The sequence below is a fragment of the Streptomyces sp. NPDC018610 genome (genome assembly GCF_044391765.1).
Taxonomy (GTDB): domain Bacteria; phylum Actinomycetota; class Actinomycetes; order Streptomycetales; family Streptomycetaceae; genus Streptomyces.
The window spans coordinates 284,582-396,669 of the sequence record NZ_JBISAL010000010.1 but is presented as its reverse complement, the minus strand read 5'-3'; the positions used below and the strand labels follow the sequence as shown (position 1 = coordinate 396,669).

At 71.6% G+C, this 112,088-nt stretch carries 106 protein-coding genes and 6 pseudogenes (2 of these 112 running past the window's edge); 52 read left to right on the top strand and 60 right to left on the bottom strand.

What is annotated here, in order from left to right:
* A protein-coding gene (locus ACH5A8_RS26440; protein WP_399005917.1) for a helix-turn-helix transcriptional regulator crosses the window boundary here: on the top strand, positions 1-307 show its end. The gene continues 722 nt to the left of window position 1, outside the view; the window shows 307 of its 1,029 coding nt (coding positions 723-1,029); its start codon lies beyond the left edge, outside the window; the stop codon is at positions 305-307.
* 199 nt (positions 308-506) lie between these two features.
* Here ACH5A8_RS26440 and ACH5A8_RS26435 read toward each other — a convergent pair whose 3' ends face one another.
* The 3 genes from ACH5A8_RS26435 to ACH5A8_RS26425 form a co-directional block, all read right to left on the bottom strand.
* Positions 507-1,289, bottom strand: coding sequence for a 3-oxoacyl-ACP reductase (locus ACH5A8_RS26435; RefSeq protein ID WP_399005915.1), 783 nt, complete (start codon positions 1,287-1,289; stop codon positions 507-509).
* Positions 1,290-1,358: 69 nt separating this feature from the next.
* Positions 1,359-2,723, bottom strand: coding sequence for an aldehyde dehydrogenase family protein (locus ACH5A8_RS26430; protein WP_399005913.1), 1,365 nt, complete (start codon positions 2,721-2,723; stop codon positions 1,359-1,361).
* A gap of 114 nt (positions 2,724-2,837) precedes the next feature.
* Positions 2,838-4,205: a glutamine synthetase family protein gene (locus tag ACH5A8_RS26425; protein WP_399005912.1), complete on the bottom strand. Its 1,368-nt coding sequence runs from the start codon at positions 4,203-4,205 to the stop codon at positions 2,838-2,840.
* 604 nt (positions 4,206-4,809) lie between these two features.
* Between ACH5A8_RS26425 and ACH5A8_RS26420 the strand changes: the two genes are divergently transcribed.
* The gene (locus ACH5A8_RS26420) at positions 4,810-5,538 is read left to right on the top strand and encodes a hypothetical protein (RefSeq protein ID WP_399005910.1); all 729 of its coding nucleotides are present in this window, start codon (positions 4,810-4,812) and stop codon (positions 5,536-5,538) included.
* Positions 5,539-5,605: 67 nt separating this feature from the next.
* Here ACH5A8_RS26420 and ACH5A8_RS26415 read toward each other — a convergent pair whose 3' ends face one another.
* Both ACH5A8_RS26415 and ACH5A8_RS26410 read right to left on the bottom strand, forming a co-directional pair.
* Positions 5,606-6,595, bottom strand: a complete 990-nt coding sequence (locus ACH5A8_RS26415; protein WP_399005908.1) for an aldo/keto reductase — start codon at positions 6,593-6,595, stop codon at positions 5,606-5,608.
* Positions 6,596-7,338: 743 nt separating this feature from the next.
* Complete coding sequence (locus ACH5A8_RS26410; RefSeq protein ID WP_399005907.1) at positions 7,339-7,962, bottom strand: TetR/AcrR family transcriptional regulator; 624 nt, start codon at positions 7,960-7,962, stop codon at positions 7,339-7,341.
* A gap of 138 nt (positions 7,963-8,100) precedes the next feature.
* On the opposite strand from ACH5A8_RS26410, the gene ACH5A8_RS26405 reads away from it, so the two are divergent.
* On the top strand, positions 8,101-8,682 hold the full coding sequence (locus tag ACH5A8_RS26405) for a hypothetical protein (RefSeq protein ID WP_399005905.1): 582 nt from the start codon (positions 8,101-8,103) through the stop codon (positions 8,680-8,682).
* A gap of 97 nt (positions 8,683-8,779) precedes the next feature.
* Positions 8,780-9,310: a hypothetical protein gene (locus ACH5A8_RS26400; protein WP_399005904.1), complete on the top strand. Its 531-nt coding sequence runs from the start codon at positions 8,780-8,782 to the stop codon at positions 9,308-9,310.
* Between the two features lie 9 nt (positions 9,311-9,319).
* Here ACH5A8_RS26400 and ACH5A8_RS26395 read toward each other — a convergent pair whose 3' ends face one another.
* Entirely contained in the window at positions 9,320-9,961 is a 642-nt protein-coding gene (locus ACH5A8_RS26395; RefSeq protein ID WP_399005902.1) for a TetR/AcrR family transcriptional regulator, read from the bottom strand.
* A gap of 62 nt (positions 9,962-10,023) precedes the next feature.
* Here ACH5A8_RS26395 and ACH5A8_RS26390 point away from each other — a divergent pair, with 62 nt between their 5' ends.
* Positions 10,024-10,869: an oxidoreductase gene (locus ACH5A8_RS26390; RefSeq protein ID WP_399005900.1), complete on the top strand. Its 846-nt coding sequence runs from the start codon at positions 10,024-10,026 to the stop codon at positions 10,867-10,869.
* Here ACH5A8_RS26390 and ACH5A8_RS26385 read toward each other — a convergent pair.
* From ACH5A8_RS26385 to ACH5A8_RS26360, 6 genes are all read right to left on the bottom strand, one after another.
* Complete coding sequence (locus tag ACH5A8_RS26385; RefSeq protein ID WP_399005898.1) at positions 10,844-11,257, bottom strand: STAS domain-containing protein; 414 nt, start codon at positions 11,255-11,257, stop codon at positions 10,844-10,846. The two genes, ACH5A8_RS26390 and ACH5A8_RS26385, sit on opposite strands and share 26 nt — an antisense overlap.
* The gene (locus tag ACH5A8_RS26380; RefSeq protein WP_399005896.1) at positions 11,254-12,324 is read right to left on the bottom strand and encodes a B12-binding domain-containing protein; all 1,071 of its coding nucleotides are present in this window, start codon (positions 12,322-12,324) and stop codon (positions 11,254-11,256) included. The genes ACH5A8_RS26385 and ACH5A8_RS26380 overlap by 4 nt, the downstream gene beginning before the upstream one ends.
* Positions 12,324-13,994, bottom strand: coding sequence for a PP2C family protein-serine/threonine phosphatase (locus ACH5A8_RS26375; RefSeq protein WP_399005952.1), 1,671 nt, complete (start codon positions 13,992-13,994; stop codon positions 12,324-12,326). Before ACH5A8_RS26375 ends, ACH5A8_RS26380 begins: the two co-directional genes overlap by 1 nt.
* Before the next feature lie 209 nt (positions 13,995-14,203).
* On the bottom strand, positions 14,204-14,671 hold the full coding sequence (locus tag ACH5A8_RS26370) for a hypothetical protein (RefSeq protein ID WP_399005894.1): 468 nt from the start codon (positions 14,669-14,671) through the stop codon (positions 14,204-14,206).
* A 129-nt stretch (positions 14,672-14,800) separates the two neighbouring features.
* Positions 14,801-18,841 (bottom strand): SGNH/GDSL hydrolase family protein, encoded by a 4,041-nt coding sequence (locus ACH5A8_RS26365; protein ID WP_399005892.1) that lies wholly within the window; start codon positions 18,839-18,841, stop codon positions 14,801-14,803.
* A gap of 1,094 nt (positions 18,842-19,935) precedes the next feature.
* Positions 19,936-20,217, bottom strand: a complete 282-nt coding sequence (locus tag ACH5A8_RS26360; protein ID WP_399005890.1) for a hypothetical protein — start codon at positions 20,215-20,217, stop codon at positions 19,936-19,938.
* A gap of 242 nt (positions 20,218-20,459) precedes the next feature.
* Here ACH5A8_RS26360 and ACH5A8_RS26355 point away from each other — a divergent pair, with 242 nt between their 5' ends.
* Entirely contained in the window at positions 20,460-21,788 is a 1,329-nt protein-coding gene (locus ACH5A8_RS26355; RefSeq protein WP_399005888.1) for a hypothetical protein, read from the top strand.
* A 3-nt stretch (positions 21,789-21,791) separates the two neighbouring features.
* A complete protein-coding gene (locus tag ACH5A8_RS26350; protein ID WP_399005886.1) occupies positions 21,792-22,277 on the top strand; it encodes a GNAT family N-acetyltransferase in 486 nt (161 codons plus the stop codon).
* Between the two features lie 177 nt (positions 22,278-22,454).
* Here the strand turns inward: ACH5A8_RS26350 and ACH5A8_RS26345 are convergent, their stop codons facing one another.
* Positions 22,455-22,988, bottom strand: a complete 534-nt coding sequence (locus ACH5A8_RS26345; RefSeq protein WP_399005884.1) for a hypothetical protein — start codon at positions 22,986-22,988, stop codon at positions 22,455-22,457.
* Positions 22,988-23,326 (bottom strand): helix-turn-helix domain-containing protein, encoded by a 339-nt coding sequence (locus ACH5A8_RS26340; protein WP_399005882.1) that lies wholly within the window; start codon positions 23,324-23,326, stop codon positions 22,988-22,990. Before ACH5A8_RS26340 ends, ACH5A8_RS26345 begins: the two co-directional genes overlap by 1 nt.
* A gap of 177 nt (positions 23,327-23,503) precedes the next feature.
* On the opposite strand from ACH5A8_RS26340, the gene ACH5A8_RS26335 reads away from it, so the two are divergent.
* Complete coding sequence (locus tag ACH5A8_RS26335; RefSeq protein ID WP_399005880.1) at positions 23,504-24,280, top strand: SDR family oxidoreductase; 777 nt, start codon at positions 23,504-23,506, stop codon at positions 24,278-24,280.
* 153 nt (positions 24,281-24,433) lie between these two features.
* Here the strand turns inward: ACH5A8_RS26335 and ACH5A8_RS26330 are convergent, their stop codons facing one another.
* The 3 genes from ACH5A8_RS26330 to ACH5A8_RS26320 all read right to left on the bottom strand — a co-directional run bounded on the left by ACH5A8_RS26330 (position 24,434) and on the right by ACH5A8_RS26320 (position 26,543).
* Positions 24,434-24,997 (bottom strand): GNAT family N-acetyltransferase, encoded by a 564-nt coding sequence (locus ACH5A8_RS26330; RefSeq protein ID WP_399005878.1) that lies wholly within the window; start codon positions 24,995-24,997, stop codon positions 24,434-24,436.
* Positions 24,998-25,310: 313 nt separating this feature from the next.
* The gene (locus tag ACH5A8_RS26325; protein ID WP_399005876.1) at positions 25,311-26,078 is read right to left on the bottom strand and encodes a GNAT family N-acetyltransferase; all 768 of its coding nucleotides are present in this window, start codon (positions 26,076-26,078) and stop codon (positions 25,311-25,313) included.
* 135 nt (positions 26,079-26,213) lie between these two features.
* On the bottom strand, positions 26,214-26,543 hold the full coding sequence (locus ACH5A8_RS26320; protein WP_399005874.1) for a helix-turn-helix transcriptional regulator: 330 nt from the start codon (positions 26,541-26,543) through the stop codon (positions 26,214-26,216).
* Positions 26,544-26,647: 104 nt separating this feature from the next.
* Here ACH5A8_RS26320 and ACH5A8_RS26315 point away from each other — a divergent pair, with 104 nt between their 5' ends.
* From ACH5A8_RS26315 to ACH5A8_RS26290, 6 genes are all read left to right on the top strand, one after another.
* Positions 26,648-27,052: an STAS domain-containing protein gene (locus tag ACH5A8_RS26315; RefSeq protein WP_399005873.1), complete on the top strand. Its 405-nt coding sequence runs from the start codon at positions 26,648-26,650 to the stop codon at positions 27,050-27,052.
* Positions 27,053-27,329: 277 nt separating this feature from the next.
* Positions 27,330-27,893 (top strand): Dps family protein, encoded by a 564-nt coding sequence (locus tag ACH5A8_RS26310; RefSeq protein WP_399005871.1) that lies wholly within the window; start codon positions 27,330-27,332, stop codon positions 27,891-27,893.
* 386 nt (positions 27,894-28,279) lie between these two features.
* Positions 28,280-28,825 carry an ATP-binding protein gene (locus ACH5A8_RS26305; protein ID WP_399005869.1) on the top strand — a complete coding sequence of 182 codons (546 nt, stop codon included), beginning with the start codon at positions 28,280-28,282 and terminating at the stop codon, positions 28,823-28,825.
* A gap of 92 nt (positions 28,826-28,917) precedes the next feature.
* Positions 28,918-29,751, top strand: coding sequence for an alpha/beta fold hydrolase (locus tag ACH5A8_RS26300; RefSeq protein WP_399005867.1), 834 nt, complete (start codon positions 28,918-28,920; stop codon positions 29,749-29,751).
* Between the two features lie 333 nt (positions 29,752-30,084).
* On the top strand, positions 30,085-30,564 hold the full coding sequence (gene coaD / locus ACH5A8_RS26295) for a pantetheine-phosphate adenylyltransferase (protein ID WP_399005865.1): 480 nt from the start codon (positions 30,085-30,087) through the stop codon (positions 30,562-30,564).
* Positions 30,565-31,040: 476 nt separating this feature from the next.
* Positions 31,041-31,559: a transglycosylase SLT domain-containing protein gene (locus ACH5A8_RS26290; protein ID WP_399005863.1), complete on the top strand. Its 519-nt coding sequence runs from the start codon at positions 31,041-31,043 to the stop codon at positions 31,557-31,559.
* A gap of 163 nt (positions 31,560-31,722) precedes the next feature.
* Here ACH5A8_RS26290 and ACH5A8_RS26285 read toward each other — a convergent pair.
* Both ACH5A8_RS26285 and ACH5A8_RS26280 read right to left on the bottom strand, forming a co-directional pair.
* Positions 31,723-32,808 (bottom strand): annotated as a pseudogene (locus ACH5A8_RS26285) (DUF4246 family protein); the annotation flags it as partial.
* A 105-nt stretch (positions 32,809-32,913) separates the two neighbouring features.
* On the bottom strand, positions 32,914-33,741 hold the full coding sequence (locus ACH5A8_RS26280) for an AraC family transcriptional regulator (protein ID WP_399005861.1): 828 nt from the start codon (positions 33,739-33,741) through the stop codon (positions 32,914-32,916).
* 113 nt (positions 33,742-33,854) lie between these two features.
* Here ACH5A8_RS26280 and ACH5A8_RS26275 point away from each other — a divergent pair, with 113 nt between their 5' ends.
* Positions 33,855-34,631, top strand: a complete 777-nt coding sequence (locus ACH5A8_RS26275) for an alpha/beta fold hydrolase (protein WP_399005859.1) — start codon at positions 33,855-33,857, stop codon at positions 34,629-34,631.
* Positions 34,632-34,679: 48 nt separating this feature from the next.
* On the opposite strand, the gene ACH5A8_RS26270 is transcribed toward ACH5A8_RS26275, so the two are convergent.
* The 11 genes from ACH5A8_RS26270 to ACH5A8_RS26220 form a co-directional block, all read right to left on the bottom strand.
* The gene (locus ACH5A8_RS26270; protein WP_399005857.1) at positions 34,680-35,687 is read right to left on the bottom strand and encodes a Rieske 2Fe-2S domain-containing protein; all 1,008 of its coding nucleotides are present in this window, start codon (positions 35,685-35,687) and stop codon (positions 34,680-34,682) included.
* Positions 35,684-35,914 (bottom strand): recombinase-like helix-turn-helix domain-containing protein, encoded by a 231-nt coding sequence (locus ACH5A8_RS26265; RefSeq protein WP_399005855.1) that lies wholly within the window; start codon positions 35,912-35,914, stop codon positions 35,684-35,686. Before ACH5A8_RS26265 ends, ACH5A8_RS26270 begins: the two co-directional genes overlap by 4 nt.
* A 19-nt stretch (positions 35,915-35,933) precedes the next feature.
* Positions 35,934-36,878, bottom strand: a complete 945-nt coding sequence (locus ACH5A8_RS26260; protein WP_399005853.1) for a PDR/VanB family oxidoreductase — start codon at positions 36,876-36,878, stop codon at positions 35,934-35,936.
* 11 nt (positions 36,879-36,889) lie between these two features.
* Positions 36,890-38,515: a thiamine pyrophosphate-binding protein gene (locus tag ACH5A8_RS26255; RefSeq protein ID WP_399005851.1), complete on the bottom strand. Its 1,626-nt coding sequence runs from the start codon at positions 38,513-38,515 to the stop codon at positions 36,890-36,892.
* Positions 38,516-38,524: 9 nt separating this feature from the next.
* Complete coding sequence (locus tag ACH5A8_RS26250) at positions 38,525-39,301, bottom strand: SDR family oxidoreductase (RefSeq protein ID WP_399005849.1); 777 nt, start codon at positions 39,299-39,301, stop codon at positions 38,525-38,527.
* Between the two features lie 26 nt (positions 39,302-39,327).
* Complete coding sequence (locus ACH5A8_RS26245) at positions 39,328-40,071, bottom strand: SDR family oxidoreductase (protein WP_399005847.1); 744 nt, start codon at positions 40,069-40,071, stop codon at positions 39,328-39,330.
* Positions 40,064-40,585 carry a cupin domain-containing protein gene (locus tag ACH5A8_RS26240; RefSeq protein ID WP_399005845.1) on the bottom strand — a complete coding sequence of 174 codons (522 nt, stop codon included), beginning with the start codon at positions 40,583-40,585 and terminating at the stop codon, positions 40,064-40,066. The genes ACH5A8_RS26245 and ACH5A8_RS26240 overlap by 8 nt, the downstream gene beginning before the upstream one ends.
* A gap of 92 nt (positions 40,586-40,677) precedes the next feature.
* Positions 40,678-41,448, bottom strand: coding sequence for an alpha/beta fold hydrolase (locus ACH5A8_RS26235; RefSeq protein ID WP_399005843.1), 771 nt, complete (start codon positions 41,446-41,448; stop codon positions 40,678-40,680).
* Positions 41,445-42,242 carry an aspartate dehydrogenase domain-containing protein gene (locus tag ACH5A8_RS26230; protein WP_399005842.1) on the bottom strand — a complete coding sequence of 266 codons (798 nt, stop codon included), beginning with the start codon at positions 42,240-42,242 and terminating at the stop codon, positions 41,445-41,447. The genes ACH5A8_RS26235 and ACH5A8_RS26230 overlap by 4 nt, the downstream gene beginning before the upstream one ends.
* The gene (locus ACH5A8_RS26225) at positions 42,239-43,144 is read right to left on the bottom strand and encodes a VOC family protein (protein WP_399005840.1); all 906 of its coding nucleotides are present in this window, start codon (positions 43,142-43,144) and stop codon (positions 42,239-42,241) included. Before ACH5A8_RS26225 ends, ACH5A8_RS26230 begins: the two co-directional genes overlap by 4 nt.
* Before the next feature lie 23 nt (positions 43,145-43,167).
* Positions 43,168-44,652 carry an aldehyde dehydrogenase gene (locus ACH5A8_RS26220; RefSeq protein ID WP_399005839.1) on the bottom strand — a complete coding sequence of 495 codons (1,485 nt, stop codon included), beginning with the start codon at positions 44,650-44,652 and terminating at the stop codon, positions 43,168-43,170.
* Between the two features lie 251 nt (positions 44,653-44,903).
* Here ACH5A8_RS26220 and ACH5A8_RS26215 point away from each other — a divergent pair, with 251 nt between their 5' ends.
* Complete coding sequence (locus tag ACH5A8_RS26215; RefSeq protein WP_399005837.1) at positions 44,904-46,268, top strand: MFS transporter; 1,365 nt, start codon at positions 44,904-44,906, stop codon at positions 46,266-46,268.
* A 262-nt stretch (positions 46,269-46,530) separates the two neighbouring features.
* Here the strand turns inward: ACH5A8_RS26215 and ACH5A8_RS26210 are convergent, their stop codons facing one another.
* Entirely contained in the window at positions 46,531-47,358 is an 828-nt protein-coding gene (locus tag ACH5A8_RS26210) for a MarR family winged helix-turn-helix transcriptional regulator (protein ID WP_399005835.1), read from the bottom strand.
* Here ACH5A8_RS26210 and ACH5A8_RS26205 point away from each other — a divergent pair.
* The 3 genes from ACH5A8_RS26205 (at position 47,342) to ACH5A8_RS26195 (ending at position 49,035) form a co-directional block, all read left to right on the top strand.
* Positions 47,342-47,494, top strand: coding sequence for a hypothetical protein (locus ACH5A8_RS26205; RefSeq protein ID WP_399005833.1), 153 nt, complete (start codon positions 47,342-47,344; stop codon positions 47,492-47,494). The two genes, ACH5A8_RS26210 and ACH5A8_RS26205, sit on opposite strands and share 17 nt — an antisense overlap.
* A 101-nt stretch (positions 47,495-47,595) precedes the next feature.
* Positions 47,596-48,114 carry a MarR family winged helix-turn-helix transcriptional regulator gene (locus tag ACH5A8_RS26200; protein WP_399005831.1) on the top strand — a complete coding sequence of 173 codons (519 nt, stop codon included), beginning with the start codon at positions 47,596-47,598 and terminating at the stop codon, positions 48,112-48,114.
* Positions 48,115-48,468: 354 nt separating this feature from the next.
* Positions 48,469-49,035: a hypothetical protein gene (locus ACH5A8_RS26195; protein ID WP_399005829.1), complete on the top strand. Its 567-nt coding sequence runs from the start codon at positions 48,469-48,471 to the stop codon at positions 49,033-49,035.
* 202 nt (positions 49,036-49,237) lie between these two features.
* On the opposite strand, the gene ACH5A8_RS26190 is transcribed toward ACH5A8_RS26195, so the two are convergent.
* Both ACH5A8_RS26190 and ACH5A8_RS26185 read right to left on the bottom strand, forming a co-directional pair.
* Positions 49,238-49,762, bottom strand: coding sequence for a hypothetical protein (locus ACH5A8_RS26190; RefSeq protein ID WP_399005827.1), 525 nt, complete (start codon positions 49,760-49,762; stop codon positions 49,238-49,240).
* Positions 49,763-50,077: 315 nt separating this feature from the next.
* A complete protein-coding gene (locus ACH5A8_RS26185) occupies positions 50,078-50,557 on the bottom strand; it encodes a hypothetical protein (protein ID WP_399005825.1) in 480 nt (159 codons plus the stop codon).
* A gap of 347 nt (positions 50,558-50,904) precedes the next feature.
* Here ACH5A8_RS26185 and ACH5A8_RS26180 point away from each other — a divergent pair, with 347 nt between their 5' ends.
* The 5 genes from ACH5A8_RS26180 to ACH5A8_RS26160 all read left to right on the top strand — a co-directional run bounded on the left by ACH5A8_RS26180 (position 50,905) and on the right by ACH5A8_RS26160 (position 58,268).
* Entirely contained in the window at positions 50,905-52,149 is a 1,245-nt protein-coding gene (locus ACH5A8_RS26180; protein ID WP_399005823.1) for a CHAT domain-containing protein, read from the top strand.
* A gap of 128 nt (positions 52,150-52,277) precedes the next feature.
* A complete protein-coding gene (locus tag ACH5A8_RS26175) occupies positions 52,278-52,601 on the top strand; it encodes a hypothetical protein (RefSeq protein WP_399005822.1) in 324 nt (107 codons plus the stop codon).
* Entirely contained in the window at positions 52,598-53,215 is a 618-nt protein-coding gene (locus tag ACH5A8_RS26170; protein WP_399005820.1) for a hypothetical protein, read from the top strand. Before ACH5A8_RS26175 ends, ACH5A8_RS26170 begins: the two co-directional genes overlap by 4 nt.
* Positions 53,206-57,612: a hypothetical protein gene (locus tag ACH5A8_RS26165; protein WP_399005818.1), complete on the top strand. Its 4,407-nt coding sequence runs from the start codon at positions 53,206-53,208 to the stop codon at positions 57,610-57,612. The genes ACH5A8_RS26170 and ACH5A8_RS26165 overlap by 10 nt, the downstream gene beginning before the upstream one ends.
* 263 nt (positions 57,613-57,875) lie before the next feature.
* Entirely contained in the window at positions 57,876-58,268 is a 393-nt protein-coding gene (locus ACH5A8_RS26160; RefSeq protein WP_399005817.1) for a VOC family protein, read from the top strand.
* Between the two features lie 168 nt (positions 58,269-58,436).
* Here ACH5A8_RS26160 and ACH5A8_RS26155 read toward each other — a convergent pair whose 3' ends face one another.
* Both ACH5A8_RS26155 and ACH5A8_RS26150 read right to left on the bottom strand, forming a co-directional pair.
* Positions 58,437-59,564, bottom strand: a complete 1,128-nt coding sequence (locus tag ACH5A8_RS26155) for a PP2C family protein-serine/threonine phosphatase (protein ID WP_399005950.1) — start codon at positions 59,562-59,564, stop codon at positions 58,437-58,439.
* Positions 59,565-59,846: 282 nt separating this feature from the next.
* On the bottom strand, positions 59,847-60,368 hold the full coding sequence (locus ACH5A8_RS26150; RefSeq protein ID WP_399005948.1) for a DinB family protein: 522 nt from the start codon (positions 60,366-60,368) through the stop codon (positions 59,847-59,849).
* Between the two features lie 439 nt (positions 60,369-60,807).
* Here ACH5A8_RS26150 and ACH5A8_RS26145 point away from each other — a divergent pair, with 439 nt between their 5' ends.
* Positions 60,808-61,887 carry an SGNH/GDSL hydrolase family protein gene (locus ACH5A8_RS26145; protein ID WP_399005815.1) on the top strand — a complete coding sequence of 360 codons (1,080 nt, stop codon included), beginning with the start codon at positions 60,808-60,810 and terminating at the stop codon, positions 61,885-61,887.
* A 149-nt stretch (positions 61,888-62,036) separates the two neighbouring features.
* Here ACH5A8_RS26145 and ACH5A8_RS26140 read toward each other — a convergent pair whose 3' ends face one another.
* Positions 62,037-63,002 (bottom strand): NADP-dependent oxidoreductase, encoded by a 966-nt coding sequence (locus ACH5A8_RS26140; protein ID WP_399005946.1) that lies wholly within the window; start codon positions 63,000-63,002, stop codon positions 62,037-62,039.
* 128 nt (positions 63,003-63,130) lie between these two features.
* Here ACH5A8_RS26140 and ACH5A8_RS26135 point away from each other — a divergent pair, with 128 nt between their 5' ends.
* Positions 63,131-64,123, top strand: coding sequence for a GlxA family transcriptional regulator (locus ACH5A8_RS26135; RefSeq protein WP_399005813.1), 993 nt, complete (start codon positions 63,131-63,133; stop codon positions 64,121-64,123).
* A gap of 281 nt (positions 64,124-64,404) precedes the next feature.
* On the opposite strand, the gene ACH5A8_RS26130 is transcribed toward ACH5A8_RS26135, so the two are convergent.
* The 3 genes from ACH5A8_RS26130 to ACH5A8_RS26120 form a co-directional block, all read right to left on the bottom strand.
* Positions 64,405-64,905 (bottom strand): peptidylprolyl isomerase, encoded by a 501-nt coding sequence (locus ACH5A8_RS26130; protein ID WP_399005811.1) that lies wholly within the window; start codon positions 64,903-64,905, stop codon positions 64,405-64,407.
* 414 nt (positions 64,906-65,319) lie between these two features.
* On the bottom strand, positions 65,320-65,949 hold the full coding sequence (locus ACH5A8_RS26125; RefSeq protein ID WP_399005809.1) for a GNAT family N-acetyltransferase: 630 nt from the start codon (positions 65,947-65,949) through the stop codon (positions 65,320-65,322).
* Between the two features lie 524 nt (positions 65,950-66,473).
* Positions 66,474-67,403, bottom strand: coding sequence for an alpha/beta hydrolase (locus ACH5A8_RS26120; RefSeq protein ID WP_399005807.1), 930 nt, complete (start codon positions 67,401-67,403; stop codon positions 66,474-66,476).
* Between the two features lie 108 nt (positions 67,404-67,511).
* Between ACH5A8_RS26120 and ACH5A8_RS26115 the strand changes: the two genes are divergently transcribed.
* The 4 genes from ACH5A8_RS26115 (at position 67,512) to ACH5A8_RS26100 (ending at position 70,385) form a co-directional block, all read left to right on the top strand.
* Positions 67,512-67,958, top strand: a complete 447-nt coding sequence (locus tag ACH5A8_RS26115) for a MarR family winged helix-turn-helix transcriptional regulator (protein ID WP_399005806.1) — start codon at positions 67,512-67,514, stop codon at positions 67,956-67,958.
* A 177-nt stretch (positions 67,959-68,135) separates the two neighbouring features.
* The gene (locus ACH5A8_RS26110) at positions 68,136-68,573 is read left to right on the top strand and encodes a hypothetical protein (RefSeq protein ID WP_399005804.1); all 438 of its coding nucleotides are present in this window, start codon (positions 68,136-68,138) and stop codon (positions 68,571-68,573) included.
* Positions 68,574-68,611: 38 nt separating this feature from the next.
* Positions 68,612-69,718 (top strand): sensor histidine kinase, encoded by a 1,107-nt coding sequence (locus tag ACH5A8_RS26105; protein WP_399005802.1) that lies wholly within the window; start codon positions 68,612-68,614, stop codon positions 69,716-69,718.
* Between the two features lie 46 nt (positions 69,719-69,764).
* Positions 69,765-70,385 carry a response regulator transcription factor gene (locus ACH5A8_RS26100; protein ID WP_399005800.1) on the top strand — a complete coding sequence of 207 codons (621 nt, stop codon included), beginning with the start codon at positions 69,765-69,767 and terminating at the stop codon, positions 70,383-70,385.
* Positions 70,386-70,553: 168 nt separating this feature from the next.
* On the opposite strand, the gene ACH5A8_RS26095 is transcribed toward ACH5A8_RS26100, so the two are convergent.
* From ACH5A8_RS26095 to ACH5A8_RS26085, 3 genes are all read right to left on the bottom strand, one after another.
* A complete protein-coding gene (locus ACH5A8_RS26095; RefSeq protein WP_399005799.1) occupies positions 70,554-70,997 on the bottom strand; it encodes a hypothetical protein in 444 nt (147 codons plus the stop codon).
* Between the two features lie 491 nt (positions 70,998-71,488).
* Positions 71,489-72,130, bottom strand: a complete 642-nt coding sequence (locus ACH5A8_RS26090; RefSeq protein WP_399005797.1) for a sensor histidine kinase — start codon at positions 72,128-72,130, stop codon at positions 71,489-71,491.
* A gap of 331 nt (positions 72,131-72,461) precedes the next feature.
* The gene (locus tag ACH5A8_RS26085; protein ID WP_399005795.1) at positions 72,462-73,025 is read right to left on the bottom strand and encodes a TetR/AcrR family transcriptional regulator; all 564 of its coding nucleotides are present in this window, start codon (positions 73,023-73,025) and stop codon (positions 72,462-72,464) included.
* 71 nt (positions 73,026-73,096) lie between these two features.
* Here ACH5A8_RS26085 and ACH5A8_RS26080 point away from each other — a divergent pair, with 71 nt between their 5' ends.
* Entirely contained in the window at positions 73,097-73,993 is an 897-nt protein-coding gene (locus ACH5A8_RS26080; RefSeq protein ID WP_399005793.1) for an NAD(P)H-binding protein, read from the top strand.
* 25 nt (positions 73,994-74,018) lie between these two features.
* Here the strand turns inward: ACH5A8_RS26080 and ACH5A8_RS26075 are convergent.
* Positions 74,019-74,456, bottom strand: a pseudogene (locus tag ACH5A8_RS26075) (alpha/beta fold hydrolase); the annotation flags it as partial.
* Positions 74,457-74,873: 417 nt separating this feature from the next.
* Here ACH5A8_RS26075 and ACH5A8_RS26070 point away from each other — a divergent pair.
* From ACH5A8_RS26070 to ACH5A8_RS26040, 7 genes are all read left to right on the top strand, one after another.
* Positions 74,874-75,524 carry a GntR family transcriptional regulator gene (locus tag ACH5A8_RS26070; protein WP_399005791.1) on the top strand — a complete coding sequence of 217 codons (651 nt, stop codon included), beginning with the start codon at positions 74,874-74,876 and terminating at the stop codon, positions 75,522-75,524.
* Positions 75,525-75,618: 94 nt separating this feature from the next.
* Positions 75,619-76,410, top strand: a complete 792-nt coding sequence (locus ACH5A8_RS26065; RefSeq protein WP_399005789.1) for a PIG-L deacetylase family protein — start codon at positions 75,619-75,621, stop codon at positions 76,408-76,410.
* Positions 76,407-77,120 (top strand): 4-carboxy-4-hydroxy-2-oxoadipate aldolase/oxaloacetate decarboxylase, encoded by a 714-nt coding sequence (locus tag ACH5A8_RS26060; protein WP_399005787.1) that lies wholly within the window; start codon positions 76,407-76,409, stop codon positions 77,118-77,120. The genes ACH5A8_RS26065 and ACH5A8_RS26060 overlap by 4 nt, the downstream gene beginning before the upstream one ends.
* Positions 77,117-78,238, top strand: coding sequence for a 4-oxalomesaconate tautomerase (locus tag ACH5A8_RS26055; protein WP_399005786.1), 1,122 nt, complete (start codon positions 77,117-77,119; stop codon positions 78,236-78,238). Before ACH5A8_RS26060 ends, ACH5A8_RS26055 begins: the two co-directional genes overlap by 4 nt.
* Entirely contained in the window at positions 78,219-79,169 is a 951-nt protein-coding gene (locus tag ACH5A8_RS26050; protein WP_399005784.1) for a catechol 2,3-dioxygenase, read from the top strand. The genes ACH5A8_RS26055 and ACH5A8_RS26050 overlap by 20 nt, the downstream gene beginning before the upstream one ends.
* A 291-nt stretch (positions 79,170-79,460) precedes the next feature.
* Positions 79,461-80,789 (top strand): MFS transporter, encoded by a 1,329-nt coding sequence (locus ACH5A8_RS26045; RefSeq protein WP_399005783.1) that lies wholly within the window; start codon positions 79,461-79,463, stop codon positions 80,787-80,789.
* Between the two features lie 392 nt (positions 80,790-81,181).
* On the top strand, positions 81,182-82,339 hold the full coding sequence (locus ACH5A8_RS26040; protein WP_399005781.1) for a PP2C family protein-serine/threonine phosphatase: 1,158 nt from the start codon (positions 81,182-81,184) through the stop codon (positions 82,337-82,339).
* A 749-nt stretch (positions 82,340-83,088) separates the two neighbouring features.
* Here ACH5A8_RS26040 and ACH5A8_RS26035 read toward each other — a convergent pair.
* Entirely contained in the window at positions 83,089-84,714 is a 1,626-nt protein-coding gene (locus tag ACH5A8_RS26035; protein WP_399005779.1) for a N,N-dimethylformamidase beta subunit family domain-containing protein, read from the bottom strand.
* A gap of 445 nt (positions 84,715-85,159) precedes the next feature.
* Between ACH5A8_RS26035 and ACH5A8_RS26030 the strand changes: the two genes are divergently transcribed.
* On the top strand, positions 85,160-85,624 hold the full coding sequence (locus ACH5A8_RS26030; protein WP_399005777.1) for a hypothetical protein: 465 nt from the start codon (positions 85,160-85,162) through the stop codon (positions 85,622-85,624).
* A gap of 184 nt (positions 85,625-85,808) precedes the next feature.
* On the opposite strand, the gene ACH5A8_RS26025 is transcribed toward ACH5A8_RS26030, so the two are convergent.
* Entirely contained in the window at positions 85,809-86,708 is a 900-nt protein-coding gene (locus ACH5A8_RS26025) for a helix-turn-helix domain-containing protein (protein WP_399005775.1), read from the bottom strand.
* A gap of 182 nt (positions 86,709-86,890) precedes the next feature.
* Here ACH5A8_RS26025 and ACH5A8_RS26020 point away from each other — a divergent pair, with 182 nt between their 5' ends.
* Positions 86,891-87,931 (top strand): NAD(P)-dependent alcohol dehydrogenase, encoded by a 1,041-nt coding sequence (locus tag ACH5A8_RS26020; protein ID WP_399005773.1) that lies wholly within the window; start codon positions 86,891-86,893, stop codon positions 87,929-87,931.
* 517 nt (positions 87,932-88,448) lie between these two features.
* Positions 88,449-89,663, top strand: coding sequence for an MFS transporter (locus ACH5A8_RS26015; protein ID WP_399005771.1), 1,215 nt, complete (start codon positions 88,449-88,451; stop codon positions 89,661-89,663).
* Positions 89,664-89,995: 332 nt separating this feature from the next.
* Here ACH5A8_RS26015 and ACH5A8_RS26010 read toward each other — a convergent pair.
* The 5 genes and pseudogenes from ACH5A8_RS26010 to uppS all read right to left on the bottom strand — a co-directional run.
* Positions 89,996-90,310: pseudogene (locus ACH5A8_RS26010) on the bottom strand (helix-turn-helix domain-containing protein); the annotation flags it as partial.
* A gap of 212 nt (positions 90,311-90,522) precedes the next feature.
* Complete coding sequence (locus tag ACH5A8_RS26005; RefSeq protein WP_399005769.1) at positions 90,523-91,089, bottom strand: dihydrofolate reductase family protein; 567 nt, start codon at positions 91,087-91,089, stop codon at positions 90,523-90,525.
* Positions 91,090-91,437: 348 nt separating this feature from the next.
* Complete coding sequence (locus ACH5A8_RS26000) at positions 91,438-91,827, bottom strand: hypothetical protein (protein WP_399005767.1); 390 nt, start codon at positions 91,825-91,827, stop codon at positions 91,438-91,440.
* Between the two features lie 377 nt (positions 91,828-92,204).
* Entirely contained in the window at positions 92,205-93,674 is a 1,470-nt protein-coding gene (locus ACH5A8_RS25995) for an oxygenase MpaB family protein (protein ID WP_399005765.1), read from the bottom strand.
* Positions 93,671-94,390, bottom strand: a complete 720-nt coding sequence (gene uppS / locus ACH5A8_RS25990; RefSeq protein WP_399005944.1) for a polyprenyl diphosphate synthase — start codon at positions 94,388-94,390, stop codon at positions 93,671-93,673. Before uppS ends, ACH5A8_RS25995 begins: the two co-directional genes overlap by 4 nt.
* Before the next feature lie 519 nt (positions 94,391-94,909).
* Between uppS and ACH5A8_RS25985 the strand changes: the two are divergent.
* Positions 94,910-95,017: pseudogene (locus ACH5A8_RS25985) on the top strand (ketoreductase); the annotation flags it as partial.
* Between the two features lie 114 nt (positions 95,018-95,131).
* Here ACH5A8_RS25985 and ACH5A8_RS25980 read toward each other — a convergent pair.
* Complete coding sequence (locus ACH5A8_RS25980) at positions 95,132-95,731, bottom strand: TetR/AcrR family transcriptional regulator (protein ID WP_399005763.1); 600 nt, start codon at positions 95,729-95,731, stop codon at positions 95,132-95,134.
* Positions 95,732-95,917: 186 nt separating this feature from the next.
* On the opposite strand from ACH5A8_RS25980, the gene ACH5A8_RS25975 reads away from it, so the two are divergent.
* Positions 95,918-96,520: an ATP-binding protein gene (locus ACH5A8_RS25975; protein ID WP_399005761.1), complete on the top strand. Its 603-nt coding sequence runs from the start codon at positions 95,918-95,920 to the stop codon at positions 96,518-96,520.
* A gap of 246 nt (positions 96,521-96,766) precedes the next feature.
* Here the strand turns inward: ACH5A8_RS25975 and ACH5A8_RS25970 are convergent, their stop codons facing one another.
* Complete coding sequence (locus ACH5A8_RS25970; protein WP_399005759.1) at positions 96,767-97,195, bottom strand: hypothetical protein; 429 nt, start codon at positions 97,193-97,195, stop codon at positions 96,767-96,769.
* A gap of 894 nt (positions 97,196-98,089) precedes the next feature.
* Between ACH5A8_RS25970 and ACH5A8_RS25965 the strand changes: the two genes are divergently transcribed.
* The 4 genes from ACH5A8_RS25965 to ACH5A8_RS25950 all read left to right on the top strand — a co-directional run bounded on the left by ACH5A8_RS25965 (position 98,090) and on the right by ACH5A8_RS25950 (position 101,256).
* The gene (locus ACH5A8_RS25965) at positions 98,090-98,503 is read left to right on the top strand and encodes a hypothetical protein (protein WP_399005757.1); all 414 of its coding nucleotides are present in this window, start codon (positions 98,090-98,092) and stop codon (positions 98,501-98,503) included.
* A gap of 352 nt (positions 98,504-98,855) precedes the next feature.
* The gene (locus ACH5A8_RS25960) at positions 98,856-99,851 is read left to right on the top strand and encodes a hypothetical protein (protein ID WP_399005755.1); all 996 of its coding nucleotides are present in this window, start codon (positions 98,856-98,858) and stop codon (positions 99,849-99,851) included.
* A gap of 73 nt (positions 99,852-99,924) precedes the next feature.
* The gene (locus ACH5A8_RS25955; RefSeq protein ID WP_399005754.1) at positions 99,925-100,527 is read left to right on the top strand and encodes a DUF6000 family protein; all 603 of its coding nucleotides are present in this window, start codon (positions 99,925-99,927) and stop codon (positions 100,525-100,527) included.
* 333 nt (positions 100,528-100,860) lie between these two features.
* Positions 100,861-101,256, top strand: coding sequence for a VOC family protein (locus ACH5A8_RS25950; protein WP_399005752.1), 396 nt, complete (start codon positions 100,861-100,863; stop codon positions 101,254-101,256).
* A 59-nt stretch (positions 101,257-101,315) separates the two neighbouring features.
* Here ACH5A8_RS25950 and ACH5A8_RS25945 read toward each other — a convergent pair whose 3' ends face one another.
* Positions 101,316-101,690, bottom strand: a complete 375-nt coding sequence (locus tag ACH5A8_RS25945) for a MerR family transcriptional regulator (RefSeq protein ID WP_399005751.1) — start codon at positions 101,688-101,690, stop codon at positions 101,316-101,318.
* Positions 101,691-101,756: 66 nt separating this feature from the next.
* Here ACH5A8_RS25945 and ACH5A8_RS25940 point away from each other — a divergent pair, with 66 nt between their 5' ends.
* Positions 101,757-102,092, top strand: coding sequence for an EthD domain-containing protein (locus ACH5A8_RS25940; RefSeq protein WP_399005749.1), 336 nt, complete (start codon positions 101,757-101,759; stop codon positions 102,090-102,092).
* A 185-nt stretch (positions 102,093-102,277) separates the two neighbouring features.
* Here ACH5A8_RS25940 and ACH5A8_RS25935 read toward each other — a convergent pair whose 3' ends face one another.
* The 4 genes from ACH5A8_RS25935 to ACH5A8_RS25920 all read right to left on the bottom strand — a co-directional run bounded on the left by ACH5A8_RS25935 (position 102,278) and on the right by ACH5A8_RS25920 (position 105,801).
* Positions 102,278-102,571: a DUF1330 domain-containing protein gene (locus ACH5A8_RS25935; protein WP_399005747.1), complete on the bottom strand. Its 294-nt coding sequence runs from the start codon at positions 102,569-102,571 to the stop codon at positions 102,278-102,280.
* Positions 102,572-102,605: 34 nt separating this feature from the next.
* Positions 102,606-104,039, bottom strand: a complete 1,434-nt coding sequence (locus tag ACH5A8_RS25930) for an MFS transporter (protein WP_399005745.1) — start codon at positions 104,037-104,039, stop codon at positions 102,606-102,608.
* The gene (locus ACH5A8_RS25925; RefSeq protein WP_399005744.1) at positions 104,036-104,494 is read right to left on the bottom strand and encodes a MarR family winged helix-turn-helix transcriptional regulator; all 459 of its coding nucleotides are present in this window, start codon (positions 104,492-104,494) and stop codon (positions 104,036-104,038) included. The genes ACH5A8_RS25930 and ACH5A8_RS25925 overlap by 4 nt, the downstream gene beginning before the upstream one ends.
* A 422-nt stretch (positions 104,495-104,916) precedes the next feature.
* Complete coding sequence (locus ACH5A8_RS25920; RefSeq protein ID WP_399005742.1) at positions 104,917-105,801, bottom strand: aminoglycoside phosphotransferase family protein; 885 nt, start codon at positions 105,799-105,801, stop codon at positions 104,917-104,919.
* A gap of 310 nt (positions 105,802-106,111) precedes the next feature.
* Between ACH5A8_RS25920 and ACH5A8_RS25915 the strand changes: the two genes are divergently transcribed.
* Positions 106,112-107,794, top strand: a complete 1,683-nt coding sequence (locus tag ACH5A8_RS25915) for an IS1182 family transposase (protein ID WP_399005740.1) — start codon at positions 106,112-106,114, stop codon at positions 107,792-107,794.
* An 83-nt stretch (positions 107,795-107,877) separates the two neighbouring features.
* On the opposite strand, the gene ACH5A8_RS25910 is transcribed toward ACH5A8_RS25915, so the two are convergent.
* On the bottom strand, positions 107,878-108,399 hold the full coding sequence (locus ACH5A8_RS25910; RefSeq protein WP_399005738.1) for a hypothetical protein: 522 nt from the start codon (positions 108,397-108,399) through the stop codon (positions 107,878-107,880).
* 551 nt (positions 108,400-108,950) lie between these two features.
* Positions 108,951-109,868: an SDR family oxidoreductase gene (locus tag ACH5A8_RS25905; protein ID WP_399005736.1), complete on the bottom strand. Its 918-nt coding sequence runs from the start codon at positions 109,866-109,868 to the stop codon at positions 108,951-108,953.
* A 98-nt stretch (positions 109,869-109,966) separates the two neighbouring features.
* Between ACH5A8_RS25905 and ACH5A8_RS25900 the strand changes: the two genes are divergently transcribed.
* Positions 109,967-110,656 carry a TetR/AcrR family transcriptional regulator gene (locus ACH5A8_RS25900; protein WP_399005734.1) on the top strand — a complete coding sequence of 230 codons (690 nt, stop codon included), beginning with the start codon at positions 109,967-109,969 and terminating at the stop codon, positions 110,654-110,656.
* Positions 110,657-110,803: 147 nt separating this feature from the next.
* On the opposite strand, the gene ACH5A8_RS25895 is transcribed toward ACH5A8_RS25900, so the two are convergent.
* A complete protein-coding gene (locus ACH5A8_RS25895) occupies positions 110,804-111,082 on the bottom strand; it encodes a hypothetical protein (protein WP_399005732.1) in 279 nt (92 codons plus the stop codon).
* Positions 111,083-111,165: 83 nt separating this feature from the next.
* Here ACH5A8_RS25895 and ACH5A8_RS25890 point away from each other — a divergent pair.
* A pseudogene (locus ACH5A8_RS25890) lies at positions 111,166-111,568 on the top strand (transposase); the annotation flags it as partial.
* A gap of 288 nt (positions 111,569-111,856) precedes the next feature.
* Positions 111,857-112,088, top strand: a pseudogene (locus ACH5A8_RS25885) (LysR family transcriptional regulator); its annotated part runs 371 nt beyond the window's last position; the annotation flags it as partial.

The window sequence follows — 112,088 nt, the reverse complement described above, 5'->3', positions numbered from 1 at the left end:
CCGTTTCCGCGGCGGCGACGGCACCGTCGCCGAATGGCCCTGCCAGGGCCAAGTCGTCCTCCACCTCCCCGCCGCCGACATCGCGCCCTTCGCCCGGGACGGAATCGTCGAGGAACTCGGCCCCCACCGCTGCCGACTCACCCTCGGCTCCTGGTCGTGGACCGGCCTCGCCGCCGCCATCGGCCGCTTCGGCACCGACATCGACGTCATCGGTCCGCCCCCACTGGCCTCGGCCTTCGCGGACCTCGCCGCCCGCTTCGCCCGTGCCGCACGCACCACGGGGCCGGAGATGGATCCGACGCCGTGAGGGCCCGCACCCCGCGCTCCGCGCTGCACACGGCGTGAGCCGCCGGGGCGGGCGGCTGGTTGACGCCGTTCGCCACGGTCGGCGTGCGCCGGGCGGCCGCGCACCCGCAAGATGGGGGCACTGGTCTCCGCTCCGAGTCCCCCGAGCCGGAGCGGAGGCCGGCACGCGTACCAGGGTGACATGAGACCCCGTGGGAGGCCTACAGCGGGGTGACGTAGGCGCCGGCGATGCCGCCGTCGACGAGGAACTCGGCGGCGTTCACGAAGGAGGAGTCGTCGCTGGCGAGGAAGGCGACCGCGGCGGCGATCTCCTCCGGCTCGGCGAACCGGCCCACGGGGACGTGGACGAGGCGGCGGGCGGCACGCTCGGGGTCCTTGGCGAAGAGTTCCTTCAGCAGCGGGGTGTTGACCGGTCCCGGGCACAGGGCGTTCACCCGGATGCCCTCGCGGGCGAACTGCACGCCAAGCTCCCGCGACATCGCCAGCACGCCGCCCTTGGAAGCGGTGTAGCTGATCTGCGAGGTGGCGGCGCCCATGACGGCCACGAAGGACGCCGTGTTGACGATGGAGCCCCTGCCCTGGCGCCGCATGTAGGGGATGGCTGCCTTGCAGCACAGGTAGACGGAGGTCAGATTGACCTCCTGCACCCGCTTCCAGGCGTCGAGGCCCGTGGTGAGGATGGAGTCGTCCTCGGGCGGGGAGATGCCGGCGTTGTTGAAGGCCACGTCGACGGAGCCGTAGGTGTCGTAGGCGGTCCGGAACAGGGCCTCGACCTGCTCCGGATCGGTGACGTCGACGCGTACGAACAGCCCGTCCACCTCGGTGGCCGCGGCCTTGCCCGTCTGCTCGTCGACGTCGGCGCAGACGACGCGGGCGCCCTCGGAGGCGAGCCGGCGGACGGTGGCGCGGCCGATGCCGCTGCCGGCTCCGGTGACGACGGCGGTACGGCCGACCAGACGGCGGCAGACTGGGGTCTCGGTCACGGCGGAGGCCTCTCTCTGAGGGATCCGGTCCCGCGGCGGCAGCCGGACGGGGCCCGGGGCTTCGGGTGATCAGTCCTCGGTGCTGAGGAACACGTTCTTGGTCTCGGTGAAGGCGGCGAGGGCGTCGGGGCCCAGCTCCCGCCCGAGACCGGACTGCTTGTAGCCGCCGAAGGGGGTCCAGTACCGCACACTGCTGTGCGAATTGACCGACAGGTTCCCCGCCGCGACGGCGCCAGAGACGCGCAGCGCCCGGCCGACGTCGCGGGTCCAGATGGAGCCGGACAGTCCGTAGGAGGTGGCGTTGGCCAGGCGTACGGCGTCGGCCTCGTCGTCGAAGGGCAGGACGACGGCGACGGGGCCGAAGATCTCCTCGACGGCCGCCGGGGCGTCGGGGGAGGCAGGGGTGAGCACCGTCGCCGGGTACCAGAAGCCCTTCCCGTTCGGAGCGTCCCCGCGAATGGCGACCGGTGCGTCGTCGGGGACGTAGGACCGCACCCGTTCGCGCTGGGCCGCGGAGATCAGTGGGCCCATCCGGGTGTCGGGGTCGGCCGGGTCGCCGACGCGCCAGGACTTCACGGCCGGCTCCAGCAGCTCCATGAAACGGTCGTACACGCCGCGCTGGACGAGGATGCGGCTGCGGGCGCAGCAGTCCTGGCCGGTGTTGTCGAGGAAGGAGGCGGGGGCGCCGGCGGCCGCCTTGTCGAGGTCGGCGTCGGCGAAGACGATGTTGGGGCTCTTGCCGCCGAGTTCGAGCGTCACCCGCTTCACGCGCTCCGCGCACCTGGCCATGATCTGTCTGCCGACGGACGTGGAGCCGGTGAAGACGACCTTGGCCACGCCGGGGTGCTCGACCAGGGCGCCGCCCGCCACCGGTCCGTCGCCGGGCACGACCTGGAACAGGCCTTCGGGCAGACCCGCGTCCCGGCACAGTTCGGCGAGGCGGAGAGCGGTCAGCGGCGTCGTCTCGGCGGGCTTGAGGAGGACGGCGTTGCCCGCGGCGAGCGCGGGGGCCGCGCCCCAGCAGGCGATGGGCAGCGGGAAGTTCCACGGCGCGATGACCGCGACGACGCCGAGCGGCTCGCGCGTCGTGATGTTCACCCCGCCCGCGACCGGGATCTGCAGGCCGGTCAGCCGCTCGACGCCGCCGGCCGCGTACGCGAAGAGGTCGCGGGCGTTGCCCGCCTCCCAGCGGGCGTTCGCGATGGGATGGCCCGCTTCGGCGACCTCCAGCCGCGCGAGCTCCTCAAGGTGGTCGTCGATGACGGCGGCGCACCGGTGCAGCAGCCGGGCCCGGTCGCCCGGGGCGACGCCCGCCCAGTTCTCCTGGGCCCTGACCGCACGCCTGACCGCCACGTCGACGTCGGACTCGCTCGACGCGGCGACGGTGGCGAGGATCTCCTCGGTCGCGGGATTGAGGACGTGATGCTCGCGCAAGGTTCGAGTCTCCAGATGCCGGAAGGGGCCTGCGGGTGCCGGGTGCCGGGTGCCGGGTGCCAGGTGCCGGGTACGGGGTGCGGGGCGCCCGGTGTGTTCGCGCGGGGGCGTCCGCTACATCCGCTCGAAGGACCGGAACCGTTCCCAGTCCGTCACGGCGGTGTCGAACGCGTCCAGCTCGACGCGCGCCATGTTGGCGTAGTGCTCGACGACCTCCTCGCCGAAGGCGGCCCGGGCGAGGGGGCTCCTCGCCCACGACTGCGCGCTCTCCCGCAGGTTCGCCGGGACGCGGTGGGCGCCGCTCTCGTAGGCGTTGCCGGTGCACGCCTCGGGCAGCTCCAGTTCGTGCTCGACGCCGTGGAGCCCGGCGGCGACCATGCCGGCGACCGCGAGGTAGGGGTTCACGTCACCGCCCGGCAGGCGGTTCTCGAATCGGTGGGAGAGGCCGTGGCCGACGACGCGCAGGGCGCAGGTGCGGTTGTCGGGGCCCCACGCGAGTGCGGTCGGCGCGAAGGAACCGGGGCGGAACCGCTTGTAGGAGTTGACGTTCGGCGCGTACAGCAGGGTGAAGTCGCGCATCGCGGCGATCTGGCCGGCGAGGAAGTGCCGCATGAGCCGGGACATCCCGTACTCGTCCGCGTCGTCGGCGAACACGGGGTCGCCGAGCTCGTCACGCAGCGAGAGGTGGATGTGGCAGGAATTGCCCTCGCGCTCGTCCCACTTCGCCATGAAGGTGAGCGAGACGCCCTCCTGGGCCGCGATCTGCTTGGCTCCGGTCTTGTAGACGGAGTGCTGGTCGCAGGTGGTGAGCGCCTCGTCGTAGCGGAAGGCGATCTCGTGCTGGCCGAGGTTGCACTCGCCCTTGGCGGACTCCACGGTCATGCCGGCCGCGTCCATCTCGTTGCGGATCCGGCGCAGCAGGGGCTCCACCCGGCCGGTGCCGAGGAGGGAGTAGTCGACGTTGTACTGGTTGGCGGGGTTCATGTCGCGGTATCCGCGCGCCCAGGCGTCTTCGTAGGTGTCCTTGAAGACCATGAACTCCAGCTCCGTGCCGGCGTACGCGGTCCAGCCGTGCTCGGCGAGCCGGTCGAGCTGGCGGCGCAGGATCTGGCGCGGGGAGGCGGCGACCGGCGTTCCGTCGTGCCAGGCGAGGTCGGCGAGGACGAGGGCGGTCCCGGGGTCCCAGGGGGTGCGGCGCAGGGTGGTGGTGTCGCCGTGCAGGGCGAAGTCGCCGTAGCCGCGCTCCCAGGAGGACATGGCGTAGCCGCCGACGGTGTTCATGTCGGCGTCGACGGCGAGGAGGTAGTTGCAGCCCTCGGTGCCGTGTTCGAGGACGTCGGCGAGGAAGAAACGGGCGGCGAACCGCTTGCCCTGGAGTCTGCCCTGCATGTCGGTGAAGGCGAGGACGACGGTGTCGATCTCCCCGGTGTCGACGAACTTGCTCAGCTCGTCCACGGAGAGCGGGGGCGTACGGTCAGCCACAGGAGTGCCTCCTGGCGTCGGTCGTCGATCCGGAAGACCGGCAGGGGCGGACCCCGGTGTGCCGTACCGGATGAGCCATAAGGTATGCAGACGGACCTTTCCTGAGTAGAGGGCCGGACGGGTGAACTCTGGGAATTGCCCGCAGCGGCGGACCGGTTGGTGCGGGTGCTCCGGCCGGTGCGGGCGGGCACGGGCTTCGACGAGCCATGGAGCAGATGCTCCGGATCATCCGCCCGGGCGTGGAGCCGCGGGGGAGCGGTCGCCGACGGAGCGGGACCTGGCGGACCGGCTCGAGGTGAGCCGTGTGACGCCGCGACGCCCGATGCCGGCTCGAGACAGCCGCCGAGCGTCCCGTCGTGCGGACCGTGACGCGAAGCTGACGCGGCGTCAGCTTCTGGTGTCGGTCAGGATGGCCGGGTCCGCCCCTGCCCGGCACTCCCCACTTCAGCGCGGTTCAGCAAATCGGAACAACAGACCCTGGAACGCACGATCGTGTGATGTGATGCCTTCCGCCCCTCGGGGGCGGACGCGCGGACACGGCGCGAAGCGATCGGGGACGCGACAGCGGGACGGGGACGCCATGTCGGAGGAGCGGGGCACTCCCGTGACGGCTACAGGAGCCCAGCCGTTGCCGACGCGCGCCCTGGCCCGGGAGTCAGGGCGGGCCCGGCAGTCGCTGACCGCCGGACAATGGCGCCCCACCGAAGCCGACGCCGAAGCGGTGGCCCGGGTCCTGGCCCGCCTCACCGCCCCGCTCCCCGTCCGTCGGGCCGACAGCGCACGGATGCGGGCCACGGACCGGGACCGACGGCTCCAGCGGATCTGGCGCACCTCGGTCCACCACCTCGACGCGGGCGCCGTCAGCGCGCCGGCCGCAGCCCTCCTGGCCGCCGTCGCCCGCGCCTTCCTGCCCTGGTACGCCGCCCCGACGCCGGCGCCCGCCGCCGCGGCCCCGCGCTACCCGGTCGCCCTGGACACGACGGCCGACGGCGTGCCCGTACTTCCGACCGAGGCGGGCGAAGCCCTGCTCCCCGGCCTGGCCGCCCTGTTCGCCGACCTGGCCGTCCCGCATCCGCGCGGAACCGCTGCGCTCACGCCCCCGGCCGTCCCCTGGGAGATCCGCCACGCGGGCCGGTTCCGGCGTTACGGCAGACCCGCCCCCGGCGTGTGGACGGCCGACACCTTCCGCTGCCCCGGGTGCGCACGCGCGGACGGGCCTTGGACCGTGTCCTGCGACTGGCGCCTGATCACACTGGGGTGCCCGTGCGGGGTGGTGACCGACGAGCACGGCCTCGCCTTCTCCGAAGTCTGGCTCCGCCTGCCGGACTCGTGACGCGATCACCACCCTGACGGCGTCCCCGGCGGTCGACCGGCAGCGGATCGCCTTCGGGACGACGGCCTCAGCGGTTGACCGACCGCATCCCCGCCTCGTCGTACCGCTCGCCCGCCGCCCGCGGCAGCTCCGCGTCGATGCGGGCCAGGTCCTCCTCGGTCAGCTCGATGCCGACCGCGGCGGCGTTCTGCTCCAGGTAGGTGCGGCGCTTGGTGCCCGGGATCGGCACCAGGTCCTCGCCCTGCGCCAGCACCCAGGCGATCGCGAGCTGGGCCGGGGTGACGTCCTTCTCGGCGGCGATCTCCTTGACCTTCGTCGCCAGCCGCAGGTTCGCCTCCAGGTTGGCGTCAGCGAAGCGGGGGTTGTCGCGGCGGAAGTCGTTCGCGTCCAGCTCGTCGGGGGAGCTGAAGCGGCCCGCCAGGAAGCCGCGGCCCAGCGGCGAGTACGGCACGAAGCCGATGCCCAGCTCCCGGCAGGCCGGCAGCACCTCGGCCTCCACGTCCCGCGTCCACAGCGAGTACTCGCTCTGCACGGCGGTGACGGGGTGCACGGCGTGCGCCCGCCGGATCGTCTCCGCGCTCGCCTCGCTCAGCCCGATGTGCCGCACCTTGCCCTCGGCGACCAGCTCGCCGAGCGCCCCGACCGTCTCCTCGATGGGCACGTCCGGGTCGACCCGGTGCTGGTAGTACAGGTCGATGTGGTCGGTGCCCAGCCGCTCCAGCGAGCCGTGGACGGAGCTGCGCACGTGCTCGGCCGAGCCGTCCTGGCGGCCGATGCTGCTCATGTCGCCCGGTACGGCGTCGTCCATCCGGTAGTTGAACTTGGTGGCGATGACGTACTCGTCGCGATGCCCCCGGATCGCCTCGCCGACCAGCGACTCGTTGGTGAGCGGCCCGTACAGCTGGGCGGTGTCGAGGAAGGTGATGCCGAGTTCGAGGGCCCGCCGGATGGTCGCGACGCCCTCGTCCTGGTCGGTGGTGCCGTAGAAGGCGGACATCCCCATGCATCCGAGCCCGATGGCCGATACCTGGAGGTCCCGCAGACTGCGCTCCTGCATGAGGGTCCTTTCCCGCGTTCTCGATCGTCGTCCGTCCGGCGCGAGGCCTTCTTCCATCTAGCGACGGTTTCCGCCTCCCGGCATCCCGTGTCATGCGGCCCGTGCGCCGCCCCGTCCACCGGACGTCTGCGACGCTACGAGCTGGAGCGCACTCTAAGTCAAGCCACCCCGCCCACGGGCGGGCAGGGCGTTCGCGCGGGAGCGGGATATCGCGTGGCGCCTGCCGCATGCCGGGCGTACGGACTCGTCAGCGGCGCAAGTGACGCCACCCTCCCGCACGTTGCCCAGACCGCTCGAGTTCACCCCGCCCTGCTCCGCCTTCGAGCAGTGGGAGGTCGAGGCCCAGGACGTGCTGGGCCGATACGGGGCCGACGCGGCCACGTCCTTCAGGGTCGGGTGACGCACGGCCCCGGCAGATCGACCTTCCCGCGGTCCTGGCCGCCCTGCCGACCGACGAAGCGGATGCGGCCGCCCTCATCGGCGACGGAGCGGACAGGATCGTCGGCGGTCTGAGGACGTACCTGCTGGGGCACTTCAACGCCTTGCGCGACTTCTGCCGCGATGCCGCGCGGCGGCGCCTTCTCCTCGTGCTGTGGTGGGACTGACCCGGCGCCCGTCGGTCGGCTCGAAGCAACACCCCGACCACCACCCGATCCTCTCCAGGGGAGCCGCGTGAGCGGGGGAGGAACCTGACGCGGGGCCGACGAAGCGTCACGTGGGCCGGCTGGTCGCCGGCCGGCGGGTCATGTGGGCAGGGTGACCGGGGTGTCCGGTTCGGGCGACGCTGAGGCGCCCGTGCGCAAGATGCCTTCGACGCCGTGCAGGAACGTCTCGCAGACCGGCGCCGGGTCGGACAGGCAGCCGGCTGCCATCGCGCCGTCCCGGAGCATGACGAAGTGCCGGCCCGCCGCGTCGGCGGGGGCGCAGCCGGCGTCTTCCAGCAGCTGGATGGCGGTTTCCAGGAACCATTGCCGATGGGCCAGCACGGCTCGGTGCACGGGGTGCGCCGGGTCGGGGTACTCGGCCGCCGCGTTCAGGAAGGCGCACCCGCGGAAGCCGGCGGACCGGATGCCCTCGGCGATGGACCGGCTCACGGCCCGTACCGCGTCGGCCGCCGGCAGGCCCTGCGCCCGGACGGCGGCCACCTGGCCCCGGATGCCGCGATCGGCCTGGTGGAGGTAGGAGAGGATCAACTCCTCCTTCCCCCTGAAATGCCGGTACAAGGTGGCGCGAGTGACCTGGGCCTCCGCGATGATCCGGTCCACGCCGACGGAGTGGATCCCCTCGGCGTAGAAGATCCGGGTCGCCGTGTCGAGCAGCCGCGCCCGTGCCTCGGACGTGCTCCCGCCCTCTGTGCCCGCACTCATGGCGGCCACTGTAGCAGCGAGTGGGGGAGAACGTTCGGTCTTGACAGGTGGAGAGGGACGCCATTGGATGATGAGGTAGACCGAACGTTCTCCCTCATGGCCCTCTCCTACCTTCCGCCGTCGCCGAAAGGACCCCTCGTGAACTCCTCCATCGCCGCCCCCACTCCTGTCGTGAGCGACACCGCGGCGCTGCGCCGCCTGTACTTCCTGCGCTTCGCGTTCGCCGCGGTGTGGGCCGCCCTCCTGTTCGCCTCGGCTCACGTCCTGAACCCCCTCAGTGCGACGCTGCTGGCGATCTACCCCTCGTTCGACGTGGCGTGCGCGGTGGTCGACGTCAGGTCCGCCAGGGCGAACCGCGGCCCCGTACGCGCTCTCTACGTGAACATCGCGCTCAGCGCCCTCACGGCTGCGGGTCTGGTCGCCGCCGCGACCTCGGGCATCCCGGCCGTCCTGCGGGTCTGGGGCGCCTGGGCCGTCACCGCCGGACTCGTGCAGCTGATCGTCGGCGTCCTGCGACGCGGGATGGCGGGACAGTGGCCGATGATCGCCAGCGGCGCCGTCTCCACGCTCGCCGGAGCCTCCTTCGTCGCCCAGGCCGGCAAGGACGACGCCTCCTTGAGCGCCCTGGCCGGCTACGCCTTCCTCGGCGGGGTCTTCTTCCTCGTCTCCGCACTCCGCCTGGGGCAGGCCGACGAGGCGGCCGACCGGCCCGCCTCTTGAGGCCGTCGTCGGCGCCGGTTCACCGCCGGCGCCCGTCGCCCGCGGTTGCCGGGCCCCGGGATACACTGCCCCGCTCCACCCCGACCGGAGGTCAACAGTGTTTCCCGCGCGCATACTTGCCGGCCCGCCGTTGGCCCTGGTGCTTGTCGCCCTGTCCGGCTGCTCTTCCTCCTGGGGCTGCACCGACACGACGACGGAGCGCGGTGAGGCCGGTGTCCGGGTGCGGGTCGAGGACATCTCCGGGCGGCTTCTCGATGTCACCGCCGAAATCGTCGACTGGCGCCTCGAGCCCCACCCGCAGGTGCCCTCCGAGGGCGACAAGGTCCATTTCCACTACCGCTTCGACGGCGCCTCCGACAGGTCCGGCCCCGCGGTGGACGCCTGCGCCGTCGACAAGGAGCGCCGGGCGCTGGGGTGCCAGACGGTCTATTCGTCCAGGGCGTGGCCCGAACCGGACGGCGCCCTCACGGGCGACGAGTACCTCACCGTCGAGCACCCCGAACAGGTCTCCGGGGTGCTGTTGATCCCCAATGACCAGTCCTACGACCGGCGAACCTGCGGGCAGGACGTCAAGGACGGCGGCGGGCCGCATCCTCCGGAGCCGGCCCGCGTGGGGGACCGGCTCTAGGCCGTCGTTTCAGTCGGCGAGCCGGCGGGGTCCCTCGCCCGGACGGCTCCGGCCGACGTCGCCCGGCCCCTGCGTGTGGACCAGCAGGGAGACCGCGTCGTCGATGAGGGAGTCACCGTCCTGCGGGGAGACACGGCGGCTGCCGACGAGGGATGCGATGCCTTGCATGATCGCGGCGAAGAGCATCGGCAGCCGGTGCGCGTCGTGGTGTCCGAGTTCTCCGGCCTCGATGCCGCGGTCGATCAGGTCGCCGACGGCTGCGAAGAGTCGTTGTGAGGCCGCGCGCAGTCCTTCGGGGGCGTCGCCGTTCTTCGCGGTGAACATGAGGTCCAGGAGCGCGGCGTCCGTGACGGCGAAGCGCACGTACGAGGTGGCGATGGCGCGGAGACGTTCCTTGTAGTCCGCGACGTCTGCGACGATCGCCGCTTCCACTTCATCGGCGAGGCGGTCGAAGCCCCGCTCGGCGAGCGCGTCGAGGAGCGCTTGCCGGTCGACGAAGTGGCTCCGCGGTGCGCCGTGACTGACACCGGCCTTCCGTGCCAGCTCGCGCAGCGACAGCGCGTCGACGCCGCCCTCGCGCAAGGTCCGCTCGGCCTGGTCCAGCAGGACGGCTCGTAGGTTGCCGTGATGGAAGGGCCTGTGGGTCGTCACTCCCTCAGTCTACCGTGAACTAGGCATTGCCTAGAAACTAGGCAGCGTCTAGTCTCGTTGTCATGACTCCCGACCTCTCAGGCAAGACAGTCATCGTGACCGGCGCGAACAGCGGAATCGGGCTCGCCACCGCCAAGGCCCTCGCCGGGTACGGCGCGCATGTCGTCTTCGCGGTGCGTGACACGGCGAAGGGTGCGAGCGCCGCCATGTCGGCGTCCGGCAGCACGGAGGTACGGCACCTGGACCTGGCCGACCTGGCGTCGGTCCGCCGTTTCGCCGCCGACTGGCGGCAGCCGATCCATCTGCTGGTCAACAACGCGGGCACCGCGGCTCCCGCCCTGGCCAGAACCGCCGACGGATTCGAGCTGCAATTCGGGACCAATCATCTCGGTCCGTTCGCCCTGACCAACCTGCTCCTGCCGCACGTCACCGGGCGAGTGGTCTCCGTGTCGTCACAGGCGGAGCGGCTGGGGCGGATCGACTTCGACGATCTCCACTGGGAACGCGCCCGTTACAAGGAGTCCAGCGCCTATGCGACATCGAAGCTCGCGAACGTGCTGTTCTCGTCCGAGCTGCAACGTCGGCTGCACGCCGCCGGATCGAAGGTGCTGGCCGTCACGGCCCACCCCGGCCTCGTCGCGACGAACATCTACGACCGGGCGACCGGGCTCGGGACGCGGCTGATGGTCCGACTGTTCGCGCAGAGCCCTGAGGAGGGCGCCCTGCCTGTGCTGCACGCCGCCACCGGCGACGTCCCCGGTGACAGCTTCATCGGACCGGAGCGCTGGATGCACATGCGCGGCGGTGCCGAACCGATCGGCCGGTCGAGGACCGCGCGGGACACGGGGGTCGCCCGACGGCTCTGGGACGCCTCGGAGAAGCTCACAGGCGTGTCGTTCGGCCTCTGACGGCCGGACTCGCATCGCCCTGGCCGTCGTTCTCCCCCGCGGTGATCGGCGTCGGCGGGACGGTCAGGTGCTCCAGGACGCCGGTGACGCGCAGCATGCGTTCCAGGAAGTCGGGCCGTCGGTCGAGGTGGAGAGCGGCGCCGGCGGCACCGGTGTGCCGGTGGATCATCAGCAGGGCCGACAGCCCGGAGGAGTCGATCCAGGTCAACTCGCCGAAGTCGAGACGTACATGGGACAGCTCGGCGCTGTCGCGGGTGAGATGGCCGACCACGGTGCTCACGAAGTCGTCGCAGGTGTCGTAGTCGAGTTCGCCTGCCACCCGCAGGGTCAGCGTGGGGGGCTCGGTCCGCGCGGTGACGGCGAATTCGGTCGAGGGCGGCTCGGTCATGCGGGTGAGGCGGGGCCGAGGACGGGTCCGCGGGCACGCTCGGCCAGGGCCGCGGCGCCCAGTTGGATCAGGGCGAGGGCGCGGGGGAAGTCGTGCAACTGCCCGGCCAGGATGTCCAGACCGGTGACGAGGGAGTGGGCGGGCACGTGCCGGGCGGTGAGGATGTCGGCGGTCCAGGTCAGGAACGTGCGGAAGAGTTCGGCGTCGTCGACGTAGAGGGCGGTGGCGAGGTAGTCGACGATGTACGCCAGGTCCTCGGCCGTGCGCTCGCGCTGGGCATCGGTGTAGGAGCGCATGGCGGGGAAGCGCTTCTCCAGGTCGACCAGGGTCTGTTTGACGAGTTGGCCCCGCGTCCGCGTGACCATCGTGTACTCCTGGTCGGCCAGGTGGGGGAGGTCGTCGACGACCTGGCGGATCGCGGCCGGACGCGGCCGGAGGACGCCTGCCTCCAGCACGTCGGCCGCGCCCCGGGCGTCCGCCGCCCAGGTGTCGGCGCCCAGGCAGCGGGCGTAGCGCCCGTCGGCGCCGAAGGCTCGGCCACCGGCCATGACGTGCACGCCCACGGCCTGGCAGGCGGTGATGGCCGCGTGGGCGGTCGGCAGATGGGTGGGGATCGACCCGGACAGCAGGACCGCGTCGGGAGCGGTGTGGTGCAGGTGGGCGATCAGGTGCTCGGTGGGGGTCTGGGCGCCCAGGTAGTCGACCTGCCAGCCGCGCAACCGCAGTGTCTCGGCGACGAGGCGGGCGGGGAAGGCGTGCCATTCGCCGTCCACGCAGCTCACGGTCACCCGGCCGCGGTGCGCGTCGACGGGCCGACGGTCCCGGCGGTGGGCGATGGCGGCCATGGCGCGTTCGTTGATCGCGGTGGCGGCGTGCTCCTGGGCCACCGTGAGCCGGCCGGCGGCCCACTCGACGCCGACCTTCTCCTGCACGGGGGCGATGATGTCCAGGAGCAGCGCCTCCTCGTCCGATCCGTCAGACAGCGCGTCAGCCAGGACGTCGACGGCGGTGTACTCCTCGCCGCGGACCACGGCCTGCCACAACAGGTCCCGGACCATCGCCGGCATCACCCGTTCCTCCCGCTCTTCTCGCCGTCGGCACGTTCCTCGACCACGGTCAGGGGCCCCGCCGCGGGCGCGCTGATCGCGACCACGGCCATGTCGTCGTGCCGGCCGGATCCCAGCCACTGGGCGGCGAGCATCTGCACCCGTTCCACCACCGCTTCCGCGGGCATTCCCGCGCACCCGGCCAGCGCCCTCTTCAAGCGGTGTTCCTCGAACAGCTCGTCGCCCAGCGGGCCACCGCGCGCCTCGGTGATGCCGTCCGTGTACAGCAGACACGTCTCACCGGGGTTCAGCACCGTCCGAACGGTGCGGGCGGACGCCACGGGCAACGCGCCGACCAACGTACCGCGGGTGGGCACCTCCTCCACGGTGCCGTCGGCGCGGATGATGAGCGGCGGCAGGTGGCCGGCGCTGGTCAGCCGCAGCTGGACCTGCTCCGCGCGGCGGCGCACGGAGGCCAGGACGAGGGTGGCGAAGCGTGTGTGGTGAGAGGCGAGCAGAGCGCCGTTGAGCAGGTCGAGTACCCGTTGGTGGTCGTCGGCCAAGGGCAGCAGGGCGTGCAGGGTGTTACGGATCTTTCCCGTGAGCACCGCGGCGTTCAGGCCCTTTCCCGCGACGTCCCCCAGCGCGACGAACGTCTCCTCCAAGGGGCCGGATCCGGGATGGACGTCGTAGAAGTCGCCTCCGACGCGTTCGTGGTCCCTGGCCGCGCGGTAGCTGCCGGCGTAGTCCACACCGTGTACGCGCGTCAGGGCGGGCGGCAGGAGTTCCCGCATCAGGGCGGCGGTGATCGTGGCCTGCTCGGTGTAGAGGCGGGCGGCGGAGAGGGCGGCGCCGGCCCGAGCGGCGAAGAGCCGGGCGAAGACCTCCTCGTCCTCGGTGAACACCTGCTCGGTGCTCGAGCGCAGCAGGATGAGGGTGCCCGCGGGCACCCCGTGCCCGGGCAGCGGGGTGACGATCACCGATCCCACCGGACCGGAGAAGCCGTCGGGGATCACCCAGTCGGGGATGTCGGCCGGATTCAGCCATCGCGCGGGAACCGGGGGGAAGCCCTGCAGGGCCTCGGTCAGACCGGGGACGCTGCGCGTATCGACCTGCCGCATGACCTGCGAGACCGGTTCGCCGCGCCGGGCGTAGGTCAGCGGGTGGCGCCGTCCCTGTGCCGGAGCGACGAGGACGGCGGCCTCCGCGAGGTGTTCCGCGGCCATCGCGGCGGTCACCTCCATGCAGCGCGGCACGTTCAGCGTCGACAGGAGCGTGGAGGAGGCCTCGGACAGTACGGCGGCCCGTTCCCGCGTCACCCTCAGGGCCGTCTCGGCCGAGCGGCGGTCGGTGTCGTCGACCAGCCACCACACCACGTCGCCGTCGTCGCAGACAGTGGGATGCGCTTGGAAGACCCGGTCGCCGACGCGTCCGACCAGAGGGCCGCCATCGCCGTCGTGCGACGCGGCGACGACGCGCCGGTGGGCGTCGCACAGCCAGGAGGGCGCCGCTTCACGCAGCCAGTCATGGCCGGGCGCCTGCGGCAGGAGCGCTCGGGCAGCCCCGTTGAGACGCACGAGACCGCCGTGCCGGTCGATCACCAGCACGGGACAGGGGGCGTCGTCCCACGTGGCGCCCACCGAGATGTCGGCACTGCGCGGACGGGCGGGTGAACCGCTGGAAGCAGACACAAACAGAGGCACGCAACCTGCGCACCTCACCACCTTTCTGTTCTGGGAAGGGCAAGACGTGCAGCAACCGTCCCGCAACCACCTCGGCGATGCAAGCCGCCCCCGGAACCCACATACGGCCATCACATCTGCCGCACGGCCCCGGCGACGCGGGAACGGGGGGAAAACTCCGGGGAAGGAGAACGGCTCGACACCCGCGGCGCGGCGCCTCAGTAGTCGATGCCCGCCAGGGACGCGGCGGTGAGATGGGGGGCGCTCTCCACCGACGGGCGACTCGCCATCGTGCACGAGACCTTCGCGTCGCGCACCCGCACCTCGCCGTCGGCTCGATCCAGGGTGAACAGGTGGCACTCGTCGACCGAGTCGGTGGAGGGCATGAAGACCGTGTTCCGGTACTCGACGCCGAGCCGGGCGAAGACGACGGCGTGCCCGCTGTTCTGGCTGACCACGCTCGGTGTGCTCAACTGCTGCGGGTCCGTGGGCAACCTGCCGCCGTCACGGAAGGTGTCCGCCAGCCGCTTCTTCATCGCGACCACGTCGGCTTCCAACTTCCTTCGGGCAGGCGCTTCCTCCCGGTGCTGCTGCACCTTGATGGCGATGACGACACCGATCACCACGACGACCGCGATGATCAGTACGGCGATGATCGCGCCGGTGAGCTTGCGGGCGGCTTTCATCGTTCCCTTCTCCGGTAGGCACATTCAGTGCATTCAGTGCATTCAGTGCATTCAATGCATTCGGCGCATGTGGCGATGCGGCGCCGCGGGCGGAGGGGCACCCGTGTGTCCCCTCCGCCCGCGCGCCCCCTAGTAGTAGCCGATGTTGGTCAGGACCTGCTCAAGGGCGGTCGCGTACAGCTGTGCCCCCTCCGCGTTGGGGTGGAACGACTCCATGCTGGCCGGTGATGTCACGGCCCACCAGGGATCCGACGCGATGTCGCTGGAGGGCGTCTTGGTGAAGCCGTGCAGCGCCTCGTCGTCGTCGCACAGCAGATGTCCGTCGAACTGGGGTGCGGGGTCGTAGAAGACGGCCTTGCCGCCCGTCGCGTCCGCACTCGTGGCCACAGCGTCCTGTTCGTCGGCGTTCAGGGCCGCGCCCCAGTCGTGCAGGGACGTCCTCTGGTCCGCCGAGAAGAGCGACGTGCACGCGTAGTCCGTGTTGTACAGCATCGGGTAGCCCAGCAGGACGATCTGCGCGTTGGGCGCCTCCGTGTGGACCTCCGCCAGGAACGCCTTGTCGTTGGCGGCGGCGGTGCTGAGGTAGCCCTGCACCGTGTCGTCGGACGGGCATCCGGTCACCGTGCAGTCCGTGAGGATCTTGCTGAAGTGCGCGTCGTCACCGCCGATGGTCATGGCGACCAGGGTGGTGTCGTCGTCGACGAACCCGGAGTACAGCTGGGGTATCTCCCCGTACTGACCGGACCGCGCCGCGTCCTCGGTCGTCGCTCCGCTGCAGGCCACCGAGTGGAAGTCCATGGAGGTGTCGGAAGCGTCCTCGCGAGCGCCGATGGAGCTCGATGTCCCGGGCAGGACGGTCTGGCGGATCCAGGACCTCTTAGAGCGCAGGCACGCGTCGAAGGTGGCCGGCTTGGTGGCGTCGTGGTCCAGGTGCGGGCCGGTGTCGGAGTTGGTGTAGTAGTCGCCGACGCCGGTACCGGAGGCGTAGGAGTCGCCGAGCTGGACGACCGTCTGCTTCGGCTTGCCGGGCAGCGCGGTGAAGGCCACGGAGTCCCAGGCGATGGTGTTGTCGGCGGTGGCGCCGAAGGCGAAGTTGGTCAGGGTCACACCCTGCCAGTCGCTTCCGGAGAAGTGCACCGCGCCGAGCGAGACCCAGGTGTTGGCCCGCAGATGGGCGTTGATGGTGCGGTTCGTGGTGCCGGACCCGGTGTGGATGGTGTAGATCGCCTGGTGGGCGGTCATCCCGGTGTCGGGGACGTGGACCCACACCCGTTGCCAGCCGTCCAGGTGCTGGCCGACCTTCCAGTCACCGGTGACCGCCATGAGGCCGCCGGTCTCCACGGGCGTGGAGAGGAACTGCTTGGCCGCGTTGCCGTCGGCGACGAACTCGCCGGTGGCGCTGTCGTACCAGGTGGCGCTCTGGTCGATGTCCCTCACGCCGGTGTCGATGGAGCGGGTGTGGGCGTACCAGAAGTGACCGCCGTAGCCCCCGCCGATCTGGTGGAGGTCTCCGCGGGCCTCGAAGTGGTTGTCGGAGTCCGCGAGGAAGGTGAACTGGAACGATCCGCTGTCCCCCTTGACCGAGCCGCAGTCGCTCCACGTGGGGGTGCCGTTCGGTACCGAGCTGACCACCACGGACCCGGACGGCAGACCGTCGGTGGTGCACACGGAGTTGCCGTAGTCCAGGTTGTAGCCGCGCCCCGGCTCACTGCGCAGCGTGTCGTACTTGAGGCTCTCGTGCCCGCAGGTGGTCGCGCAGTCGGGCTTCCAGGTGGCGTTCTGCGCGTTCCACCAGTGCAACTCGTCGCAGCCGTCGATGTGCTGGGTCTCGCACGGCGGGGGGTCGGTGACGTCGCAGGCGTTGTCGGTGTTGCAGAAGGTGTCGAGGGTCGGCTTGACCGCGCTGCGGTAGATGGCGTCCGTCCACCAGGCCGGACGGAAGCCGGCGGTGCTGTAACCGGCGTCCCCCTCGCGGTCCTGCTTGCCGTCGGTGTCGTAGGAGTAGCCGGTGTCGATGGACCAGGCGGCCCAGCCGAGCACCTTCTCCTGGTAGGGCCAGTCCTGCGGATGCGCCGCGTCGTGGTTGGCGTTCGCGTCCCGGTCGGTGTCCATGAACGGCAGGCGGTTGGGCGAGTAGATCGGGTTCGCCGGGTTGTTGTACCAGCCGAGACCCCAGTGGCCGTCGTGCTGGGACGCGTCGGCGAGGGTGTTGAGGCCGCTGTTGTAGTCCCACAGCGCGGCGAACCAGTTCTCGGGCGCCGAGGCCGAGTCGTTGTTGACGGTGATGGTCTGGCCGCCGCTGTGGATCTCGTTCCACTTGAGGGCGAGGATCCGCGCGGAGGCGGCCACGTTGACCGTGTAGTCCAGTGCGACGGCGCGCTGCACGTTCGGGTCCAGCAGGGTCTCACCGTCCTTCGCGTGTCCGGCGATGCGCATGCCGTCGGTGACCTGACCGACGCCGTAGCCGCAGTCGGACTTGTCCCAGTGGATCTCCCAGTACGCCATCGGGTTGTCCGGGTCCGCCACGTGACCGTAGAACCCGTTCGTCGACGCCAGCGGGTTGCCCATCTGGCCGGGAACGGCGCCGTTCTCGGCCTGCCACAGGTTCGACTCCTGGGCCATCACGCCCAGCAGGACCTGTGCCGGGATGCGGCCGCCGCCGGTGAGCTGCGGAAGCGGGAACAGGCTCTGCGGGTCGATCGTGCCGAGCCCGGTCTGGGACCGCCACCCTCCCTGCGTGATCCACCCGGAGCTCAGGTCGTCGCGCACGGCCATGTCGACGGCCCACTCCACCTGGTTCGGGGTGGGCTGCAGCGCCTGGGTGGCCGTGTCGTTGCGGGGAACCGAGCAGTAGCGGTCGGTGTCGACCGTGTCGTGGGAGATGCCGCTGGTGTCGGCCGCGGTCACGTCCATGGAGTGCGCGCCGGCCGACTTGCCGGCCTCGGTCCCGGCCGCCGTGCCGAGGGCCGGGGACGCGGCCTTGCCGGAGCCGTTCGAGGCGCCGGTGCCCTGAACGGACTGGGTGACCTTCTCGCCGGTGGCGGTCGCCGTCGCGGTCACCGTGGTGTCCTGCGATGCGGCGTCCTGTCCGGGCACCGTCGCGGTGGTGGGCCCGTTCGTGTTCTTGGTGAAGTGACGGCCCGCGTCGGCGATCCGCTGCAGACCGGCGCGCACGCCCGGCGTCAGGACGGTGGAGACGGCCAGGCGCCCGGCGCTGGAGACGGTGGTGTCGGCGGGTGCGTCGAGCCGGGTGAGACCGGCCGGCAGGTGTGTCTCGCCGGTGGGCTCGCCGGTGAGGAAGACCTTCGGGCCGGTGCCCTGACCGAGGCCGATGCCGCCGAGCTTCCCGGTGGCCACGGTGTTCACGTGTCCGGAGTCGAGGACCCTGGCCCGGCTGGTGGACTTCTCGTGGTCGAGGAAGGCGATCCGGCCCTTGTCGGCGACGTGGATCTCGTAGGGCACCCCGTCGGTCGAGGCGAGGTTCTTCACCGCACCCTTCCGGCCGATGTGCACGAGGTGGTCCCCGCGGGCGGCCACGGAGCCGTCCCGCACGGGGACGGCCGAGGTGACCTGCCCGGCCACCACCGCGGCGTCGACCTGCTTGCCCGCCGTGTCGACGGTGACCAGACGGGTCTTGTCATCCCTGAGCACGGTGAACGAGGCCTTGTGCAGGGCCGGGTTGCACGCGGGGGAGAAGTAGGCCAGCGACGCGGTGAAGGGCAGTTTGGTGACGTGTCCGGAGTCGAGGTCGACGATGGCGGTGAACGCGCCGCGCTCCATCAGGTCCTGACGGTTCGTGAACGTGCGCGGTGCGTAGGCGACGGCGGCGTGCGCGTGGTCCATCACGCACTCGTTGCCGATCCAGGTGTCGGCCTGCATGCCGGGCTCCGAGAGCACCGCCGCGGTCTTCCAGGTGTAGGTGCTGCGGCTGTCCGCCACGAGCAGGTGAACGCCGTCGGTGTCGGCGGCGAGGGTGACAGCCCGGTCACCCGAGGTCTTCCAGCCACGGCCCAGTGTCTTGTCCGGGTCGGCGATGCGCGGGGGCGCCGCTTCACCGCCTGTCTGACGGTGCCCGGACGAGGCGGTGGCTGGTGCGGCACTGGCGGGTGCGGCGTGTATGAGGCCGCAGGCCAGCGCCGCGCATGCCGCTGCCGTAGAGAGCGCTTGCACACGTCTGAAACGTTTCACTCCTGCACTCCTGATAGATCGGACAATGGCGCGGTGAGCCGGACTGTTCGGACACGGGCGGTCCTGCCGCTTCGGTGATGCGGACACGGATGTCCCGGACCGGTGCGCCGTCACGGCTCCCGACGTCGGTCTTCGTGCTCACCGTGGCATTACGGCGGCGGCATTCCGGAACTGGAGACAGGGGAACTCCGAGGGCGATTCCGGCATCGCTCGCCCCCGGTGACGATCACCGTGATCCCGAAGTCGTACGGTTTGCCGTCGTCGTCATGACGGTCAGGTGAACGGCACGGTCAGCACGTGATACGGACGCTGCTGCGGCGCGTACGCGGTCACATTCCCGCCCGTGGCGTATGCGACAGCGTGCCCGGAGCGGGACTGCGAGGGGCTGAGCGTATCGCCTTCACGCGCACAGGTATGCGCCTCATCAGATGGATTCCTCTCCCCCTTCCGGCCGTCGGACTCGACGACCGGATGTGTACTGCCCATCTCCCCGCGGCACCCCGCTGCGGCCTGATGTGCGATGACCGCGGGGGCGTTTGAATTGCGGGCGGCGACGAACCTAACAGGTAGATGCAGAGCGCATCCTTGATAGGCCGGGGAGGCTTTCAAGATAAACCCCGGGAGATCCCAAGGGCACCCCAAAGTACGTCACTTGAGGCTTCGGCCGGAGCGATCTGATATCGCCCTTCCGGAACATTTGCCCTGTGCGGAGCCGCGGTGGTCAAGGTCGGCCGGTCTTCTCGGTCACCGCGATATTTTCCCAAGCCATGAAAGAAGAAGTGGATCGATGATGCGGAACCGCACAACAAGGAATGATGTGTGACTACTCAGGTTGAACCCGCCTCGTCGTGGGCGCCGACGGGCCGGTCAACTCGGCCCGGCCGGAGGCACGCTGGAGCGGCCGCCGCCCAACGCCTCCGGCCGACGGGGCTATTACGGCGTAATAACGCGCGTCTCTCACCTGCCCCCGGCCGTGTCCGGGCCGCCGTGCCTCCGGAAGACGTCGGAGCACCACGTCCTGTCCGACCGGATCGGGGCCGGCCGGATCGGGGCCGGCCGGATCAGGGTCGGCCGGTTCAGGCGGTGGGCACCACCGGCAGGTCCGCCGGGGCGGGGGCCAGGTCGAGCGCGTGCAGCCGGTCCCAGTGCCGGCGCAGCACGTCCCGGGGCGCACCGTTGGACGCGGCGGTGGGTTCGGAGAGGACCAACTGGAGCTCGCCCACCACGTCCTGGCCCGCGGCGAGGGAGCGGGGGGCCGAGAGGGGGTGGTGACGCGCCCACCAGCGTGCGGCGACAACGGCTCCCACGGTGGCTGCGGCCGTGATGATGAGGGCGTCGCGTGGCGTGGCCGACTGCATGACAGATCCTTTCGACAGCGGTGGGCGAGCCCCTGCGCACACCGACAAGTCTCCCCGCCCGGCGGATTCATGCCTCCGGGGGCGGGGAAGGGGGGCGGATAGGGGAGACGGGTTCATCTCGGCGCTTTCGACGGCCAGTTGGTGAGGTGGCCGGAATCCGGGTGCTTTGGCAGGATCGCCCTGTCCCAGGGCGGTCCGTCGTGGCGGTCGCCGGTCCCCGGCAAGACTGATGAGGAGCGTTGATGCCCGAGCAGCACCAAGAGGCCGATCCGCGGATTCCTTGGCGTTTCGGCGCCCAGCTCCTCCCGCCCCTGACGGGAGGAGCGCTCAAGAGCGTGGTGTGCGCTCTGGTGGAGGGGCGGCCCATGGCGCTCACCCTTGGCGAGGACTCCTCGGCCCGACTCTGGGACATGCGCGATCACCGGCAGGTGGGCCCTCCCCTCGCGCCCGCGACCACGCGCCCCGTGTGGGGCGTTGCCTACGGGACGCTTGGACAACGGTCCGTCGCGGTCCTGGTCGGCGGCGGGGTGTGGGTGTGGGACCTGACCGAGCGGCGGCAGATCGGCGAAGCCGAGGTGCGCCCCTACCCGTCGGACAGACGGGCCGGCAGCGGACAGCGGGCTGTCGCCTGCACCCGGTCGGACGGGCGGCTCGTGGCGGTGACCGGCGGATATGACACCACCGTCCGCATATGGGACGTCGCCACGGCAGAGCAGCTGGGCGACCCGCTGTGCGGCCACACCGATGTGATCAGATCCGTGGCCTGCGGGGTGCTGCACGGCCGTCCGGTCGCCCTGACCGCGGCCGAGGACGGAACCGTGCGGATCTGGGACCTTCGGCGGCGTCGGCAGATCGGCCCACCGCTGACCGGTCACACCGGCCCCGTCTCGGCGGTGGCCTACGGGCTGCTCGACGGGAGGCCGATCGCGGTCTCCGGCGGTAGAGACCGCACGCTGCGCCTGTGGGACCTCACGGCTCCCCGCCCGGTGGGGACGCCGCTCCACGGCCATGCCGACGCGGTGAACGCCGTGGCACTGACCACGGTGGCCGGCCGGACGGTCGCCGTCAGCGGCGGCGAGGACGTGCGGGTGTGGGACCTGCACGGTCGCCACCAGGCCGGACCGCCCCTGTTCGACGGCCGCGACGGCAGGATCGTCACCTCGCTGGCCTGCGGCACGGTGCACGGTCGCCCCCTGGCGTTGGCGGTGTACAGCTGCCGGCGGGCGCGGGTGTGGGATCTGCGGGAGCACCGCCGGATCGGTGCCGACGTGCCCGTCCGACACGCCGCCCGGCTGCCGACGAGCTGGACCGACCCGGCCACCGGAGACGCCTACGACCTCACCCGCCCGCTTGTGGACCGGGACGGCGACCCGTGGGACGTCATCGACTACGACGGCATCGAGCCGATCGTCTCCCAGCGTCCCGTGGGACTCGACGTGACGTTCGGCATCGCCGACGCACACGCCCGATACGGCTTCGACGAGGTGGTCACCCCCGCCCCGGGGCACGAGGCACGGCGCCCCGGGCATCCCGTGCGGACGCCCTTCCCGTCGAGTCGAGGGGGAGAGTGACCGATGGCCGACGCAGTGGTCCTCGACGGAGTGCTGACCCGCCTCGTCCCGACGACCGAGGACGATCTGGACCTGCTGGCCGCATGGTTCGCTTCCCCCGGCTTCGTCGAGCACTGGGACGGCGTACCGAAAACGCGTGACGAGGTCGCCGAGAAGTACATCGGGCGGCGCCGGCCACGGGTGGAGTCCTTCCTCGTCCTGGCACGGGGCACACCGGTGGGCTACGCGCAGTACTGGCACGCCGGAGCGGCGGAGGGCGGCATCGACATGGTGCTGGTGCCGGAGGCGCGGGGCCGGGGCCTGGGACCGGACGCCGCTCGCGCTCTCCTCGCACACCTGGGCGGGAACCTTGGATGGCGGCGGGTGACGGTCGATCCCGAGAGAGGCAACGTGCGGGCGGTGCGCGCCTGGGAGAAGGCCGGCTTCCGCGAGGTGTCCGGCGAAGGTGAGAACCTCCTCATGGAACTCAGCTTCTCCGGGAGCCGGTAGGGCTGACCCCCGAGCGTGGAGAGGAACACCTGGGCGCCCGAGCCCGGCCCGCTGACCGCGCCGTGACACGTGGCCGGTACCCCTCACCCGTGCCGGGGCGCCGCTGGGCCTCCCTCCACCGGCCTGGGCGGGCGGGAGCCCGGTCCCCGGGTGCGCCGGGCAGGGGGAGGCGGTGCGTCAGCCGAGCAGCGAGGCGTCGGGAACCGGGATGTCGGGTGCGGTCCAGCCGGCCAGGACCCGCAGGGCCTGGGCGGTCTCGGATCCCGGTTCGACGTTGTAGACGCACAGGGTCTGGTCCGCGTCGCCGGGGGCCTGGAACGACTCGTAGGAGAACTGCAGGTCTCCGACGAGAGGGTGGTGGTAGCGCTTGGTCCCGTGGGTGCGGCGCAGCACGCGATGGTCGTTCCACCAGGCGGTGAACTCGTGGCAGCGCAGGGTGAGTTCGCCGACGAGGTCGGCGAGCCGTCGGTCGTCGGGGTAGCGGCCCGCCTCCAGCCGGAGCATGGCCACCGTCTCCGAGGCGATCCTCTCCCAGTCGCCGACGCGGTCGCGGGCCTGGGGGTCCAGGAGGTAGTAGCGGGCCAGATTCCGGTGCGGGGCGGGCAGGGCCTCGAAGTCGGTGAGGACGGCCCGGGCCAGCCGGTTGGAGGCCAGCACGTCGGTGCGCCGGCCCAGGACGAAGGCCGGCACGTGGTGGAGGGTCTCCAGCATCAGGCGCAGGCCCGGCCGGACCCGCTGGGCCCTGGCCGGCGCACGGCGTGCGGTCCGGGCGGAGGACCGCAGGAGGTCCGTGAGGTGTCGCGTTCGGTCTCGTCCAGTCGCAGTGCGCGGGCGATCGCCTCCACGACCTCCGGGGAAGGGTTGGCCGCCCGTCCCTGCTCCAGGCGCGTGTAGTACTCGGTGCTGACACCTGCCAGACGGGCCGCCTCGTCCCTGCGCAGGCCGGGTACGCGGCGGACACGCCCGTCGGAGGGCAGTCCGGTCGCTTCCGGGGTGATGCGCGCGCGCCGCGAGCGCAGGAAGCCGGAGATCTCCTTCATGCGGTCCATGGTTCCAGTGTGGGCGCGTCAGTGGCGTCGTGACTGCGCCGAGGTGGTCCTGCGGGTACCTGTTTCGGCAGGGCCAGTCATGGCGTCCCGAGGGACTCGCGCGGGTGGTGTGCTGGATCCGCGGCCGACAGCACCGGCCGCGATCCCACCCCCTTCGTCCCTTGGAAGGTACGCATCATGTCCCTGAACCCCACGTCCCAGCCGCTGTCCGGCCGCGTCGCGGTCGTCACCGGCGCCTCCAGCGGCATCGGTGAGGCGTCCGCCGAGCGACTGGCGCTGCTGGGCGCCCGCGTCGTCGTCCTGGCCCGGCGTGCCGACCGGCTGGCGGACCTCGTCGCCCGCATCGAGAAGAACGGCGGCAGCGCGCTGGCGGTCGCCGCCGACGTGACCGACGCCGCCGCTCTGCGGGGCGCCGCTGACCGGGTGCGGGCCGAGTTCGGCGGTGCCGATCTGCTCCTGAACAACGCCGGCGTGATGTTGCCGGCTCCGATCGAGGAGCTTGCGACGGACCAGTGGAAGCACCAGATCGACCTGAACATCACCGGACTGATGAACGCGATCGGCGCGTTCACCCGGCAGTTGGTCGAGTCCGCCGCCGAACGCGGTGTGGCCGACCTGATCAACACCTCGTCGATCGCGGCGCGGAACATCTTCCCGAACTTCGCGGTCTACTCCGGCACGAAGGCGTACGTCACCCACCTCTCCCGTCACCTCCGGGCCGAGCTGGGCGCGAAGAACGTGCGTGTGTCGGCGATCGAGCCGGGCATCGTCGGCACCGAGCTGCAGAGCCACGTCACCGACCGGGGCGCTCAGGACTGGCTGGCCGGCTCGAAGGAGAGCATGGAGTGGCTCACGGCGCGGGACATCGCGGAGACCGTGGGCTTCATCGCCGCACTGCCGCCGCGAGTGAACCTCCAGCAGGTCACCATCATGCCCACCGGCCAGGCCGCCTGACCGACGGCCCGGCCGCGCGGGCTCGCCGCCGAGCTGCTCGGCCCGTGCGGCCCGCTGCCGGGCACCGTGTGCGGAACCATCTGGTCGCCGACCGGGGAGCGTGTGCCGCTTCCGCGGACGGCCCTCGGAGCCGGGTTTGGGCACGTGCCGTGACTACCGCTGTTTCCACTGCTCCTCGGTGATCTCGTACCGCACGCCTCCGTGCTCGGAGCCCTCGACCGCCATCATGTCGGAAGGGACGGGGATGGCCTCGGCGAGCGTCATCCCGAGCTTCTCCATGACGTTGCGGGAACCGCGGTTCACGGACATCGTCTCGGCCCAGACCACGCGGACGCCGAGTTCCGTGAACGCTTTGCCCAGCAAGGCCCGCGAGCCCTCGGTGGCATAGCCCTTGCCCCAGGCCGACTGCCGCAGCCGGTAGCCGAGTTCGACCTCGTCCAGCGGGCCCTCCGCCTCGGGACGCAGGATGAACCAGCCGATGAACGCGCCGCCGTCCTTCTCGTGCGCGGCGAACAGTCCGAGGTCGCCGTTCCACTTCTCGTAGCCGGCGAGGATGTTGGGGAGGTGGCGCTCGCGGATGACCTCTGGCGGCGTCGGATCACCGCCGGACAGGTAGCGCATCACCGCCGGGTCGCTGTCCAGCTCTGTCAGCAGGTCCGCGTCGTCGGCGGTGAACCGGCGCAGGACCAGGCGTTCGGTCTCCAGGTAGGTGTCCACCGGCCGATCATGCCCGAAGCGAGTCGGGCCGCCCAAGCGGTTTTCCTCCCCGACCCGGAGCGAACAACCGCCGCCCCCACCCTGGCCGGGCCACCCAAGACGCGGCCTGGCCGACGACGACTTCGCCGCGCTGACGGCCCGCCGGCCGCGGCCCGCCCTCCCCATGGCCGAAGCCTGGTCCGCCCCACGCGGGTGGTGGGTGTGGACGGCGACGCAACGGCTCTGGTCGTCAGGCGGCGATGGCGTCTTCTCGACAGGGTACGGACGGTGCTGAGTCGGTCCGTCGGCTTCTTCCCGTCCGTGCCGCCTTCCATCAGCCGCGTTCGAAGCAGTGTGAGCGGCCGATGACGCGGAAGCCGCGGCGCTCGTACCACTGGCGCGGCCAGTCCGACGCATCGGCGGTGAGGAACCGCGTGCCACAGCCCTCATCGGCGGCCAGGCGCAGGGCGGTGGTCAGGACGGCGTCCGCGTAACCGCGCCTGAGATGGGCCTCGGCGGTGATCAGGTCCTCGATCTGGGCCGTGCCCGTTGCCGGGTCCGCGTAGAGGTCGGCCCATGAGGCGACCTCGCCTTCGTCGGTGGGAGCACCGACGAAGCGGACGATGTCGGCCCCGCGCCGACGAGCCTCGCGTCGGTCGACGAGGTGGCGTACGACCTCGTCCTCGACGTCAGGAAGGAGGCCAAGCCAACGGCGGGTGAGCGGAGCACGTATGGCGTCGAGGTCCACCTCGACCGCGGAACGGCCTGTCGGCACCGGGCCCGTGTGCAGCATCACCAGGTGGACGGAGTGGTCGTATCCAGCCCGTGCCAGCGGCTCCGCGCACGCCCTTCCGACCGCGTCGTCGAGTACGGAGATCAGCCGGTGCGGGAGATGGCCCAGTGCTTCCTCGGCGATGCCGGGCAGCGTCTTCGGGGCTACGGCCGTATCGATGACGACCTGGTTGTTCGCGCGGGAATGGTGAAACTCGTCGTCATACACGGCGAATCCGCCGGGGAGGTCGAGGACGCGGGCGGCCTGGCGGCGGGCGAAGGCGGTCAAGAAGGCGTTGACACCCTGGAGTTCTGAGCTCGAGCTCGGCATGAAGGGAGCCTATGCAGCGACGACCTCGGCCGCCTTCGAATTGTCCCGCGTGCGGAACGCCGCGTACCGGACACGCCCCGGACCCCGTCGGCCGTCCGGCCACCCGGCTGCCGGCCCGCACGTTCCGGTGGCGCGCTACTGGGTGATCGACTTCCTGTTGCGCTCGCTCTCGTCCTGTACGAGCAGGGACAGCAGCGCGCCCACGGAGAGGCCGGCCTCCGCCGGATGGCGAAGCACCTTGCCGGGATGGATGCGATAGGTGTTCGTGCGCCCGTCGCGCGTGTGGGAGAGGTAACCGTCGCTCTCGAGGTCGGAGATGATCCGCTGGACGGCGCGCTCCGTGAGACGGCAGCGGGCGGCGATCTCGCGGATGCGGACGTTCGGGTTGTCGGCGATGGCGGCGAGTACGCGCGCGTGGTTGGTGATGAACGTCCATCCGGTGTGGGGTTCGGGCACTCCGAGCATGCTCGCATTTTAGGGGACGTCATTGCCGGAACCCAGATACATGACATACTTTTCCTGTAATTGTTGGCGTGACCCCGTAGGGGCGAGCAGAGAAGGGAACGAGGGTGTCCTGGGACGAGGCCGTCACGCCCATGCCCGAGAACGACCGTGCCGAGGAGGTGGCGGCGGCGCGCACAGATGAGCGTCCGCCTGCCGGACCCGCGGCGATCCAGTACGAGTGGCGTGGTGCCTGGGTCGTCGTCGCCCAGGGTGCCTATGACATGCAGACGATCGCGCCGCTGGCAGACGCGCTGGTCACCGCGGTCGGACGGCGCGCGAAGGTGGTCCTGGACACCTCCGGCGTCACCTTCGCGGACTCGTCGTTCCTGAATCTGCTCATCCGGACCCACCAGTCCACCACCCTGCGTGTGGTGGCGCCGCCGCCACAGCTCCAGCGGCTCTGCGAGGTCACCGGAGTCGACGCCCTCCTGGAGACCCGGGCGACGCTGGAGGCCGCCGTCCTCTCCTGAGGCGCCGCCGGACGCCGCGAGGGCCCGCGCGGCGTCCGGCGGGGTTCGGCACGGACGCGGCCGTCCTTCATCCTCCCGGCCGCCCGACGCATGGGCCGCGCCGTCATCTTCCGGGCCGGCCGCAGGCAGGCGCGCCGTCATCGTCCGGGCCGCCCGGCATGTGCGCCGCGCCCTCCGGATCGACCGGACCGGACGCTTCGCTCCACCATTCCACGTGCCTGAGATCCGCGGACCGGGGCAAAAGGCTGTCGAGATCAACGCGCAGTGAAGGAGAACCATGGCTAAGAACTCCGCCCCGAAGTACACCGTGCCGGGCATCGAGCTGAAGGACGCCGCACGCCTCGTCGACGTGCTCCGCCTGCGCCTGCACGCACTCAACGACCTCCACCTCACGCTCAAGCACGTGCACTGGAACGTCGTGGGTCCCCACTTCATCGCGGTGCACCAGATGGTCGACCCGCAGGTCGACCGGGTGCGCGACATGGCCGACGACGTCGCCGAGCGCATCGCGGCCCTCGGCGGAGTCGCCCAGGGCACGCCGGGCGCCCTGGTCAGCCAGCGCACCTGGGACGACTACTCCATCGGCCGAGCCGACGCCATCGCGCACCTCGGGGCGCTCGACCTCGTCTACGGCGGTGTGATCCGGGACGTGCGCGCTGCCGTCAAGGAGGTGTCGCAGATCGACCCCGCCACGGAGGACCTGCTCATCGAGCAGCTCCGCGACCTCGAACAGTTCCAGTGGTTCGTGCGGGCTCACCTGGAGAACGCCGGCGGCTCCCTGTCCACCGGCGGCACGCACACGGAGGAAGAGGCGGCCGCACGCGCCTCGGACCTCGACTGACCGCCCCGCGCCGGGCGTGCCACCGAGCCGGGCCGTGAGGGAGTTGTAGGTCGCACATCGCCGTGGACGGGCGTACGCGGTGACAGGCCCGCGGCCCGGACCGATGCGCGGAGGGCGACGTCAGTGGGTGGATCTTTCCGGCCGGTGTCAGGACGTCGGCCCCGCCGGCGGGGCCGACGGTGTCCGGCAGGCCGGCCGGCTGCGATGCCTGGCTGACGGGTTCCGCGTCCGTCATATGCCCCTAGGTCATGTGAGTGATACTGGCACGGCGAGACCTCGGTCCACGGCTCTGCGCCGCAGGGCGCGGGCAACCGGTGGGGCGCGAGCGTGCACCGCGCGAGCGGGGGTACGCGCGAGGTGGTGAACGGGGTATTAAGGCGGCAGCAGTGGAATCAGCGTCGGTGGACGAGGACGGCATCGCACCGGACGAGCGGTCCGTCCGGACCACGGTCGCGTTGGACGGGGACGGCGCCGACATCGCCCGGGCCCGCCACCTGGCCGTCGGGTTCCTCACACGTGTGCAGGTCGAGCACGGTCTGTCCGTCTCCCGGCGGGCGATGGATCTGACGCAGTTGGTGGTCAGTGAGCTGGTCACCAACGCCCGTAAGTACGCTCCCGGACCGGCCCGGATGCATCTGAGCGTGACCGGGGACGTCGTGGAGGTCTCGGTGTGGGACTCCGATCCGGTGCTGCCGGTCGCCCGGGCCGCGGACGCCGGCCGCGTCGGACAGCACGGCCTGGAGATCGTGATGGCCGTCGCCCAGGGTTTCGAGGTCCGGCGGGAGCCGGTCGGCAAGCGCGTCACCGCCCGCATCTCCCTGGCCGACGACCCCGGCGGCTCCCTCGCCGGGCGCCCGAACGCGACCGCTCCCGAGGACGCCGGTCTCGGCAGTGGGGGAGCCGGGCGCGGCGGCCGTCCTGCTCCGGCATGACCCCTTGGGTAATCGACCCGCGTCCCGCGCCCCGGAATCATGGACGACGTACCCGCTCGAAACACCACGTCACCGGACTCCGGGAGAATCCCATGCCGTACTTCACCAGCCCCGTCGACGGCACCCGCCTGCACTACGCCGACTACGGACCGGCCGAGGGCCCCGTGGTGGTCTTCGTGCACGGCGCCTACTTCGGCACCGAGATGTGGGAGTTCCAGATGCTGCCGCTGGCGGAGAGCGGATACCGCTGCGTGGGCCTGGACCGGCGGGGGCACGGCCGTTCCGAGGACGTCTGGGGCGGTTTCGACCTGGACACGCAGGCCGACGACCTGAACGGGCTGCTGGAACACCTGGACCTGGAGGAGGTCACCCTCGTCGGCCACTCGCTGGGCAGCGCGGAGATCGTGCGTTGTCTCACCCGGCACGGCGCCGACCGGGTCAGCCGGGCGGCTCTCGTGGCCGGGATAGCCCCGGGCGTGGTCCGCTCGGCCGACAACCCGGACGGTGTGGACCTCGAGTTCCTGCGGGCGGCCCACGAGGTGTTCCGCAGGGACCGGGCGGCGTTCTACGCGAACGGGGCCCATGACTACTTCGCCCTGGACGAGCCCGGCAACGAGGTCTCGCCCGCCTACGTCCGTTACGCCGTCGACTGCTGCATGGCCTCCACCGCCCGTGCCGCGAACGCCGTCAACACCGTGGTCCGTGGCATGAACGTGGCCCCCGAGCTGCCGGCGCTCGGCCTCCCCGTACTCGTGGTGCACGGCACCCACGACACCTCGGCCCCCTTCGAGGTGACCGGCCGCCGCAGCGCCGACCTCCTGCCCAACAGCACCCTGAAGATCTACGACAACGGCGGCCACGGGCTGTACGTCACCCACGCCGACCGACTCAACACGGACCTGCGCGAGTTCATGACCACGGCCTGAACGGGTACGACCGAGGGCTCGCCGGGCGCATGGTTCAGGGGAGCCGGAGACATCGCCCCGCAGGACCCAGTCCTGCTGTGGGCGGGCGCGGGGATCGGCTCGGAGGCGCTCATGCGGGTCTCCCGCACACATGAACCGTGCTCACCCCGACCAACGGCTCGCTCCGCGGGCCTTGTCGGGCGGAGCGTGTCCCATGTGGCCGTTCCACGCGAACTGTTGCGGTCGTCCCCGTCCGCTGGACGTTCTTCCCGCCGCGCTTGATCGTGGTTGGCGGTCCGGCGGCACCGGCACTTCACTGCTGGAGGAGGCGGCCACTTGTTACTCTCTCCGATCATGCGAGCCCTCTTCCCAGGATCCTTCGACCCGGTCACCCAAGGGCACCTGGACGTACTCCGACGCGCTGCCCGCCTGTTCGACGAGGTCGTCGTGTGCGTGATGTTCAACGCGAACAAGACCGGCCGTCTCCCCGTACCGGAACGCCTGGACCGGCTCCGCGCGGCGGCGACCGACTTGAGCAACGTCACCGTCGACTCCCACACCGGCGGCCTGCTGGTCGACTACTGCCGCCGAGCCGGCATCGACGTCGTCGTCCGCGGCGTCCGCGGCGTCCGCGACCTGGACTACGAAATGCCGATGGCCCGCATGAACCACGAGCTGGCCGGAGTCGAAACGTTCTTCATCGCCGCGGACCCCGCCCTGGCCCACATCTCCTCCACCCTCGTCACCGCGATGGGCCGACAGGAACGCCCCACGTCACACGCGGGGACCTCTCAGGGGCAACCTCCGGCCGCGCCAGGGGCGGCTGCTGTGTGAAACGCAGAGGGTTCGAGCCGCTGCGGAGGCGACAGATCATCGAGCGGGCCTCTGACCTGCTGAGACGGCACGTCCGGCTCACTGACACGGCACCTTTGGCCGACACGTGGTCGGCAACCCCTTCTGTCGACCGGGCCAGGCGATGACGTCCCTGCCGGGGCCCTTTTTGTGACGCCACCCATAGGAGCCGGATCACGTCCTACCGGGGTTCGTAGGTCCGGATCGGCATCAGCGACGGGCACATCCGAAACCGGTACATCTGGGACTCCGTAGCGGGGTAGTACGTCACACCTTTGCACCCCGCCCGGTCCGCCGCTAACCATGGCTGTCGTTGCTCCGAGCCACGACGAACGGGACCAGCGGATCACGCCGCGGCCCACCGGTTCGGAACACAGCGGGGCACCGCCGCCCCGACGCCGGCCCCGGACCCCGACGGCCGGCGCCACGACGACGATCCCCCTGGAGAGTTTCCCTTCATGATCGCCACCCGCACCCCCCGTACCGCCCGCCTGCGCACCCTCGCCCTCACCGGCATCGCCACCACCGGCGCCGCGGCCGCCGCCATCACCCTGATGCCCACCACCGCGCAGGCCGCCGAGCCCGTCCAGGCCAAGGCCGCCACCGTGGCCTCGGCCTCGCACGACACCCACGCCGCCACCGGCAAGAGCGGCCACGCGAACAACCTCGACGGCTGGATCAAGCAGTCCCTGGCCATCATGAAGGACAAGGGCATCCCCGGCAGCTACGAGGGCCTGCACCGCAACATCATGCGCGAGTCCTCCGGCAACCCGAACGCCCAGAACAACTGGGACGTCAACGCGCAGAAGGGCATCCCGTCCAAGGGCCTGCTCCAGGTGATCCAGCCCACCTTCAACGCCTACCACGTCTCCGGCACCTCCCAGAACATCACCGACCCGGTCGCCAACATCACCGCCGCGGCCAACTACGCCGCCCACCGCTACGGCTCCATCGACAACGTCAACTCCGCCTACTGACCGACCGGTGCCATGAGTCCGCACAGGGGTCGGCGACGGGATTGCGCGGGTGCTGCGGTATGAAGGCCTCGACGCCGACTCGGTCGTTGAGGTGACGGACGGGCACGCTCGGGTGTCGGACGGTCAGGGCGTGGAAAGGCGCTCCGCCCAGCCGGCCGAGGTCTCAGTGTTCGCAGAGGGAGAATTCTCGCTCGTAGAGCTGCTCGTTGTGTTCGGCGACGAAGAACTTGCGTTCCCGCATGAGTTCTTCGCGATAGCTCTCGGCCTGCTCAAGCGTCATGGTCGAGGTGTCGGACCACGGTTGCTGTGGTGGTACGTCGGATGTCGAGACGATTGTCTCGGACGGGTCGACGAGGAAGAACGCGAGAATCTTGCGGTATCCCGGCCGGGTGGGATCCGTGAGGCCGAACGAGCCGACGCGGTGTTGCAGGATGTTCGGGAACGCCAGGCAGCGGCCCGCTGGGGTCGACGCCGAACCCAGCACCTGGTTCAGCGGGTCTTCGTTCTCCAGGCCGTAGACCTCACGCATACCGTTGTCGTCGCTCTGCTCGTAGGACGGGTCGTCGAGCGCCGCGCGGAAACTCAGCCGACTTTCGGTGATGTTCTCGCTGTCCCAGTAGTAGATGCCGGTCGAGACGATCCGCTCGTTCAGCATTCCTTCGACGTGCCAGGAACCGCCGGGGTACTCGGGCTTGTCCGGGGTGAGATGAATGGTGGCGAGCTTGACGATGACTTGCAGTCGGCGGCCGCGCAGGTCGACCCGGGCGGTGTCGTCGGGCAACTCGGGCGGGGTGAACGCCGGGGCATCCGGGACGGCCGGGCGGCGGTTCTCCCACCAGTCGTCCTGGGCCTCTTCCCACGCACGGACCGCTTCCGCGTGGGCTTCGTCGTCGGTGTAGGAGGACTTGTCCGGATACTCCGGCTCCGAGTCGTACCACCCGTAAGGATCGGCCTCGATCCGCAGGGGCCGTGGATGGCGCAGATCGGTGAGCACGTTCTCCAGCAGTGGGAGCAGGGCCGCGAACAATTCCGGCAGGACCGAAGCCAGTTCGCGATGAGTCTCGGGGTGGACGTTGTTGACGTACGAGCGGAAGGAGACCTGGCCGTCGTCACTGACGTCGACGTCCGTGGGCAGCCACTGGAACCTCTCCGAGAACTCATGCTTCGAGTAGTGATTCGTCGGGTTCCGCCAGGCCCGCTCGGGTGCACCGCTCGCCTCTCTCACCAGGCAGAACAGCGAGGGATGCACTTCAGCGGACTGACATCGCAGCCGTGGTTCCCGGCCGGCGCCGGTTCGGCGGTCAGAGCTCCGACGTGGTCGCGCGGTGTGCCGTCCCGTGCTGAGGGCACCTCCTCACTCGGCGGTCATCGTCGCCTGCCACGCGCCCGGGCGTTCGCCTGTGGCCCTGTGGAAGAACACCGAGAAGTTGGATGCGTCGGGGAAGCCGAGTGCGTGGGCGCAGCGGGCGGCGGTGAGGCGGTCGTGTGCGAGGAGCCGTTTGGCTTCCAGGACGATCCGTTCGACGATGTACGCCTTCGCGGTGCGGCCGGTGGCCTGCTGCACCGCTCGTGAGAGGGTGCGGGGCGCGTAGCCCAGCGTACGGGCGTAGTAGCCGGCGTCGTGGTGTCGCCGGAAGTGCGCTTCGACGCTGGAGCGGAACGACCGGAAGACCGGATGGGTGAGCGGTGCTTCGGTGTGCGGTGGGCGCAGCCGGGTGATGAGCGCGGTGAGCAGGATTTCGGGCAGCTCCGACGAGAAGTCCCCGGGCGGGGCGGACGCTTCGAGGAGGAGGTGGTCGCGCGCCGCGTCGACGAAGGGCCGGTCGGCGTCGGGGATGCTCCAGTGCGCCGCCAGGTCCGGGGAGGCGACCAGCTCACGGGTGACATGGGTGACCGGCGCGGTCGGCACGAACAGCACGAGGTGCCCTGCCACGTCGGCGATGTCGTCCCACCGGTGCACCGCGCCGGGCGGGATCCACACGGCGGACCGCTCTTCGAGCGGGTGGTGGAGGAAGTCGACCGTGACGGAGCCGGGTCCGGCGTCGACGACGGCGAGGACGTGGAAGTCGGCGCGCTGCGTGCCGCCGTCGTTCAGCTCGCGGAGGCGGCCGAACGTCATCGTCTCGACCGCGGCGGCGCGGTGCCCCGCGGGCCGGTAGGTCATCTGCCGGATCACGCTCACGTGTCCAGTTTTCACCATCGGGCGACCAGTCACGCCGATGCCCTGCCCGGGGGCGGACGCTTCAATGGGCCCATGGGGCGATCGCCCCGAGAGAACCGACCGGGAGAAGAATCGTGAACACGACGCCGCAGACGCTTCTGCCCGCTTACGACCATCGGCCGGGGGCCGGGCCGACCCTGGTGTTCCTGCACTACTGGGGTGGTTCCGCCCGCACCTGGGACCTCGTCGTCGACCGCCTGGCGGGCCGTGACGTGCTCACGGTCGACTTCCGCGGGTGGAGCCGGTCGAGTGCTCTGCCCGGCCCCTACACGCTCGGCCGGCTCGCCGACGACACGCTCGCCGTGCTCGCGGACGCGGGGGTCGCCGACTACGTCCTGGTGGGGCATTCGATGGGGGGCAAGGTCGCGCAGCTGGTCGCGGCGACGCGGCCCGCGGGCCTGCGCGGCATCGTCCTCGTCGGCTCCGGGCCGGCGAAGCCCGCCGCGCGGATCACCCCCGCGTACCAGGAGGCTCTGTCGCACGCCTACGACTCCGCCGAGTCCGTGGCCGGGGCACGGGACCACGTCCTCACCGCGACCGAACTGCCCGCCGGGGTCAAGGCGCGGATCGTGACCGATTCGCGGGCCGTCGCCGACGCCGCCCGCACCGAGTGGCCGCTGCACGGCATCGCGCAGGACATCACCGAGCACACGCGCAGGATCAGCGTGCCCGCTCTCGTCGTCGCCGGGGAGCACGACCAGGTGGAGCCCGTCGGCGTGCTCCGCGACGATCTGGTGCCCTACCTCTCCCGAGCCGGCCTCGTCGTGGTCCCGCACACCGGTCACCTGATCCCGCTGGAGGCCCCGGCCGACCTCGTCGACGCCATCACGGCCTTCGCGCCGGCGGCCTGACCGTCCCCGCGGCCGAGGCCCGGGACGGCCGCCCCGCGGGCCCGCGGCTCAGGCCGGGGCCTGCTCCTCGGCCGCCGCGCGGTACATGCGGCGCAGCCGCACCACGCCCAAGTCGTGCTGGTACAGGTTCTCCCGCTGGTCGGCGTCGGCCGGCATGGCCTCCAGCATCACCCGGTCCTGCTCCAGGACCTGCCAGTGACGCTCCTCGATGAGCGTCCGGTAGAGGAAGCGCCAGGTGTCGCGCCGCCAGCCCTGGACCTTGCGATAGCGCCAGAAGAACACCCCGCAGCGCTCCTCGTCGACGGGACACACCATGCCGACGATGCCGAACGGGCCGCCGGGCCCGGCCGACGGCGGGTACGGGATGGACAGGTCCACCCAGTCGACGCCGGTGCGGCACAGCTCGACCCAGTCGAAGTTCACACCGCGCTGGTCCGTCTTCTCGAAGAAGTAGCCGCGGTCGGTCTCGCGGATGCGGAACTTGGCGGTGGTGTCGCCGTCGTACATGGTGTGCGACTCGCGGTGCAGGAACGCCCCGTGCATCGGGTCGAGCAGGTTCTCGACGGCGTAGCGCCACGGCACGTTCCACTCGGCGTAGCACAGGAACGCGTCGATGTCGGGGTCGGTGAGCGGCTCGGGCAGCGTCAGCTCGGCCGGCTGCGGGCGCCGTTCCGTGCCGAAGTAGGCGAGGACCGCGCCGGCCACCTCCCGAACGGGCAGCGACCTGACGAGTTTCCGGCCCTCCAGGCTGCAGCCGGGCAGGCCGGGCACGGAAGAGACCGTGCCGTCCGTCTCGACCTCCACGCCGTGGTACCAGCACGCCACCCGGTCACCCAGGTGTTTGCCCAGGGAAAGGGGGGCGCCGCGGTGCGGGCAGCGGTCCGCGAGCATGCTCAGGGCGCCGTCGGAGCGGCGGAACAGCAGCCACTGCTCTCCCAGGGCGGTCACCTCGCGCATCGCGCCCGGCGCGACAAACGAGGACGGGACGACCGGGTGCCACTGGTCGCGCAGGCCGGTCGCGACAATGTGTTCGGCGGTCAGGGTCACGGCGGTCACGCTCCCAGTCGGTGCATCTCGGCGGTGAAGGACTCCTCGGTCCACGGCGCGCCGTCCGGCGCGTGGACCTGACGGGCGTTCAGCCCGGCGACGACGTCGGGCAGTTCGTGGCCGTCCTTGGTGAAGACCTCTTCGAGGGTCGCGGCCAGCTTGTACTCGTACGGTGTCGGCTCGTGCGTCCGGGACTGGTGGACGTCCAGGTACGGCCAGTGGTGCTCGGTGCTCATGAGAGTCTCCGGTCGAAGGTCACAGGTCGAGGACGAGGCGGCCCGACGCACAGCGCGAGACGCAGATCATCATCGAGGCGTTCGCGGCGTGCTCGGCGTCCGAGAGCAGGAAGTCGCGGTGGTCGGGGGCGCCGTCCAGCACCCGGGTCTCGCAGGATCCGCAGATGCCGTCACGGCAGGAACTGGAGACGCTCAGGCCGGCCTGCTCGGCGGCCTCCAGGATCGAGGTGCCGGAAGGCACCGACAGCGTCAGGCCGGAGGCGCGGCACTCGACCTCGAACGCCTCGTCGTCGCCGGCCCGTCGGGTGGCCGGCGCGGCGAAGCGCTCCAGGCGCAGCCGGTCCGCGGGGCAGCGCTCCTCCACCGCGGCCAGCAGCGGCTCGGGCCCGCAGCAGTACACGAGGGCGCCCTCCGGCGCACCGGCCAGGGCCGCCGCCAGATCGATGTGCCCCAGCTCGTCCTGCGGCACGAGCGTCACGTCACCGCCGAGCGCGGCCAGCTCCTCGGTGAACGCCATCGAGGCCCGGCTACGCCCGCCGTACGTCATCCGCCAGGGCACGCCCCGCCGGGCGGCTTCCCGGGCCATCGCGAGGATCGGCGTGACACCGATGCCGCCCGCCACGAAGACGTACGCGGACGCCTCCTCCAGCGCGAAGTGGTTGCGCGGCTCGGACACGGTGACCGGCTGGCCGGGCCGCAGCTTGGTGTGGACGTGGCGCGAGCCGCCGCGCGAGGACGGCTCGTCGAGTACCCCGATCCGGTAGCCGCCGGTGTCGGCGGGGTCGCCGCACAGGCTGTACTGGCGGATCCGGCCGCCCACGTGCACGTCGATGTGCGCACCGGGCGCCCAGGCGGGCAGCGGCTTGCCGTCGGGGTGGGTCAGCTCGACGGACAGGACGCCGTGGGCCTCCCAGGTCATCCGCCGCACCAGCAGGGACAGGTGACCTTCTTCGCGGGTCGTCATGGTGGGCCTCCCTACGGGGTGGGGATCTTCACGGGCGGGGTGAACGGGTTCTTCATGGGTCCGAGCGCGGCCAGGTCGACCTCGACGAGCACCGGTCCGTCCGAGGCGACGGCTTCCTCGAGCACCGGCCGGGCGTGCCCGGCGTCGGCGATCCGCAGGTAGGGCAGCCCGCAGGCGCGGGCGAGGAGGTCGAAGTCGGGTGTGGCGAGGTCGACCCCGCTGCGCCGGTCGCCGTAGCGGTCCTGCATGTTGCGCAGCACGCCGTAGCCGCCGTCGTTGAAGACGAGGACGGTCAGCCGGGGCCGCTCCTGGGCGACCGTGAGGAGTTCGCCGAGGTGGACGGCGAGGCCGCCGTCGCCGGCGATGACGACCGTGGGCCGTTCGGGCGCGGCCAGCGCGGCACCGATGCCCATGCCGAGACCCTGGCCGATGCCGCCGCCGCGCGGGAAGACGTTCGCCTCCGGGCAGTACATCTCCAGGAGCCGGTTGCCCCAGCTGCTGGACGGGATGGTGACGTCCCGGGCGACGACCGCGTCCCTGGGCAGCACGTCCCGCAGCGCGTCGCAGATCGCCGCCTGCGGCCCGATGTCGTCGTGCAGGGCGACCCGCACGTCGGCGCGCACCCGCGTCACGCGGCGCGTCCAGTCCGGCTCCGCGGCCCGGGCATAAGGCAGCAGGGCGGCCAGGGCGTCGGCGGCGTCGGCGTGCAACGCGTGGGTCACCGGGTAGACCCGGCCGAGTGCGGCCTCGTCCACGTCGATCTGGACGTGCGCGGCCGGCAGCGCGAGCCCGTAGTCGGCGGTCTCGTTCGACCGGAAGTGGGTGCCGACCGTGAGGAGCACGTCGGCGTCGGCGAGCAGCGCCCGGCCGGCGGGCGTCGTGGCGAAGTTGCCGACGACCTGCGGGTGGTCCTCGGGTACGGCGCCGCGGCCCGAGTTGGAGGTCAGCAGTCCCGCACCGGTCGCCTCCACGAGCGCGGCCAGCTCGGCACGGGCCGCGTCGGCGCCACCGCCGGCCCACACCAGGGGGCGGCGGGCGGAGGCCAGCACGGCGCCCGCGGCGGCCAGGTGCTCCGGGTCGAGCGCAGGGGTCTCCGGTTCCGGCAGCCGGTGTCCGGCGTCGGTCTGGGCCGCGTACTGCAGGTCGATGGGCCACTCGACGCTCGCCGGACCACGGGGCGCGGTCAGCGCGGCACACGCCGCCTCCCGCAGGAGCCGCCCGGCCTCGTCGGCCGAGCCGACCGTGACGGCGTGCTTCGACACCGCGGTCAGCATGCCGAGCTGGTCCTTGGTCTCGTGTATGAACCCGCGCCCGCTGCCCAGGTACGCGCTCTCCACCTGCCCGGTGACGTGCAGGACGGATGTGCCCGACGCGAGCGCCTCGATGAGCGAGCCGGCCGCGTTGCCCGCGCCGGTGCCGGTCGAGGTGAGCGCGCAGCCGAGGCCGCCGCGGGCCCGTCCGTAGGCGTCGGCCGCGTTCACGGCGCTCGCCTCGTGGCGCACCGGCACGAACCGCAGGGCCCGGTCGACGGCCTCGACCAGCGGGAGGTTGTGCACGGACACGATGCCGAAGACCGTGTCGATGCCGAGTTCCTCAAGGACGGCGACGAGGAGCGCGCCTCCATTGTCGTAACGCATGCGTACTCCTCAGAGGATGCCGCGGCCGACTCCGCCGCAGACGTCGATACTGGTTCCGGTGATGTACGAGGCACGCGGCGCGAGCAGCGCGAGGATCGCGTAGGCGACCTCCTCGGCCCGGCCGAGCCGGCCGAGGGCGATGCCCCGGTCGGCGGCGAGCTCGGCCTGCCAGTCCTCGTAGGCCAGGCCGGAGTCGGCGGCGGCGTGCCGGCGGGTCCACTGCCCGGTGTCGATGAGTCCGAGGCACACGGAGTTGACGCGGATGCCGTCCGCGGCCAGCTCCGTCGCCAGGGACTTGGAGAGGTTGAGGATGCCGGCGCGGGCGGCGCTGGTGGTGATGAGGCGGGGCTCGGGCTGCTTGGCGAGGACGGCGTTGACGTTGACGACCGACGCCGCGTCCGAGGCACGCAGCAGGGGGCGGGCCGCCCGCAGCGGGTTGAGGACGCCCGCGAACTTCAGCTCCAGCTCGTCGCGCCAGTCGTCCTCGGTCGTCTCGTCGAGCCGCTTCATGCGGGACTGCCCGGCGTTGTTGACGAGCCCGTCGAGCCGTCCGCCGAACGCCTCGGCGGAGACCCGCACGAAGTCCCGTACCGCGTCGGCGTCCCGCACGTCGCACGCGGCGGTGAACAGGTTGTCGTGGCCGCCGATGCGCCGCAGACGGCCGGCGTCGCGGCCGCAGGCGGCGACGTGCGCGCCCTCGTCGAGCAGGGCGCGGACCGTGGCCAGGCCGACGCCCGAGCTGCCTCCGGTGACCACGTAGGTCCGGTCGGCGAGGCCCAGATCCATGACTGCGAACTCCTTGCTGTGCGGGGTCAGTTCATGGTGAATCCGCCGTTGACGGCGATCACCTGTCCGGTCAGGTAGCGGGACTCCTCGGAGAGGAGGAAGGAGGCGAGGCCGACCAGGTCGTCGGGCTGCTGCGGGCGCTGGATGGCCCGGTTCGCCCGGTACAGGTCGTGCCGCTCGGCCGGGACGGTCTCGGTGGCCTCGCACTCGGTCAGACCCGGCGCGAGCGCGTTCACCGTGATGCCCCGCTCGCCCAGCTCCCGCGCCATGGCCCGGGTGAGGGCGACGACGGCGCCCTTCGACGCGATGTAGTGCGCCAGCCGCGGGGAGCCGTACAGGGCCGCGTCCGAGGCGATGTTCACAATGCGTCCCGAGGGGCCGAACAGGGGGTGCAGCGCCTTCGCGACGAGCCAGGGGCCGCGCGCGTTCACCGCCATCAGGCGGTCCCAGACCTCGACGTCGATGTCCTGGAACTCCCTGCCGCCCACACCGTTGGCGAGCGCGGCGTTGTTCACGAGCCCGTACAGGCCGCCGCCCAGCTCCCGCACGAAGGCGGCGAGCCCGTCGACCGAGGCCGGGTCCGCGACGTCGCAGGGCGCGAAGTGCGCGTCGAGCCCCTCGGCCCGCAGCCCGGCCACCGCGCTTTCGCCCCGCTCACGGTCCCGCTCGGCGACGACGACCCGGAAGCCGTCCGCGCCGGCCCGGTGGGCCATGGCCAGTCCCAGGCCACGGCCCGCCCCGGTCACGACGACCGTGCCCAGGTCAGTCACGGGTGACGCCGTGCATCGGCGAGTACTCGGGGTAGGAGGGGACCTGCGGCTTCCGCGTGCCGATGACGACGCAGAACAGCGCGTCGGTGTCGCCCTCGTTCTTCAGCGAGCGGGTCACGCCGGCCGGCACCACGATCATGTCGCGGTAGCCCAGGGTGCGGTACTCGACCTCGTCCGCGCCGCGGTGGATGCCCACCCGGACCTGGCCCTCCAGGACGAAGAACGCCTCCTCCACGTCGTGGTGGGTGTGGGCGGGGCCCTCGGCGCCCGGGGGCAGCAGCATGTTGGAGAAGGTGAAGCCGCCGGAGGGGAGGATGCGGCTGTCGTCCTCGTGGTCGCCGGTGGCGCCGGAGCCGACGTAGCGGATCTGGCCGCGGCGGTACTGCGGTCCGGCCTTCTCCTGGAAGGAGAGGGTGTCGAAGTCGGCGACGCGCGAGGCCTTCGTGGCGATCAGCGAGTCGGTGTACTTGCCGAGGTCGCCGCCGTTGTCGTACTCGGTGGTGGTCAGAGGCATGGTGTGGTCCCTTCGGTGAACGGTTCTCCGGTGCCGTGGCCGGAGAGGTCTGCCGGGCGTGGTGAGCCGGTGGACCTCTCCGGTCGCAGCCCTTAGCGGGTGACGATGTGCAGGTGGGACAGGACCCAGGCGTTGAACCGCTCGGGCTGTTCCTGGTTGGCCAGGTGACCGGCGTCCTTGACGATCACGTAGGCGGTCTTGTGCAGGCCCCCGGCGAGGACCTGGGAGGCCTCGACGCCGGTGACCGTGTCGCGGTCGCCGCACACGACCAGCGCCGGGGCGGTGACGGCGGAGAGTTCGGCGCGCAGGTCGGCGCCGGCCATGGACTCGGCGGCGTACCCGTACCCGGGCAGCCGCACCGCGTCGGCCATGGTGTCGACGACCCGGGCGACGAGCGAGGCGTCCGCCAGATCGGAGACGAGCCGGGGGCCGCGCCGTTCGGCGAAGGCCCGCGCCCCCGAGTCCGCGAGTTCCGCGGCGCGGGCCCGCATGGCCGCCGCCTTCGCCTCGTCGGCGCCGGAACCGGCGCTGGAATCGGCGACGATCAAGGAGTCGACGAGGTCCGGGTGGCGCGTGGCGAGCCGCAGGGCGATGACCCCGCCCCACGAGACGCCCAGCACATGCGCCGACGGACCGTACGACCGGATCACCCCGGCGGCCGCGTCGGCGAAGCCGTCCAGGTCCAACGGCCCTTCCGGATCGGGTGACTTGCCGTAGCCGGGCGCGTCCCAGGCCAGGACCCGGGCGTGCTCCGCGAGCCCGGCCAGCTGCGGGGCGAACGCGGCCGAGGAGGACCCGATCCCGTGCAGGCACAGCAGCAGGGGACCGCGGGCGCCGGCCTCCTCCACGTGCGGGGCGCTCACAGGATCTGCCCCGAGCGCCCGGCGATCGCGGCCAGCGAGCGCAGCACCGCGTACGGCACGACCTGGCTGGTGGCCGGGTTGCCCGGGTCGGGCCGGTGCGCGACCTCGAAGCGGTAGGCACCGTGCGGACCGGTGGCCTCGACGACGTGCCGGGTGAGCTGCGCCGCCGGGTCGGCGACGACCCGGACCCGCACAGCGTCCAGGTCGCCGACGGCGAGGGCCACCGAGGCGGCGACGTTCGTCGACTTGGGGAATCTGGCCGGCACGTCGCGCGCGGTTCCGGACATGACTTCGACAGGACCGGTCGCCGACCGCATCCGGCCGAGCAACTCCTCGTCCATCCACGGCTGTTCCAGGGTGGACGGCAGTTTCGTCGTCGTCAGGCGGACCTCGTCCAGCGGGGCGAAGGAGCGTACGGCCTGCAGGAGGTCGAGGCCGCCGACGGCACCGCCGGTGAAGTAGACCCGGCCGGGCCCGGCGGCCAGCAGCCGCTTGGCCAGCTCGTCGTCGGTGAGGGCCCCGGTCGAGGCGATCAGCAGGTCGGCGCCGCCGGTCAGGACGCGCTCGCCCCACTCCCGTACGACGCCCTGGCCGGCCGCCTCCACGATCAGGTCGCACCGCTCGATCGCGTCCTCGAAGGCGACCTGCTCGGCGGGCGCGGCGTCGCCGAGCGGGCGGTTGTCGACCACGCAGGCCAGTTCGGCGTCCGCGACCTCCTGCCGGGCGAGAGCGGTGCCGACGACGCGCCCGATGGCGCCCCAGCCGACCAGTCCGACCTTGAGGGGCTGGCTCACTTGTGCTCTCCTTCCGGTGCGCCGGCCATGTGGCAGCGGATCTCCTTCGACGGCGGGCCCGCCGTCCCCCACAGGTCGGACAGCTCGGGGACCCGGCGCCAGACCTTGGCGATCCACCGGTCCTCGACGACCTGCGCGACCTCGGACGTGTACTCGCACACGAGACCGGTCGGGTCGGTGAAGTACGAGAAGGTGTTGTTGCCGGGGCCGTGCCGCCCCGGGCCCCACTTCGGCGCGATGCCGTGGTGGCGGAGCCGGCCCAGGCCGCGCATGAAGTGGTCGACCGAACTCATCTCGTAGGCCACGTGGTTGAGGGAGACCCACTCGGCCTGGTTGAACGCGACGCAGTGGTGGTCGGCGTTGCATCGCAGGAACGCCATCTGGTGCTCGGACCAGTCCGAGACGCGCAGGCCGAGCACGTCGCAGTAGAAGGCGACGGCCGCGTCGATGTCCGGAGTGTTGAGGACGACGTGCGTGACGCCGACCGGCACCGCGCCGTCGCGGCCGCGCGGGGCCACCGCCCAGGTGTCGGCGGACAGCTCGACGAGGCGGCCCTCGTGATCGTGGAAGCGCAGCCCGTAGCCGCCACCGACCTGGTCGAGCGGGCCGGGACCGGCGACCGGGACGATGCCGCGCGCCTCCAGGCGGCGCGCCGCCTCGTCGATCTCGGCGGGTGTGGCGACCGCGAACACCAGCCGGCCGAGGCCGGTGCGCTCGGAACGGGTCAGCCGCAGGGCGTGGTGCTCGTCGCCGGTGCCGCGCAGCCAGCTCGCGCTGTGCTCGGACTCGACGACCTCCAGGCCCCACGCGTCCTCGTAGAAGTCGGTGGCCTCCGCGAAGGAGGGGGTGAGCAGCTCGACCGAGCGCAGGGCGCGCAGCCGGGCTATCGGGGGATGGGACATGCGGTACTCCGATGAAGGGATGGTCAGTCGGCCCAGGGCAGCGGCGCTTCGGAGGTGCCCCAGTACAGGGACTTCTGGCGCTGGTAGGCGCGGAGGGCGTCGCGGCCCTTCTCCGTGCCGAGCCCGCTGTCCTTCATCCCGCTGAACGGGGTGGAGGCGCTGAACTGCTTGTACGTGTTGATCCACACGGTGCCGGCGTCGATCCGGCGTGCGAGGCGCCAGGCGGCACGGTGGTCGCGGGTCCAGATGCCGCAGGCGAGCCCGTACACCGAGTCGTTGGCCTGGCGGACCAGGTCGTCCTCGTCGTCGTAGGGGAGCACCACCAGGACGGGTCCGAAGATCTCCTCCTGGCAGGTGCGCGCGGAGTTGTCGAGGCCGGTCAGGACGGTGGGCAGGTAGTACGCCCCGTCGCGGTACCGGGGGCCGTCGGGTGCGGCGCCGCCGCACAGCACCTCGGCACCCTCCGATCGGGCCAGGTCCACGTAGCCGGCGACCGCGTCGCGGTGCGCGTGGTGCACCAGCGGGCCTACCTGCGTGGCGGGGTCGGTGCCGGGCCCGACACGCAGCTTGCGCACGCGGGCGACGAGTTCCGCCACGAAGGCGTCGTGGATCTCGCGGGCCACGAACAGTCGCGATCCGGCGATGCAGGACTGGCCGCTGGACGAGAAGATCCCGAACATCACACCGGCCAGGGCCTGTTCGAGGTCGGCGTCGGCGCGCACGATCGTCGGCGACTTGCCGCCCAGCTCCAGCGAGGCGGGGATCAGCCTCTCGGCGGCGATCCGGGCGATCGAGCGGCCGGTTTCGGTGCCGCCGGTGAAGCCGATCCGGCCGACCAGCGGATGCCGTACGACCGCGTCGCCGACGATCCGGCCACTGCCCGGCAGCACCGACAACAAGGCGGGGGGCAGGCCGAGTTCGTCGAGGGCCCGGGTGATGAGGCGGCCGAGGCTCAGGGAGACCAGCGGGGTCCAGGCAGCGGGTTTGAGGAGTACCGCGTTGCCCGCGGCGAGCGCGGGGGCGATCTTCTGCGCGTCGCTCGCCACCGGCGAGTTCCATGGGTTGATCGCGCCGACGACACCGATCGGCTCGTGGACGCTCATGGTGACGTACGCGCCGCGTGCCGGGGTGATGGCCTCCTCGGTGGTCTCCAGGACGGCCGCCATGTACCGGAAGGTGCCGGCAGCGCTGAGCGCGAGCGCCTTCGTCTCGGCGAGCGTCTTACCGGTGTCGGCGGTCTGGGTGGTGGCCAGTTCGCCGGCCGCCTCCTCCGTCAACTCGGCCGTCCGGTGCAGGAGTCGGGCCCGCTGGTGGGGGAGCAGGTCGCGCCAGGCCGGGTCGGCGGCGGCCTCGGCGGCCGCGCGGGCCGCCTCGTCGACGTCTTCGGCGGAGGCCGAGCGGACGGTCGCGAGGACCTCGCCGGTGGCCGGGTCGACGGTGTCGACGGGGGCGCCGCCACCGCGACGCCACCGGCCCGCGACGAGGATGTCGGTGGAGTGGACGGACACGGCCGGACCTCCGGGGGCAGGAGCGGAATCGCTGAAGTGCCAGAAATCTAAGCCCTTAACTATCTCTCCGCAAGACCCTCCGGCATGCTCATCCGATCCGTGTGATCTGCCGATGATCAGTGGGGAGTTGTGTGAGGGTGGCGAAGGTGTCACCTTCGACATCACTAAGCCCCTAACCATTGACCCCTTAGGTAACCACTTCTACTGTCTGCGGAACTCCTCTGTTCGCGTGCTCGCGGAAGGACCCCTCCATGACGACTGTGGCCGGCAACCAGGGCCTCGGCTCGATCGCGGCCAGGCTCGAACGGCTGCCGCACTCCCGCTGGCACGTCAAGGTCCGATTCCTGATCGGCACCGTGACGTTCTTCGAGGCCTTCGACCAGCTCCTCGCCGCCTCCGCCCTGCCCGTCCTCATCAAGGACTGGCACCTGAGCACCGGGCAGGCGACCTTCGCCGTCACCGCCGCCTCCGTCGGCATGCTGCTCGGCGCCCTGGCGGCCGGCTGGCTCGGGGACCGGATCGGCCGGGTGCGCACCGTCGCGCTGGGCGTCGCCGTCACCGGCGTCGCCAGCCTCGCCGTCGCCTTCTCGCACGGCATCGAGCTCTTCTCGCTCTTCCGCTTCGCGCAGGGCCTCGGCATCGGCGGCGTCGTGCCCGTCGCGGCCACCTACATCAACGAGATCGCCCGCTCCGACAAGCGCGGCCGCTTCGTCCTCCTCTACGAGATGATCTTCCCGGCGGGTCTCGCCGCCGCCGGTCTCGTCGCCGTCTGGGTCGTGCCGAACCTCGGCTGGCGCGCCATGTTCCTCCTCGGCGCGCTCCCCGTCGTCATCGCCGCGCTGCTGCCGCGGCACGTCGCCGAGTCACCGCGCTGGCTCCTCTCCCAGGGACGCGTCGAGGAGGCCGAGCAGGCCATCGCGCGCATCGAGGCGGAGGTCGAGCGCGCCGTGGGCGAGCCGCTGCCCCGGCCCGCCGGCGAACCGGCCGAGGAGGCCGCGCCCGGGCGCCTGCGCGACCTGTTCACCGGGCGCTATCTGCGCCGCACCGCCGTCCTGTCCGGCCTGTGGTTCGTGGCGTACTACGTCAACCACGGCATCTCGACCTGGCTGCCGTCGCTCTACACCAAGAACTTCGGGCTCGACCTGACGACCGCGCTCGTCTACACGCTGCTGAGCAACATCACCGGTCTGCTCGGCACCTTCGCCGTCGCCCTGGTCATCGACCGGATCGGACGCCGTCCCGCACTGGTCGCCGCGCTCAGCGGCACCGCGCTCGCCCTCGGCGTGCTCGCCCTGACCGGGGTCACCTCGGGGATCCAGGTCGCCGTCTTCGCGTCCTGCACCACCTTCTTCGTCTACGCGATCAACGCCGGCCTGTACCTGTACTCGCCCGAGCTCTACCCGACGTCCAACCGCGCCCGCGGCGCCGCCTTCGGCGGACTGTGGAACCGGCTCGGCGTCATCCTCGGTCCCGTCACCGTCGGCGCGATCCTCGGTTCGGGCGGCAGCCTCGGCCTGGTCTTCGCACAGCTGGCGTGTGTCGCCGGCGTGGGTGCGGTGATCGCCCTGTTCGCCGTCGAGACCAAGGGGAGGACCCTGGAGGAGCTCAACGCGTAGGGCGCGCGGCATGCGCGACGCGCCGGATCCCTGTGCGGAGGGGTCCGGCGCCGTCGTGTCCCCCGATGGCGCGTCGTGCGTCCGGGCGCCCGGCGGTGCGTTCAGGCACATCGCGCCGTGCGCCCAGGTCTCGTCCCGCGCTCGGGCTTCACCCCGCGGTCAGGCTCCATGCGGTGGGATGCGGCCCGCGGTCTTCACCCTGCGGTCAGGCTTCATGCGGTGGTGCTCGGCCTGCGGTGGGGCTACACCCTGCGGTCAGGCTTCATGCGGTGGTGCTCGGCCTGCGGTGGTGCTCGGCCTGCGGTGGTGCTCGGCCTGCGGTGGTGCTCGGCCTGCGGTGGTGCTCGGCCTGTGCTCGGGCTTCGTCCTGCGGTGGGGCGGCGTCGTGGGGCCGGGCGTCGTCGGCCAGGGCGTGGCCCAGGGTGTCCAGCAGGGCGGTGAGCCGACGGCGTCCGTCCGGGCGCAGGCTGTCCAGCAGCTGCCGCTCGCCCGCCCGCCGCTCGTCGCCGACCCGGTCCACCAGGCCCAGACCCGCCGGGGTGAGCCGCAGCCGCACCAGGCGCCGGTCCCGCTCGTCGCGTTCCCGTTCGATGAGCCCGGCGCGTTCCAGCCGGTCGGCGTGGTGCGTGACACCACCGGCGCGAACCGCGCCCGCCGTGGCCAGCTCACTCATGGTGCGCCGGTAGGGCACCTCGGCCCGGCGCAGCTCGGCCAGCGCCTCGAAGGCGGCGAGACTGATGCCGTGCCGCTTCACGACCCGGCCGATCAGGGTGCGGTAGCGGGCGGCGCACTCGGTGCGGAGGGCGAAGACCCGGGTGTCGGCGTCGGCGGCCGGACCGGGTTGAGAGGGCGGGGAGAGCGGGGGAGCGGACCGCGGGGCGGCCGGTGCCGGCGCTCGCGGGGCCCCGAAGGCCATCGCGAGCACCTCGGTCAGCAGCGGCTCCAGCTCGGCCGTCGGCACCGAGCGGGCCGGCTCGTGCGCGAAGAGGCAGCGCTCCATGATGACGCCGAAGAGGATGCTGCGGATCAGCCCGATCCGAGCCGCGGACTCGGCCGACGTGCCGAGGACGCCGGTGAGCGGCCCGGTCACCAGACGTTCCAGACCCGAGGCCGTCGACCTGGGCGCCGCGGCCCTGCCCGTCCTGCTCAGGAAGGCCGCGGTTCCGGCCGCCGCCGTACTGGCCGCCGTCGTCCTCGTCCGGCTCCTGGGCCGCCGCGGCCGCTGAACAGGAGCCCACCGCTCGGCCGACCGCGGATCGCTTCAGGGATAGAATTTTCAGGGGCGTACGACCTCACGCCCACCCGGAAGTCGTGCGAGGGGACGGGGATGGCCGAGCGGAAGCCGACACGGCAGGACGCCGTGACACAGATCGTGGCGGACTGGGCGCGCGAGCGGCCCGAACTGGACACGAGCCCCCTGGAGGTGCTGGCCCGCCTGCACCGCTCGTTCCTGCGCTACAACACCCGGCTCAACGCGTCGATCGAGCAGCACGGCCTGTCTGTCGCCGGCTTCGACGTGCTGACCGCGCTACGCCGGGCCGGCGAACCCTACCGGCTGACCGCGGGCCAACTCGCCGACTCCGGACTCGTCTCCTCCGCCGGAGTCACCCTGCGCATGGACCGCCTGGAGAAGGACGGCCTCATCGTGCGCGAACGCGACGCCGACGACCGGCGCGTCGTCTACTCCCGGCTCACCGACGCGGGCCTCGCCAAGGTCGACACCGTCTTCGCCGACCACCTCGACAACGAGCGGCGGATGCTCGCCGGACTCTCCCCCTCCGAGTGCCGCCAACTCGCGCGCCTGCTCGGCAAGCTGGAGCGCTCGATCGTCGATTCGGCGGACTGAACGACAACACGGCCCGGGCTCGTCACCCCTCCCCGCCCGGACCGCGCAAGGTCCGGCTCGGTGACGACGGCGGAGGCGGACAGAAACGTCGCGGCCGGCGAGGCCGCCCAGCCGAGCCGTGCGAGGCGAGAGTGCTGGTGAACGCTGGACCGAGATGGGTGTCGATGTGGCGCTGATGCTCTGAGGACGCGCTGGATCCGGTCCCGTCACGGCCGGTCGGAGGGCATGCGGTGCACGTGAGTTCTCAGGCCTTCCCGGCGAGGAAGGGCACGCGCGGAGCAGAACCACCAGGGTGTGGCCGAAAACCGACTCGCGGCAGTAACCTGCCGCTTCACCACATCCCTGGGGGGACACATGACTGACGACCTGCCCGAGCAGCCCGACGCCCAGCCCGCCACCGAGGCCGCGGTGCCGTCGGCCCCAGCCGCTCCGCCCACCATCCCCGCGCCGCCACTGCCAACCGTGCCGCCCATGCAGCCCGTGCCGCCGAAGAGTCGGATCAGCCCGCTTGCCGCCGGCATCCTCGGCCTCGCGGTCGGCGCCGGGATCGTCGGGAGCATCTGGGCCATCACCGCCAACAGCGGCCCGGGCACGCCGGAGACGTTCACCTTGAAGGGAACCTTCACCCTCACCGAGGACGCCTCGGACAACGGCCTGGGAGGCTGCGAAGGGACCGGCGGCTACGAAGACATCCAGGAAGGTGCCTCCGTCACCGTGTACGGGGCAGGTGGGGACGTCATCGCCACCGGCAGTCTCGGCGACAGCGACTCGCCCGGCTACGGCACCTGCGCCTACGACATCGCCATCCCCGATGTGCCCAAGGGCGAGAAGTTCTACAAGGTCGAGGTCAGCCATCGCGGCACGGTGCAGATGACCGCGGAGGAAGCGGAGAACGGCGAACTCGCCGCCACCCTCGGCTAGCGAGCCGGTGCAGGGTGGGCGGTGAGGCGGCACGGGCGGGCCGCGACGAGACCGGTTGGTCACCCTGTTCGTGCTGGAGCTCGGGCGGCTGGAGTGGCCGGCCACCCCGGCCGTCATAGCCGGGGTGGCCGGTCACCGCGGCGTCCGGCGCACCGTCACCCTCCGGTCGCCCGACGGTGCGTCGGTTCGTCCGCCCGTCGGGTCAGGCGTACTGGATGCCCCACAGGTTGTTGTTCCGCTTGGCCGGGGCGACGTTGTTGGACTTCTTCCAGACCTTCACCTTCTTGCAGCCGCCGCCGAACCTCGGCTCGAGGCGGTACTTGGTGACGCTGAAACCCTTGGCCTCGTGGTACATCATCAGGCGGCCCCGGCTCTTGCCCTTCTTCTTCTCCACCTTGGCCGCGTACGTCCAGGTGTCGGACTTCGACCAGGTCTTGCCCACGGAGACGCTGAATGACGTCGACGCCTTGGCGAAGATGACGCCCGCCTCGGCGCCGACCGTGGCGGTACCGGTGGCCGTCCAGGAGCCGGTCTTGTTTTTCGCGTAGCTGATGGTCACACCCGGCTTCGCCCAGTCGCTGTGCACGTTGGTCGCGCGCCAGACGGTCTTCTTGTCGCCGATCGAGTAGATCGGCGACGAGTCGCACGCGGCGCCGGCCGCGGCGGGTGTGGCGGAGACCGCCACGGCTCCGGCGCTCAGCAGAGCAGTGGAGAGCGCGGCGCTCATGACACGCTTCACGTAAATCCCCCGGTACCTAAAGGTTGGTCAGAACTCCTGCATTCTGTTGGCCGGATTGCTCGCATGGTAAGAGATTTGAGTGACTGTTGAGGTTTGACGTGCGGGCGCGAGCCACGTCGTTCTCTCTTGCGGCTGGTGGGTCCACGGGCCGTCCGGCCCCGGCAACCCCGACCGCCTCCGCCGACGGCGTCCCACCCACAGCCGTTGGCCATGCGCGGCCACCAGCAGGGACGCACTGAGGCCGCGTCGGCAGACGTGGCGGTCACGTCCCGCGAAGTGGCGTAGCCGGGGGCCCGAGGAGGATCACTCGATCCCGAGGGGGCCATAACCCAGGTCCTCACGCATGAGACGACGCATTCGCGCCATGGCCGCGCGCCGAGTTTCTACCAGGGTCGCTTCCTGGGCGGAGCCGACCGCCATTCCCCGGGCGTAGGCGTCGCGTATCGCACGCAGGCCATGAAAGGCCTCGTTGCCCGCCGCCACGACCTGCGGCGGCCCGACGAGCCAGAGGCGTTCGCTGGCTGTGTAGAGGCCGGTGCCGCGGACGGCCTCCCGCACGGCCGCGTCACGCGCCGACTCGGACATGTGATCACCCAGGGCGACGGCCCGCATCTCCTCTCCCGCCGCCTTGAGGGCGGTCACGAACTCCGTGTACACCTCGCGCCGTACTTCCAGCACATGCCTGGCCTCCTCCCGGTGCCACCGGTTGCGGTCGGCGATCAAAGTGGCTGTGATGCCGATGACGGCACCGGTCAGTGTGGAGAGAAGCGGCATCCAGTCCATGGGCCGCAGCTTGTCTCAGTCGGTGCGCCGGTACCAGTGGCTGCCTTCTGGATGTGCCGGAAGTGACGTCTCTCCCGGAAGGACCCGCGCTACGACCCGATTCCGGGAGGACCCGCGTGACGACCCGATTACGGAAGGACCCGTGTGACGACCCGAAACCGGGAGAGCCCGCGCTACGACCCGATCCTGGCGAACATGCAGCCGAGGAGGGGGGACGGGGCGGGCCGTGGTCGGCGGGATCACGAGCGGTGAATATTCCCGTATTCCGGACGTGTTCCGGTCGGGCGGCTACATTGGCGGCCATGGCCGAGCCCCGTTCAGCGCGGAGAGAGCTGATCGACCGACGCGTGGCTCTCGCGCGTGAATGGGACGAACTCGTCGCCCGTGCCCGGTCGTTGGGACCTGAATTCGCCGACTTCCTCGCCCCGCCGCGGTTGAGCGATCTGACACCGCGCGGCGGCTCGGGCACCGCGGTCCTGCTCAACGTCACGCCGGAACGCTGCGACGCGCTCCTGGTCTCGGCCGGCGGCGTCCAGCCTGTCCCGCTGCCCGACCTGTCCCTGCGCGAGGCCGCTGCCCGGACGACCGCACACCTTGAGCGGCTCGCGCGCCTCGAAGCCGCCACCGCCGGAGTGCTGCACACGGCGCACCGGGCCCGGGTCCGCCTCGCCGCCGCCGACTTCACGGCGCACCACCGGGCCAAGACGGAGCTCCGCCAGGCGCAGGACGACGTCGACGGACACCTGTCGGAGGATCTCGTGTGGCTGTGGGACACGGTGACCGGGCCGGTGCTCGAGCAGGTGTGTCCCGACAGTGCCACCGGGCGTCGTGACACCCGGGTCTGGTGGTGCCCGACCGGCCCGCTGAGCTTCCTGCCGCTGCACGCCTCGGGGCACCACGACGGCAGCGGCGTCAGCGTGCTCGACCGGGTGACCTCCTCCTACACGCCGACGCTTCGCGCGCTCGCGCTCGCCGCGCGGCCGCCGCGAGGGGAACGGCCCCCGCGGATGCTGGCGGTCGTCGTCGAAGACCTGGCGGGTCAGCCGCCGCTGCCCCAGGCCGCGGCCGAACTGGACCTGCTCCGTCAGCTGTTCCCCGGTGATCTGCTGACCGTCCTCGACGGCCGGGCGGCGACCCGGGCCGCCGTGCTGGACGCCCTGCCACGCCACCGGTGGGTGCACTTCAGCTGCCACGGCCGCCAACACCTGTCCGACCCCTCGAGAGGGGGGCTCCTGCTCGCCGACGGGCCGCTGACGGTGACCGAGTTGGGCCGGGGCCGGTTCGACGGCGAATTCGGCTTCCTGTCCGCCTGCATGACCGCGACCGGCGGCGTCCACCTCACCGAAGAGGTCGTCACGCTGGGAGCAGGACTTCACTACGCGGGGTTCCGGCACGTCCTGGCGACCCTGTGGTCGATCGACGCGGATGTCGCGGCGGACCTGGCACACAAGATCGTCAGGCCGCTGGTGGCGGCCGGCCGACTCGACCCGACCGCATCCGCCGCCGTCGTCAACGAGGCGGTCCTGTCGCTCCGTACGGACTTCCCGACCAGGCCCAGCAGATGGGCGCCCCTCACGCACACCGGCCCCTGACGACCCGCACCGGCCTGACGTCCTACACCGGTCCCTATGACCCGCACCGGTCTGACGTCCTCTACCGGCCGCTGACGACCCGCACCGGCCTGACCACCCACACATGCCCCTGACGCCCTGGAGCGAGCGTGAGCCACCTGGACTACCTCCCCGTCACGGACGACAGCTTCGCGACGACCGCGGCGGGGACGTTCACCGCGAAAGTCGTCTCTCCGGGTACGACGGAACTGACCGGCCCGTGCCCCCGATGCGGAGCGATCATCCGGATACCCGTGGTCTCCGGCGTCTACAAGAGCTTCCGCCTGCCGCGACGGCGCCACGCCCCGCCCGCGTCGCAGGCGCTGCTCGAACCCGTGATCTGCACATGCGACGACGACCACCCGGGACGACCGGAGGGCGATGTGGGGTGCGGCGCCTTCTGGATCTTCCGCCTCGAACCGGCCGCGCAGTGAACGTGCGCCTGACGGCCGGGGGGCCCGCCGACGACGCCGTCGGCGTCAGTGCCCGGCAGCGCCACAGCGCGCTGCGCACCGAGTTGCCCAGGGTGCGCGCGGCGGCGCTCGCGTGGCGCAACGGCGTAGCCGGTCTGCTGGCCGCCCTGGTCGGCTTCGGCGTGATCCGCGGCCGCTCGGAGATCGACAAGGTGGCGGCCCCCTGGGACGTGGTGGCGGGCGGACTGCTGCTCGGCGCGCTCACCGTCGGCGCGGCGGGAGCGCTCTGGGCACTGCGCGCTTGCCACGGGCCGATCGGACTGACCCCGGTGGACTCCACGACCTCCGCCGTCACGCAGGATCACGTGATCGCCGAGGCCGCGCTGCTCGACCTCAGGCGCGGCATCGCCGGGACCCTCCTGTGCGGGGCCCTCCTCGTCGGGGCGATCGCGGTCACCTGGTACGCCCCTGCCCGATCCGACCCCCGGCTTCGCCTCCAGCTCCCCGGAGCGGTGGTGTGCGGGACGACCGCAGGGACGGACCACGGCACACTCACGCTCAAGACGGACACGGGGCCCGTCCGAGTGGATCTCGCCCAGGCACTCACGATCCAGGCGGTGGCGACATGCCCGTGAACCGGGAGGACGAGGTGCGCGACCTCATGATCGAGCGCCTGCGCAGCCGGATGGACGGCATCGCGGACCTCGAACTCCGCGCCGCCGCTCTCGCCTCCCTGGCAAAACTCCTCGAAACGCGTGCCAGGGAGCCGGGAGATCTCGTCGAGGCCGCCGACGCGTCGCGCGAGAGCGTACGCCTCACCGGTGACGCGGAGACCCGGGGCAGGTACCTCTACAACCTGGGAGCGCTGCTGGAGACCACGGCCGACAGGACGCGGAATTCATCGGCGTTGAGTGAGGCCGTCGACGCCTACCGGATGGCGCTGCCCCTCGCCGACGCGGAGATACGGCGCGACTGCCGGCACAACCTGATGTTCGCCCGACTCCGGCTGGGCAGGCTCGCCGACCGCCCCGACATGGTCCGGGAGGCGTTCGACACGGCTCGGACCTGGCTGGCCGAAGGGCGCCTGGAGCGCCGCGTCGAGTCCGGGGTGTGGGACGTGGTCATCTGGGGGCTCGAAGAGCCGTGGGTGACCCTCGACATGTGCCTCGACGTCCTGGACAGGGCCCGTGAGAACACGGCCCGTCCCGGACCGGACGCCGTGCGAAGCGAACGGTTCCACCGGTTGTGCTTCCTCCTGCTCCGCGCCGGCACGCTGACGGGCGACGCCCGGTACGCCGCCGAGGCGGTCCAGGCCGGCCGGAGCGCTGTCGCCCTTCTCCCTCCGGGCTCGACGGACCCTGGAGACGCCGAGGGGACGCTCGCCCACGCACTCCGCGTGGAGGGCGCCCACCGGCGTGATCCCGTGATGCTCCAAGAGGCGGTCCGGGTCTCGCGTGCGTGCCTCGCCCGGTGTGCCAGCGGGACTCCCGACCACGCCAGGGCGAGCGGCCGGCTGGCCGAAGCCCTGCTCGCCCTGGACCAGGCGGCGGGCGAGGACGCACGTGCGTGGGAGGCCGTCGGGCACGCGACGACGGCCGTCGAAGCAGCGACGGTTGCGCGGCAGCTGACCGGCGCACTGCCGACCCTCGCCGAAGCCACCCATCGCACGGCGCTCACGTCCGGTGATCCCGCGCTCCTGGACGCCGCCGTCGATCACTACAGGCGGGCACTCACCCGGCCTCGCGCCCGAACGGAGAGAGTGGCCGTGCTGCTGAATCTCGCCGCGCTGCTCTCTCATCGCGCCGAGCACCGGGCGGCGACCCGGCTCACCGACCTCGACGCCGCGATCGCCGCGCTCTCCGAGGGCCTCGCGCTGATGGCCCCCGGGCATCCGAGCCGACGGCAGGCCGCGACCATGCTCATGGGCTCGTACGTTCGACTCCTGGCCGGCGAAGCGTCGGACCAGGTCCTCGACGGGAGCATCGCCGCCGGGGAGAGCCTCGCCACCTGGGCGTGCGAGGACCCGTCGGACGGGCTCGCCGTGCTGTGCGTGCTCGGCCTGGCCACCGGTTATCGCATGCGGTACGACCGGCACCGCGACAGGGCCGATCTCGACCGGGCCGTCGCATGGGCGGAACGCGCCCACGACACGATGTTCGACGACATCCCGGACCTTCCGGCGTTCCTGAGCACTCTGGGCGTCGCGTTGCGCATGCGGTACGACGTGACCGGTTCGGCGGAGGACCTGTCCACGAGCGTCGACCACGGCGCGCGGGGGCTGGACCTCGCCACGCCCGGCGATCCCGCACTGCCCGAGCAGATGGCGCATCAATCGGCGAACCTCCGCGAACGGTTCCACGCCTTCGGCGATCGGGAGGACCTGGAGCGCGCCGTGGACCTCGCACGGCAGGCGCGTGAGCAGGAGCCCAGCTCCCTCGTCCTCACCCATCTCGGGGCGGCGCTCAGCGAGCGATACCAGGCGTACGGGGACGACGCCGACCTCGATGAGAGCATCGAGGTCTACCGCGACGGCCATCGGGCGATCCCACCGCATGAGCGATCGGACGACAACGCCCTCGTGGTCCTGCACAACCTGGCCGTCGCCCAGGCCGAGCGCTACGCGCGGCACGGGATCCCGAGCGACCTGGACGACGCGGTCGAGGGCACGGAAGAGGTGGTCGCGAGGACACCGCTCACGCATCACCAGTACCTCGTCCGGTTGAGCAGCCTCATCCAGGTCCTGCGGCATCGTGCGGCCCTGCCCGGCCACCCGGACGATCTCGACCGGGCCATCGCCTACGCGAGGCGGGCCGCGGAGATGTCCCCACCGGGATCGGCCGTGCACCGGACGGCGGTCGCCGCGCTGCTCGGGCTGTCCGCGACTGCCGGGCACACCGCCCGGAACGCGGGCTCCTTCGACGACACGGTGACGCTCGGACTGCGCATCGTCGAGGACGGCGACAGCACGCACCCCGGCTGGGCGGCCGTGGCGCACAACACCGGCCTCGCCCTCCTGCGTCGTTGGCGGGACCGCGGCGACGCCGACGATCTGGGCAAGGCGATCGACATCTTCCGCATGGGCGCCTCGAACGGATCCGCCGGCGCCGAACAGTCCGCTCTGGGGCTGGGCGAGGCGCTGATCCACCGGGCCATGGCCGACGACGACGCCGCAGGGCGGGCGGACGCGGCCGGCGTGCTGTGGGAGGTCGCCTCCCGGGGCACCGCGCCCGCCCGGATCAGGTTCCGCGCCGCACGCTCGTGGCTGACGGTGGCGGACCGCGCCTCGCCGGATCTGCCCGGGCGCCTCGACCGGGTCATGGGCTTGTTCTCGCTCTCCGCGTGGCGCGGCTCGTCCCGGGCGGCGCAGGAGTCCTGGCTGGTCGCCCATCGCGGATTCCCCGCGCAGGCGGCCCGGGTCGCACTGGAGGCGGGCCGGCCCGACACCGCCGTGGAGCTGATGGAACAGGGGCGCGGGGTCCTCTGGTCGCAACTGCTGGACCTGCGCACCGATCTGGCCCGGATCGCCGACGTCGATCCCCGGCTGGCGGCCCGCATGGCCGAGGTGCGCGACAGCCTGGACGAGCTCGCCTTCCTGGACGACGGTCCCCCCGGGACGCCGGCCGAGGCGGAGCCGCAGGCCCCGGACCGTGCGGAAACCCTGTCCGAGGCACTCGAACGGCTCGCGCGGGGTGACACGGCGGGGGCCATCGGGCTTCTCGAGCCGCTGGCCGACGCCGACGACCCGGTGGCCGTGGCGATGGTCGAGACCCTCACCGGCATCATGCTGTTGAAGTCCGAGGAGCTCGGCCAGGCGAAAGCGGCCTTCCTCCGGTCGATGACCTTCGGCGCCGGGCACTACGCGGCCCAGGCGGCGAGGGCACTCGGTGACATGCTCGGCGACGAAGGGGACTTCGACGGATGTGCCACCGCCTACGAGCGTGCGCTCGCCCTGGACGACAGCGGGGCGTCAGCGGCTTCGGCGCGGGACGCCCTGCGGTGGCTCGCGGCCCGCAGGTCCAGAACGGTGCAGGCTCCGCCGGCCATCGACCGCATGATCCTCCTGGGCGAACCGCCCACGCGAGCCCGCGCCGCCGACGAGCTGTTCAAGCACGGCGAGGACGCCGAACCACTCCTGGTGCTGGAGTGGGCCGTGCGGGAGATGCCCGCCCTCGCCCATGACACACTGCTCGGCGCGTTCCGGGCACGCGTCGGCGACTACGCCGGAGCACGCAGGGCTCTGGAGTCCGCCCTGACCGCACCGGATCCCCGGGCCGCGGCACGCGCAGCCCTGCACCTGGGCGACCTGTGCGTCTCGGAGTTCACCGTTGCGGAGGCCCGGGACGCCTATCGGCTCGCCCGCGACGGCGCGGACCCGGAGACGGCGCGACTCGCACGGAACCGGCTCGCGACCGTGGCACCGGCCGGAGCGGCAGCGGTGTCCGGAGACCTGTTCGACTTCGGCCGGTACGTGGCTCACCGCCGACCGGCGGCACGGGCGCTGGAGGCGCTGACGACCCGGATCGCCGCCGGGGACTCCCGCGCCAGGACCCACTACTACCTGGCCGAGGTCCAGGCGCGGCTCGGCGGCTTCGACGTCTCCGCGACGCTGCGCCGGGCCATGGCCCTGGCGGGAGCCGAGGAGACCGCGCTGATCGCGCTCTGCCGGGGCTGGCTGCGAGCCGAACGAGGAGACGACGCAGAGAGCCGGAAGGCGTACGAGAACGCCTACCGCATCGCCGGCACCAGCGGTGATGCGGAAGTCGCCGCGCTCTCGGCCACCGCACTGGCCTCGTGCCTCGCCGCGGCGGGAGACATCGACGGGGCCGTGGCCGCCTTCGAGCGGGCGGTGGAGACGGGGCACGGGCAGCACGCCCCCGCGGCGGCCTTCGACCTCGCACTCCTGCTCGCCAAGCACGACCGGATACCCGAGGCCAGGCAGGTCTACCGGCAGGTCATCGAGACCGGGCATCCCGTACAGAGCCGAGTGGCGGCGGTCAACCTGCGCCGGCTCGGCGCGGGCGAGGCCACGTGATGCCGTTCGAGGGTCACCGCCGGCCGTAGGCGGTCTCGCCACACCGGCGGCGGACGGTCCGCGACACACGACCTGCCTCGCGATTCGGCATCTCGTGTGAGACGGTCTCCCAGCACCTCGCGCCGCTGGAGGCCGCCGGGCTCGTCGCGACCGGACGGGAGGGCGGCCGCTGCGCGTCGCACGACCCGCGCACGGCCCCGCTGCGGCGGGCAGCCGAGCGACGGCCCGATGCCCGACCCCTCCGGACCGGAGAAGAGCGCTCCATGAAGATCCATCTGACCAGCGTCTTCGTCGACGACCAAGCGAAGGCCGAGCACTTCTACACCGAGATCCTCGGCTTCGTGAAGAAGCACGACGTCCCCTTGGGAGAGGGCGTCCGGTGGCTGACCGTCGTCGCGCCCGACGAGCCCGACGGCACCGAACTCCTCCTGGAGCCCGCCGGCCACCCGGCCGTCAAGCCCTACCGCGACGCGCTCGTCGGTGACGGCATCCCGTTGGCTCAGTTCGCCGTCGCCGACGTGGAGGCGGAGTACGAGCGCCTCAGCGCCCTCGGCGTTCGCTTCACCCAGGAGCCCGTGGTGACGGGTCCTGTCACCACGGCCGTCTTCGACGACACCTGCGGCAACCTGATCCAGATCGCGACACAGCCGCGGTGAGCGGTCGGCCCCGCGGGAGGGTCCGGGCGCCACGGCCACCGGGCCCTCGCCCGGGGTCGGTCCGTCCGACGAGGGCATCCCGGATCGTGCCCGCCACCGCGGTGATCACGCCCAGGCCCAGGCCCAGGACGAGCGACGTCGCGGGTTCGGAGCGCATGCACAGGTGTGTCAGAAGCCGCTCGAGTGGACGATGCGGCCGTGACGGCGGTGCTCCTGGCCGTCCGGGTGGCGGTGCAGAGCGACGAGAGCGGCGTCGTCGTTGAGATGTCCGCGGGTGTGGGCGAGCAGATCGCGGTGGATGTGGTGGAGCAGCGATTCGGGACCGGTTCTGTGCCACTGGGTGATCCGTGTCTCCAGGGGGTAGAAGCGGCCGTTGTCGTCGCGGGCTTCGATGACGCCGTCCGTGTAGAGCAGGAGGGTGTCGCCCGGCTCGAAGGACATCGAGTCGATCGTGTAGGCGTCCGGTCCCGTCGCCATGGTTCCCAGTGGTGGCGCGGGGTGGAGGCTGGGGACCGTGACGACCTTGGCCGGGCTGAGCAGCAGCGGAGGGGGATGCCCGCAACTGATCATCCGGATGATGTGGTCGTCGTCGGGAAGTTCCAGCAGCAGAGCGGTCGCGAAACGCTCGCCGGCCTCCGTGGCCGGCTCGAAGTCGGCCAGGTAGCGGGTGACGCTGTGGTCCAGGGTGGCCGCGAGGTCGGGGAGGGTGGCGTGCCGGTGGGCGGCCTCGCGGAAGGCCCCCAGGAGGAGAGCGGCCTCGCCGATGGCGGACAGCCCCTTGCCTCGGACGTCCCCGATCATGATGCGCACGCCGCCCGCGATGCGCGTGGCCGCGTACAGGTCACCGCCGATCTGCGCCTCGTCCTCGGCGGCCAGGTACAGGCAGGCGATCTGCACGGCCGCCATGCGTTGCGGCAGGGGCCACAGCAGGCCGTGCTGCGCGGCCTCCGCGACCGACCGCACCTGGGCCAACTGGCGCTCGCGGCGCTCGCGCACCCTGCAGAAGAACACGCACAGGCACGAGAGCAGGGCCAGGGCGAGGATCTGGACCAGCACGTTGCGCGTGGTCAGCACACCGAAGTGCCAGCCGATGTACGCCTGCGCCGCCACGGCCAGCGAGCCGATCAGCCCGGTGAGCCAGGCGCCGGTGAACGAGGCGGTGACAGCGGGCGCGATGACGAGGAGCGGCCCCAGATGGATGTCCTCGGGGACCAGCTGGTCGACGACCGTGATCACGGCGATGAGCACGACGGGAATCAGCAGCAACAGCCGGCCCGACCGCCGAGGCTGCCACATACCGGCCGGGGTCTCCTCGATACGCACATATCCCACACTGCCACCGTCGGCAACGCCCCACGAGCAGACACCACGACGCCCTTCGCACGGAGACCAGGCAGTAGCAGCCCGTCAGGACCGCCGTCGCGGGTGCCGCCCGGCCACTGCCGGCGTGAGGCGCCGACCGCGACCGACCCCACCCGGCAGCGGACGTCCGGGCCGCCGGCCCGCCCGGACGTCGCCACGGCCGGACCCGCATCCGGCCCTGACCGGTGACCCTCGGCTCAGCCGGTCCGGCGGTCCTCAGGTCAGGACCAGCCAGCGGCGGCCGTCGATCAGTTCTCGGGCGGCGTCGAGGTGGCCGGCATGGCACGCGGTCTCGGTGATGACGTGCAGCAAGACGTCGCGCAGCGTGTGCAGGTGCGGTTCACCGAACAGGTCGTGGGGCCACCAGGCCAATCCGGCGTCGGCGGCGGTGGCGGTGATGACGGTGTCGGCGAGTTCCGCCTCCCGCCGATACCGGTCGAGCACTTCGACGGCCGGCACCTCCGCGTCCACCTTCCACGCCTCGTCGCCGCTCGTCAGACCGTGGATGACCTCCTCGTCCCCCGCGACGACCGCGCGGAACCAGAACCGCTCCACATCGAGCGCCAGGTGCTGGACCAGCCCGAGACAGTGCCAGCCGGAAGGCAACACGGGCCGTCGAAGGTCCTTCGCGTCGAGCCCGTCCAGGATGCCGAGAACGTGGCGCCGCTGCCCGTCCAGGACCCGAAGGAGCGCCCGCACCTCACTGCCCGGAATCGCATCGCTCGAATTTTCGATCATAGTCACCCATGATCGCCGAACTTCCATGGCGGCGCAGGGAGTTGTTCCCATATTCCGGACTGCCGCCCCCGGCGGGCCTCGCGGCCCGGGACGGCGCGGAACGGGAGGCCTCCGCTGTCTGCTTCGCGGCGTCGGCGCCCTCGGTGGCTGCGCGGATCCGGGTGTCCGCGTCGAAGCGCGCCGCCCCGCCGCCCCGCCTCGGGCGCTGGTCGTCCCACGACGGCCTTGTCGGGCCTCTCGGCGGCTCGTCGACCACCCCGGTGTTTCCGGCTCTGCCGTGCCGCGAGGCCGGACCGGTTGCCGTGATGCGGCTGTCCAGGCCCGTCCGGCTTCCTTCGTTCGGGTGACGTCGCGATGTGCCGGTCGTACGGCTGGGGATGTGTCTGGTAAGTGCCCGCGGTGGACGCGCGGGCTGTGCGGGAGAGGCGGTGGCAAGCCGATGCGCTACGCGACGGCGGCGGTGACAGTGGGTCTGGTGACCGCGGCGCTCATCGGCGCGGCCGGGACGAGCAGCGGCGCACGGGCCGGCGCGGACGACGCCGACACGGGCGCCACAGGGTTGCGCGTGGTCAGTCTCGGTGACTCCTATTCGGCGGGCTACACCCGTCTGGCGGGCGAGCCGGTGGAGCCCGATGTGCCCGGTAAGTCCGGCTGCGAGCAGACGCTGGGCTCCTACCCGTACGTGCTGAGGAGGGAGCTGGCCGGCCGGCTCGCGGCCGTGGTGGACGTCACCTGCGGGGGAGCCACGACCGCCAACGCGCGCAGCACGCCGCAGAAGCCGACAGGCCACGCCGTCCTCGACCGGCTCGGCATACCCCACAGCGATCCGCTGGCGCCGTTCCCGGCGCGCCCGCCGCAGATCGAGGCGGTGGGCCCGGGCACCGACATCGTCACCGTCAGCATCGGCGGCAACGACTACTTCAGCCCCCTGGCCACCCTGTGCCTCGAAGCAGACGCCGTCGGCGACGATCCGGACCAGTGCCAGGACAACCTCAAAGACGGCCAGTACGCCGCTCTCGGCCTGCCGGCCGACGATCCCGCCCTGGACAGGCCCCAGCGGGCGCTGGTCGCCGACTTCCGGGAACTGCTCGGCGCACTGCACGCCAGAGCACCGCACGCACGCATCTACACGATCGGCTACCCCACGGTCATCCCCGAAGACACCGGCACCTGCGCCCGCACCTCCCAGGAACTGTTCACCCTCAACCGCGGTGACCTCGACTGGCTGCGCCGGACCCTCGACGGTGTCAACGCGGCCATCGCCGCCTCGACGGCCGACGCCGTCAAGCAGGGAGTGCCCGCCCGGTTCGTCGACACCCACCACGCCACCGTCGGCAAGGACGCCTGCGCTCCGCGCGCGGTCAAGTGGGTGGAGGGCTGGACGGAGAAGGCCGGCACGGTCGGCGAAGGGGGGTGGGGAGACGCGGCGCTGATCCACCCCAACCACCGCTACCACCAGTACGTCGCCGGACAGCTCGCCCAGCGCATCACACACGACGCCGCGCCGGTCACCCGCTGATCCCCCGGACGAGTGCGGCCACCGCACTGCGCACACCCCGGGCACGACCCCGGTGTCACAGTGCCGTGACCGCGTCGTCGGACAGCGCCGCGTCCAGAGGCGCCGCGCGTCTCCGGCAAGGAAACCGAGCTCGGGACGCCGGACGAGCGTCAGCCGGCGACGGTGAGGACGAGCTTGCCGCGGGTCCGGCCGGCCTCGCCGCGGGCGTGGGCCGTGCCGGCCTGCTCGAGCGGGAAGGTCTCCTCCACCTCGACGGCGACCTCACCGGCGTCGATCAGGTCCGCGATCGCGGCCAGCGCCGCGCCGTCCGGCTCGACCAGGTAGGGAGTCACCCGCACGCCGGCCGCCTCGGCGGCGGCGGCCAGATCCGGGGAGACGCCGGCCGGGACGGCCACCAACAGACCGCCCGGGCGCAGGACCTTCAGCGCGCGCGTGCTGGTCCGGTCATGCGCGTCGCCCACCAGGTCGATGACGACGTCGACGTCGGCGGCGGCGTCCTCGAAGCGGACGGCGGTGTAGTCGATGGTCTCGTCGGCGCCGAGTTCCTTGAGCCAGGGATGGCGGCCCGCACTGGCGGTGGCGATCACGTGTGCGCCCAGGTGCCGGGCGAACTGGACGGCGAAGTGACCCACCCCGCCCGCGGCGGCCGTGATCAGGACGCGCCGGCCGGCCCGCACGTGGGCGGTGTCGACCACGGTCTGCCAGGCGGTCAGTGCCGCCAGCGGCACGGCGGCCGCGTGCACGTGGTCGAGGGTGGCCGGCTTGCGGGCCCACTGGCGGGCCGGTGCGGTCACGTACTCGGCGTAGGCGTTCGCGGCGCGCGGGAACCACGGCATGCCGTACACCTCGTCGCCGGGCGCGAGCGTGGTGACGCCGAAGCCGACCTCCTCGACGACACCGGAGACGTCCCAGCCCAGGGCGAGCGGAAACGTCTGCAGCCCCGCCATGCCCTGTCCCTCGCGGGTCTTCCAGTCCACCGGGTTGACGCCGGCTGCGTGCACACGTACCAGCACCTCGGTCGGCAGCGGCTCGGGGCGCGCGACCTCCTCGACGGTCAGCACCTCGGGCCCGCCGAACTCCCTCACGGTGACAGCCCGCATGATGTGCTCGCTCATGTCGTCCTCGTTCATGTCCGTCCACTTCTTTCTCGCACCGGGACCACGGCCCCGGTGCGAGAAAGCTTGGCGTGGGTCGGCGGAGGAGGATGAGTGGCCGGAGGGTCACCTGTCGTACCATTCCGGCCATGCCGCATCGTGTCGTCGTTCTCGCCCTCGACGGAGTCCTGCCACTGGACCTGGGCATCCCGGCCCGGGTGTTCAACGAGGCCTGTGAACCGGACGGGACCCGTCTGTACTCCGTCAGCACCTGCTCCCTCGGCGGCCGGCCGGTACGCACGCACGAGGACTACCGGATCGTCGTCGACCACGACGAGTCGGCGCTGGAGACCGCGGACACCGTCGTACTCGCCACCCAGGAGCCCAGCGAGCACCTGCTCACGACCGGCACGCTTTCCGAGGAGCTCGCCGCGGCGCTGGACCGGATAGGGCCGCGGACCCGCGTCGTCAGCCTGTGCACCTCTGCCTTCCTGCTCGCGGCGGCCGGTCTGCTGGACGGTGGGCGGGCCACCACGCACTGGGCGCTGTGCGACGCGCTGGCGCGGCTGTTCCCCGACGTCGAGGTCGATCCGGACGTGCTGTTCGTCGACAACGGACGCATCCTGACCTCCGCCGGCGGAGCGGCCGGCATCGACCTGTGCCTGCACCTGGTCCGTCTGGACCACGGGACGGCGGTGGCCTCGGCCGCCGCGCGCCGCTGCGTGGTGGCGCCGTGGCGCGAGGGCGGGCAGGCGCAGTTCATCGAGCACCCGGTCCCTCAGGACACCGACCGTTCCACTTCGGCCACCCGGCGGTGGGCGCTGGACCGGCTGGCCGAACCGGTCACGCTGGAGGACATGGCCCGGCACGCGCACATGAGCGTGCGCACCTTCACCCGGCGGTTCCGCGGCGAGGTGGGCAGCAGCCCGCTGAAGTGGCTGGCGCAGCAGCGGCTGGCGCACGCGCGCCTGCTGCTGGAGTCCACCGACCTGACCGTCGCACGAGTCGCCACCGCCTGCGGCTTCGGCGACCCCGTCGCCCTGCGCAAGCACTTCCACACGCACCTGGGCCTGTCACCGCTGGCCTACCGTCGCGCCCACAGCGCGCCGCAGCCGGTGACGGTGCCGATGACGGCACGGTGACCACCCGGCCGCGGCGACGGCCCACCCGTCACCGGTGGGGTGATCTTCGCGTCAGCCGCGCGGAAAGGCGGCCCGCCCGTCACCGGCGGAGCGCTCTTCGTGTCAGCCGCGCGGAAAGGCGGCCCATGCGGTGATGGCGAAGCCGTCGCGGTCCCGCCGGACCTCGGCGGCCCCGTGCCCCGGCCAGTGGGCCGGGATGACGAGCTCGCGCAGTTCGGCGGCGCGGGCGAGTGACCGCCGGTGCGGGCGGCGAAGAAAGGGGCGGCGGAGGCGCCGTCAGGTCACTCCACGATCTCGGCGCTCACGAGCACGACGTCCTCCTTCGGGACATCGGCGTGCCCGCCCCTGGACGTCGTGGGTACGGACTTGATCTCGTCGACCACGTCCTGGCCCTCGACGACCTCCCCGAACACCGCGTAGCCCCAGCCCGCGCCGGACTTCGCGGTGTGGTCGAGGAAGGCGTTGTCGGCGACGTTGACGAAGAACTGCGCGGTGGCGGAGTGGGGGTCCGCGGTACGGGCCATCGCCACCGAGTACCGGACGTTCTTGAGGCCGTTGTCGGCCTCGTTCCGGATCGGGGCGTGCGTCTCCTTGCGCCGCAGGCCGGGCTCCATCCCGCCGCCCTGGACCATGAAATCGTCGATCACCCGGTGGAACACCGTGCCGTCGTAGAACCCGTCCCTGACGTAGGAGAGGAAGTTCTCCACCGTCACGGGCGCCTTCTCCGCGTCGAGGCGGATCACGATGTCTCCGTGGTTGGTGCTCAGCTTGACCTTGGACAAGACAACCCCACTTCAGGAGCTTTCGACAGGTGCGGAACGTCGGCCATCCTCGCAGGCCCCCGACCGTCCCGGCGCATCCGCCACACGGCTCCGCAGCGGGACCGGGCGCCTGCGTCGGGACGGGCGCGGGCGGGCGCCCGTCGCGCATGCCTTCCGGGGCGTCTCCGCCGACTTCCCATGGCGGTGGGGCCGCGGTCAGTCCGTGGCCTCTCTTCCCGAACTCGCTCCGTACGCGCGCGACGCGGTGATACTCCGTCCCGAGCGGGCGGAACCGGACCGCCGGGCCACTTCGACCGGCGGGCCGCCGCCGATCGAAGTGGCCGAGTGACGAACCGTGGCCGGCGCCGGTCCACCGTGCGGTGGCGTCACGGCACCGGGCAGGCAGCCGGTCCGGGCCTTCGTCCCGGACGGGACCTATGAAACGGCGTGCAGCCGCTCTCTGACGCCCGGCCACTCCTCGCTGAGGATGGAGTAGTAGGCGGTGTCACGTACCGAACCGTCCACAGCGCGTGCGTGGGCGCGGCGGACGCCCTCGAAGCGTCCGCCGATCTTCTCGATCGCGGCGCGGGAGCGGGCGTTGCGGCAGTCGGTCTTCAAGGTCACCCTCAGGACGCCCCAGACGTCGAACGCGTGGGTCAGCATGAGCAGTTTCGCCTCGGTGTTGCAGCCGGTCCCCTGAGCGCGGGCGGACAACCACGTGCTGCCTATCTCCGCCACCGTGGGGACGGCGTCCGGCCGGGGTGTCGTACGGCCGGGCGGCCAGGACGGGGGCCAGGACCAGTAGTCCAGGTCGAGGAAGCGAGTGGAGCCCACGATCTCGCCCCGTCGTCGATCCCGGATGACGAAGGGCAGCGCCCATCCGGTCCGCTGATCGTCCAGGGCAGCGCTCACGTACCCGGCCATCGAGTCCGGGTCGGCGGGTACCAGGGTGAAGCCGTATGCCTCCCGTGACTGCGACGCGGCTCGCGCCAGTTCGGGGGTGTGGCCGGTTTCCAACGGTTCAAGGGAGACGCGTTCGCCGCGCAGGGTCACCTTCTCGGGCACGGAGCCACGATAGGCCGCTGACGACGGGCCCCGCCACGCTTTTACGGGACCCCGCCTTCCGGCCGGGCCGACAGCCACACCCCACGGCACACACGGCACGCTCGAAGGGCGGACAGGTGTCCCCCGGACCCTGGACCGCGGCGCGAACCCGACCTGCTCGCCGACGGCCGGCCGGCGCGAGAGACCGTTGGCCTTCTCGTCCAGACCGCGTCCCTCTTGTGACGGTCGGATCATGCATCAACTCCCCGGTCGCTCGCGACAGTTCATGAGCACGGAAGACTGACGTCCTGCGGGACAGCATGACGACGCGTGTACGACGAACACGCCTGATTACCTCAACGAGTGACATGAGGAACGGATGACCGACGGACACTGGCGGCCACCGCGGGTTCGTCGGCCCCGGCGGCTGCCGGTGCGCGGGGAGGTCCGTGACCGGTCACGAGCGTCGACGCCGGACCGGGACGCCGGCGACGCTGCTCCTGCGAGCGAGCGTCGCCGACGCATGGACGTCGCCGGGACCGGCGTCAGTGGGCCGGTTCGAGAGGGGCGGCGTCCGGGCGCCCGGCGCCCAAGTGGGTCGTGAGGAAGCGGGCGACGCGGTCGAGTGCGGCGTCCGCCTCGTCGAGGCGGCCGTAGTGGTGCTGGAAGACGTGCGGGAGGCCGGATGCTATCTCGAGCGTGACCTCGACGTCGTCGGCGCCCGCGCGGCCGGCCAGCCGGACCGCGTCGTCGAGCAGCATTTCGTTCGCCCCGACCTGTACGAGCAGCGGTGGCAGTCCGGTGAGGTCGGCGAAGACCGGGCTGGCCAAAGGGTGCGCCCGATCGCCCGTGCCGAGGTAGAGATCGGTGTACTCGCGCAGGTCGGCCTCGATGAAGATGGGGTCGGCGGCCTCCTTGGAACGGATGCTTCCTCCCGAGAGGGTGAGGTCGGCCCAGGGGGAGAAGACGGCCGCGGCGGCTGGTTGCGGCAGCCCGGCGTCCCGGGCCGCGAGCAGCGTGGCGATGCTCAGGCCGCCGCCGGCGGAGTCGCCGGCCACGACGATGTCCTGTGCATCGGTGCCCGCCGCCAGCAGATCCCGGTAGGCCGCGAGTCCGTCGTCGACGGCCGCGGGGAAGGGGTGTTCGGGCGCCATCCGGTAGTCCACCGACACCGCTCGCAGCCCGGCGCGGCGGGCCAGTTCGGCGACCAGCCCCGCATGGGTGTCCGGTGAGCCGATGACGTAGCCGCCGCCGTGCAGGTAGAGCAGCCGGCCGTGGGGGGAGCGTTCGGCCGGCTCCAGTTCCAGCGCCGGCCGTCCGCCCAGGACGGTCCTGCGGGTGACCACGTCCGCCGGCGCGGGGCGGGTGAGGGCCGCGGCGAAATCCGCGCGCTGCTGCTCGGGGGTGCGCCGCGTCTCGCTGCGAGGGACGGAACGGAGCAAGGCGTCCAGGGCGTCGCGCTGCTGTCGGGACATGTCAGGCCTCCATGACCGGGGTGCGAAAATGGATTACGCGGAATGCATCTGCCTTGATCCAACCCGATTCCCGGGAATCTGATTCCCAGGAATCTACTGGGGGTTTCTGTGAGCTACGTCACGCCGATCTTCATCGACCTGGTCCGCGTCGAGACCCGGCTCTACAACGCGGCGAGCGCCCGGCTGCGCGCCGAACAAGGGTTGGGGCTAGGACAGTTCGAGCTCCTGGAGATCATCGACCGCGTCCCGGGGTGCCGCGTGCTCGACATCGTCGGCGAACTGGCGATCACCGTGGGAGCCGTCAGCAAGGCGGTCGACCGGCTGGTGGCTGCGGGCTGGTGCCGACGGGTCGCGAATCCCCAGGACCGCCGCTCGTCCGTCCTCCACCTCACACCCGAGGGCAAGGAGAGGCTGGCCGCCTCCCGCCCCGTCGTCGAAGGCGAACTCGTCTCGCTCATCGCCGCCGTCCCCCCTGACGAACTGACCCGCATCGCCTCGGCCCTGACCACCCTTCGCGCGGCCCTGGAGGCGGGGTCCCACGGTCAACTGGGCTGAGGGACGCGGCAACCGCATCCGCCGCCAGGGCATTCCCGCCGCACGGACGCGAACCGGGACATCCGGAGGACAGCTTTGGCGCCGTAGCGGCCGTTCGCGAACCCTGACAGATGTCATGGGTGGATCATGGGCCGGCTCACTGCCGCGGGAGGGGCTCGCGGGGCGACCCTCGGGGGTATGACCCCACCCGCGGCAGAATCCGAGTCCACACCCGCGTCCGAGCTGGCGCCGACCGCACGGGCCCTGCGCCCGGTCGAGCGCCTCGTCGGCTGCTACCTCGCCCTCAGTGTCGCGACCCTCGTCGCCGTCTTCCTGCTCCGCGACCACGCGGACCTCGTCGACGACGCGGTGTGGACACGCACCGTCATCGTCGTCGCGAGCGCGGCCCTCACCCGCGCCTTCACCGTCGGCGCCGCGCGCGGCTCGCGCCGCGCCTTCCTCCGGCTGCGCGTCGTCACGGCCGTGATGACGGTGGCCGTCGCCGTCGTCGTGGCGCTGCCCGGCCTCTTCCCCGTCTGGCTCCGCGTCGAGCAGAGCGTCTGCGGACTGCTCCTGCTCGGCGTCGTCCTGGTGGTCAACGGCCGTGATGTGCGCGCCCTGTTCCGGTCCCGATGAGCTCACCGCGGCCCGGCAGCGGTGTTACCGTGCCCGGCATGCAGGCACCAGGAGCGACGGCGGTGAGCCGTGATCCGCAGCGTTGGTCCCGGGGCTGGCGGCGGACGCTGCTCGCCGCCGGCATGCTGGCCTACCCCGCCGTCACCGCGGTCGGTGTCGCCCAGTACAACGCCGGTGGCGCCCGGATCACCGGGTTCGCCGTCGTGGCCGCGTTCTGCGTCTGCTACGTCCTCGGGACGCTCGCCGCCGGCCGGGGTGCGCCGCGTCACCCGGCCCTGCCGTTCGCCGTGCTGACCGTGCTGTTCCTCGCCGCGCTACCGCTCGCCCACGAGTACGCGTTCTTCCTGGGCACGGTGATCGTCGCCTTCGCCGCGCTGCGCCGTCGCCGGTACGCCGCCCTCCTCATCGGCACCGGGGCGGTGGCCGCCGTCGTCGTCCCCTGGGCGGTGCGGCCCTGGCACAGCGGCCCCGGCTGGCTCGAGGCCGTCGCCCTGGTCTTCACCGCACTGACCGTGTCCGCGTTCGGCGAGATCGCCCAGTCGAACCAGGCGCTCGTCGAGGCCCGCGCCGAGGTCGCCCGGCTCGCCCGGCAGACCGAACGGGACCGGATCGCCCGGGACCTGCACGACCTCCTCGGCCACTCCCTCACGGTCATCACCGTCAAGAGCGGCCTCGCCCGCAAGCTCGCCGCCACCGGGTCGGAGCGCGCCGTCGACGAGATCACCGAGGTCGAGCAGTTGTCCCGGCGGACCCTCGCCGACGTGCGAGCCGCGGTCTCCGGGTACCGCGAGGTGACCCTCGCCGGTGAACTCGCCCGCGGACGCGAGCTGTTGCGAGCCGCGGGCGTGGAGGCACGCCTGCCGCCGACGACGGAGCCCGTCGGGGTCGAGCAGCAGGAACTGTTCGGATGGGTCGTGCGGGAGGGGCTGACGAACGTGGTGCGGCACGCACGGGCCACACGCTGCGAGGTGATCCTGACCGAGTCGGCCGTGGAGATCCGGGACGACGGCGCCGGCGCCGTCGGCGGCACCGGGGGAGCGGGGAACGGACTCGCGGGACTGCGGGAGCGGGTGGCGGAAGCCGGCGGCGTGTTGGAGGCCGGGCCGGTCGCGCCGCGTGGCTGGCGGTTGCGGGTGGCGCTGTGAGGCACGGACGCCGGGCGCCGGGAACGCGACAGGGAGAGACGACGCCATGACGAACCACCGCACCATCCGGCTGCTGCTCGCCGACGACCAGGACCTGATCCGCAGCGCGCTGTCCGCCCTGCTCGACCTGGAGGACGACTTCGAGGTCGTCGCCTCCGTCGACCGCGGGGACAAGGTCGTCGACGCCGCCCTCGCCCACGACCCGGACGTCGCCCTGCTCGATGTCGAGATGCCCGGACTCGACGGGCTCGCCGCCGCAGCCGAGCTCACCGCACGAGTGCCACGGTGCCGCGTCGTCGTCCTCACCACCTTCGGCAGGGCGGGCTATCTGCGGCGCGCCATGACCGCAGGCGCCGTCGGCTTCGTGGTGAAGGACGCGCCGCCCGAGGCGCTCGCCGACGCCGTCCGCCGGGTGATGCGTGGAGAGCGCGTCGTGGACCCGGAGCTCGCGGCCGCCACCCTCGCCGCGGGAGAGTCACCGCTGACCCCCCGCGAACGGGACGTCCTGCTGGCCGCCCGGGCGAGCGGTTCCGTGGCCGACATCGCCGGCACCCTCCACCTCTCCGAGGGCACGATCCGCAACCATCTGTCGTCCGTCATCGCGAAGACCGGTACGCGCAACCGGATGGAGGCGGTGCGGGTGGCCGACGAACGCGGCTGGCTCTGACCCCGGAACCCCGCCGGCCCCCCGGCACCGTCCGCCTCGCACACCCCGGCACCGGGGCATGTTCCGACGCCGGCCGGCGTCGGGGGCGTGAGCGGCACGGAGCGCCGCTCACGCCGGGGCATAACCCGAGCACACGTCAGGTCACGCCGGGACGGGACCGAGCGCGGGTCAGGCGTGCACGCCTACGCCGGTCTTGCAGTCGCTGAACGTGTCCTTGACGAGGCAGACCTTCAGGGTGCGCGTGGCGCCCTCGTCGAGGTTACCCGTCGTCACGTCCATGTACGGCGACGAGTGCCCGCGGGTCGTGGCCTTCCGGCCGTCGCTCAGGGTCGCTTCGATGCCGTAACCGTCCGCCAGCTTGTCGTAGGCGATCAGGGTGTCGCCGGTCGAGGAATCGAAGTCCCCCGGGTCGGCCGCCCAGGCGCCGTACCCCGCGAAGTCGCCGTTGTTGTAGACCTCGACGCGGGCCGAGCCGTCCGTGTACGTGTACGTGATGAAGTAGACGTCCGGCGCGGCGCTCGCGGAACTCACCGGCCCCGCGAGGACCAGACCAGTGGCCAGCGCCGTCGCCGCGGCTGCGATGGCTGCCGCCTTCTTACCTCGCGTCTTCACCTGTGACCTCGCCTTTATGGAAGTTGATGTTGAGGAACCCACATCATTCAGCGCCAGACGAGCCAACCACCAGCGATTTTCAGCCAAACATCAGTGCTCGTATACGGCATATCAGTCACCCGCACCGGATTCCCCCCACCGGAAGCGGAGGTGTGAACGCGACGGACCACCCGCGGCTCCAGCGCACGCACGAACAAGTCCCCCGGAGGCCGAGCCTCGGGCGGAGACCTGTTCGTCCCCAGCGGTGTCGATCCGCCGTCCCCGTCCGCGTCGTGGTGCGAGGGCACCAGGACGACGCCGGGGCCGATCCGTCGACGGGGCTGCCGGCCGAGTCGGGCTTCGCGAGTTCGTCGCGGTGAACCGGGGGCTGGCCGACAACGGCGCGGTCCGGCTCCTCCCCACCACGGCCAAGGCTCCGGAGCGGCGCGACACCATGCTGCGGGGCCTGGTCACCATGCCGGCCCCGTCGGCCCGGCCGGCCCGCTCGGCCCTCACGTGCCGGAGCCCACGAGGTGAGGTGCGCCTACCGGTCGGGGCCGGCCTGCGCCGGCCCCGACCATGTGTTTCCCTCTCCTCGGTCCAGGTCGTCCCGGGCGGTGCAGGCTGCCGCCCGTCGATCCCCTGGGCCGGGGGAGGGGCAGTTCGGCGGTCACCAGGAAGCCGCCCTCCGGGCGCCGGCCCGCGTGGAGGCGTCCACCGACCGCGGTGGCACGTTCCCGCATCCCGATCAGACCGTGACCGGGCGGGCGGTCCGGCACGACAGGCAGGCCCGGCGCCCTGAGAGCGCCCCCCGCGCCGTCGGCGACCGTCAGGATCACGCGGTCGGAGTCCCAGTGGAGACCCACCCGGGCGCTGCCGGAACCGGCGTGCTTGGTCACATTGGTCAGGGCCTCCTGGACGGTGCGGTAGGCCGTGAGGTCCAGTCCCGGGGGCAGCGGCCTGGCCGAGCCCTCCCGCCGCGCCGACACCTCCAGGCCCGCGCGGCGGAAGGATCGCCGTCGCCGCGAGGCCCACCACCCGATCCGGTACGGAGACTCGGCCACCTGTCGCTCACTCCAGACACCGTCGGGCAGGGGAAGACGCGCGAGACTCCCGCGCCACCACACACTCGCCCCGGCGCCCCGGCCGGGCATCGTCCCCGGATCCCTACCCCGCCTGGTGCGATCGGACCAGCCGCCGACGCGTCCTGGTGCCCGCACACCACCGACGGGGCGGCCACCGCGTGGTCCACCCGGCGTATCGAACGCGCGCGGCCACGGGCACGGCCCTAACCTCCAAATGCCTGGTGCTGACAGGACGCCATGGCACTCCGGGCGGCCCCCGCACTCCGCTGCGCCCTGGGGCAGGGGCCGCCCCACGCCTCCCGTCCTCTCGAGGACCCGGAGTCGGCGTCTGCCCTTTCCCGCGCGGCGGACGGTCGCGTCGGGACGGCCGGCACCCTGGCCTTACCGCACGTCTGAGCGGTCAGTCTTCGCGGTGGCGGATCCCTTCGAGGAAAAGGGCGACGTGCCTGCGCCAGTCACCGGCGCCGGTCATGTTGGCCATGGCGCCGCGGGTGATGAGGACGAAGTCCTCGGCCCGGAAGTCCGCACGCAGACGGCCGGCGCCGACAGCGCGCCGCACGATGCGTTCGGTGATCTCCGAGAAGTCGGTCTTCTCGTCGGCGATGTCGTTCCAGCGCGGCCGCTCGGGGCCGAGCAGTGCGAAGCGGAACGCGGTGTCGGCCTCGACGGACTCCAGGTAGCCGTAGAGCAGCGTCTCGAACGCCGTCCAGGGGTCCTCGGTCGCGTCGGCGGTGCGGGCGAGGGAGGTGATCGCCTCGAACCGGCGGCCGATGATCGCCGCGAGGAGCGCCCGCTTGTCGGCGAAGTGCCGGTAGAGGGTGCCGACGCCCAAGCCGGCGCGCTCGGCGATCTCGTCCATCTGCACGGCGTCGCCTCGCTGGGCGAAGAGGTCGCCGGCGGCGTCGAGGACGGCCTCGCGGTTGCGCCGGGCGTCGGCGCGCAGCGGGCGTTCGGGTGCGGTCATGGTCATCCCACTGTAGTTGACGACGCAAGGAGGCCGCCTCTACATTCGGAACCGGAGTTCAGGTTCAGGTTATGGAGGATTCGATGATCGTCGTCACCACACCGACCGGGCAGATCGGCAGCCGGCTCGTCCTTCGGTTGCTCGACCAGGACCGGAAAGTGAGGGTCGTCGTCCGGGACGCCTCGCGTCTGGACGACTCGGTCCGCGAGCGGGTCGAGACCGTCGTGGGCTCCCACGACGATCCGGCCGTGCTCGACCAGGCGCTGTCCGGGGCGGAGGCGCTGTTCTGGCTCGTGCCGCCGAACCCGCGGGCGCCGAGCGCCCTGACGCACTACGTCCACTTCGCGCGAGCGGGCGCCGCCGCCGTCGCCCGCCACGACGTCGGCCACGTCGTCGGGGTCTCCAGCGCCGGACACGGCTGGCCGGTCCCCGCCGGCGTCCTGTCGGCGGCCTTCGCGATGGACGCCGAACTGAGCGCGTCCGGTGCGGCGTACCGGGCGCTGTCCATGCCCTTCTACATGGAGAACCTCCTGCGACAGCTCGATGCCATCTGCGCGCAGGGCGCGTTCCACCTCACCTGTGCGGGCGACCTGCCGCTGGCGCTGATCGCGACGAGGGACATCGCGGGCGTCGCCGCCGGCCTGCTCACCGACCTGTCCTGGACCGGACAGCGGAATCTCCCGGTGTTCGGCCCCGACCGGCTGACCCCCGACGGCATGGCCGAGGTGATCGGCGAGGAACTCGGGCGCCCGGTCGCTTACCGCCGCGTGGCCATCGACGACTACGCGTCGCTGCTTCGCTCGCAGGGTGCCGGAGACCAGACGGTCAAGGACGTGACGGACGCGTTCGCCGCGCAGGACCACGGCATCTACGACGAGGACTGGGCGGCCGCCGAGCCGACGCGCACGGACTTCCGGACGTGGTGCAGGGAGGTTCTCAAGCCCGCGGCGGACGCCCGCACCTCATGACACGAGCGACACCTGCCCGGACGACCATGGAAGCCGGCACGTCGATGACATCGTCGCCGGCACCGGCCTCGACGAGGACGAGCGCGCGGACGAGTCCCGGGTGAGCGGCGACGGTGAGCATGGCCGTATGCCCGCCCAGCGACTGGCCGGCCAGGACGGGCCGCCGCAGCGCCAGTTGATCGATGGTGGCCACGACGTCGGCGACGCAGGCGGCGCGGGAGACGTCCCGCGGACGGCGCTCGCCGGCGCCGTGCCCGCGCTGGTCGACCGCGACGACCCGGGACCGGGGACGCAGGCGTCCCGCCGGCGCGTCCCGTTCCCCCGCGTGGCCGGCCAGCCCGTGCAGCAGCACCACGGGCTGCCCGGGCCCGCCCCAGTCCCGGCAGACGAGTCGGACGCCGTCTCGTACCACCACGCGTTCGGAGCATGCCGAGTCGGCCTCCGGACGATCGGCCGGCGTCATGCGGTTCCCGCCCCCTGGATGGACTGCTCGTACCGACTGCGCGTGAGCGTGAAGGACTCCGCGAGGGTGCGGCATCACCGTCGTAACCCCTCGTCCCCGGGCTCGCGCCGGGCACCGTCGGTACCCGCCCTCGCCGCCGGACCGGTGGCCCCGGCGCGCCTGAGGGGCGGGGCCGTACCGGGTCGGGACGGTGCCCCGTACGCGGCCGAGCGGCGTCCGCCATGATGCGGCCCGTCCGGTCCTGCGCCGGCAGGCGTCCGCCGTCCTGCCGGCGTCCGGATCGTCGACCGGCCGCCGTCGACACACCGAGACACGCCGACCGGGCGCTCCCCGCACCGGGCATCTGGCCAACAAAATTGTTGACAATGTTGTTGGGTTAGATTTACGTTCGACAGGCACTCATCAGGGAGGGCACAGATGCCGAAGGAAGCCCGTCCGAGCACCGGAGAGCAGGCCAAACAGCATGCGCTCACGCGGCTGCGGCAGGCGATCCTGCACGGTGAGATGGCGCCGGCCCAGCGGCTGGTGGAGAACGAACTCGCCGAGCAGTTCGGTGTGACGCGGGCCAGCATCCGCGCGGCGCTGATCGATCTGGAGGCCCAAGGTCTCGTGGAGCGGATCCGCAACCGCGGTTCGCGGGTCCGGGTGGTGACCGTCGAGGAGGCGGTCGCCATCACCGAGTGCCGGATGGTCCTCGAAGGGCTGTGCGCGGCCAAGGCGGCCGTCATGGTGAGCGACGAGCAACTGACCGAACTGTCCGACCTCGGCACGGCCATGCGCAAGGCCGTGGCCGACGGCGAGCCGGTCACCTACTCCGACCTCAACCACGAACTGCACGCCCGGATCCGGGAGTTCTCCGGCCAACGGACGGCCGTGGAGCTGCTGGAGCGGCTCAACGCCCAACTGGTGCGGCACCGCTTCCAGCTGGCCCTCAGGCCCGGGCGCCCGCAGCAGTCCCTGAACGAGCACCTGGCCATGATCGAGGCGATCGCGGCCAGGGACCCGCAGGCGGCCGAGGAGGCCGTCCGCGCCCACCTCACCAGCGTCATCGAGGCATTGCGCGACTGACGCGCCGCGGGCCCCGAGGGGCGAGCGGACGTCGCGTCGCCGGCCTGGCGCCGGGGTGGTGGGCGGACACCTGTCCACCAAGGAGAGAACAGCAATGACGCACGCAGGCGCGCCGTCCCCCGAACTCCCGGCCCCGCCCGGTCGGGGAACACCTCCCTCCCCGCCCCGATCGACGCTCGTCGTCACCGCGCACGCCGGGGACTTCGTGTGGCGTGCGGGCGGCGCGATCGCCCTGGCCGCCGCGCGCGGCGAACAGGTCACCATCGCGTGCCTGACCTTCGGCGAGCGCGGTGAGTCCGCCAAGGCGTGGCGCGAGGGGAAGCGACTGGCCGAGATCAAGGCGATCCGCCGGGAGGAGGCCGAGAAGGCCGCGGCCACCCTCGGCGCCGAGGTCCGCTTCTTCGACGCCGGCGACTATCCCCTGGTCGCCACCGCGGAGCTGACCGACCGGCTCGTCGCGCTCTACCGGCAGACCCAGCCCGACGTCGTCCTCACCCACCCGGTGGAGGACCCGTACAACGGCGACCACCCGGCCGCCAACCGCATGGCCCTGGAGGCCCGCGTCCTCGCCCAGGCCATCGGCTACCCCGGTGAGGGCGACATCATCGGCGCCCCGCCCGTCTTCTACTTCGAGCCGCACCAGCCCGAGATGAGCGGCTTCAAACCCGAAGTCCTGCTCGACATCACCGAGGTGTGGGAGACCAAGCGCCGGGCGATGCAGTGCCTGGGGGCCCAGCAGCACCTGTGGGACTACTACACCGACCTCGCCGTCCGCCGCGGCGTCCAGCTCAAGCGCAACGCCGGCCCCAACCTCGGCCTCGCGCACCGGACCATGGCCGAGGCGTACATGCGTCCCTACCCGCAGATCGCGAAGGAGCTGGCATGAGCGGCGTGATCGTCACCGGCGTGCCGAAGGCGGACGGAAGGGACGTCGAGGCGCTCGCCGGGTACGGGGTGGCCACCGTCCACGAGGCGATGGGCCGCACAGGGCTGCTGCCGAGCCGGCTGCGCCCGATCCAGCAGGGCGCCCGGGTGGCCGGCACCGCCGTCACCGTGCTGAGCCACCCCGGCGACAACCTGATGATCCACGCCGCCGTCGAGCAGTGCGGCGAGGGGGACATCCTGGTCGTCACCACCACCTCGCCGTCCACCGACGGCATGTTCGGCGAGCTGTTCGCCACCGCCCTGCAACGGCGCGGCGTACGGGGCCTGGTCATCGACGCGGGCATCCGCGACACCGCCGAGCTGCGTGAGATGGGCTTCGCGGCCTGGTCCGCCGCCGTGTCCGCGCAGGGCACCGTGAAGGCGACCGGCGGCTCGGTCAACGTGCCCGTCGCCATCGGCGGGCAGCAGGTCGGGCCGGGTGACGTGATCCTCGCCGACGACGACGGCGTGGTGGTCGTTCCGCGGGCGGCGGCCCGGCGGGCGGCCGAGGCGGCCAGGGCCCGCGAGGACAAGGAGGCCGCCTCCCGTGCCGCCTTCCAGGACGGCCAACTGGGTCTGGACCGGTACGGATTGCGTGAGACGCTGGCGCGGCTGGGCGTGACGTACCGCTCCTACGACGCGTACGAGCGCGGCGAGGGAGACGGCTCGTGACCGGTCCCGAGGAGGTGCGGTGCGCGCTGCTGCGCGGCGGCACCTCCAAGGGCGCCTACTTCCTGGCGACGGACCTGCCCGCCGACCCCGCGGCACGCGACGACCTGCTGCTGCGCATCATGGGCAGCCCCGACCCGCGCCAGATCGACGGCCTGGGCGGCGGCCACCCGCTCACCAGCAAGGTCGCCGTGGTCTCCCCGGCCGCCGGACAGGACGCGGACGTCGACTACCTCTTCCTCCAAGTCGTCGTCGACAGAGCGGAGGTGACCGATCGTCAGAACTGCGGCAACATCCTGGCCGGTGTCGGCCCGTTCGCCGTCGAGAGGGGCCTGGTGCCCGCCACGGGCGACGAGACCACCGTACGGATCCGGATGCGCAACACCGGGGAACTGGCGGTGGCGACCTTCCCCACCCCGGGCGGGCGCGTCGACTACACCGGTGAGGCGGAGATATCCGGCGTGCCCGGCACCGCCGCCCCCGTGGTCATCGAGTTCCCGGCGGCCGAGACCCCGCTGCTGCCCACCGGCCACGTCCGGGACGCCGTCGCCGGCGCCGAGGTGACGTGTGTGGACAACGGCATGCCGACCGTGCTGATCCCCGCCCGGTCGCTGGGCATCACCGGCAAGGAGAGCCCGCGCGACCTGGAGGAGGACCTCGCCCTCGCCGACCGGCTGCGCGAGATCCGCCTGGCCGCGGGCCGGCTCATGGGTCTCGGCGACGTCGAGTTCGCGACGGTGCCCAAACTGACCCTGCTCGCGCCCCCGTCCGCGGGCGGCGCCGTCATGACCCGCACCTTCATCCCGGTGCGCTGCCACACCTCCATCGGCGTCCTCGGCGCCGCGAGCGTGGCGGCGGGGCTGCGCGTCCCCGGCAGCGTGGCGGACGGCATCGCCGAGCCTCCCGCCCCGGGTGGCCGTATCCGCATCGAACACCCCACCGGATTCCTGGACATCGAAACGGACGTCGACGCCGGCGACGGCGAGGGCCTGCCCGTGGCGCGCCGCACCGCCGTCGTGCGCACCGCGCGCAAGATCTTCGACGGCACCGTCTTTCCCCGCTCCCCCCGCACCGCACCCGCACGACCCCTAGGAGGCGACGATGGCTCCCCCGCTCGGTGACATCGCCCATATCGGCCACGCCCAGCTGTTCACTCCGGACCTGGACGCCAGTGTCGCCTTCTTCACCGACTACCTCGGGCTGACCGTCAACGGCCGGGACGGCGACACGGTGTACCTGCGCACCTTCGACGACTACGAGCACCACAGTCTCGTCCTCACCGCCCGGGACCGGCCCGGACTCGGCCGGCTGGCCCTGCGCACCTCCAGCGAAGCGGCCCTCGACCGCCGCGTCGCGGCGATCGAGGACACGGGCCGCCCCGGGCGCTGGGTGGAGGACGAACCCGGCATCGGCAAGCTGTACGTCACCACCGACCCCGACGGTCACGAACACGCCCTGTACTGGGAGAGCGAGCACTACCGGGCCCCCGAGGAACTGCGGCCTGCGCTCAAGAACCAGCCGCAGGCCAAGCCCAACCGGGGTGTCGGCGTACGCCGCCTGGACCACATCAACTTCCTGGCCGCCGACGTGCTCGCCAACGCCGAGTTCCAGCAGGACGTGCTCGGCGCCCGGCCCACCGAGCAGATCCGGCTCGACACCGGCCGGATCGCGGCCCGCTGGCTGACCTTCACCGACAAGTCCTACGACGTCGTCTACACCGAGGACTGGACGGGCTCGGCAGGCCGGCTGCACCACATCGCCTTCGCCACCGACACCCGCGAGGACATCCTGCGCGCCGCCGACCTCGCCGTCGACAGCGGCGTGTTCATCGAGACCGGACCGCACAAGCACGCCATCCAGCAGACGTTCTTCCTCTACGTCTACGAGCCGGGCGGCAACCGCATCGAGCTGTGCAACCCGCTCACCCGCCTGCTGCTGGCGCCCGACTGGCCGCTGGTCACCTGGAGCGAGGCCGAGCGGGCCAGGGGCCAGGCCTGGGGCCTGAAGACCATCGCGTCCTTCCACACCCACGGCACCCCGCCCGTCGACTGAACACCGACCGTCCGAGGGGTGGGCAGCGCCGCCGTGTGCTGCCCACCCCCCTTTGTCACCTGCGCTTTCACCCGGCGACGGGCCAAGGGAACGCGCGTGGCTGGATTGTTGCTGAGATTGTTGACAAAAACGTTGACTCTCATCGGGCGGGTCCCTAGCGTCTAGCGCATCGACGGGTCAGCCGCACGAGCCGCGTTCGACCCTCACCCCGCGCTCCCGGGCGTCGCCCGAGCAGGGGACCTTCCCACCGATCCCACCAGGGAACGCCTCCTGGACGAGAGGAAAACGACGATGTCCTCCTCCACCGCCCCCTTGGCACGCGGCGGCAGACTGGCCGCACTGGTCGTCGGCCTGTGCTGGCTGGCCGTGCTCTTCGACGGCCTCGACATGTTCATCTACGGCTCGGTGCTGCCGCACATGCTGGCGCAGAAGGCCCTCGGGATCACCCCCGGCCAGGCCGGCGACCTCGGCAGCTACGCCACCTTCGGCATGCTGATCGGCGCCCTGACCGCGGGCACCGTCGCCGACCGCGTCGGCCGCAAGAAGCTCATGGTCGGCTGCGTCACCCTGTTCTCGCTCGCCTCGGGCCTGTGCGCCCTCTCCGGCACCGTCGCCGTCTTCGGCCTCGGCCGCACCCTCGCGGGCGTCGGCCTCGGCGGCCTGCTGCCCACCGCGATCAGCATGGTCACCGACTACGCCCGCGGCGGCCGGGGCGCCCTCACCATCGGCGCGCTGATGACCGCCCACCACGCCGGCGGCATACTCTCCGCCTACGTCGCCAAGTGGCTCGTGGAGCCCGTCGGCTGGCGCGCCGCCTTCTGGGTGTGCGTCGTCCCGCTGCTGTTCGTCCCGGTCCTCGCCAAAGCCATGCCCGAGTCGCTGAGCTTCCTCGTCGCCAAGGGCCGCACCGATGAGGCCCGGCACCTGGCCGGCCGCTTCCGGGTCGAACTGCCCGCCGCGCCCGCCCGCAAGGACCCCGCCGACCGCTGGGCCGCCCTGGTGGGCCTCTTCCGCGGCGGCGAGTGGGTCCAGACCCTGCTGTACTGGCTGGCCTCCTTCGGCGGACTGCTCCTTGTTTACGGCGTCGCCACCTGGCTGCCCACCCTGATGCGCGGCGAGGGCTACAACCTGGGCTCCGCGCTCACCTTCGTCGTCCTGTTCAACCTCGGCGGCATCGTGGGCATGCTGGTCGCGGGCCGAGCCTCCGACCGCTTCGGCGCCCCGCGCATCTCCGCCGTCTGGTTCGCACTCACCGCCGCCGGGGTCTTCCTGCTCAGCGTCCACATGCCGCTGGCGCTCACCTACACGGTGGTCTTCCTGACCGGCGTGTTCCTCAACAGCGCCCAGACCATGATCTACGCCACCGTCTCGATCCGCTCCGCCCCCCAGAGCCGCGCCACCGCCGTCGGCTGGACCTCCGGCATGGGCCGCTTCGGCGCGGTGTTCGGCCCCTGGCTGGGCGGCCAACTGCTCGCCGCGGGCAACGGCGACTGGGGCTTCACCGCGTTCGCGCTGGCCGGCGTCTCCTCCATGGTCTTCATCGCGATCGCGGCCCTGCGCGCCTCGCGGCAGCGCACACCGGCCGGCGGCGCCCCGCAGGAACTCCTGACCACCGGCTGAGTCACGGCACGTCGGCGGTGCCGCCAGGCGTCCGGGCAGCGCCGGGCACGGCCTCTCCCGCCCGCGGAGCGGCCCGCACCGCCCCCGGGTGCGGGCCGTTCCACTGATCCGGACCGTGGTACGGCAGTCCTGGGGGTCCACCCCCACGGGGCCTGGAGCGCCGAGCACCGCGCGCACCCGGAGCAGATCCGGCTGACTTGCCCCCGCGAAGTCGTCGAGACCGGTTCAGGCGACGACACACCCGCGCGAAGCGGTGGTGCGGCCGCGAGTGAGGCCGACAGGCGGGTTGGTGCCGCCCGGGACGCGCGCGTTCGTGCATGATGCACACCGAGGCCTTGGACCGGGAGCTCGCGGGAAACGGAGAGACACTGGTGGGTGCGGGGCGGGCTGCGGTGGTGCACAGACGATGGGACGAGCAGCACCCCTGGCCACCCCGATGGCTCCGCTGGGCCCCGCCCGCGCTCGTCGTCGCCACCCTGGTGGTGGACCAGGCGACACCGGCGCGCTACTTCTTCGGCTCGCTGCTGGCGGCCTCGGTGGTGCTGGCCCTCTTCACGTACCCCCCGATCGGCGTCGTCGCCACCGGCGCCGCCGGATGCGCCCTGCTCGTGGTCACCGAGATGGTCGAGAACTACGTCGGTCCGATGACCATCGTGGCCCTGATCGTCCTGGCCACCGTCACCTTGCTGTCCGTCGCGCTGTGCATGGTGCGCCAACGGGCCGAGAGCCGCTTCCGTCGCGTGCAGGCGGTCGCCGAAGCCGTGCAACTGGCCCTCCTGCGCCCTCTTCCGGCCCGGATCGGCCCGTTGCGCCTGGCCGGCTTCTACCGGGCGGCCGACGACGAGGCGCTCATCGGCGGTGATCTCTACAGCGTGCGCCCGACGCCGTTCGGTATCCGTGTGATCGTCGGAGACGTCAAGGGCAAGGGCGTCAGCGCGACGCAGACCGTGGCCACGGTGATCTCCTCGTTCCAGGAGGCCGCGCTGCTCCATCCGTCGCTGAGCCAGGTCGCCGAGCGGATCGACGTGGCCCTGCAGCTGGACCGCGACCACCCTCCGGCGGAGCCGCTTGGGGGTGGCCACCCGTCCTACGAACCCGGGGCGGCCCCGGGGCCGGCGGACGAGGTGTTCGCCACGGCCGTCCTCCTGGAGTTCTCCGCGGACGCGCGTGCCGTACGGATCCTGGACCGCGGCCACCAGCCCCTGCTCGCCGTCCGGCACGGCACCGCGACCGTCGTGGAGACCGACCACAGCCTGCCGCTGGGCATGGGCGACCTGTTGCCCGCGCCTCCGGACACCGTGACGCACACGATGGACCCCGGAGACATCCTTCTCGCCTACTCCGACGGGGTCACCGAGGCGCGCGACGGCACCGGAACGTTCTACCCGCTGAGCGAACGCCTCCAGGACCACTGCGCGAGCAGCACCGAGCCGGTTTCGCCCGCCGGTGTCGTCACCTTCCTCGAGGAGGACGTCGCCCGGTGGGCGCGCACCCTGGGGGACGACCTCATCGCCATCGCCTTCCAGCCCGCCCCGCCCGGCGAGGAGTGAGCCCGTGGGCCGTCACCGGCACGGCGACCGCGCACACCGGATCCCGGGCCGCGCCGTGGACACCGGCCCGCGCCCCCGAGTCGGCTGCCGCGGTACCGCTGCGCGGTGCTCCCGAGGACGGGCGGACGCCGAGCAGTCGGCCGGGGCCGGCCCGGGGGCCGCCGTTCCCGGGGCAGCGGTTCCCGCCCCGTCGACGGCGACCAGCCCTGCCGGCTGACCGAAGGCGCCACGCCGGACGTGCCGTCGATCGTGGTGGTGATGTCCATGTGCGGGGCATGCCCCCTTTCCGGGGGTCGGTGAGCCCAGGGCCGGAGCACCCCGTGAGGCGTGTCCGGCGATGGCGGGGGCCGGGTGCCCGGGAGGGGCGACGCCCGGCTGCCCAAAGACCGGCGTCCCTGGGGGGAGCCGGTCGGTCTCGTTCGTCCCTCCACCGTTTCACACTGCCGCCCGCGGCCACGACTGTCCGCAAGCGGCGACCGGCCGTCAGTCCGGCCCGTCCGGCCCGGCCGCGCCGCACAGGCGCCGGCTCCGGTGGGCGGTACGACGGGGCTGAGGTTCGGGCGCCCACCGTGCCCCGGGTGGTTCGCCAGGTGCACGACCAGCACTACGGAGACGGGCAACCGGAGATGGTCCAGCCCCGTCCAGCCGTTGCCGGCCGGCCGGGCGAGTGAGACCAGCGCGTTCGTGCCGGCGGCCGATCCTGCCGGCAGGCGTTCCGGTGCGGAGCGCTGCTCGCGCTCAGGGCCCGGTCATGGGCCGGTGCGGTAGCCCGTCGTGCCGTACACCTGGTGCGCGTTCGGGCGGGGTGCGGGACGGTGCCGGGCGGCGGGGCCGCCGGCGAAGCCGCGCAGCAGGTTCTCCGTGGTGCGGGTGACGAAGGCGCGGGTCCGCGCGTCCATGCCGTGGTCGCGGCCCAGTTCGCCCGTCCCCGCCGCCAGCGCCTCCACCCACCGCATCGTGCCGGTGGCGAAGACGCCCGCTGCGCCGGGGACGGTGTAGTACGCCGAGTCGCTGTGACTGCGAGAACCGGCGCTGACCAAGGGCGAGTGCGCGGTGATCTCCAGCGCTCCGGGGACGTGCGGGCCGGGCGTGACCCTGTCGTACTCGGCCCCGACCAGGTGGGGGAAACCTTCGCCGTGACGCACCCCTGTGCCCTCGTACAGCCAGTGGTCCGCCGCGTGCACCACGTAGGAGGCGTCGACCGGGTATCCCTCGTAGAGGACACCGGTGAGTGACGACTCGGGGTCGGCGCCCGGCTCTTGCCGGAAGTCGGTGGTGACCCGGTCCGGGTGCGACGGGTAGCAGGGGTCGTCGCGGTAGGAGGACTTGTAGCAGACCACGTCGCGCTCCTCGCCCGTCTCGCCCGCTTCCAGGCGGACACGGCGGAAGCAGGTGTTGGCACCGAGGAAAGCGATGTTGGAGCCCGCGTCGCGGGCCTCGGTGACATGCCGACGCTGTTCGGGGGTCCAGTACTCGTCGTGGCCCATGCAGATCACGGCGGCGGCCCCGCGCAGCACTTCGGTGTCGTGGTGGACGTCGACGCCGGTGGTGTAGGCGAGGGGAATGCCCAGTCGCTCGGCGAGGACGACGGCCGCCCACTCGTAGGTCAGGAACTTCTCGGCGCCGCTCGCGTCGTAGGGCCGGTCGAAGCTGACGACGAGCGAGCGGGTGGCGTACGCGCCGGAGGCGCCGTCGTAGAGGCTGTAGCCGCCCCACCGGTTGTACGCCTGCCAGGTCGCCGGGGCGTGCAGCAGGACGGTGCGGCCCGCTCCGCGGGCGGAACGCACGATCAGCGGGACGTACCGCTGGTGGCCGTTGTCCGCCTCCAGGCGTATCAGATACGCCCCCTCGGGCCAGCCGTCCGTCCCGAACGCCAGCGTGCGCGGCCAGCCGGCCCGGACGGTGCGCGTGGCGGACGCCACCTGCGCGGCGGGCCGGGCGCGGCCCCGCAGCGGCGCGGAACGCCACACGAGCCGGGCACACGCCCCGCCGTACCAGCCGATGCGGAAGGCCGAGACGCGGAACGACGACGCCGTGGTCGACACGTGCAGGCCGCACTCCTGGCCGGGCCGAACGCTCACCCGGTCGGCGTATCCGGCCACGGCGTCCGGCGGGCCGGAGGAGGCGAGCCGCCAGTCGCGGGTCCCGGGGCGGTCCCGCTCCGCCTCCGGCCGGTGGCGGTCGGCCGCCGCCCGGTGTTCGGGCCGTGTCTCCCGGTGATGGCAGGCGACGGCCCCCGCAGCCAGTCCGGCCACGCCGACGGAACCGCGCAGGAGATTCCGGCGCCCCACCCAGGGGCCCTGGGCCCGCTCGGTGTCCTGGCGGGCGTGTTCCTCGGCGGGAGGCTCCCCTGGAGGATTCTCGCGCGGGCTCATCCGGGCTCCTGGTGCTCCCCCGCGTGGTCGAGTCGCGCCGTGCACAAGCACGAAGGTAGCGAGCGTGACGGGTGATCGCACGGCCACCGGGCCCTGTCGGCCGCTCCCGGAGCCGGAGACCGCACCTCGTCGCCCACCGCTGCGCGCGCCGCGTCGGGGGCCGTCCGGCCGCGCGTCCTGGTCAGTGGACGAGCGGGGAGACCGCGGCGGAAGGTCACCATCCGGGTGGGCGAGTACGGCGGCCTGCCCCGGGTCCGCACGTCCTCGGCCGACGAGAGCACAGGCGCCGTGGTGGCGGCCCGGCCGAGGAGCGGTGACCGGCTTCCTGGATCCGGGCCGGGGACACGGTCCCGGTACACGGGGACGTGTCCGCCGCGCGGGTGGAAACCCCTGCCCGGAAGCCGACCGCTGGTGGGCGGTACGTCGGCTGGGGGAGAGATCAGGCATGAGCACTCAGCACGCTGACGGCCCCGACGGTGCGCACCGGCGCCCGCGGGGCGTGTCGGACACCCTGGTCCGGGCTCTGGGAGCGTTGTCGGAGGCGCTGGAGACGACCGAACGCGCCCGCGGGCACCTTTACTCCTTCCATCAGCTCACGGGAGGCGCCGACTTCGCGCTGGACCGTGCCGTGGCGCTGCTGCGGGAGGCCGGCGAGCAAGGATGGGCGGACCGGGTGGAGCGGGAGATCCTGGGCCGCAACGTGATCCCCGGGCACTGGACGTTCCAGATCATCGAGGCCTACGACGCCACCTACTACGAGCCGTTCAAGGACGTGGAGGACCAGGCGCGGCAGGAGCTGGTGGAGGGCAAGCCCCACTTGTACGAGGCGGAGCTGAAGGAGAAGCGCCGCACGAGAGGCCATCCCGACCACACCGCGCGTCCCGACGTGGACCGCTCGCTCGACGTGTAGGCGCCCAGGCCTGCGCGTCGGAGGTGTCCGTCCCGTCTCCGAAGTGATCGAAGCCGCGCGACAGCGGCGTGATCTCCTGCGCGCGCCCGCACAGTGCGGGCGAGGTCGTCGCCGGGCTCTCCGTGGCGGCCAGGGCGCGCTCCGGCAACCGGCCCGGGTGACACGCCGTGGCAGGCACCCGGAATCAGGGCCAGGGCACCGCCCTGGTCGCGTCAGCGCCCCAGTTGGCCAGGAGACGCAGGGACTCCGCGGACGGGGAGCCCGCCTCCGCGTGGTAGGTCGCCAGGAACTGGTCCGAGTCGTCCGTGAGGCGGAAGGACTCGAAGTTCAGGGACAGATCGCCGACCAGCGGGTGGTGCAGGCGCTTGACGCCGTGGCTCTTCTCCTTGACGTCGTGCGTCGCCCACAGCTGCCGGAACTCCTCGCTCTTCACCGAGAGTTCGCCCACCAGGGCGGACAGCCGCAGGTCGTCGGGGTAGCAGCCCGCGTTCATGCGCAGGCCGCACACCACGTCGATCGCCTTCTGCTCCCAGTCCACGAACAGGTCTCGGTACTCGGCGTGCAAGAACACCAGCCGGGCCCAGTTGCGCTCGGCCGGCGGCAGTTGCCCCCAGTCGCCGAACACGGCCGCCGCCATCCGGTTCCAGGCGAGGATCTCCGCGCGGCGACCCCCGATGTACGCCGGCACGCCCTCCATGGTGTCGAGCAGCTGGCGCAGCGAGGAGCGGACCTGCTGCTGCCGCGCCGCCGGCCTCTTCTTGTGCGACTTCGGCTTGGCCAGATGACTGAGGTGCGCGTGCTCGGCGTCCGTCAGCCGTAGCGCCCGGGCGATCGAGTCCAGGACCTCCGCCGACACGTTACGGCCGTTGCCCTGCTCCAGGCGCGTGTAGTACGCCACCGACACCCCGGCCAGCTGCGCCAGTTCCTCCCGGCGCAGCCCCGGCACCCTGCGGTGCCGGCCGAAATCGGGCAGTCCCACGTCCTGCGGCTTCAGCCGTGCCCGACGGCTGTGCAGGAACTCGCTCAGCTCGGCCCGCCGGTCCAGAGGCCGGCCGGCGGCGGAGGCTCCGGGCTGTTCGTCCATACCGCCAAGTATCCGTCGTGTCCCGTGGTCGTACGTCCACCATCCTGACCCTGCCAGTGGTAGGCGCGTCAGTCGTACGCAAAGCATTGGTCTGGGTGACCGGCGGAGCATGGGGCACGCTGGTCGTGTGCCCGGTGGAAGAGAGCCGGGCGCCGAGTACCACCGCTAGGAGACCCCCCGCTATGACCACTGTCGCCGCGTACGCCGCACCCGCCGCCAAGGCCCCGCTGGAGCGGACCACCATCGAGCGACGCGCGGTCGGCGAGTTCGACGTTCTGATCGACATCAAGTTCGCCGGCATCTGCCACTCCGACATCCACCAGGCCCAGGACGGCTGGCGCCCCGGCACGTTCCCGATGGTGCCGGGCCACGAGATCGCGGGTGTGGTCTCCGAGGTCGGCCCCGGCGTGACGAGGTTCGCCGCCGGCGACCGGGTGGGCGTCGGCTGCATCGTCGACTCCTGCCGAGAGTGCGACAACTGCAAGGCCGGCCTGCAGCAGTACTGCGTCGACGGACCGATCTGGACGTACAACTCCGTCGGCAAGGACGGCGAGATCACGTACGGCGGCTACTCGCAGAAGATCGTCGTCGACGAGAACTACGTCGTCCGCATCCCCGAGGGCCTGGCCCTCGACGTGGCCGCCCCGCTGCTGTGCGCCGGCATCACCACCTACTCCCCGCTGAAGCACTGGAACGCCGGCCCCGGCAAGAAGGTGGCCGTCGTCGGTCTCGGCGGCCTCGGCCACATGGGCGTCAAGATCGCCCACGCGCTCGGCGCGGAGGTCACCGTCCTCTCCCAGTCCCTGCGCAAGAAGGACGACGGCCTGAAGCTCGGCGCCGACCACTACTACGCCACCGGCGACCCGCAGACCTTCGAGGACCTCAAGGGGACCTTCGACCTCATCCTCAACACCGTCTCGGCCCCGCTGGACTTCGCCGCCTTCCTGTCCCTGCTGCGCACGGACGGCACCATGGTCAACGTCGGCCTGCCCGAGGAGCCGGTGCAGCTCGTGCTCCAGTCGCTGTTCGGCAACCGCCGCAGCATGAGCAGCTCCGGCATCGGCGGGATCCCCGAGACCCAGGAGATGCTGGACTTCTGCGCCGAGCACGGCCTGGGCGCCGAGATCGAGCTGATCAGCGCGTCCGAGATCAACGACGCGTACAAGCGGGTGCTGGCCAGCGACGTTCGCTACCGCTTCGTCATCGACACGGCCACAATCTGAGCCGAACGCCCGGTCACCCGCCCAGCCGGGCGGGCGACCGGGCATGCGCTGCGACGGGCGACCGGGCATTGCGCTGCGACGGTGGGAACGGCGGCCCGGTACGGCGCTGCGAAGAGGCATCGAGAGTGTGTGCCGTGTCGGCTCGGCGCCACCGGGTCCTTCGTCCGGATCAGGCCGGACGAGCACGCGGGGTCTGGAGGTGGGGCCCCACGCCGTCAGGGCGGTGGGGGAACGGCCCCTCGCGGTAGGTGGTGGGACTCAGCGGTTATCCTTGCTCACCGGCCCGGGCCGACCGTCGAGCCAGGGTGCCCGGGCACGGCCCCGATGCCGCACATCGCCAGGCGATCTCGGAATGGGTGCCTCGGCTCCCGTGCCGCATCCCTGTGGGCTCACCCTTTTCCCGGGGCGTTGCGGGTCATGACGACTGGCGCGACCGGGCGAGGGAACCGCGGACGAGTCCGTACCGCCCGCTCATGGTCCCCGGCCCCTCCGTCGTCTCTGAAAGGTTCTCCCGCACATGCCCCTGGCTCTGCTCGCCCTGGCCGTCGTCGCCTTCGGCATCGGCACGACCGAGTTCGCCACCATGGGGCTGCTGCCTCAGATCGCCGACGGGATCGGTGTGTCCGTACCGCACGCCGGCAATGTCGTGTCGGCGTACGCGCTCGGTGTCGTCGTCGGCGCTCCGCTGCTGACGGGCATATGCGCGCGTGTTCCGCACAAGAGGTTGCTGCTGCTCCTGACCGGCCTGTTCGTGATCGGCAACACGGCGTCGGCCCTCGCCCCCGACTTCGGAACCCTGTTCGCCGCCCGCTTCCTGGCGGGTCTGCCGCACGGCGCGCTGTTCGGTGTCGGCGCCGTCGTCGCCTCGCGGCTGGTCGCCGCGGGCAGGGCGGCACGCGCCGTCTCGAAGATGTTCCTCGGACTCACCATCGCCAACATCGTCGGGGTCCCGGCCGCCACGGCCCTCGGCCAGCATCTGGGCTGGCGTGCCGCGTACGGCGCGGTCGCTGTCATCGGCCTCGTCGCGCTGGCCGCGCTGGCCGCCTTCGTCCCGCACCAGCCACGCGGGGAGCACTCCGGCATCCGGCACGAGCTCCGGGCCATGGGCAACAAGCAGGTCGTCGTCGGTCTCGCCACGGCCGTCGTGGGCTTCGGCGGATTCTTCGCCGTGTACAGCTATCTCGTCCCGATGCTCACGCACCTGACCGGGATCTCCGACGCGTCGACGACCTGGGTGCTCGCACTGTACGGCGTCGGCATGACGCTGGGCACCCTGATCGCCGGACCGCTCACCGACCGCGCGCTGCGCCCGACGATGTACTGGGGGCTCATCCTGTTGGCAGCGGCCCTGGTGACGTTCTACCACGCGGTCCACAGCACCGTTCCCGCCCTGGTGACCATCACATTCATCGGCGCGATGGGCTCCCTCATCACCACACCGGTTCAGATGTTGCTCATGGCCAAGGCCGAGGACGCCCCGACGATGGCGGCGGCCTCCAACCACTCGGCCTTCAACCTGGCCAACGCGGGTGGTGCCTGGCTCGGTGGCTCGGTCATCTCGGCCGGCTGGGGCTGGGCCGCGCCCAACCTGGTCGGCGCGGCGCTCGCTGTGGCCGGTCTGGGCCTCGCCTTCACGGGCGGTGTCATGGACCGGGGCCGACGGCGTTCGAAAGTGATCACGCAGGCGTCGCCGACGGCGGGGCAGGAGACACCGGTCCCCACCGCGGACTGAGCGGGAGAGGGCCGGGCCCCAGGCCGTCACCGCCGAGACCGGGACGCCGATCCGCCCTCGCGGGTCGCGCAGTCCGCGGCAGCGCGGCCCGCGAGGGCGGCGGGGGCGGTGAAGAGAGCGTGGACGGCCCGCGGCCACACCGGCAAGATCCTGCTGGTGAACGAGTAGCGCGCACAGGAACGTCTCCGAACGCCCGAGACGAGGGACGCGCCGGCCGCCCAGGTCCCGGACGCGCCGGGCACGCGCACCGCGCAAGCCGCCGACGCCGCTGTACCGTGCGCCGTCGGCGCGGAGGCGTGGCGCGGCTGCCGGCCGTCGCCGCGGCACCCCCTTCAGCGGCTCCCCGCCCCATCCCCCGCCGGGCGGCCCTCGCCGCCCTCCGCGTCACGGACCGCCACGAGCGCCGCTCGGATGTCCGCCGTCGCCCGCGGATCGGACAGGGACCGGCCCGTCAGCTCCTCGACGCGGCGCAGGCGGTAGCGGACGGTGTTGGGGTGGACGAAGAGGCTCTGCGCCGCGCTCCCGGCCGAGCCGGCGGCGGCGAACCAGTGCTCCAGGGTCCGCAGCAGACGCGACCGCTCCGCGGCCGGCAGGTCGAGGACCGGCTGGAGCACCACCTCCACCAGGTGCGCCGCCTCGACCCGAGCCGTTCGGCGACCACTGCGACGGCGAGGCCCGTGACCGGTACCTCGCGGTGCCGGGCCTTCCATCCAGAGCATGGATCGTCACAGGGGCGGGCATGGCCAGCGCGTCGTCGTCGAAGCGCGGGCGTCCTGTTCGCCCCGCTCATGGCGCGGCTCCTGCCGGTTCCGGAGCCCGCGGCCACGGTCCTGAGGGAACGGAGACAGCGGGAAGCTGCTCAGCGCCTCGTTTCGTACCTGGTCAGGGTCACGCCGCCGGGAAAGGTCCGCGTCTCCACCAGGTTCAGGTTCATCCAGCTGTCCAGCGCGGTGAAGAACGGCGTGCCGCCGCCCACCACGACCGGATGGGCGGCGATCACATACTCGTCGATCAGCCCGGCACGCATGGCCGCCCCGGCGAGCGTCGCGCCGCCGATGTTCATGGGGCCGCCGTCCTCCGCCTTGAGCCGGGTGATCTCGGCGATCGCGTCGCCGGTGACCAGGCGGGTGTTCCAGCGGACCTTGTCGATCGTCGAGGAGAACACCACCTTCGGCGTGTCCCGCCAGTTCCGCGCGAACTCGATCTCCGCCGGGGTGGCGTCGGGCTGCTGGTCCCCGGTCGGCCAGTAAGAGCTCATCGTCTCCCACAGCTTGCGCCCGTACAGCGTCAGTCCACTCGCCTGCTCGTGGCCGAGCCACCACTGGAACAGCTCGTCACTCGGTGGTCCGCTCCAGCCGATGTCGTCGCCGGCCGCGGCGATGTAGCCGTCCAGAGTCAGGTTCATGCCGTAGATCAGTTTCCTCATGGCCCCAGCCTTCCGTCCGTGGGTGTCCGGGTGATGGACCGGCGCGGCACGGGACACTCATCGGTGCCCGATCCGGGCCCGTCGGCGCAGCGGGCCCCGTCCGGCTCGCCGCGGGCCCCGAGGCCGCCCCGGACGAGCCGGTGGGCCTTGGCCCACGCCCGGACCTTCGACCAGACGCGGCGGTGGGCGAGGGCGGGGACTGCCCGAGGTTCTGTGAGCCTTGATTCGTGACCGAGGGCGCTGTCGCGCCCTCGGTCACTGCGACGGCCTGATTCTCAGCACGGGGAAGCACCAGCCGCTCGACGATCCCCACAGCGAAGCCGCCGGACAACCAGGCAAGACGATCTGTTACGGGTTGTCTCCGCCGCGCGGCTCCGTGCGGTAGTCGAAGTACGCCCACACGAAGATCCCGAGCAGTGCCACGACGCCGACCGTCGCGAACTGCACCGCTGTGGGTACGTTCCGCGTGAAGAAGCCGGCAAGCCCGGTTGCCAGCGCCCCGCACAGCATCAGCATGCGGCTGGCCAAGCGTTGCCCCGGGTCGACGCCTGTACGTTCGGAGAACAGGCCGTTCGCCGCCGCTTTCGCCGGGCGCGCAGCGCCTCTGCGCTTCTTCGACCGGTACTCCAGCCCGTAGCCGATCAGGAGGTAGAGCGCGAAGATCGCGGCGATCCACGCCCAGTCGGACGGGTGGTCCGTGCCGCCGCGCGCCAGGGAGTCCTCCAGCCCCGAGTTCATCCACGGCCCCCTTTCCGTATAGGGGCCGGATGCCCTGCCCATGAGATCGCATGTGCGTCGACTTCTGCCGAGAAGACGGTGTTTCCGAGGATCTGCCACCGGTGTCGATCACGCGCACGCCCCTCCATCACGCTTTCGTCCGGCCTTGCCGCATCCACGGTGTGAAGAGCTCTTCCAGCTCGGGTGAAGCCGGTACTCATGCCTCTCCTCAACGGTCCGTCGATGCCTCCGGACCCGGTGACACCACCCCCCGGATCATCGACAACAGGAGGGGGAAGTCATGCCGGACCCGAAGGCCGGAGGCCCCTTTGCGGAGCCACGAAAAAGGCAACGGGCGGGAGCGTGCGTGCAGCCGTGGCCACCACGTGCACGAGTCGTCAGGCGTCGGCGAGGAGGGGGTCGTACGGGGTGCTCGTGCGGCGACCCGACATGAAGGAGAGGAAGTCGCCCACGAAGGTGCTCCGGCCGTAGCCGCCGTCGGTGGCGGCGAGGTCGCGGTGGAAGGCGGAGCGGAAGAGAGCCCGGTACTCGTCCGCATCGATGCTCCCGTTGCCGTCCTTGTCGGTGGCGTCGAAGAGGACCTCGGCCACGCGGATGAGCGCGGGTCCGGCGAGGGAGGGGATGGCGGCGGCGTACTCGTCGGCGCTGACGCGGCCGTCGCCGTCCGTGTCGAGGGCAGCTTGAAGCTCGCGCCACCAGGCGGCGAAGGCGTCGTAGAGCCGGGTCTCCTCGGGCTCGTCCAGGTCGAGGCGGGTGGAGAGTTCGCGTGCCATGGCGGCGAGGTCGGGCCAGTCGAGGTGGCCGTCGCCGGTCTGGTCCAGCACCTGGCGGAAGAACTCCCTCGCCGAGCGTCGGCCCTCGCTCGTGCCTATGGAAGGCGCCGGATCCGGGTCGGGGCCGGTGTCGCCGCCGAGCGGTGTGAGGAGACGGAGCAGGGCCGACGCCCGCTTCATGCGGGCGTACAGCGCGGCCACGGTCCGGGCGCGGGGATCGTCGCTGCCAGGTGAGAGCGAGAGGCCTTCGATGATGCTTTCGGCGTTGATCCAGCCCTCGGGCAGGAAACGGGCGAGCCCGGCGGCGAGGTAGGCGCCCCGCATGAGGGTATGGGCGCCGGGCATCTCCGGCAGGCCGGCTCTGCGTCGGTAGGGCTCGGGGAGCGAGGCCACGGTGATCGCGCCGAGGAGCGGGCCGACGACGGCCCGGCCGGCCGCCCACAGCGTCGGCGCACCGTCGAGCAGTGCCGGGGCGGGCAGGTGGTCGAAGAGCCGGTAGAGGATGACGCGGGCCGCCTCGGTGTTCTCCAGTTGGCTTTCGACCACCCGGTCGAAGTACCGCCAGAAGTCGCCCAGCTCCTCGGGCAGTTCCGCGGCGTCGCCGTCGAGCGCGGCGAGGAACGCGCGGTACTCGGCGTACATCCGCTCCATCGTGTCCTGGTCGAGCGGCTGGCCGCTCAGCCGGCACATGGTGACGGCGCTCTCGAAGAGGGTGGCGACCACCCAGGCGCGGGTCGCGCGGTCCATCGCGTCGTAGGCGCGGCCGCGGGAGTCGGAGCCGCTCATGCGGGCGTGCAGGCGGTTGAGCCGAGCAGCCTCCCGTTCGCGCACCGCCACGTCGGCGCCGAACATGCGCCGCATGCTGAGGAAGGTGTTGCGAAGCCTGCGCCAGGGGTGGGCGACGAACGTGGAGTGGTCGATGAGGGCGGCGCCGATCTGCGGATGAGCTGCCTCCAACACGGTGGCGCGGATCATGGCCAGCGCCCAGCGCGGGTCGTCGAAGAAGGAGCCGAATTGCGATTCCGGGCCGAACAGGGGTGGCTCGTCGGCCGTGCCCGTGGTTCCGGTGGTCATGATGGGTCTCCGTTCGTCCAGGGCGGCACGCCGCCGAAGCGGCGGTCGCGGCGCCGGTAGGCATGGAGGCACGCGAGGAACTCGGGGGCCCGGAAGTCCGGCCAGAGCACCTCGGGGAAGATCCACTCGGCGTAAGCGACCTGCCAGAGCATGAAGTTGGAGATGCGCTGCTCGCCGGAGGTGCGGATGACGAGGTCCACGTCGGGGGTGTCCGGGAACGGCAGGTGGTGCGCGAAGAGCTGCTCGGTCACCTCATCAGCGGGTGTCTTGCTGCGGATCAGCGACCTCGCGGCCTCCACGATGTCCCGGCGCCCGCCGTGATCGAAGGCCACGGTGAGTGTCATTCCCCGGTTGTCGGCGGTCAGCGCCGCCAGATCGTCGAAGTCCCGGGTCAGTTCGCGGGGGATGCGCGGGTCGGCGACCCCGAGGAAGCGACAGCGGATGCCACGGGCCAGGAGCAAGGGCGCATGCTTGCGGACGACCCGGCGGACCAAGCGCATCAGGTAGTCGACTTCACCGACCGGGCGGTTCCAGTTCTCGGTGGAGAAGGCGTACAGGCTGAGCCACTGGACACCGGCGGCCCGGGCCGCCTCGATGATGTCGATGACGGTGGTCTCCGCGGCCCGGTGGCCCGCCGTCCGGGGAAGCGAACGCCGCAGCGCCCAGCGGCCGTTGCCATCCATGACGCAGGCCACGTGCCGCGGCACCGCGCGCACCGGCCCGTCGTCCCGCCCCTGCCCGTCGTCGTACTGCCCTCCGCCCGGCCGGCCCTCCGTCGCCGGGCGTGCGTGCGGGACGCCGTGGTACGTGACGCCTGGCCGCGTCTCGCCCGGAGCGGCACGGTCGGCCCTGTCGCGCTCGGTCACGCCCACCCCGTCTCACACCCCAAGTCGCCCCTGCCCATGCTTCACCGGGGCGTTCCCTCTCAGGAGTCTGACGGCACGAACGAGTGCTGACCGGCCGAATGGGTGGCTGTCACCCTTGGCTCATATGCCCGAATTCTTGGTTCCGGCATCGATGGCCTTCCGAGAAGGCTTTCAGGGCCACGCGCGCACTGGCCGCACCTGTTCTTCGCGTCGATTCTGATCGCCTGTCCGCTCTCTACTCCCACCGTGCGGCGGGTCTCGCCCGCGAGGCTGCGGGGGCCCGGTGCCGTCGCGCTCGCGGCAGCCACCGGCGGTGACCACCTTCTGACAGGGGCTGCTTGACCTTGTCGCTGGCGGCAGGGTCGGACGATGACCGGCACGAACAGCACCGCACCGCGTACCAGCAGGATCGTCGCCGTCACCGGAGCCGGCACCGGGATCGGCCGGGCCACTGCCCGTGACTTCGCCGCGGAGGGCGCCCACGTAGTCGCGATCGGGCGGCGAGTCGAGCCGTGCACGGCGGCGTACGAGTGGGCCACGGTGCGCAGGTCATCCCAGGTCGTGTGCACGGCACACAGCGCTCAGGGCACGTCACGCGGGGGTCTGCCAGCCGGGTTCCAGGGCGCTGAGGAGGATGTGGAAGGCGGTGTCGGCCCGGTCCCAGTGGCCGTCGGCCAGTGGGGCGATCAGGAGGCCGAGGAAGGCGTCGGTGAGGAGCGCGGCCTGTGTCCGGGCCCGGTCCTGGTCCATTCCCAGGTCGAGGAAGATCGAGGTGAGCAGGTCCGTCCACCCGGTGACGATGTCGCGCATGACGGGTCCGTAGCGGTCCGGATGCAGCACGCTGGCGCTCATCACCTCCAGGTAGAGAGGGAGCGCGGCACGAACGTCCGGGTCACCGAACTGCCGCCACAGCTCTTCCATGAAGCGGCGCAGGTCCGCGGGGTTGTCGGGGGGCCCGAGGGTGTCGAGCAAGTCGTGGACGCGGAGCAGGGGACGGCGTTCGTAGAGGGCGAGCGCCTCGGCGATCATGCGTTCCTTGGTGCCGAAGTAGTACAGGAGCATGCGGTCGCTGGTGCCCAGGTGCTGGGCCAGCGGACGTAGCGAGAGATCCGCGAGGCCGTTGTGCAGCACATAGTCGCGGACGCGATCGAGGACCGCTCGTCGTTTGGCCGGGTCTGGTGGGCGAGGCATGCCGGCTCCTTGACGCATGTGGGACGGGACCTCGGGTGACCGTCTAGTAACTTTTTTGTGTCTATTTACTGTAGCGGTCGTTACGTCTATATTTGAGTGTAGCGGTCGCTACATCCACGGTCCCGACCCGCGCCCGGCGCGTTCCCGAGGCGGCCGCTCCGCCCTCATCCAGGAAGACTGATCGTTATGGCCCCCCATGCCGTCGACCGTCCCGTCGCCCACCACGAGGGAGGCCGGTTCTCTTGCGGCGCCGCGCCGTCGTGGTTCACCAGGCAGTGGGTCATGTGGTCCCACACGCTCGCTCCGCTGCGCGTCCTGGACGCGCCTCGTGGCCGGGTCACCGCCTGGGCTGTCTCCTGGCCCTTGAAGCGCGAACTCACCTCGGCGGGCCGGGCCCGGCGACTGGTGACCGCACAACTGAGCGACTGGGCTGTGGGTGACCTCGCCGACGTCGCCGAGCTTCTGGTCAGCGAGTTGGTCACCAATGCCCTGCGCCACACGCGGGGCCCGCTCAGGCTCAATCTCCGGCTGCTCCAAGGCGGGCTGCTGTGCGAGGTCGAGGACACCGGGTCCGGCGCCCCCGTACGCAGCGTCGTCGACCCGGACGCCGAGGGCGGCCGCGGCACGGAACTGATCGACATGCTGGCGGACGCCTGGGGCAGCACGCGGACGGCCACCGGCAAGACCGTCTGGTTCGAGCTGCGGTCCGCTGACCGGTTCCCGTCGGAGGCAGGGGCGCCGGAGTCACGGACGGTCGTCGGCGGGGAAGGCCGGATGGCGGCTGTCTGAAGGCGGGGGCTCGGCACGGGCTCATGGCGGGGTCTGCCCGCCATGAGCCCTGGCGACTGTCGCACGCCCTGCCGGTCGGTGCGCTGCGCGCCTGACCGTGCGGGGAGAGCCGGGATCCGGTCGCGTGGTCAGTGACTGCGTCCGGATGGCGGGCGCAGAGCTGGTCGTAGAGGGCTGCGGCCCGTCAGCTCCAGTGCCGGGCCTCGTCGGCCGTCCGGTCTCGTCCACGGCCCACGTGCTGACAGGCTACCGACCCGACTCGCTGACGGTGATCTGCGCAAGCGCGTCCTGAAGGCGGCGGACGGCATCCTCGGCCTCCGTGTACTCCTCAGGACTCGGGAGAACAGTGCCGAAGGTACCGGCACCGTCGGACGGCAGGGCGCGCCAGCGCAGGACCGGTTCGAGCGCGTTGAGAGCGCCGGAGAGAAACCAGGCCAGGCGGCCGTGCGTGCGCGCGAGCGAGATGGCCAGGACGGCGAGGGTTTCCCGCAGGTGTTCGAGCCGCTTGATCTGCGGCAACGCCTCCTGGACGTTTGGAGCGCCGACAACGTCGCGCAGACGGCCCACGGTATCGAGGGCGAGTGCGCGGTCGTCCGGCCCGAGTTGCCACACCTGATCTTGGATCTGCTGTTCGGCCTCCTCGGCCAGCACAGCGACGATCCTCCGCATGTCCATGCACGTCACTCTAGATGAACGGACCCCGCGGCCCGACACGATGCCCTCGGAGTCCCGGCCGCGCCCGAACCCGGCTTGTTCGCCCAGCGCCGTCCGCAGCTGCCCTGGTCAAGTCGGCAGCCCGGGACCGGGCTGCGTCTGATCGCTGATGGCCCGTCGTGCGGAGCCACCGCAGCGTTGACCAGCTCCTCGCCGAAGTCCTCGCCGAGCGCGAGCAACTCGAGTCCCGCGGTCGAGTCGAGCACCCCATCGGAATCGGGGAGGGTCAGGAGGGCGTCGTGGCACGTGGACTCGACAGCGAAGTCACGTGAGGCGAAGTAGCCCTCGCCGCGGACTCGAAGAGCGGGGCGGTGCACAGCTCGGCGAATGCCTGGCGGTAGGCGTGGTTCGACTGTAGCCCGGGAGGCTCCGCTGCGAGTCGGAACAGCGACTCCAGCACACGCGGGTCGACGCCCCAGTCCGCATCCGTTTCGAACGCGAGTACCGGCGCACGCCCCCGCCATGGCGCCGGCGCGGCGGCCTGACGTCGGCCCACGGGTTTCAGGTCAGCCAGCCGTTCGTTCCGCCCCGGGCAAGGGCAAGGACGATCGACCGCCTGGGGAGCCCGCCGTCCAAGGTCAGAGCTCGACGCAGGCGTTTGCCGCAGACGGGTGTCCGGGCTTCCTCCGTCCGGCGGGCGGTGCTGTCGATGGTCCTTCTGCCCATGGCGTTCGCGCATCCAGCCGCGCGGCGCGGTCATTTCCACGGGCGCCTCCGCCCGTCCTGCCGATCCGCCCCGCGCAGGAGGTGCGTCGGCAGGACGTTAGCGGGACGACAGCGGCGCCCTGGAGAGTTCTGTCATCAGCACCGCGTCCCTGCCTGAACGGGCCGGTCGCACGTCCGAAGGAGAGAGTCATGCTGGTCCGCAAGTTCAAGGCAGCAGTGATCGCGGCCGCCGCCGTCGCGAGTGTCGCGGCGGTGGCTACGCCGGCCGAGGCGAGCAACTGCTCGCGCGGAGGAGGCGTCTACATGTGCGAGTACGGCGTGACCAGCTACAAGCTCCCCAACAGCACGCAGCAGGAGTTCGTCGTCGGCACCGACCGCGCGGTGTGGACCCGCTGGACCGATACCGACGGGGACTGGTCGGGATGGATGTCCATGGGCGGAAAGGCGTGGAGCACGGTGCACGCCTACGACTACGACTCCGCGGACCCCTGGACCTTCAGGGTGTTCTATTGGGACCAGACCGCGGAGTACTGGGGCCGCAACCGTGACCACAACGGCAACTGGGACCCGTGGACCCACTACGACACCCCACTCAACGGCTGATCACCGCGCGCCCGCGCTGAAGCGGAGATGGACATGAGCGGTCTGTGGGAAGCCAGGTGTGGGAGGACCGGCCGGCGCACTCGCTGTCCCCATCGCTTCAGAATGGAGGATGGACGGTCACTCGTCTTCGAGCCGCCGAAGGACCTACGTGTAGTCGAGCAGGCCGGAACGGGCGGCCTGCCACTGGGGTCCAAGCTTCTCCGTCCGCTGAAGTGAGTCCGCTCATCGTGTTGGTCGCCGCAGTCGTCGGCGCCGTCCACGTCCTCGCCAAGATCGCAGGCGCGAGCGGCCGGGCAGCCGCATGGCGCGCCCTCGTTCCCCTGGCGTCTTCCCGGCCGCGTACGGTCTGCCCATGACCAGGACCACACCGGCCAGACCGGTGTCCGTGGATGCCGTCTTCCCGGAGCTGGCCGTCCACCGAGGCTTGACGACCCGGCTCCACCCCAGACCGGGGCAGCCCGGCATGTACGACAGTCATGTCGGTGGGCCGATGCTGTGGCCGGACAGCGAGCCCTGGCCGGTCTGCCATGAGCCCCACCAGCGCGAGACCGAGGGGTACAAGCCGGACGAGATCCGCCGCGCCCGGGCCGCGGGCGGGCGGCCGCCGAAAAAGCCGTGGCCCGACCCCGGAGCGCCTGGGGAGAACGGGCCGGTACCGTTCGTGGGCCTCGCCCAACTTTTCCGACGGGACATCCCCGGGCTGGCTGCCGGCCCTGACGACGCGGACCTGGTGCAGCTCTTCCGCTGCCCGTTCACCCACGGTCCGCATGGGGACCGCCGCTACCGCCTGCGGTGGCGGCGGACCGCAGAGACCGAGTGCGCGGAACGCTTCCTCGCCGTCCCGCCCGAAGTGCCCCTGTTGCGGTGGGAGAATGAGCTCCCCGAGCCGTGTGTCCTGCATCCCGAAGAGGTGGACACCTATCCCTGGGCGGAGGGTGACACGCTTCCCGCCCCATTGATCGCCCGCATCGACGCGTGGGACGACGCCCAAGTAGCGGAACACGGCCACGGCGCCCCCAGCTACCAGGGAGACCTGTCGATTCCCCCCGGCTGGCGGGTCGGCGGCTTTCCCAGTTGGGCATCGACAGGTCCGATGGCCATCGCCTGCGAGTCCTGCGCGACCCCGATGCGGCTGCTGCTGACCGCCGGGGGCGACGAGATGGACGCCGCCTCGCACAGCTGGGTGCCCTTGGAAGACCGAGACCCGTCCCTGCGAGGGATGGCCTCGGTCCGAGGCGGGCAGTGTCTTGCCCAACCCACTCGGCTGCGCTTCGGCCGCGACCGGGACCTGCACGTCTTCACCTGCCCGGCCAACCCCCGGCACCCACCCCGATGGGTGCTTTCCTAGGGCATCGCGAAGTGCGGCACTCGACCAGCGAGCCGACTGCGGCGGGCTGCCGCCCCTACGGCAGGATGAGGTGGTGATCCGCTGCGACCCCGAGATACAGGCTCTGTACCGCCGCTACTGCCTCCCGGCGCGCCGCTACCTGAAGCTCGGCGGAGCAGTACTTCGCATGTCACGCGAGGAGTACGAACCGTTCGTCCATGCCCTGGCCCATGATGCGAGGGCTGTCACCGACGCCGAGCTCACCATCCTCTTCGAGGGCAGCTGGCGCGAGCGGCGCACCGCGGCATGGCTCGCCGCCGTCTCGCGCCGTGACCACTTCCGCGAACGTCTGGGAGCACTGCTGCTGGAGAGCGAGGTCTGCTGCGCGGGTGCGGCCTACTGCGCGGCGTTGGCGAATTTCGGCACCGCACGGGACGCCGACCTGCTCGCCGCCTACCTCGATCGCTACCTGCGCCGGCCCGACCTCGCCTACGACCAGCCGACGGCCATGGGGGCCCTGGCGTACACCGATTCCGTGCTGCACAGCGACCGGGCCGGCCTTTTCCTCCGGGAGGACGGCCTGTGGCGGCAGTGGTTCCAGGACGCGCCCCATATGCGGGGGGATGACGGCATCTCCACCTACCTGCGCGGCATCCGTCTCGCCTGCGCCGTCATCGACGAAGCCGCCGGCACCTGACCCCCGTTCGTCTTGTCCGCGTCGAAGACTCTGGCTCGTCGTCCTTGGCACGGCGGCCCTCCGTCATGCCACCAGGAGGTGAGTGGTCGGCGTTCAGGCCGGTCTCTCCGACTCCCTCGTCTCCCTGGCCAACCTTGTGCCGAAGGCCCTCGCGCGGTTCCGGCCGGTGCGACCCGGGACGCGACTCAGGCCGGCCCCGGACCGGGACGAGGGCGCGACTCAGGATGCGGTTCCCGCCGCGCCCTGGCGGGTGGCGGTGGTCGTAGCGATTCCGGAGCGGAGGGTGGCGTGGTCCCCTACGCTGAGCCCTCATCCGTACTGTCTGGGGGAGTGATGACCAGTAGGTTCACCGAGTTGGTCGTCGACTGCCGTGATCCGGAGCGGCTCGCGGCTTTCTGGAGCGCTGTCCTGGGTTTCACGGTGATCGACCGGAGCGAGGGCAAGGTCGAGATCGGCTCCTGGATACCGACCGTCGAGGAGGTCCGGGCCCGCCAGATGCCGCCCACTCTGGTGTTCGTCCGGGTGCCCGAGGACAAGAAGGTGAAGAACCGGCTCCACCTCGACGTCAGCCCGATCGACGGCAGTACCGACGAAGAGGTGGCCAGGCTGCTCGGCCTCGGCGCGGTCAAGGTGGACGTGGGCCAGGGTCCTGGCCGGAGCTGGGTGGTCATGGCCGATCCCGAGGGCAACGAGTTCGACGTCATGCGCACCTTGGCACCGTCCGACTAGTGATCGGTCCCGGGGGTCAGGGCCTCTCTGGTCCGCGCGCTGATCCGAACGACCCCGGTTCACGGGCCGGCGTCTGCCGACCGTGCCAGGTACGCGTGGTTGTCCTCGATGAGGTGGTCCAGCGCCTCCCTGGCGGCGGCGAGGCCGTCGATGGCCTCGGACAGCCGGACCCGCTCGCGACCCATGATCTCCAGAGCCTGCCGCGCCCGGTCCTCATTCGGCTCGGCCATGCAGGGCGCCATCTCGGCGATGGTGCCGCTGGACATGCCTGCTGCCAGGAACGCCCGAATGAGGCGCACCCGCTGGACGTGCTCGTCCTCGTAGTGGCGCTGTCCGCTGGGCGAGCGGGAGCTGACGAGCAGGCCCTGCTCCTCGTAGTAGCGCAGCGACCGCCGGCTGGCTCCCGTCCGGGCGGACAGGTCACCGATCCGCATGCCGAACTCCCCCATACTCCTGACCGACTTGCCCCTGACATCGATGTGAGCTTTTAGGTTAACTCCATGCTGAAGCTCATCTTCATGATCAACCGCATCGAGGGAATGTCGTACGAGCACTTCGTCGAGCACCACCGGGACCGGCACGCGCCGCTGTTCACCTCCATCCCGGAGGCGGAGCGCTACGTGCGCAAGTACACCGTGTCCCACCCGGTCCCCGCCGCGGACTACCCGCCCCGGGCCTACGACGGCCTGACGGAGATCTGGTTCGAGAACTGGGAGGACCATGATGCCTTCTTCGCCTCCGAGAACTACCGGACGCTGGTCAACCCCGACGAAGCACGCTTCATCGACATGGACTCGGTGGCCGTGATGGTCACCGAGGAGAAGAAGGTCATCTGACGGGCCGACTCGACAGACGGACAGGCGGACAGGCGGACAGGCGGACAGGCGGACAGACGGACAGACGGACAGACGGACAGGCGGACAGACGGACACCCGCTCAGCTCTTACGGCCGACCCCGGGAGCAGCCGCGCAAGCCGGAGACCGCTCGGTGGGCTTCATCGAAGAGCCGATCGGATCTCGGTCAGTCGACGCCTTCGATGATGCGGAAGTCGCGCTCGACGCCGTCGGCGAGGGCGACCAGCGCCTCCTGGTAGGCCGCGCTGGCGTGCGTCGCGACGGCCTGCTCGAAGCTGTCGAACTCGATCAGGACGGTGCGCTCGGCGATTCCGGCGTCATGCGCCATGACCCGACTGCCGCGGGAGAGGATCCGACCGCCGCCGGCCTTGACGGCCGGACTGGCCAGCTCGCTGTAAGCAGCCAGCTTCTCAGGGTCTGAAATGGTGCGGTAGGCGCTGACCCAGTAGCCCTTGGGCATGGAGACCTCCAGTGTGGGGATGAGTGCGTCTGACTTACGGGTGGGTCTTGGACGAGCGTCGGAGGGTGAGAGCGAGGCTTGTCAGCGTCGTGATCACCATGGCGCCGATGCCGACCAGCGCCGCGGTGGTGTAGGCGCTGTCGTCGGGGAAGAGGTGGCCGGGGCCGGTGCCTGCGGCGAGGATGAGGCCGCCGATGGCGCTGCCCAGGGAGTATCCGACGCTGCGGACGACGTAGTTGAAGCTCATGGCGCTCGACGTCTCGCTCTTGGGGGTGACGGCCAGGATGACGCCGGGCATCGCGGCCGAGAAGCCGCCGACGCCGAAGCCGAGCACGCCCATCGCCGCGAACAGTTCGGCCAGGTCCGACCGGGCCGCCGCGAACAGGGCGAACCCGCCGCCGACCACGACGGCGCTACCGGCCAGGAGCAGGGGGTCGGCGATCCGCGTCCGGACCCGCGGCGTGAGCTTGCCGGCGACGAACCCCAGCACCGAGAACGGGATGAGGACCAGCCCGGCGACGAACGTCGTCAGCCCGAAACCGTAGCCGGCGCCGTGCGGCGTCTGCGCGTACCGGGTGATGAGCGTGAGCAGGAGGTACATGCCGATCCCGCCGACGAACATGGCGAGGTTCGCCCCGGCGACCGCCGGGTGCCGCACCGCCCGTACGTCGACCAGGGGCGTCGTGCTGCGCAGCTCGATGACGGCCCAGACGCAGAGCAGCACGACCGCGACGAGGGCGAGGCCCGCCGCCACGGCGAGGTGCCGGCTCCACAGATCCCGTTCGCCGGCGAGGAACAGCACCAGGAGCAGCGCAGCGGCCAGGACGACCGCGCCTGCCACGTCCACGTGGGCGGAGCGGCCTTCGGGGGCTTCGGGCATGGAGCGCCACGCGGTCAGGAGGGCGGCGGCGGTGACGATCAGGCCGAGGCCGTAGGCGGCCCGCACCCCGCCGAGCTCGGCGAGGAGTGCGGCCAGCGGGTAGCCGACGCCGGCCCCGATGATCGAGACCACCGAGATCAGGGCGATCACGGCCGCGCTGCGTTCCTCGGGGAGGTGGTCCCGGGCCACGCCCATCATCAGCGCCGTCAGCCCGAGCCCGACGCCCTGGGCCGCTCTGCCGGCCAGCAGCCACGCGAACGGCAGCGGCAGCACGGTGAGCGCGCTGCCGGCGACGACGACCGCCAGCGTGACGAGGATCGTGGCCCGCCGGTGTGGGCCGGCTCCGAGCCGGCCCAGGACCGGCGTGGCGACGGCGCCGCTGAGCAGCGCGACGGTCAGCGTCCACTGCGCGCTGCCGAGCGAGACGTGGAACGAGGTCGCCACGCTGGTGATGAGCGGTGCCCCGAGGCTGGCGACCGCCGCCACGACCAGAGCGATGAACATCAGGGCGGGGACCAGCAGCCGCGCTTCGGAACGCGCCACCGGGAAAGCCTTCGCCGCGACCCCGTCGACCGGCTGCCCGGTCACTGTTTCGCCCCTTCGCGGTCCTGGCTCTCGAGCTCGACCAGGTGCTTCAGCGCCGGAAGTGCCGCCACCAGCGCCTCGACCTCGTCGCCGGTGAGCTTGCCGATCAACCGCTCGAACGCGTTGGCGCCCGCTTGGTGTCGCGTCCGGACATAGGAGGCGCCGGCCTCGGTCAGGCACACCAGCGTGACGCGTTTGTCGGACGCGTCACCTCGCCGCTCGACCAGGCCGGACTCCTCCATCACCCGGACCAGGGCGGTCATCGCGGGTTGGGTGACGCCCTCGACCGCGGCCAGATCGGTGATGCGCCGTGGGCCGGTCCGGTCCAGGGTGGCCAGGGTGGCGGCGGACGTCAGGCTCATGTCCCGGGGCAGGCGTCTCGCGGCCCTGGTGGCCAGGCCGTAGAGGGCTGCCCCGATGGCGGCGGACGCGCCAGGAGCGGTGTCTTGACGACTCATGCTCGAAGCATAGCATTTTTATATTCATTGTTTATGGAAATGCCTCGACTGGCAGCGACTCCTCGGGCCGCGCTCGCGAGCCGAGGGCGGTATCGAGGCGTTCGTGGACGGCCACGGCGGACGCCGGTGCCGTCACCGAGGCCTCGCGAAGACGCAGGACGAACCGCGGTCGCGGAAGAGTGGGTCGATGAGCTTGGCGAAGCCGGCGACCACCGACGTCTGCGGGCTGCCGTCGGGGTTGACGGTGGCGAGGACGGCGGGAACCGGCTCATCCAGTAGCGCCCGGGGTTCAGACTCCTGAAATGGGGTGCCCGGATTCAGCTGAGACGCCTGGGTGACGTTGTCTCGCACGAGTCCGGATGAGTCATCACGAGGGGCTTGCCTCGGGCATGCTGGCGTGTCCTTCGCTGCGGAGGTGTGGTTCATCCGGCCCGTTCTGCGAGGACCTCGGTGACGGCGCGGCGTCCCAGCTCGGCCATGGCGGGGTTGGTGTGGCGGTAATAGTCGATCCCGCTGACGAAGGTGAGTGCCCAGCCTCGTCCCCGGGCCCAGGCGGCGTCGTCGAATCCTCCTGCCGCGCGGAAGGTTTTCCGGGTCTCCGCACTGAGCAGTGTCCAGGCGGCGATGGCATCGCAGGCAGGGTCGCCCACGCCCGCGGTGCCGAAGTCGATCACCGCTCGGAGTCGACCGTCGTTGACGAGGATGTTGCCGGGGATGAGGTCGCCATGCGTCCACATGGGTGGCCCGTCCCATTCTGGCTGGTCGAGGGCTTGTTCCCAGGCGGACAGGAGAGCGGGGGCGTCGATGTCGCCCGCCGCCTTGGCGCTCCACTCCCGTACGGAGGCGTCGCGGGTGCGCAGGGGCACGCTCCGGTAGCCCGGACGGGCCCCAGTGGTGTCGGCCTCGCGCAGCGCTGTGACGAACTCGCCGAGGTCTTGGGCGAGCCGGTGGCCGTCGGGGAGTTCGTCCGGCTTGGCGGGAGGGTGCGAGCCGTCGATCCAACGGCTGATCGCCCACGGGAAGGGGTAACCGTGTCCCGGTTGTCCCACGGCGATCGGCTCGGGCACGGCAGTGGGGAGGCAGGGGGCCAGCCGCGGCAACCAGGCCTGCTCGAAGTCCACTTGGCCGACAGCACCCTGCATCCGGGGCAACCGGACCGCAAGCTCGTCGCCCAGCCGGTAGATCGCGTTCTCGGTGCCTGCGGAGTCCACCGGGGTGATGGGCAGATCCGCCCAGTGCGGGAATTGGTGCGTGAGTAGCCGCCGCACCAGCGTGCCGTCGGTCGGAATCTCATTCTCGTGCATCATCGGTCTGAGACCCTAAGTGCCTGACGCTGTCGGGGATCTTGAAATCGGAGTAGCTCAGCGTGATCGACGTGCTGATGGAGTGATTCGTTTCCCCCTGATCAGAGCGTTACCAGTAGGTCGACCAGGCTCTCGGAGGCCGTAGCGATGGACCGGTGACCGTTGAGCGAACGCTTCGTTCGTGCCTGCTGTTGTCTGTGTGATTGGAGTGTCGATGGCGTTCACCCGTTCGTGGTCGCCCTGCGGGGAACCACGGGTTCGGTGATCTGTGCGGGTGGGACGGTTGAGCCCCCGCGACTCCGGAGGACCTTGGATGTGCGTTCGCTCCCGTATCGGCTGCGTGATCCCCGAGCTGACCGTGCGGGTCGCCCGTGCGAGCAACCCCAGGGGCACCACCGCCATGGCCATCCGCGACCACCTCAACGGCCTGTGGAGCGACGAGGACTTCGAGGAGTGGTATCCCAGGGATGGCAAGCCGGGCCTGTCACCTGCGCAGTTGGCGACCGTGTCGGTCCTGCAGTTCCTGCTGGAGCTGTCCGACCGGCAGGCCGCTGAGTCGGTTCGGAACCGCATCGACTTCAAGTACGCCCTGGGCATGGAGCTGGAGGACCCAGGCTTCCATCACAGCGTCCTCGCCGACTTCCGCGAGCGCCTGGCCGAGGAGGGCCGGGCCGACAAGCTGTTGGACCTTGCGCTGGAGAAGATCCGGGCCATCGGCCTGGTCCGTGAACGCGGGCGGCAACGCACCGACTCCACCCACGTCCTGGCCGCGGTGCGGGACCTGACCCGCCTGGAACTGGTCACCGAGGCGATGCGCGCCGCGCTGGAGGAACTCGCCCGGCGGGCGCCGCACGAGCTGGTCGGCCTGGTCACCGAGGACTGGGGCAAGCGCTACGGCCGCGCGGCACGGCTTGGCAAGAACCCCTCCAAGCCCAAGACTCGGATCAAGGAGACGGGCGAGGACGTCCGCCTACTCCTGCGCTACGTCCACCGTTACCTGCCCGCTCTCCGCGATGGCGAGCAGGTCCAGGCCCTGCGCCAGATCTTCGTGCAGAACTACTTCCTCGACGCCCAGGACCGCCCGAAGTGGCGGGAGGCGGAGGACGCCGGCCTGCCGTCCTCGGCCGTCGCCATCGTCTCGCCCTACGACCTGAGCGCCCGCTACGCGCGCCGGGGCGAGACCCGCTGGAAGGGCTTCCTTGCGCATGTCACCGAGACCTGCGACCCCGACACTCCAAGTGTGATCACGGACGTGACCACCACCAAGGCCGCCGTTCACGACACCAAGGCCCTTCCCGGCATCCTGGCCAACCTCGACCACCGGCACCTGCTGTCGAAGGAGCACTTCGTCGACGGCGGCTACCTCTCCGTCGCGCTGAAGCAGCAGGTCGCCCGTGAACACGGTGTCGGCCTGGTCGGACCGATCCGGGCCAGGAGCACCCGCCAGTCCCGCAAGGGCACCGTCTTCCACCGCGACGCCTTCACCATCGACTGGGACACGAAGAAGGTCACCTGCCCGCAGGGCAAGGTGAGCCGCCGGTGGTCGACACCGCCATCCCTCGCGCCCTACATCAATGTCGAGTTCTCCCCCGACGACTGCCGACAGTGCCCTGTGAAGGCCGCCTGCACGCGCGCCGACGCCCGCAAGGTCACCTTCCTGCCGCGCGATCTCTACGACATTCAATCCGAGTCGCGGACCGAGCAGCAGACCCAGGCGTGGCTCTCGCGCTACTCGCTGCGGGCGGCCATCGAAAGCACGATCAGCGAGTTCGTCAACGGTCACGGCTTGCGCCAGTGCCGCTACCGCAGCGAAGAGAAGGCCCACGTCCAGCACGTTCTGACCGCCATCGCGGTTAACCTCGAACGCATCGGCGTCCACTTGCCGCCAGCACCTGCGCGGCAGCCCCGGAACCCAACCGCCCTTCAGGGCTTCCTCGACTGGCAGCACATTCCCCGCCCGCGGTCCTGGCGCGTCTCCACTCACCCCGCAGGCTGAGGTGGTCGCTCTCAAAGTGGAGCTCACCAACTTGCTCCGGACCCTGCCAGAGCCGAAGTTGGCGAAGGAGCAACGCCCCACCGTCAGTTCGTCAAATCTCCATGACCACTGGACAGGCCCGCGGCAGCCGCCCAGAAGAAGACGTGCCCGCACCTGGGGGACGGCATTCGCGAGCGTTCGGCGAGGACGTTCAGCGCACGGCGCACTTCTGCGCTCAGTTGGAAAAGCCGACGGCTGTACGGCCCGGCCCTGTAGGTGTACAGCCGGACGACCTTGACGGCCAGTTCGTCGCGGCCGTCGGCGAAGGTGTCCGGGAGCCCGGCGAGCAGCTCGAAGTCGCGTTTACCGGTCACCGCGTCAGCCACCACGCTCAGAGGTAGGACGTCGAGTTCTGCGGCAGACACGGAAGTATCGACCGCGACTGCATGGGCGGCCAGGGCCGCCAAGACCTCGATCAGCCGCTCGCCTTCCGCGATGTCGATACCCCAGGTGCCCAGGCGCTCGTGGCGACGGGTCCGGCGCCATTCCTCCTCGTCCACCACCGGCAGCAGGAGCCGACCCAGGTACGCGCAACGACGCCACAGCATGTCGTGATCGGAGGTCACGGTCGACTCCTGGAGCGGGGTAGCACAGTGGGACCGAAGATCAGCCCGCCCGACGCAGGCCCACCACCAACTTCCCACTACGGGCAATGCACGTACAGAGCGGAAGCCAAGATCCCCGACAGCGTCAGGCACTAACGAGGCGGCCGGCGGGGGGACATCGATTTTCACCGGGTTCCCCGGGTGGATTCCTCACGTCCAACTGGCGTGCTCAGTCGCCGGCTATCGCGTTCCTTGCCTTGTTGGCGGGTTGACTCTGGTCCTTCGTGCGAGCGGGAAACTCTGGGGGCCTGGTGGAGCTTGGCGTGCTCATGCCGTAGACGTGGCTTCGGCTGATGGACCGCAATGACGACGAGGTCGAACGACAGACGAGGCCGCATCGCGGCAAAGCCGACCAGGACGTCGCGCAAGGGGCGTCACCGGCCGAGGTCGCCCGCGCGGCGAGCGACGTCGCGGCGGGCCAGGGCCCGGCGTCGGCGGTCGGACCCGTGAGAGGGGTGTGAGGAATCGGAATCGAACGGTCTTGGCCGCATGCCCTCTGGCCTGGATGCGGATCAGGGTTGCCGGGCCGGAAGGAAGGCCCCGGTGAGGCGTTCGGCCTCGTTCCACAGGTGTGCCTGGACGGTCTTGTCCCGGGCGCTGCGCGGCAGGGGAGTGGCCTTGGTCGGGCCGACCACCGCCCAGCGTGGTCCGTAATAGCCTCCAGCCGTGGCGTCGGGGCTGGTGGCCGCGTACAGCAGGGGTTCTGCACCCTGCTCTGGCCCCTGGGACGGAACGGTCTTGTACAGGAGCGATTCCAGCAGGCCGGGCCGGCCACCGTTCAGAGTAGGGCCGGAGGTCGTCAGGTTGGTGCGGGTGTAGCCAGGGTGGGCGCCGGCCGACAGGAGGGGCCAGTCATGCCGCGCGGCGAGCTCGGCAAGCTGGATCATCATCAGCATGTCGGCGAGCTTGGACTGTGCGTAGGCCCGGGTGGGGCTGTAGTCGCGGGTCGACTGCAGGTCGTCGAAGTCGATGCGGGCCCTGTTGGCGGTGCCGCTGCTCATGGTGGCCACCCGCGGGGCCGGGGCGGCCAGCAGCAGGGGCATGAGCTGGACGGTGAGGGCGAACGGGCCGAGGAAGTTACTGGCCAGCTGCAACTCGAAGCCGTCGGCGGTCTCCGTGCGCTGAGGCACGTTCATCACGCCGGCGTTGTTCAGCAGCAGGTCCAGTGGCCTGCCGTCGGCGGCCAGGCTGTCGGTGAACGCGCGGACCGATGAAAGGTCGGCCAGGTCCAGGCGGCGGACCTCCACCCGGGCTCCGGGGTGCGCGGCGAGGATCTCCTCGCGGGCCTGCTCGCCCTTGGCCGCGGTGCGCACCGCGAGCACGACATGGGCTCCGGCGCCGGCCAGCCGCTTGGCGGCCTCCTTGCCCGTGCCGCTGTTCGCGCCGGTCACCACGGCGTACTTTCCGTGCTGGTCAGGGACCTGGTACATGACGGGACTCCATTACGGACTGCCGGTCTCTTATCTCGGCATACGGTAACGGACCTCCGGTGTCCAAGTAAAGTACCGGCGGTCGGTAACATGGGAAGGTGACCTTTCAACGTGCCCGCACCGACGAACAGCGGAGCCAGCGGCGGCGCCAGATCCTGGACACCGCGGCCCTGATGCTGACCGAGATGCCGGTCGCGAAGCTGAGCCTGAACGGACTGAGCCGCCGCGTCGGCCTGGCCAAGGCGAACGTGCTCCGCTACTTCGAATCACGCGAAGCGGTGTTGCTCGACCTGCTCGACACCGAGATCCAGGACTGGATCGCCGAGCTGGAGCGAGCACGGACGGACTGCCAGGGCACCACGCGAGAACGCGGCCACGGGCTGGCCGACCTGCTCGCCACTTCGATGACGCAACGGCCCGTCCTGTGCGACCTGTTCAGCGCGCAGGGCGCCGTACTGGAGCACAACATCTCCACCGAGGCCGGCATCCGCCACAAGCGTGCCGCCCGCGCATCGCTGCGGGGCCTGGTCCACCTCGTCCTGCGACACCTCCCCGAGCTCGGCACCGAGGACGCCGCCGCACTGGTGGAAACGACCTTGCTGGTGGCCATGGCCGCCTGGCAGTGCAGCCGCCCCTCGGACGCGATGCTGGCGGTCTACGCCTCGGATCCCGAACTGGAGGCCATGCGTCCCGACTTCACCGACCTGGTCCGCCGTACGACGGAAGTGACCGCCTCCGGCCTGCTGGCCCGACGCCAGGCGCAGAGCGACGTGAGCCAGGCCTGCTGAAGGACAGCCCTCGACACCTGCACGAGAAAGCCCTGTTCACCTCCAGGAGAGCGGGCGGCAGCCCGTGCAGGCCGTCGAACAGCGGGCCGTGCTCCCGCACCGCGGTAGCACCTCGCCGACGTAGTCGGGTACGCGCCGGGCGAGCGCTTACCGGTCCACCGCGGCGTTCACGGACGCCCGCGTGGTCATCGAGTCGCCGGTCAAGGTCAAGTCGATCCAGGGCGACACGAACACCGCGCCCGTCGGTACCGGTTGGGGCGCAGCGCTGATCGTGACCGACAGCGCGGTGACACCCGCCCGGTCGGCCTTCTCGACGAGGGCGTCGGCGGGTACCGGCTGCGAGCTGGGGATCTGTTCGAACAGCGGCCTCCGCACGTCGCGATCGCCGCCAGGGTCGAGCGGCGAGTTCTGTCGGAGCTGGCGCACCTTGAAGGATCAGCACAGACGGACTGCCCGCAGGCTCGCAACGAACAGCATGTCAACTCATCTCGATCGGTGGGCTGTCGGCCGTGGCGGGGATCGTTGAGCGGCTGGTGCCGGACGAGTTGTGGGAGCTGTCTCCAGCGGGTGGTGCCGGAGGCGCCGTCGCGGCCTCAAGGAGGTGGCCGGCGTCGCCACGGCGACAGGGAGGTCCTGGCCGCGATCGTGTTCGTGGCCCACGTCCGGCTGCACTTGGCAGCAGCTGCCCGCGGCATCTTTCGGACCGTCCGGTGCGGCGGGCCACCGCGGATTCACCGAGTGGACCAAGGCCCGGGTCTGGGCCAAGCTCTACCGTCTGGTCCTCGACGAACCCGGCTCCCGCGGCGACCTGGACTGGTCGCGCTGCGCCATCGACTCGGTGAACACGCGGGCCTTGACAAGGGGGACTTGACGGGTCCGAACCCTGTCGATCGGGCCAAGTACGGCTCGAAATGGACGGCGAGGGCGGCGGCATGAGGCGACCCGACGGACTCGCCCTGTGGTCGGCCACTACGCCGACGGCGCGTTCTCCGCCACCTCAAGTGCGGTTCGGCGCGCTGTTGGTCCCACGTCGGCGTGGGACGGGATCGGCCGGGAAGGCGCTGAGCATGGAGATGCAGTCAAGGCCTCGTTATCCGTTGCCTGAGCGCATGGTGAAGAGGCTGCGGTACTTCAGGTGGGCGTTCGCGGCAGGAGTCGCCGCTGAACTCATCGCGTGCGCGCTGGCGTTGATGGACCAGGATGCCACGGCGTGGCATGTATGGGCGACAGGCGGAGGTTCTGTCGTCTTTCTGCTCAATCTCCTGTCAGTCAATCACCAGCTCAAGAGGCACGGACTGGCCGTCAGGAACAAGTCCAGGCCGGACTCCCGCGCAACCCCCCGCGCTGACACCAGCAGTGGCGGACCGGGTCGGACGAGAGCGGCCTTCGGCGGTCACCGCGCCCATGGCAACCGGTGATCGCCCGCCCCGGT

Coding starts and splice junctions, on each gene's coding strand:
- ACH5A8_RS26415 (WP_399005908.1), bottom strand. CDS start 6,595: ATGCAGGAGCGCAGTCTGCGGGACCTCCAGGTATCGGCCATCGGGCTC.
- ACH5A8_RS26410 (WP_399005907.1), bottom strand. CDS start 7,962: ATGAGTGCGGGCACAGAGGGCGGGAGCACGTCCGAGGCACGGGCGCGG.
- ACH5A8_RS26390 (WP_399005900.1), top strand. CDS start 10,024: ATGACTCCCGACCTCTCAGGCAAGACAGTCATCGTGACCGGCGCGAAC.
- ACH5A8_RS26385 (WP_399005898.1), bottom strand. CDS start 11,257: ATGACCGAGCCGCCCTCGACCGAATTCGCCGTCACCGCGCGGACCGAG.
- ACH5A8_RS26380 (WP_399005896.1), bottom strand. CDS start 12,324: ATGCCGGCGATGGTCCGGGACCTGTTGTGGCAGGCCGTGGTCCGCGGC.
- ACH5A8_RS26370 (WP_399005894.1), bottom strand. CDS start 14,671: ATGAAAGCCGCCCGCAAGCTCACCGGCGCGATCATCGCCGTACTGATC.
- ACH5A8_RS26360 (WP_399005890.1), bottom strand. CDS start 20,217: ATGCAGTCGGCCACGCCACGCGACGCCCTCATCATCACGGCCGCAGCC.
- ACH5A8_RS26355 (WP_399005888.1), top strand. CDS start 20,460: ATGCCCGAGCAGCACCAAGAGGCCGATCCGCGGATTCCTTGGCGTTTC.
- ACH5A8_RS26350 (WP_399005886.1), top strand. CDS start 21,792: ATGGCCGACGCAGTGGTCCTCGACGGAGTGCTGACCCGCCTCGTCCCG.
- ACH5A8_RS26345 (WP_399005884.1), bottom strand. CDS start 22,988: ATGCTGGAGACCCTCCACCACGTGCCGGCCTTCGTCCTGGGCCGGCGC.
- ACH5A8_RS26340 (WP_399005882.1), bottom strand. CDS start 23,326: ATGGACCGCATGAAGGAGATCTCCGGCTTCCTGCGCTCGCGGCGCGCG.
- ACH5A8_RS26335 (WP_399005880.1), top strand. CDS start 23,504: ATGTCCCTGAACCCCACGTCCCAGCCGCTGTCCGGCCGCGTCGCGGTC.
- ACH5A8_RS26325 (WP_399005876.1), bottom strand. CDS start 26,078: ATGCCGAGCTCGAGCTCAGAACTCCAGGGTGTCAACGCCTTCTTGACC.
- ACH5A8_RS26320 (WP_399005874.1), bottom strand. CDS start 26,543: ATGCTCGGAGTGCCCGAACCCCACACCGGATGGACGTTCATCACCAAC.
- ACH5A8_RS26310 (WP_399005871.1), top strand. CDS start 27,330: ATGGCTAAGAACTCCGCCCCGAAGTACACCGTGCCGGGCATCGAGCTG.
- ACH5A8_RS26300 (WP_399005867.1), top strand. CDS start 28,918: ATGCCGTACTTCACCAGCCCCGTCGACGGCACCCGCCTGCACTACGCC.
- coaD (WP_399005865.1), top strand. CDS start 30,085: ATGCGAGCCCTCTTCCCAGGATCCTTCGACCCGGTCACCCAAGGGCAC.
- ACH5A8_RS26290 (WP_399005863.1), top strand. CDS start 31,041: ATGATCGCCACCCGCACCCCCCGTACCGCCCGCCTGCGCACCCTCGCC.
- ACH5A8_RS26265 (WP_399005855.1), bottom strand. CDS start 35,914: ATGAGCACCGAGCACCACTGGCCGTACCTGGACGTCCACCAGTCCCGG.
- ACH5A8_RS26260 (WP_399005853.1), bottom strand. CDS start 36,878: ATGACGACCCGCGAAGAAGGTCACCTGTCCCTGCTGGTGCGGCGGATG.
- ACH5A8_RS26255 (WP_399005851.1), bottom strand. CDS start 38,515: ATGCGTTACGACAATGGAGGCGCGCTCCTCGTCGCCGTCCTTGAGGAA.
- ACH5A8_RS26250 (WP_399005849.1), bottom strand. CDS start 39,301: ATGGATCTGGGCCTCGCCGACCGGACCTACGTGGTCACCGGAGGCAGC.
- ACH5A8_RS26240 (WP_399005845.1), bottom strand. CDS start 40,585: ATGCCTCTGACCACCACCGAGTACGACAACGGCGGCGACCTCGGCAAG.
- ACH5A8_RS26225 (WP_399005840.1), bottom strand. CDS start 43,144: ATGTCCCATCCCCCGATAGCCCGGCTGCGCGCCCTGCGCTCGGTCGAG.
- ACH5A8_RS26215 (WP_399005837.1), top strand. CDS start 44,904: ATGACGACTGTGGCCGGCAACCAGGGCCTCGGCTCGATCGCGGCCAGG.
- ACH5A8_RS26200 (WP_399005831.1), top strand. CDS start 47,596: ATGGCCGAGCGGAAGCCGACACGGCAGGACGCCGTGACACAGATCGTG.
- ACH5A8_RS26195 (WP_399005829.1), top strand. CDS start 48,469: ATGACTGACGACCTGCCCGAGCAGCCCGACGCCCAGCCCGCCACCGAG.
- ACH5A8_RS26190 (WP_399005827.1), bottom strand. CDS start 49,762: ATGAGCGCCGCGCTCTCCACTGCTCTGCTGAGCGCCGGAGCCGTGGCG.
- ACH5A8_RS26185 (WP_399005825.1), bottom strand. CDS start 50,557: ATGGACTGGATGCCGCTTCTCTCCACACTGACCGGTGCCGTCATCGGC.
- ACH5A8_RS26165 (WP_399005818.1), top strand. CDS start 53,206: ATGCCCGTGAACCGGGAGGACGAGGTGCGCGACCTCATGATCGAGCGC.
- ACH5A8_RS26160 (WP_399005817.1), top strand. CDS start 57,876: ATGAAGATCCATCTGACCAGCGTCTTCGTCGACGACCAAGCGAAGGCC.
- ACH5A8_RS26155 (WP_399005950.1), bottom strand. CDS start 59,564: ATGTGGCAGCCTCGGCGGTCGGGCCGGCTGTTGCTGCTGATTCCCGTC.
- ACH5A8_RS26150 (WP_399005948.1), bottom strand. CDS start 60,368: ATGATCGAAAATTCGAGCGATGCGATTCCGGGCAGTGAGGTGCGGGCG.
- ACH5A8_RS26145 (WP_399005815.1), top strand. CDS start 60,808: ATGCGCTACGCGACGGCGGCGGTGACAGTGGGTCTGGTGACCGCGGCG.
- ACH5A8_RS26140 (WP_399005946.1), bottom strand. CDS start 63,002: ATGAGCGAGCACATCATGCGGGCTGTCACCGTGAGGGAGTTCGGCGGG.
- ACH5A8_RS26135 (WP_399005813.1), top strand. CDS start 63,131: ATGCCGCATCGTGTCGTCGTTCTCGCCCTCGACGGAGTCCTGCCACTG.
- ACH5A8_RS26120 (WP_399005807.1), bottom strand. CDS start 67,403: ATGTCCCGACAGCAGCGCGACGCCCTGGACGCCTTGCTCCGTTCCGTC.
- ACH5A8_RS26110 (WP_399005804.1), top strand. CDS start 68,136: ATGACCCCACCCGCGGCAGAATCCGAGTCCACACCCGCGTCCGAGCTG.
- ACH5A8_RS26105 (WP_399005802.1), top strand. CDS start 68,612: ATGCAGGCACCAGGAGCGACGGCGGTGAGCCGTGATCCGCAGCGTTGG.
- ACH5A8_RS26100 (WP_399005800.1), top strand. CDS start 69,765: ATGACGAACCACCGCACCATCCGGCTGCTGCTCGCCGACGACCAGGAC.
- ACH5A8_RS26090 (WP_399005797.1), bottom strand. CDS start 72,130: ATGCCCGGCCGGGGCGCCGGGGCGAGTGTGTGGTGGCGCGGGAGTCTC.
- ACH5A8_RS26085 (WP_399005795.1), bottom strand. CDS start 73,025: ATGACCGCACCCGAACGCCCGCTGCGCGCCGACGCCCGGCGCAACCGC.
- ACH5A8_RS26080 (WP_399005793.1), top strand. CDS start 73,097: ATGGAGGATTCGATGATCGTCGTCACCACACCGACCGGGCAGATCGGC.
- ACH5A8_RS26070 (WP_399005791.1), top strand. CDS start 74,874: ATGCCGAAGGAAGCCCGTCCGAGCACCGGAGAGCAGGCCAAACAGCAT.
- ACH5A8_RS26065 (WP_399005789.1), top strand. CDS start 75,619: ATGACGCACGCAGGCGCGCCGTCCCCCGAACTCCCGGCCCCGCCCGGT.
- ACH5A8_RS26060 (WP_399005787.1), top strand. CDS start 76,407: ATGAGCGGCGTGATCGTCACCGGCGTGCCGAAGGCGGACGGAAGGGAC.
- ACH5A8_RS26050 (WP_399005784.1), top strand. CDS start 78,219: ATGGCTCCCCCGCTCGGTGACATCGCCCATATCGGCCACGCCCAGCTG.
- ACH5A8_RS26045 (WP_399005783.1), top strand. CDS start 79,461: ATGTCCTCCTCCACCGCCCCCTTGGCACGCGGCGGCAGACTGGCCGCA.
- ACH5A8_RS26035 (WP_399005779.1), bottom strand. CDS start 84,714: ATGAGCCCGCGCGAGAATCCTCCAGGGGAGCCTCCCGCCGAGGAACAC.
- ACH5A8_RS26030 (WP_399005777.1), top strand. CDS start 85,160: ATGAGCACTCAGCACGCTGACGGCCCCGACGGTGCGCACCGGCGCCCG.
- ACH5A8_RS26025 (WP_399005775.1), bottom strand. CDS start 86,708: ATGGACGAACAGCCCGGAGCCTCCGCCGCCGGCCGGCCTCTGGACCGG.
- ACH5A8_RS26020 (WP_399005773.1), top strand. CDS start 86,891: ATGACCACTGTCGCCGCGTACGCCGCACCCGCCGCCAAGGCCCCGCTG.
- ACH5A8_RS26015 (WP_399005771.1), top strand. CDS start 88,449: ATGCCCCTGGCTCTGCTCGCCCTGGCCGTCGTCGCCTTCGGCATCGGC.
- ACH5A8_RS26005 (WP_399005769.1), bottom strand. CDS start 91,089: ATGAGGAAACTGATCTACGGCATGAACCTGACTCTGGACGGCTACATC.
- ACH5A8_RS26000 (WP_399005767.1), bottom strand. CDS start 91,827: ATGAACTCGGGGCTGGAGGACTCCCTGGCGCGCGGCGGCACGGACCAC.
- ACH5A8_RS25995 (WP_399005765.1), bottom strand. CDS start 93,674: ATGACCACCGGAACCACGGGCACGGCCGACGAGCCACCCCTGTTCGGC.
- ACH5A8_RS25980 (WP_399005763.1), bottom strand. CDS start 95,731: ATGCCTCGCCCACCAGACCCGGCCAAACGACGAGCGGTCCTCGATCGC.
- ACH5A8_RS25975 (WP_399005761.1), top strand. CDS start 95,918: ATGGCCCCCCATGCCGTCGACCGTCCCGTCGCCCACCACGAGGGAGGC.
- ACH5A8_RS25970 (WP_399005759.1), bottom strand. CDS start 97,195: ATGGACATGCGGAGGATCGTCGCTGTGCTGGCCGAGGAGGCCGAACAG.
- ACH5A8_RS25965 (WP_399005757.1), top strand. CDS start 98,090: ATGCTGGTCCGCAAGTTCAAGGCAGCAGTGATCGCGGCCGCCGCCGTC.
- ACH5A8_RS25960 (WP_399005755.1), top strand. CDS start 98,856: ATGACCAGGACCACACCGGCCAGACCGGTGTCCGTGGATGCCGTCTTC.
- ACH5A8_RS25950 (WP_399005752.1), top strand. CDS start 100,861: ATGACCAGTAGGTTCACCGAGTTGGTCGTCGACTGCCGTGATCCGGAG.
- ACH5A8_RS25945 (WP_399005751.1), bottom strand. CDS start 101,690: ATGCGGATCGGTGACCTGTCCGCCCGGACGGGAGCCAGCCGGCGGTCG.
- ACH5A8_RS25940 (WP_399005749.1), top strand. CDS start 101,757: ATGCTGAAGCTCATCTTCATGATCAACCGCATCGAGGGAATGTCGTAC.
- ACH5A8_RS25935 (WP_399005747.1), bottom strand. CDS start 102,571: ATGCCCAAGGGCTACTGGGTCAGCGCCTACCGCACCATTTCAGACCCT.
- ACH5A8_RS25925 (WP_399005744.1), bottom strand. CDS start 104,494: ATGAGTCGTCAAGACACCGCTCCTGGCGCGTCCGCCGCCATCGGGGCA.
- ACH5A8_RS25920 (WP_399005742.1), bottom strand. CDS start 105,801: ATGATGCACGAGAATGAGATTCCGACCGACGGCACGCTGGTGCGGCGG.
- ACH5A8_RS25915 (WP_399005740.1), top strand. CDS start 106,112: ATGTGCGTTCGCTCCCGTATCGGCTGCGTGATCCCCGAGCTGACCGTG.
- ACH5A8_RS25905 (WP_399005736.1), bottom strand. CDS start 109,868: ATGTACCAGGTCCCTGACCAGCACGGAAAGTACGCCGTGGTGACCGGC.